This is a genomic window from Vibrio sp. 10N.261.55.A10, assembly GCF_041470825.1.
GTDB lineage: Bacteria > Pseudomonadota > Gammaproteobacteria > Enterobacterales > Vibrionaceae > Vibrio > Vibrio crassostreae_C.
Map to the genome: position 1 here is coordinate 1 of NZ_JBFRNC010000028.1, position 115,343 is coordinate 115,343.

Consider the following 115,343-nt stretch of genomic DNA (forward strand, 5'->3'; position numbering starts at 1 on the left):
GCTTCGTAATCTTGCCCTGACGTCCGAGTGACGAGTTTCACTCCAATCACGTTAGGAGCTCCATTTTCGTCTATATATAGCGAGACGTTTAAGGGGATGCCTAACGTACTCAAATGCTCTTTATGTACCAGACTCGACTCTAAAACAGGATCGTGAAACATAATTGTCAGCGAGGGCAAAAGCGGCTATTCAGCTTGATTAGCAAACCTAGAATATTCAAACGCGATAGCATTTAACAACTGAGGTAAGTCTTTAATATTTTGTTTATTAATTTCGATATAATCATCAACGAAGTGGTCTTTTTCTTCGGCTAACTTATTGATAGAACAACCTAATAATAGAATACAACTTAGCGCTAAAAGGGTTAGCTTCTGCATTTACCATGCCTTGATTAGTTTTAGATAAGGGATGAGGATAGAAGTGGTAAAAAGCTCGAAAGGCGCTCAATAAATCGACATTCACTTTTATTGAGCATGAACCTTCTCGTAGTTCCATTTCAATCATATTTACTCAGTCATTTAACTGTTATTGCGTCTTATCAATCCAATATTTCACCATTACCGAAAACTCTTGATACCTATCTTGATAACAAAAATGACCACTGCCTTTGAATACTGTTAACTCAGCATTCGACATACGTTTAGCTAAACGTTCTCCATTATCGACGTAAAGAATTGCATCGTTTTCTCCCCAAAATATCTGAGTGGGTAACTCTATTTTATCGAGCAATGGATCAACCGTTGCTAGACTTTTTGGGTAGTCTTTAAACCATTGCATGACGGCAGGAATTCGATTGCGATAAGAAGCAATATAGTCGGAAATCTCTTCTTGATTGGGGCGATAGTTCGTATAGCAAACCTTGATACAGCCTTGAACTAAAGAGCCAGCCCCTGTCACTTTAAAAACAGTGCGCCAAAACGATGAGTCGACCATTTTTCGGATGGCGCTTGCATTTGACGAAGGATTAATTGCTGGACCATCGCCTATCAATAAACTTTTGACATCATTGTCATATGTGCCCACGTAGTAAACGATCGCGGGCATACCAACGTCAGGCCCCAATAAATGTGGTTCTTGAATATCCAAATGATTTAAGAATTCTTTTAAAAAGTCGCCTTGAGCCTTGAAAGACATGTATTCAATCCCGCCCGCACTGCCGCCGAACCCAGGCATATCGTAAGCATATAGGTTGTAGTATTCAGCCAACCCACTCCAGATAGGGGCATACGCAAGAATGCTTTGAGGAAAAGGGGAAAGCATCACAAGAGTCGGTTTACCAATCGCTTCAGAATGTGCGTATCGAATATCGACACCATTTATCTTGGTTCGCTTTATTGGCATGGATGGTGTCGTTTCAAATGTTGGGAACATTGGATAGTCGTTTTTTCTTCGCAACTGCTCCAAGCTTTTATATTCAGAAGTCAATAACATCAGTGCCGATGCGTTAATACGATCAAACACGCTAATTTTTTCTATCTTAGGAGTATGTGTCATTAATTAATCTCTATTTAATTCTCTGAAGTTAAAAGACGCTGAAACCATGATTAAAAATTTCCATCCAATTTATTTCTGGTTCTCAAAAATAGTATTGGGGTTTACTCAACTCAGTATTTACAGCTATCAATAATTGTAGTTAACACCATTATTACTAATATTATCGCCACTACTTTACCGATATATTTGATGTTAACTAACATCGTTGGGGTCTGTTAAAACTCGTTAAATTACGTCATTTATGCTATGTTTATGACCTAATTCACAGAGGTTTGGATGGATGAATGACTATCAACACAACTTACTTTATAAGGGTAAATAGCCTGATGAATTTGTATTACAACGTATGTAATCAATATTATTCAGATCCAATCTCCCCACAGACAATTCCCCAATCCGCGTTTAATCACACAATGAACCTGTTGCCCATTTCTGAGGTATTTCAGCTTTATGAAGAACTCGAATGCTATACAAAAAATCCAAACTTTATGCTCGAGGCTGTGCGCCATTTCCGGGTCGAAGACTTGGGCGGATTAGGCCAATGGATGTTCTCTGGTCATGACTTAATGTCGACGATAAGAAAGGTAAATTACGGCATGGGGTGTATTCAATCCGGTGCTTTTTGGGTTGCTGCACCTGCGGGGTCTATCATCAAGTGGACTTACAACAATCAGTATGATGCAGAACACTTAGACGTTCATGACAGTATTAGAGTCGCTGTTTTGATGTCAAAAATATTGAAAAAATACCTTGGGGCAGACTTTGCTCCGATGCGCGTACTACTTTCAGGAGAGCGTGCGGATGAGAAACTATATCAAGATTATTTTGGCTGTGATGTCGCGTGGAATCATCATCAAACAGAGATCTGGTTTCATTCCAGCTTACGCTTGGCAAACCTGGCTGATAATCAAGATACCAAGCAAACCTTTTCGCTGAATTTTGAGGATTTGGACCGATGTTTAGACATGCCCGATCCTAGCGATGACACTAAGTTAGTTTATGAAGCCATCAACTACTCATGTCATTTTGGTTTACCGACACTCGAAAGAGTATCGAACCTGTTGGGCCTATCAATTCAGCAGTTTCAACGTAGATTCCATAAATATGGCCACAACTTTACCGAAATGTGTGGTTTTGTCTTAAGCAACAAAGCGGTCAAAATGCTAAGCCAATCAATACCAGTCGAAGAAGTTGCAAGCAGTTTAGGGTATAACCATCTCGATAGCTTTACGCATATGTTTAAGAAGCATCGAGGCATGACACCCAAGCAATATCTCAAATCATTGGAATAAAATAAAACATCCGCAGAGTGTCTCTACTTGCGGATGAGAAAGGTTGCATCACCTCGCTAGATGGCTTGGATACTGATCTCGACACGGCGATTGCAGGCTCTTCCGTCTTCGGTTGCATTGTCACAAATAGGGTAACGTTCACCAAGGCCGCTGGTACTGATTCGTCCACCTTTCACTTTTTGATTCACTAAGTAAGCTTTTACTGAATCAGCACGTTTCTCAGACAACTGCTGATTAGAAGCATCATTGCCAGTACTGTCGGTATAGCCTTTGATCTGCAAATACGAATCTGGGTACTCGACCAATATTCTCGCAACACCATTCAATGAATTGTATACCGTCGCTTCAAGTAGGTATTCACCAGAGCGAAAACCGATGCCGTTTTCCATCACCAACACTAACTCATTTTCACCAACACGCTTTACTTGAACGCCTGAATCTAGCAACTCCTGACGCAAAGCTTCCTCTTGTTTATCCAGTGAGTAGCCGACTCCTCCACCGATGAGACCGCCAGCCGTTGCCCCAATTAACGCTCTCTTTTTCCGTTCTTTTGAATTATCTCCAGATAGGAGACCAATCGCAGCACCAGACAAAGAACCAATCGCAGTCCCTTTTGTTGTGGAATTCGTTTCCATCTCACCAGTCGTTGCGTCCTGACGTTGAGTCGCCTGACAGCCCACCAAGCTCGTTAATAGCAACAGAGAGATAATAGGTTTAATGCATCTTTTTATTTCAGAAGATATGAATAGCATAAATATATTCCAGTTAAATTTAGACTTTCGATTAAATATTCACTGAATAGCAAACATATTAAAATTACAGACCACGACTGTGGCCCGTAATTTCATTAATAATCTTATTTTTAATAATTCGGAATTAAATAACCGAATTAACTCTGGTTCTAGATCTAGAAAGAGTAGAAGTAGTAGAGCTGCGACTTCATACGTAAAATGATTCCACGTATTACATCAAGAAACGCCATAAGCTCTGTTGGCTTTTCTCCGCTAATCCAAGCTAAACCAACCGAGCCGACTGGTACGCTATAGCCTTCAGGTTCAAAGACTTTCAACCTAACAAAGTGATGTTTGTTTTGTAGGTTCTTGCCTGTCGTAGAGCGAACATTCTGGTCAAAGCCAAGCAAGTTACTTTGCGCTTCGCCGGTTGCTTCAATAATACCTTCAACCTCTGCCGTGAATACTTTCCCTGGATAAACTGGCGTTGTAAATTCAGCCAATTGACCCGGTTTAACATTTCTAATCGCTTGATGATTCACTCTCATCAATACGTATTTCTCGTTGGTGTACATCTGCAATCGTGGAACTCTAGAAACAAGCTGACCTTCACGAAGAATAAAGTTAGTCACAAAGCCATCAGCGGGTGCATAAATCTTGGTGCTATCAAGATCCCATTTTGCTTTATTCACCTTCTGAATTGTTTCGTTAAAGTCTGACTGACGGGATTCAACCGAGAGTTCCGCTTTGGTTATTTGTAGCTTGGCTTTCTCTACATCAGATTTCTTTTTGCTCAGCTGTGACTCAAGCTTGGCCACAGTGTACACAGCAGAATCGGCGACCGTTTGCTGGTTATCAATCATGCTTTCAGTGATCGTATTACGCACGACTCGGTTTTGTTCAAGATAACGCTTCAACGTTCTTTTCTGTAAGTCTCTATTTGACTGAGCAGCTGAAAGCTCACTTTGTGTCATTTCAAAATCATGTAACGCTGCCTGATAGCTGGATTCAGCGATTTTTACTTCTTCAGCCGCAGTGCTAACCGCTACGTTTGCCGAGTCGCGCGAAATCTTCGCTTGTTCATAAGCAATTTGATAAGGCTCGTTTTCAATCTCATAGATTAACTGCCCTTTCTCAATGCGTTGGTTAGGGGTGATATAAATCTGGTCGACCTTACCCGAGACATTGGTTGAGGTTGGGCGAAGCTGAATGTGAGGAGACTGCACCACAGAGCCTCCCGACAAATCCATTGGTGTATAGTTAATTAATCCTACCCACACAAATAACAACCAACCACTGCCTCCTAGATAAGCGAATGCTTTCGTCCCTGTGTTCCAAGGCATGCCAACAAGTCTTAATAAATAGATGAACAAACACCAAACCGCTAAACCTTCTAACATTTAGACATCCTCTGATTGATTAACTTGAGCCGGAGAATTCCATAAATCACGCAGTCGGATAATGGCTTTTTCAAAATCTACAAAAGCAATGATAATGGCGAGCACCCACACCCAGTGCCAAATGAAGCCAATCCAAGTGAGCGCGGTAATCAACCCTATCTGATGGTGGTCAGTCTTATGAGCCTTTTGAATAGGGATCTCGTGAAGCTTCCAAAAACCGAACAGGCCAGCCGCTATGGTGCTGATCAGCACGATAGCGGCTGCTATATGTAAAACGGTATCTGCAGAGGTCTCTACATAAGGGATACTGATTAAACTCATTGCTCATACTCTTGTAAATTAAGACCAACACAGGATATATGCCACCCACTTACAACGGCAATTTTAGATAAATTACGTCATATAAAATAACATGATGATATAAATCACCAGATAAGGTGTGCGATATATCAAAGTAGCAAGGTATTAAGTTCAGTAGCCTGACGCTATTAAGGAGAGCTGATGAGATTCACAGCTAACGCTGCTTAAGTAGGTGGGAATGCCGATAGAAAGATTAGATAACGACAAAACATGGCAAGTCATGCACCAACGTAGATTAAGCAAAGTAGGTGATGTCTATGATGTCTGTTGAAGTGGCTTTTTTACCTATACAAGTTTAGGCAGCTATTTCCGAACACAATGTTTTTATCAGTAATGGTTTACACACCATAAATACTAGAACATTAAGCCAATGGAACATTATTCAGCAGACTTATACCTCAACAAAAGCACAAAAATTTAACATTTAGCTCCAAAAGCACCACATGGCGCAAACAATCACCCTAAAAGTAAACTATTCCTAGACACCCTCTTAGATCCCGCTAATATGACCGCCCATTCCACTAGTGTATAGTTGGATTTGGTACAACTTTATAAAAAAATACATCACTATAATAAATTAACAATTGCAGGTATTTTATGCAAAATCACAACATGCTCGCCCGCATCGCTCGTGGAAATCTCGTTCTACAGATCCTTGCTGGTATTGTTTTCGGTGTCGTTCTCGCCATGGTTTCTCCTTCAGCAGCTCAAGATGCAGGCCTATTAGGTAGTCTGTTTGTTGGTGCTCTGAAAGCTGTTGCCCCAATTTTAGTATTCATTCTTGTTGCAGCTTCTATCGCAAACCAGAAGAAAGGTCAGCATACTCATATGCGTCCAATCATTGTGCTTTACCTGATTGGTACGTTCTCAGCTGCACTGACTGCTGTAGTAATGAGCTTCATGTTCCCAACCACTTTGACACTGGTTGCTGGCGCTGAAGGTGCTAACCCTCCTCAAGGTATTGCAGAAGTTCTTCATACGCTTCTATTCAAGCTTGTAGATAACCCAGTTAGCGCACTAATGAACGCTAACTACATCGGTATTCTTGCTTGGGCAATCGGTCTTGGTCTTGCTCTGCACCACGCATCAGCAACAACAAAAGCGGTTTTCGAAGACCTTAGCCACAGTGTTTCACACATTGTTCGCTTCATTATTCGTCTTGCGCCATTTGGTATCTTCGGCCTTGTTTCGACTACATTCGCAACAACGGGCTTCGATGCACTAGCAAGCTACGGTCAACTGCTAGCGGTTCTACTAAGCTCAATGCTGATCATTGCTCTTGTCGTTAACCCACTGCTTGTCTTTGTAAAGACAAAACAGAACCCATACCCACTTGTACTGCAATGTATTCGTGAGTCTGGTGTAACGGCATTCTTCACTCGTTCAAGCGCTGCAAACATCCCAGTGAACATGAACCTTTGTAAGAAGCTAGAGCTAGATGAAGATACTTACTCTGTATCAATCCCTCTAGGCGCAACCATCAACATGGCGGGTGCTGCAATCACCATCACTGTGTTAACGCTTGCAGCTGTACACACAATGGGTATTGAGATTGATATCTTCACTGCGATTCTACTAAGCCTTGTTGCTGCAATTTCAGCATGTGGCGCATCAGGCGTTGCCGGTGGTTCACTGCTACTGATTCCTCTAGCTTGTGGCCTATTCGGTATCTCAAACGATGTAGCGATGCAGGTTGTAGCGGTTGGTTTCATCATTGGTGTGATTCAAGATTCGGCTGAAACAGCGCTTAACAGCTCAACTGACGTAGTGTTCACTGCGGCTGTATGTAAAGCTGAGCAAAACAAAGCTTAACAGCTCTTGGTATTAGGCTTTAACTCTAAGCTCTAAGCTCTAAGCTCTAAGCTCTAAGCTCTAAGCTCTAAAAGCAAATAGCACACAAATAAAAAGGGAAGCATTCGCTTCCCTTTTTTGTTGTCTTGGTTTTCTAGATTACGGTTAGAAGCTATATAGATTTATAGCTTTAGTCATTCTTGTCTAACTCATCAAAGCTAACCAACACGTTTTAGTGGTTGCTTTTCCAGCTTGGATCCACTGTTGCCTGACTGAAGTCTAGAGAGTTAGGGCTTGCTTCTTTGTTATGCGTTGCTTGATCGCTGGATGACCCTTGATTCGCAGCACCGCTTGGCGTCGCCTGCTGGCTGTAATCGACGTTAGAACCTTGCTCACTCGACGCTTTGGTCTCTAAATGACTACCATCGACATTTAACTCCTCACCTTCTTCATCGGGCGCTTCTTTAACCTTCTTAGGGACAGGGACATTGCGTTTGTAGAGCTTGTTGAGCGCCTTAATGATTGAGTGCTTAGTGATTGCTTCTTGTGTCAGCTTAGTCATTATCGGTTTAGTCAGAGCCTGTAAGCCTACGACAGCATCCACACCAAGTTCCCCGCCGACTTTATCCCTCAAGTGCTTGGCTTCTGAGTAACCAAAATGAGCCGATAGAAATAGCCAGATATAAGCGATAGCGTTACCGTGTTCACCATGGTCAATCCAAGCTTCACCAGCTCTAAACATGGCTTCTGCACTGTTCTTTTCTGCGGCAGTTTCAAACCAGTACACCGCTTCGCCGTGATTCGGTTCAACACCCACACCGTTCAAATAACTCATACCAAGTTTGATCTTGCCGTCTAAGCTATTCTTTTCCGCGGCCTTTTGGTACCACTCGACAGAGCTTTCGGCAGAGTAGTCTGGGTTTTCTTTATCTAGACACCAGTCACCAATGAACAGCATCGCTTCAGTATTACCACCAGCCGCAGACTCTTCAATATAGGTATAACCCTTAGGGATGTTCTTATCGGTTCCGCGACCAAAGACAAGCGCTTTGCCCATCTCAAATTTCGCAGACACGTCATTGTCCAATGCGGATATCGCAAGCTGCCAAAAGTTGGCTTTTTCTCTTAAAATCAGGTCTTCTTTACGCTTCATGCTTAGGCGCACAATGCCGTACATGCCATTGATATTATCGAGTTGCGCTGCTTTGTCGTACCAATACAGAGCTTCCTTAATATTGTTACGTTCAGCTTCTTTTGCCAAATACAGTATCGACGGTACATGCCCAGTTTCGGCTTTGAAGTGACGCTCTTTTTGCTCTTGTATGCGCGCTTTTTCAATCGCTTTTCGGTAAGCGACAGCACGAGCCTTACGTTCTTGTTCCAAGCGCTGCTTTCTTAGCGATAAAGAGATCAGCCACACGGCGACAAGTATTAACGAAAGAGCCGTCGCACCAATTGCGATTCCCATTGTACTCATAAAATATTTTAACCTAACTCGGTTGATACCAGCCTCGGTGTCGAGGAGTTATCAACCTATAGTGAATGTTTCGAATTACAGGGAAAAGCGCCGTTATTAAAACGTTCCGCCCTAAAATGAACTCAGTTCAGTATCTCAGGAATACATAACGATAAAAAGTCTACTTAGACCTATCCGTATGCACTCCATAAATGGTGTGATCTTGCTTCAATATCGATTACTTATGAAGACTACCTTTCACCAAAAAATCAGTAGTAAAGGGAATGATTTTCCACTCTCTATCTCTTACACTTATGGTTAGGTAAGCTGCCCATAAATGTATGCCAACTCAGCGACCGTTTTCGCAGAAAACTTCTTCATCAAACTCGCTCGGTGTACTTCCACGGTTCTCATTGCGATGCACAATTCATCGGCTATTTTCTGGTTACGCTTACCGTCGATAATTTGTTTGAGAATGCCTATCTCACGCTCGGTTAATGATGCGTACGCTTGGCGATACACGTTCATGTGTAAGTGCTTTTCAGAAGCGTCCAAACCTTGTTTGATCGCCTCAGCTAACTCATTACCTTTAACTGGCTTTTGAAAGAAATTCACCGCGCCGGCTTGTAAGGCTTCAACCGCCATTGGCACATCACCGTGACCCGTCAGATAAATCACCGACAGTGGGCTCTGCGCTTTCACCATCAACTCATGAACTTGCTGCCCTCTCATCTCTGGCATGCGGCTGTCTAAAACCACACAACCCGGTGCACTCAAATCCACTGAGTCTAAAAAACTGGGGCCATCTTCAAAAGCTGACACAGTGAAATCATGCTCTTCTAATAAGAACACCAACGAATCGCGCATCGACTCATCGTCATCAACCACATAGACAGGAAGCCTTTGATGAAGTTCAGACATAACAAGATTCCTTATGAATCATTTGAAAGAGAGAAAGGCAGTGTCACCGCAACATGACATCCATGTGGGGTAAGTGACGTGATCGTCATTTGACCACTGTGATCTTCAATAACATCTTGGCAAATCGCGAGCCCAAGCCCCAAGCCATTTTCTTTGCTGCTCACAAAGGCTTGAGTCACTTCTTGTTCAGTGAAGTCTAAGCCCGTTCCGTTATCGATAATCGACAACGTTATTTTATCCGGTTGATACTCGGTAATCACTTTAATTGTCGCTGGCTCACTGTTTTTGTTATCAATATCAGACGCAGCGCTTTGTTCGCGATGCATCTGAGCATTACATGCATCAGTCGCATTGTTGATCAAATTTACAACTACCTGCTGCAATCCGACAGGGTCAACATGTAGCTTGATAGGTGCACCCACAACATAACGTTCAATGGTTATCTTGTGCTTCTGTAATCGGAATTGCAGTAACTCAATGGTGTCTGTAAGTAGCTGCTCGATATCGGTCTGAGACTTCTCTGATGAGCGCTTTTTGATCATGTTTCTCAAGCGCTGGATGATTGCATCTGCACGGTCCACTTGAGACTGGATCTTTTCAAATACAGGCTCTATATCGGTCAGCGGTTTGTTCTTCGAAATCCGCAGTAAACCACCTTCGCTATAATTCCGAATAGCTGCCAAAGGCTGATTAATCTCGTGTGCCAAGCTACTTCCCAGTTCACCAACTACCGCGATACGTTGTGAGTGCTCTAGCTGTTCACTCTTACTTTTCAGCTTGTACAGCGTCGCTTCTAGTTGCTTTTTGCTGCGACTGAATTTGTATTCTAGCCAGAAGTGGTAAGCATTCAGAGACACGACAAGAATAAAGAACGCCCATGCCCACTGTTGATTGTACTTGAGCCAGATTAACGCTTCTTTCCACCAAGGTTGTTGCAGTGGATGCATGTCGAGTTGTTGATATAGCTTGTCGATCGCCAGCAAGCTTGTCGGTGACGTCCAACCCGATGCATTCGCTGCAATGGCCGGTGCGCTGCTCTTAGGCATCGCAAATAATACCTGACTCATCTGTTTGGCCAGTGCCGAAGAAGCCCGCTCTGTTTTGGCGAACGACCAGTTGGGGTACAACGGCGTAGACACTTGGCATCGGAATCCTTCTGGCGCTTGATTCTCGATAATTCGATATTGCCCCGCCACCAGCAAACCTTCACTGATCATGTTCTCAACTAAACAGCTTGGTACGACAGCCGCTTCAATGTGCCCTTCACGTAGTTGATACAAGCTGGCGTCGATCGGGAAACCTAAAAATTGGGTGTTAGAGAAAAAGTGGTTGGGATTAAGCCCTTGTTGCATCACTTGGTAACGCATAGTGAGGTAACCACCAAAAGCATTTTCAGATACTGCCGCAATCGGCTTACCGCTGAGTTGTTCGAGAGAGATATAAGGCGACATTCTTCTCACCACCAAGGCGGAACCAATGCTGCGTGTATTACTAGTGTCTTGAGCTTCAAAGTTATGACTGGTCATGGTTGCCATCCAAGAAAGCGCATACTGGCGTCCTAATCGAACCGCCTGACCGGGGTTGGTGATGACAAAGTCGACCTCAACACCTTTTACCGCATCAGCCATCTCTTCTAAGTTGAAAGGCTTGAGAACAAAGTGTTTGCCGGGAATGCGCTCCGACAACCAATCCATCGTCGGCTGCCAACGCTGCTGCGCGGAAAGCTTGCCTCGAATAGCCAGCACACCGACCTCAATCACCTGTTCCGACTCAACAGTGTTTGATGTTGTAATCTCTTGCTCCGCTTGAGCGGCTAAACAGATTCCTGCAGTTAGACTCAACCAACAAAGGCTAACGATTGATATTAGGTTTCGGACTGTCACTAAAATCTCTTTCTCCACACTGATGGCATGTTCACACTCGAATAACGCATTGACGACACGTTAAATAGAGCCTTTAAACAAAGCATAACAGCTAGATTAGTAAAACCACATTTGTTCTAGATCAACTTTGATCTGGGTATGTGGAAATCCACAATACCTCGTGAACGGTCAAAAACTGACAATGAGCCTAACAGATCGAATACCCATTTATAGGTACCTCTATGGACTCATTGAAAAGACGGTTTCTCAGCCAATTCGGTAAAGTTTCCGCCGGCGCTGCGCTCATTCCCATTGCCGGAATCAACACCGCAGTCGCCAGCACAGCCATTCGCAATAACAACCAGCCTGACCGCAAGGGCGAAGTAGGTAAACGCTACGCCATGGCGATTGATTTGCGTAAGTGCGTTGGCTGTCAGGCATGCACTGTTGGCTGCAGCGTTGAAAACCAAGCACCAATTGGCCAATTCAGAACCACCGTAAAACAGTATGAAGTCTCCCTTGATGATGGTTCGACTGCTCAACAAGACGTGAAATCTTTCATGTTACCTCGTCTCTGTAATCACTGTGACAACGCTCCCTGCATCAAGGTTTGTCCAGTTCAAGCGACCTTCCAACGCGAAGACGGTATTGTCATGGTCGACAACGAACGCTGCGTAGCCTGTGCTTACTGTGTTCAAGCTTGTCCTTACGATGCTCGTTTCATTAATAACGACACCCTTACCGCAGACAAATGCACCTTCTGTGCACACCGCCTTGAAGACGGCTTACTGCCTGCTTGTGTAGAAACCTGTGTCGGTGGCGCGCGTGTCATTGGCGACCTTAAAGATCCAAACAGCGAGATCAACCGTCTGCTCAATGAAAACCAAGACGACATCAAGGTGCTTAAGCCAGAGCAGAATACCAACCCCCATGTTTTCTATATCGGCATGAACGAGCGATTCGTTAGTCACATTGAAGGCCAACCTGCGATTTATGATCCAGCCGCCATCGATAACTCATCCTCTAGCAAACAAGAATTGGCAATCGCGACACAAGGCAAACAAGGAGAGACAGCATGAATATCACTGAGGTGTTAGTCCCCGCTCAAGAGATCGCTTGGCTACCGTGGGCGGTTCAATATTTCTTCTACATAGGTTCAGCCTACGCGGCCGCTATTTTGTTCTTGATTGCACTGATCTTTAAAAACTCAACCAGTCACCAATTCCGTTCTGCCCTTGTGCTTGTGATGGCCATTGGCGCGATTGTTGGACCATTAGCATTAACCGGTGACTTGCACCAACCCGGACGTGCGTGGCACTTCTATGCTCATATTACGCCTTGGTCATGGATGTCATTGGGCTCTTTGTTTCTACCTTTATTTTCTGGTCTGGCTGTCACGACGGCTTGGGTTTACCTGCGTGACGACATCGCACAGCTTAAACAAAGTGAAAACCCATTTCTAAAACGTTTGTCTTGGCTGACGCTAGGTAAATGGCAAATATCATCAAAGCTGATGATTGCACTCGCTGCTGTGACGGCTATTTCGGGCCTAAGCATCGCGCTTTATACAGGCGCAGAGATTGCGATTTTGGCGAGCCGACCGCTTTGGCATCAACCGGCTTCTCCACTACTTTGGTTCACTACCGCATTCTTTGCTGCAACGGGTTTAACGCTGTTGATTTGGGCTCTTCTGCCTTCAAGCAAGCCAAGCTTAAAACCAACAGACCTAGCTCTGATACAAAGAACCATTACCTTAACGGGTGGCCTTGCCATCATTCTCACGTCGATTTGGGCATCTAACCATGGTCACTTCAGCCTGTATGAGAATGACGCTTGGGGCATCAATTTAGGCATCATGACCACCAGCATTTTGCTGTGCATGATCTTGGTTCTACCACTGCAACGCCTGTCGCAAAGTAAGCTAGGAATTATCTGTGTTGCGCTTGCGACCATAGTTTCTGCATGGGCGGTACGTTGGGTCACCATGATGGAAGTTCAAACCATTCCACGTTTCGATGTTGGCCCATTCCCTTATGAACTGCCGATGGGTAGCGCAGGATTACTCGGCATTGTTGGTATGTGTGGTCTTTGGTTAGCACTTGCATTGTTCGCCTCTGAGATCGTGTCTACTGGTTCTACACGAACAACTGGTTCTGCACCAAAGACAACATCGAAGCCAAACCAAAATACACCTTCACCACTTAACCGCTCACATAGCTTGTAGTCTGAGGAATCATCATGGATAACAAACGTCGTCAATTTTTGAAAACAGGCCTTGCTGCCGGTGGTGTTGGAGCTTTTGCTGCAGGTTATGCGACAACCACAAAACACATGGTTCACGGTGCTATCGATGGCACCGCGGGTAAGAAAACCAACCACATCCATCACGGTAATTCGCTAGAGACGGAATACAGTGTCGATGAGCAAGGTAAGATCTCGCCGAATCCAAACCAACGCGTTGCACCATCAATGTGTTTTGGTTGCTGGACACTGTGTGGCTTGCGTGTACGTATCGATAATCGCAATGACGAAATTTTGCGTATCTCGGGCAATCCCTACCATCCGCTATCAAGTGATCAGCAAATCCCGTTCAAAACACCGGTAAAAGACGCCTACATTGGCTTGTCTGGAGAATCCGGTATCAACAATCGTTCGACAGCCTGCGCCCGTGGTAATGGCATGTTAGAGATCCAAAACAGCCCATACCGAATCACTCAACCCTTAAAACGTGTTGGTAAACGAGGTGAAGGCAAGTGGGAGCCGATCAGCTACGAGCAACTTATCTCTGAGATCACCGAAGGTGGTGACTTGTTCGGTGAAGGCAAAGTTGAAGGCTTGCGATCGATTCGCGACATCGAAACACCACTCGATCCAAATAATCCTGAATACGGACCGAAAGCGAACCAGTTATTGGTGACCAATGCAGGTAATGAAGGTCGTGACGACATCTTGAAGCGCTTTGCATTTAACAGCTACGGCACACGCAACTTTGGTCACCACGGCTCTTACTGTGGTTACGCGTTCCGTGCGGGTTCAGGTGCGATCATGAACGATCTAGACAAGTTCTCGCACTTAAAACCAGATTTCAACAACGCAGAGTTCATTCTTTTCATCGGTATGTCTCCGGCTCAAGCGGGTAACCCGTTCAAGCGTCAAGCAAGACAATTGGCTGAGGCTCGTACCAACGGAAAACTCAGCTACACCATAGTGACACCAAGCCTTCCAGCAGGATCGTCAAGCCTTGCGGCGGGCGATCGCAATAACTGGCTACCGATCAAACCGGGCACCGATTCAGCATTAGTTCTTGGCATGATCCAATGGATCATCGAAAACCAACGCTACAATCACGACTTCTTGTCTCGCCCAAGTGCGCAAGCGATGCAAAAAGCAGGCACCACCCACTGGTGCAATGCATCTCACCTCGTGATCAGTGACGAGTCGCACCCACAAAATGGGCGTATGCTTCGTGCATCGGATATAGGGTTGCTAGAAACAGGCGAACCGATGTCTGACGATGACGGATTTATCGCACTTGATGTGACAACGTCACTATTGGCATCACATATTCAGGTGAATGAAGCGGCTCTGTTCGTCGATCAAGACGTAGAAGTTGATGGCCAGACTGTTCGTGTTAAGTCTTCTCTGCAAAGATTGAAGGAAGAAGCCTTCAAATATGACCTTGCATACTACAGTGAGCAGTGTGAGATCCCGCAGGACCAAATTATTGCGCTAGCGAAACGCTTTACCAGTTACGGGACGAAAGCAGTAGTGGATACTCACGGTGGCAACATGCACACCAACGGCTTCTACAACTCGTTCTCTATTCTGATGCTGAACGCGCTGATCGGTAACATCAACGCGAAAGGCGGTGCGATGGCGAAAGCGGGCGGCTACCCGACTTCGGTTGCAGGTCCTCGTTACGACTTTACCAAGTTTAAAGGTAAGACTAAGCCTCAAGGTGTATTCTTGTCCCGCAGCAAGTTCCCGTATCAAAAAACTAGCGAATACAAACGTCGCGTTGCCGCAGGCGAGTCACCTTACCCGACCCGCGCGCCGTGGTACCCAATATCAGCTCCGCTTTTAACTGAGCACTTATCAGCTGCGATTGACGGTTACCCTTACCGTGCAAAAGCGTGGATCAACCACATGGCGAACCCACTATATGGTGTCCCAGGCTTAGACAACCTGCTAGGCGAGAAGCTTAAAGATCCCAAACAGCTTGGCTTGATCGTGTCTATCGATGCCTTTATCAATGAAACGACTGCCTTATCGGATTACCTAGTGCCAGACACAGTGACCTACGAGAGCTGGGGCATGGCAACACCTTGGCATGGTGTCGCGACCAAAGCGATCACCGCTCGTTGGCCGATTGTTGAGCCTAAAACTTCCCGCACTCAAGACGGACGTGCCATCAACCTAGAGAACTTCTTTATTGATCTAGCGAAAACGCTTGGCCTAGGTGGCTTCGGCGACAACGTAATCAAAGACAATCAAGGTAACTGGCACGGTATTCATAGCGCTGAAGACTTCTACCTGCGCTCGGCTGCTAACTTAGCGTTCGTAAAAGGTGGCGTGCCGAATGTGGATGCGGAAGATATTGTTTGGTCTGGTCTTGAGCGCCTAGTGCCTGTGATGAACAAAACGCTCAAGCCTGAAGAGATGCTCAAAGTAGCGTATATCTTTGCGCGTGGCGGCCGTTTTGAAGACGCAACCAATGCGTATACCAATGAAACCATGAAGTACAAATGGACCAAACCATTGGCTATCTGGAATGAAAAGCTCGGTACTTCTCGCAACACCATCAGTGGCGAGCAATACATGGGTTGCCCTACATGGTATCCACAAAAACTCGCGGACGGAACGCCACTAGCAGAGCAGTTCCCAGCAAAAGAGTGGCCGTTCACCCTAACCAACTTTAAATCCAACATTCACAGTGCGGTCTCTAACTTATCACCACGCTTAGAGTCGATCAAAGGAGTGAACCCAATTTACATTCACCCGCAAGACGCCTCTTCTGCTGGTATCAAAACAGGCGACGTATTTGCCATTGAAACACCGAGTTCAACCACACACGCGTTGGCGATGGTGATTGATGGCATCAAACAAGGCACATTAGGCTTTGAACACGGCTTTGGACACAAAGAGCTCGGTGAACGCGCACACTGGATTGGTGACGGACAACAACCAGTGAAGATGAAGTCGAACGATGGCGTTAACATCAATGATATAGGCTTGATTGACCCGACGAGAGAAGGCAAAGGCGTCATGTTAGATTGGGTTGTAGGAGCAGCAGCAAGGCAAGCGCTTCCGGCTAAGATCTACAAGGTCTAGCTTAAACTCAGCAAGCTATAACTTAATCACTGATTCAAAACACTTCCTTATCTGATTTGCAGATGAGAACACAACAGGGCAACTTCGTCATTCGAGGTTGCTCTGCTTTTTCGTCCCCTTGATCTAGAAAAGCAGCCTATTTGGATAAACGTCCAATCTACATAAAGTACCCAATCTAGATAAAGCATCCGCTCTAGATAGAGTAATCAACCCAAAGCCATTAGGTAATCTTCATTTCACCACAACTTTTTTAGCCCGCATCCATAAAGCAGCTATGCTTATACAATCGGTGCCATAAAAGAGCCTTAACAAGCAGTTATACCGAGGCGAACATGGCAGTTCCCTTGCATTTCATAAACGGCAGTTGGATCAACCTATAGAAGTTCACATCAATACCATTATGGTGATTGAGGTTATTAATGTGAGACTCACCTCAAGTTCCAAGTGAATTAATGTGGAAATCCACAATAGCGCGAACAACCAATTATGTCGAAAATGCATGCATTACAACCAATAGCGACGCCTCATGACTAAGCTGACAATTAAAACTCAAACTCTAACGCTTTGCATCGCTGCTCTAGGAAGCCTTTCTTTATCCGCTTTTGCACAAGCAGCACCTAATCCAATGCCAGAAGCCGCAGAAACTTGTAGCGGCTGCCATCAAGCCGACGGTAAAGGCATGCCCAACATTGCCCCTATGCTTGCAGGGCTCAATGCTGACTATCTAGAACATCAACTGGTTCTGTTCTCAAGTGGTGAGCGTCAAAGCGCGATCATGAAGGGAATGGCTGACGGTGTATCTGATCCCGCAGTTCGTCGTGAGGTCGCAGAATACTTTGCATCACTACCTTCATACGAATTTACCGATTTAGAGCAGCGCGGCTCACAGGCTGATATCGATAACCCCTATCGTAAACTTGTATTCCAAGGCGATTGGGATAGAAACATTCCAGCCTGTGCAACCTGTCATGGGCCAAGCGGTATGGGCGTAGACAAATTCCCGCGCCTAGCAAGCCAGCATGCCGACTACATTCAAACTCAGCTCAACGCTTGGAAAAACGGCACTCGTAAGGGTGATGATTTGAACATGATGGGCAATATCGCCGGTAAGTTGACCGACGATGAAATCAAAAACCTGTCTTACTACTTCGCATCTTTCCGATACTAAAGGGCTCGCATGAAAACATTACTTCTAATTACCGCAACCCTTGCCTCTGGAATCGCTTATGCCGAAGCTGAGTTGCCCGATCGCCAAACCGAACTGCCCGCCGTTGAAAAACCACAAGATAATAAATATCTGGTGCCACGCGACTTGGTAGATATTCCTGATGGGGAGTTTGGCGACAAAGTAAAACTGGGCTATTCCCTGTTTGTCGATTCACAACAGATGCGTGGTACGTTCGTCGGCAATGAACAAAACTGTGTCAACTGCCACATGCAAGCGGGCATGAAGCCTAACGCTGCCCCTCTTTGGGGTGCGTACATGGCCTACCCTGCGTATCGTTCTAAGAATGACAAGGTAAACAGCTACGCAGAACGTATCCAAGGTTGCTTCACCTACTCAATGAATGGTCTGCCACCGGCTGAGGGTTCAAAAGAGATGGTCGCACTGACGGCGTATTCATACTGGCTGGCGATGGGCGGCATCTTAGACAAGAACGGCATGCAAGATACACCCGTTCCTGAGATTAGCGATGCCGACTTACAAGTCGGTGGTAAAGCGGAAAGCTTCCCTCTCCCTGAAGAGCTGTTAAGCAAATACCCAATCGATGGCCGCAGTAAGTTGGCAGGGCGTGGCTATCCTAAGATTGATAATCCTGAACAAGAGCCATCGATAGCGCGTGGTGAAAAGGTTTACCAAACCAACTGCCAAACCTGTCATGGTCAAAATGGTGAAGGTATTAAAGGGGCTGACGGACGTTCATACTTTCCACCATTGTGGGGCGAAAACGCGTATAACTGGGGCGCGGGTATGCACCGGGTGAACACCGCTGCCTATTTCATCTATGAAAACATGCCGCTTGGAAAGAGCCAGCAACTTTCGATTCAAGATGCATGGGATGTTGCTGCATTTGTGAATAGTCATGAACGCCCACAAGATCCTCGATACAAGGGTGATGTTGCTAGCAATGCTAAGCGCTACCACAATCACCAAGGTTACTATGGCAAAGAAGTTGATGGTCATGTACTAGGTACCAAAGCTTATCCGAGTGGTAAAGAAGTGATTCATGAGCATTAATAGGTATTAGTGAATATGAGCCGTTCACGCCAGCTATAGCTAAGCTTTACATTGTAAATCAGTGATAGCCGGAACAATTAAAAAGGAGCCAGATCGTGTGACGATCTGGCTCCTTTTTAGTTTGAACTATTAGAAACACAACTAACCTTGCTGCATCTTCTCCCAAATCGTCGGAGAGCCAATATAGTCTTGAACCGTAGTGATGAATTCTTTGACTAGTTTGGTTTGCTTACGGTGCGGATAGACAGCGTAGATTGCGGTATCAATCGTAGAGATCGGATAATCCGGCAGTAAAGTGACCAAGCCAAGTTCTTTCATTGAGGCATACAGGTTTGATTGATCAAGGAAGCCATAACCTAGACCATCTTTCACACAAGACACCATAGTACGAACATCACTCACCTTATAGTTGCCACGAATCGTTAGGCTCTGGAAGGTATTACCTCCCGGCTCTTCACTAATGCGCAGATGGTCGACCGTCATATCACCATTGGTATAAATCACCGCAGGTAGAGCGAGTAGATCTTGTGGCGTTTTCGGTTCACCGTGCTGCTTCACAAAATCGTTTGACGCGACCAACATGAAATTACTGTCGGCAATCTTCTTCGCAATCAAATTCGATTCAACAAGCTTACTGAAGCGAAACGCGATATCAAACTGCCCGGCAATGATGTTGGCGATCTTATCGTCTAGTGAGAGTACGATCTGAACATCTGGGTACTTTCTCATGAACTGAGTGATGATAGGTTGCAAATATTGCTGCCCAAAATAGATCGGTGAAGTAATTCGTAGCACACCTTTGGGTTCAGACTGGTATGAATCTGCAATTCCTTGGATCTGATTGATAGTGTCTTTCAGCACATAGGTTTGTGCGAGAATATCTTCCCCGGCCGACGTCAACGAAAACGAGCGTGTAGAGCGGTTAAGCAGCTGAACTCCTAAATCTTGCTCGAGCTTTTTGATCTGTTTAGAGAGTGATGAGTTGTCCATATCGTGCAAGGTTGCCGCTTTGGTAAACGACCCTTGTTGAACCACATCTAAGAACAATAACAACTGATTGGTATTTGGCACTGCGCCTCTCCTGAAATAAAACTCGACTAGCGTTCGTCTTTAGGGGTATCCATCACAACCATAGTCGTAATAGATTGCACCTGAGCACATTCCCCAAGCACATCGGCATGAAACTTCTTATAGCCCGGTAGATCTTTGGTTTCTACCCTTAGCAAGTACTCGTTGGCACCGGTAATGTTGTGGCACTCCACCACCTCTTTTTCCATACTGACATGCTGTTCAAACTCTAGTTGAGCCGCTTTGCTGTGGCTCGATAAACCAATCGAAACGTAAGCAATAAAGCCAACGCCCATCAGGCCATTATCCAGAACTGCACGGTAACCTTGAATGATCCCTTTACGCTCGAGATCTTGTACGCGCCTTAAGGTCGCAGAAGCCGACAAGCCAATCCGTTCTGATAGCTCAATGTTGGAGATTCTGCCGTCCAATTTAAGCTCTTGCAATATCCTTTCGTCAAATCTATCCATAAGTAATTATTATTGTGCATTTAGTGATAATAGAGGAAATAAAAGCACATAATTGCCTCACTTTCCACCTACTATGTTTCTCAACACGTGAAAGTCATGACCGGTCAGTCACTTCGTTCATTTTTTTGCTGGAGAACCATAATGCCTTTAGAACAACTTAGCGCACTTGCCTTGTTTGCGTTCGTCTCGACCTTCACGCCGGGTCCAAATAACATCATGCTCATGACATCAGGAGCAAATGTTGGCTTTGCCCGTACTATTCCACACATGCTTGGCATTGCTCTAGGGTTTGCAGCCATGTTGCTGCTGGTTGGCTTCGGTTTAATGGGCATTTTCAACGCGTACCCAGTTACTCACCAAATCTTGAAATACCTAAGCCTTGCTTACCTCGTGTACCTTGCAATTAAGATAGCATTGAGCGGCAAAGCCAAAAGCACCGAGGCTTATAAGCCAATGACCTTCATCGGCGCGGCAAGTTTTCAGTGGGTGAACCCGAAAGGTTGGTCGATGGCGCTGACGGCAATTTCAGTGTATAGCAGCGGCAGTTCATGGTGGGAGCTTGCGATCATCGCAGGTATCTTCACGCTCGCCAACTTACCATCCGTGACATTCTGGACAGCGGCAGGTAAACAACTGCAACACTGGTTAACAACACCAGTCCGTATCAAAAGCTTCAACTACGGTATGGCAGGCTTGCTTCTAGCATCGACCATTCCGATGCTCTAGTCGAATAACTTCTGTATTTTAACGGTTGGTACTCCTGTGCTAACCGTTATTCTCTTTATAAATAACCCACAAGTTCACTAAGCCAACGACCAAACATCGTCTGCCCGCTCGGCGTTAACGTCCACACAAACGCCGCAACATTCACTGCCACTGTCACCCAATATATGGCTCTGAACGGCTGCTTCTGCGTTTTATGACGCAGCTTATCTTGAGCAATCAACGCCCCTAGCCAGCCACCAGCAACAGAAAAAATATGCAGAGTTTTCTCTGGCACACGCCAATTGCCATTGATCGCTGCTCGCTTGTCCTTCGCGTACACAAAAAACGTCACGAAACCGATAACCAAATACCACACCAACAGCGCTTTAGAACTTTCCGCAAACAACACAGACACCGCCACCAGAACCAAATAAGTGATAACGATTTGAATAGATGAAGACAACATGACTCCTTTTGAGCAACAGCTCACATACTGTAGCAATTACGCCCTGTAGATTTTGATAAGGATGAGTAAGGCATATTGTAATTCGGTTAGCCTGCAAAGAATAAACAAGCCCTTTCATCCCTACATAACATGATGGAAGTTAAAGGAATTATAAATATGTACAACCAAAAGTACGCCATCTACCAAGTTTTTACGCGTTTATTTGGCAATAAAAACACCCAACATGTTCCATGGGGCACAATCGAGCAAAATGGCGTCGGTAAGTTCAGTGATTTTACCGACAAAGCGCTGTCTGAAATCCGCAAACTCGGTATGACTCATATTTGGTATACCGGAGTGCCACATCATGCGCTCATCAATGACTACAAGCACCTTGGTATTTCAGACGATCACCCTAGCGTGGTAAAAGGCCGTGCGGGATCACCATATGCCGTCAAAGACTACTATTCCGTAAACCCAGATCTCGCAGACAACCCTGAATGCCGACTAGAGGAGTTCGAGGCACTAATCAAAAGAAGTCACGACAATGGTTTAAAAGTGATTATCGATATCGTACCGAATCACGTTGCGCGTCATTATAAAGGCTTAAATAACCCGCAAGGCGTCAGTGACTTCGGCGCTCAAGATGACACAACGCTGGAATACTACAAAGACAATAACTTCTACTACATTCCCAGCAGCACCTTTGAATTGCCAGACATAGAGCCCGCCTTTACGCCGCTAGGTGGTGAACAGCACCCTAACCTAAACTCCCCTTTTATAGAGACGCCCGCCAAATGGACAGGTAATGGCTCGCGCTTAGCCAAGCCTAGTTTCGATGATTGGTATGAAACCGTGAAGATTAATTACGGTGTGCGACCAGACGGTTCAAAAGATTTCCCTGAACTACCGAGTGACTATGCCCAGCGAGATTACCGAGAGCATCATCATTTCTGGGAATCGGCTGCTGTGCCTAGCTCTTGGGTAAAATTTCGAGATATAACATTGTTTTGGTTAGAAAAAGGTGTTGATGGGTTCCGCTACGACATGGCTGAGATGGTTCCAGTCGAATTCTGGAGCTACCTCAATTCATCGATAAAGATGAAAAACCAAGATGCCTTTCTGATGGCAGAGGTTTATCAACCGGACTTATACCGCGACTATATTCACCTAGGAAAAATGGACTACCTGTACGATAAGGTTGATCTTTATGACGGTCTAAAAGACATCATGCAAGGCAAGGCTTCAACAGCAATCATCCCCGAAATCCAACATCAGATGATGGATATTGAACATCACATGCTGCACTTCTTGGATAACCATGATGAACAACGCATCGCGTCTCCTGAATTTGTAGGTGACCCAAATATAGCGAAGCCTGCAATGCTAGTCAGCGCGTTATTGAGTAGTTCTCCAACCATGATCTACTTTGGGCAAGAAGTCGGCGAACCGGGCGCGGAGAATGCAGGCTTTGGACAGCCCTCACGAACTTCCATATTTGACTACATCGGAGTCCCACAACACCAAAAGTGGATGAACCACGGCGCATTCGATGGCGGGCTATTAGACGAAAACGAAAAGCAGCTGCGTCACTTCTATCAAAAGGTAATGAACTTTTCGCTAGAGCACTCATCGATAACAGGTGATTACCAAGACTTACACCAGTGCTGTAACTTAAGTGATTCAGTCTACGCATTTCTGCGCTCTGACCACCAAGAGCTAACCATTGTTGCAGCTAATTTCAGCCAACATACCACTGAAAATATTCACTTAAAGATTCCAAGTGATGTAATCCAAAAACTCAAATTAGTTGATGGTCGTTACATACTCAATGAATATATTGAAGGCATAGCGCAACAAGTGCTCGACATTGAGAACAGTGTTGGCAGTTTTAATATTGAATTGAAACCGCTGGCGTCTTTGGCTTGGGTGTTATCCTTAAATGGATGATATACCTATCAATATAAATTACCGAACAGCTCGCTTTTAGCTAATTGATAAATAACTTAATTTCCACATTAAATTAACACTCTCTCAATTCGATATATTACTCACAATAATAAGGATGAGCTCTCATCCTTATTAACTACGCCTAGCCTCTACGCCTTACATTATTGATATTATGCAAATGAGTCATTGATCCAATTAATTTAACAATAACCAAATACAAAGCGTGATATTGACACTAGGTTTCCTATATTTACGAATTTAAAATAACTTTATACATTGCCATCACAAATAGTTGACCTTGGTTAAAGCTAGGATATTCATCTTCATAAAAAGTGAAATATGGATATCAAAACGTGAACAACATAAATATTAATAAAATTATCTCTCTACGAAATACCTTCAACAATACCAAAAAGAAGAGCTTCAAACGCTCTACATTGGCCAAAGCAATGTTACCGCTCTTCACCGCTACTTTGATCGCGGGTTGTGGTAGTGATAATGATAGCGACAACGGTACAGCCCCTGGCAACAGTGGTTTATACCCTGCAGCTGAAAACGAAGTCGTTATTTACTACAAACGCGATGTTGCCGCTGCCAGCTCATCTGGCTCAACTTACGACGGTTGGGGATTGCACCTTTGGAATGGTGAAGGCTGTACCAGCACAGATTTAGTCGGCATGGGATTAAGTGAAACCGGAACCGACTGGAACAGCCCTTACGAATATGATGGTATCAGCGATACTTACGGTGCCTATTATGTGTTGAAAGTTGACCCAGATGCCTCTGACCCACACAAATGCATGAACTTCATCTTGCACAATGGTGATGAGAAAGCATTTGGCAGTGCGAACTCAAAAGTCGAGTTAACTAAGCTTGGCGATTCACAAGGCGTATTTGGTTTCCATGGCAGCAGCGAGTTGTACTACGACCCTATTTCAGAGCGACCAGTCAATATTGATGGTCAAAAAGCACACTGGCTAGATGCAACCACAATTGGTTGGGAAGCGGCTAGCAATGCAGACTCTGTGAAGCTTTTCTATGCACTAGACAACAGCATCACAATGAACGATGACAAAGAGATTGTCGGTGGAACTGCAATTGAACTAAGCAAAGACGGAGAACTATCTTCTGAATTGAAAGAGCGTTTCCGACACCTTGCAAGCTTACCTGCCCTAGCTATCGATGTTGACGACAGCACACTTCGCACTATTTTAAAATCTCAGATAATTTTTGTTGCCTACAATGCCAATGGCGATGTTATCTCTTCAACTGAGGTTCAAAAACCTGGTGTGCTTGATGCGGTATTTGCTAGCGAAGATGCTGGTAATGCAATGGCTGAAGAACTAGGCGCAATTGTTGAAGGCAGTGCGGCGACCTTCAAGCTTTGGGCACCAACCGCGCAAGATGTAGAACTCGTTCTATACAGTGAAGATCTGCTAAGTTCACAAGTAATCCCGATGACGGAAAACACTGAGACAGGCATTTGGGCGACTGATGCCGTGTCTAATGCAGTGAACAGTTATTACCGTTACCAAGTGAAGGTTTATCACCCAACCACAGGCAATATCGAAACTCGCCTTGTGACAGACCCATACTCTCTCAGTTTGTCAAAGAACTCAGCATACTCTCAAGTGATTGACCTGAATGATTCAACCTTGAAACCAGCGAACTGGGACAACTACCAACGACCAACCGTAGAGAAAGACGAAGACCACGTACTTTACGAATCACACCTACGTGACTTTAGTTTCAGCGATAAGCTCGGCACAGCTAGCCTAAATGGCAAGTACCTCGCTCTTACAGAAGCCGATCGTGAGTCGGTCAAACACCTACAAGCTCTCCAAGAAGCAGGTTTAACTACGCTGCATATCTTACCAGCATTTGATATCGCTACCGTCGATGAAGATGCCGCGAGCCGTGTTGATATCACCGACACCGTAGGAAAACTGTGTGATGTAAAACCGACAGCTACCTTATGTGGAAGCGAAGACGAAAACAAAGTCATCGAAGACGTACTCGATGGTTATGACCCTTCAACGGGTGACGCACAAGCATTAATGAATGACCTTCGTATGCTTGATAGCTTCAACTGGGGCTACGACCCATTCCATTACACAGTTCCTGAGGGAAGTTACGCGACCGATCCTAATGGTTCTCAGCGTATTCTCGAATTCCGTCAGATGGTCAAAGCTACGCACGACATGGATCTTAAGCTGATCATGGACGTGGTATACAACCACACCAATGCGTCTGGTGTGAACGATAAGTCGGTACTGGATAAGATTGTCCCTGGGTACTACCACCGTCTTAACGTCAACACTGGTGGCGTAGAAAACTCGACTTGTTGTGACAACACTGCGACCGAAAACCTGATGATGGGTAAATTGATGGTTGACTCACTTAAGGTGTGGGCTGACGACTACAAAGTGGATGGTTTCCGTTTTGACTTGATGGGCCACCAGCCAAAAGATGTAATGGTCGAAGCATTGGAAGAAGTGCGCAAAATCGACCCGAATACTCTGTTCTACGGGGAAGGCTGGGACTTTGGTGAAGTCGCCAACAACGCCCGCTTCGATCAAGCGAACCAAATCAACATGGCAGGTACAGAAATCGGTACCTTCTCAGACCGTTTGCGTGACGCCGTTCGTGGTGGTAGCCCATTCGATGGTGGTGTCGACTCAGAAGGGAACCACCCACTTCGCTTTAACCAAGGCTTTGGTAACGCAGCGATTGCCAACGAAGAAACCAAAGTTGATCAAGATTCGATCAATGGTCGTTTACATAACCAAGACCTTGTTCGTTTAGGTATGGCAGGTAACCTCGCAGAATACGTACTGATTGATTACAAAGGCGATACCAAACTGGGTAAAAACGTTGATTACAACGGCGCGCCAGCTGGTTACACCAAGATGCCTTCCGAGAACATCTCTTACGTTTCCAAACACGATAACCAAACACTTTGGGATAACAACGCTTACAAGATCGCCACTGGTACTAGCTCTGCAGAGCGTGCGCGTATGCAGTCTGTATCGCTTTCTACCGTGATGCTAGGCCAAGGCATACCATTCATCCATATGGGTTCTGAACTGCTACGATCTAAGTCTATGCAGCGCGATTCTTACGATTCTGGTGACTGGTACAACCGCGTCATGTTTGATGGGACGGACAACAACTGGAATGTTGGCTTACCTCGTGAAGATAAAGATGGTGCGAACTGGGATCTGATCAAAACAATCATTGCTGACAGCGCGGCTAAACCAGACTCAGACGACATTGAGCTGACTAAGCAGCAATTCCTAGAGCTATTAAAGATCCGTAGCTCAAGCGAACTGTTCCGCTTAGATACAGCTGACGAAGTTATGAAGCGTGTCGACTTCCGTAACGTTGGCGAAGATCAAGTCGAAGGCCTGATTGTCATGTCGATCGATGATGGCGTGTCTGCGGGCGACGATCTTGACCCTGCAAATGATGCGATTGTGGCAGTTGTAAACTCAACTAATAAATCTCAATCATTCAAAATCACAGGAGCAACCGGCTTTGCACTGCACACCGTTCAACAAAATTCTGAAGATGACATTGTAAAAGGAGCAAGCTTCGCCGCTGAAACCTTCACAGTACCTGCATTAACCACCGCTGTATTTGTACAGGCACAAGGCGATGCGCAAGGTGTCGGTCTGCCAGTCGATAACTCAGATAAAGATGTATCTAGCATTCCGCCATACGGGCAAACAACGGTTTACGTTAAAGGTGACATGAATGGATGGGGCGCAACGGATGATTGGGCAATGAGCTTTGTTGCTAATGGGGTTTACTCTGTAACGGGTACTTTGGAAGCGGGAGACTATGGCTTCAAGTTTGCAGATGCAGATTGGAAAACACCTAACTTTGGTTGTGATTCAGTTGAACTTGCTGATGGATCAATCGACCTAGGTACTGATGCTGATGGTAACTGCCAACTAAGCGTAACAGAAGCTGGTAGCTATACATTCACTCTGAATGCGATTCACGAGCTGGATGACGACGTAGATGGCCCAGTTGTTTCAGTAACCAAGAATTAAACTATAAAGCTTAGATTCTAATAAAAAGATAATAAAACCAGCGAAAGCTAGCCTTTGGGAGACGTCAGTCTCCCTTTTTTACAACTATTGAACCCAGCAGATTTAAGCAAATAATAAACAACTGCATCGCCCATTAAAATTCGGGGCATTTCCAACCATACTTTATAGCCCCTACATTCGATTACATGGCTGAAAACTTAGAACTAAAGGGAAAGGATATTCCTTAGAACCATTAAAACCAGATCTTAACGATATATCATAGTAGGAATGCCGCTCTCCCTTAAGTGAACAGAATTAATCCTGGCAGCCTTTTTTGAAGGGTTACGCCCTACAATTACGATTAAAATACATTCAATTCTCGATGTAATATTCTATCAACAGCAAAACACCGCAGTTGTTTGCGGTGTCGTTAAATTTTGATTAGGAAAACTTCCATGAACCGTAAACATATCATCAAAACCATCCAAATGGGCATCGTGACTACAGCATTGATGGGCGGGATGGCTTTGGCTAATACCACTGATCTTGTAGAATCTACCGACGCTGCTCGCGCCCTGGCACATACTCCTAGCACTGCAACAACGCAACAAATACAAGCTGAAAATGCCGCGCACAAACAGGCACTGCAAACACTTGAAAGCAACGGTAATGTTGATCAATATATGGAAACGGATAAAGCAGGGGAAACGACTACTGGTCACGTATCAAAATGCGAAAATACAGAAGTCCCTTTAGGCGAGAAAGTTGCTGAACATTGCAAATAAAAAGCATATACATTAAAGCGGTATTCGATAGGGTTCCTTAGAAGATGCTAACCGATGCTTAACTTACAAGCATTGCACTTTTAAAGGAACCCTTTATCTATATTACTTGGCGTTGACGGCTCGCACAAAGGCTTCTTGTGCACCTTCAATACCAAGGGCTTTTGCTTCATCTAGTAGGCTCAGAGCTTTGGGAATATTATCTGCGTCTACTGCTGCTTGAATGGCATTATGGTAGTAAGTTTGTGTTTCTGGTTGAATTGTTTCAACCTTAGCTGCTGCCGCTGGTTTAGCGTTAGATTCACTGCTAGAGCCAAATGAGAAGAAGCCCACTCTATCAATAGTCACTTCTATCTTACCGACATTCGCATTTGGAACGGGAATGTCTTCTACTTCTGGCAAATAGTTACCACGGCCTTCAGCATCTAAACGTGCAGGGTGAATGACATCAGTAAAACCACCAAGATCTTCTTGCTCTGTATAGATAACTAAGTAAACAGATTCAGCAGTTGTCGGTGGGTAAAAATCATTTTCTGCAACAAGACGGTTGCCCAAATGCAACCTAGGCTTCGCGTATTCGAAGCTCTCTTTGCCATAACGCTCTAACTCGCGACCGTTTTTATCGTAAATCACGGCATTCGGCACAAATGCTGTATCACCGATCATGCTGGTGATCTTAATAGAGTATTCACCGCGATCCGCTGGTAGCTCGATCGCTACTACAGGGCTGTTTATACCCTGATAGTTTAAAATTTGACTGTCTGGTGTTACATCGAAAATTGCCGAGCTTGGAAGCTTCATCGGGGCAAATTGAAGACCAGCAATAGAGTTAACTTGTTCAGCCTGTGCCACTTGCACTTGCTCGACTACTTGTGCAGATTGACAACCGGCCAACGCAACACAACCACTCAACATTAGAGCTTTAAAATACATAACCCTTCCTTCTTGTTATTTTTTTAAGAAATTTACTAACTTTAATTACCACAAAGAGAACTATTCACCTAGGGAACGATCAACTTAATCGTACATTCCTTAAAAAAATAGCCGACGCGAGCCGGCTATGAATTAGGACAGTTTAGGATTGGTTAAGCTAGGTGTTTACCACCAAGCTTCTGCTTGAATACCGAATACGTATTCAGTATCTTCATTTGTACCAAATGCATCGTCATTTTCAGTGTCTAAGATGTAAGAACCGTAAACACGGATTTCAGGACGAGCCCAGAAGCTGTCACCCATAGCCCAAGCTTGAGCTACTGTGAATTTAGCGTTACCAAAGTCTTCTACACCAGTACCAGCGCTGTTGATTTTCTCACCAGCATTGTAACCAGCTTCAAATACTGTGCGCATTGTGTCGTTCCACTTGTACATTGGACGAGCCACTACAGAGTACTGATCGATGTCTTGCTTAGAAGCACCAATTTCAGAACCAGCTAGGTAAGCAAGTTGGTGACCCATTTCCCATGATTCGCCTAGGTTCATAACACCCCAGTTGATCAAACGATAACCTGTTGCATCATTTTGGTCGCCTGAACGGTCGTAGTATGCGCCAGCACCCCAGAAGTTAGCCGCTTGTACGCCGTAACCGTTAGTACCGTACTGTAATACAGTTTGGTTAAAGCCATTATCCATACCTTGGTGGATAATACCTGTAACTAATAGACCATCATCACCTTTCAGTGATTGGCCATCACTAGAAGTAGCGAAGTTGTAAGCTAATGCAACTTCTAGAGACGCATCAGACCACAGGCCAATGTTTGCTAAGCGAACATCTGCGATATAACCATTAACTGTTTCGCCTTTATAAGCTGTAGCATCTTCGTAATTAGTTGGGTCATCCAAAACTACTTTTTCACAAGTCGCACTACCATCACAAGCTTTTAGTGCTGCTTCTCCAGCGGCAGTTAGAACCGCTTTCGTGCCATTTTCAACATTTTGTGAACCATTATCTTGAATTAACGCAACAGAAAGCTTTTGGTCGCCAATAGATAGGTTTTCAATACCACCACCAGTACCTGATGTGTTCAGGAAATAGAAATCAGTGATGTGGATATCTTTACGTTGGTAGTATGTTTTACCAGCCCAAAGCGTTGCTTCTTTATCTGAAGCGATTACACCTTTGGCTTTAACAGCAAATTGTGCAACGTTGAAGTCACCGTCTTCCCAACCATTTGCGCCGTCTGCACCAGAAGCAATCATTGACTCTAGACGCCACGTTTGCTCACCAGTTTTTAGCTCTTCTGCAAAACCAAACTCTGAGTAGTTGTCATTTTCATTACCTAGACGACCAATACCGTTTTTGTTTACAGATACGTCACCGCCAGAATTTCCGCTAATACCAGTACCAGCACGCATGTAGCCATTAAAATCTACAGCGAACGCAGAGCCAGCAGCTAATGTAGTTGCCACTGCAGCAGCAATCAAACTTACTTTTTTCATTCTTAACTCCATTAAGGACGATTTATATTAGGTTTTTATATTTTTGCTCTCTTGCGGCAACCAAAGGCAGTAATGGTAGTCGTAAGATAGAGAGGTTTAGGGTTTCCCCTGATTCGTTTCAACGGGGTCAATATTAAGAGGGGATGACAAGTTTGACTTCCTCCACCCTGAACTAAATTAAGGGGGATGAGAAGGGAGTAGAAAATATACAGAACGGTGTTTTAAAGAGGTAGATCACTTAATCTAGGAGGAGTAGGCAGCACACAGATCTAATTATTCACCTTAAGTGAGATCTACTTCAAATATATAATTTGAACTTCATCGATGAATTATTTTTTTAACCGTAATTATTCTGTGAAGTTGCTTGACCTTACTGTGACAAAGCTTTTTACTTATAGTTCACTGATGTCGATAAACGAACAAGAAATCAAGCAATGACTAGAACGCTCGCTCGCCCTTATCCACTAGGCGCAACGCTAGGTAACACTGGCTGTAACTTTTCAATTTATTCTCCTGACTGTAAATCTCTCTCTCTCGCTCTTTTTGACGAGAACGACGAATTCACCACTTATAAATTAGAAAATGAATACGCTGATATCAGGTATGTCTTTATTGATGGTATTAAAGCGGGACAAAAATACGGCTTCATTGCAGAAACGGACAATGGCCCTATCCTGCTTTCAGACCCGTATGCCAAAGCAATCAGCGAACCGCTCGATTACGTCACGCCATATACCAATGAAAAAAGCTTTGCTATGGCGAAATGTGTCGTTGTTGATGACACCTTCGATTGGCAAGACGTAGAAAAGCCGCGCATTAGCCGCGAAGATACTGTTCTTTTTGAAACGCATGTAAAAGGCCTATCTCAACTGCACCCAGAAGTGGCAGCCAATACCAAAGGTCGTTACTTAGGGTTAGTGAGCCCTGAAATGCTTGCGTTCTACAAACAACAAAATATCAACTCTCTACAGCTTCTACCCGTTGCTGCGTGCATGCATGAGCCTCATCTCTTGGACATGGATAAAGTGAACTATTGGGGTTACAACCCATACTTGTTCATGGTGCCAGACCCACGCTACGCAGAAAAAGACGCCGTTAATGAACTCAAAACCGCAATTCGTGAACTTCACCGCAATGGCATCGAAGTCATTCTAGACGTGGTGTACAACCACACGGCAGAAGGTGGCGAAGGTGGTACAACCTTCAACCTCAAAGCGCTAGATAGCCGCTACTACATTAAACATGGCTGTCATTACGCGAACTTCACGGGTTGTGGTAACACCGTTGATCTCACCCACCAGCCTGCACTTAACCTAGTGATGGATACGCTTCGCTACTGGGTAAGTGAGTTCCAAATCGACGGATTCCGCTTTGACCTAGCAGCAACGCTGGGACGCGAGGGTGATAACTACAACCCTGAGGCAGCATTCTTTAAAGCTGTGGCTCAAGACCCTGTACTTAAAGAAACCAAGCTCATTGCAGAACCTTGGGACATCGGTCCGAATGGCTACCAAGTGGGTAATTTCCCGCTAGGCTGGAATGAGTGTAACGACAAACTACGAGACATCACTCGTAGCTTCTGGCGTGGTGATCAAGGCTATCTGAAAGAGTTTGCAACCCGTTTGATGGGGTCACGTGACATCTACAGTGCTGCGCACTGGCCGTATAAATTAACCGTCAACTACATCACTTACCATGATGGCTTCACCATGCAGGATCTTGTTTCTTACAAGCATAAGCACAACGAAGAGAATGGTGAGAACAACCGCGATGGACACGGCGACAACCGTTCGGAAAACTACGGTGTTGAAGGTGAAACCGAAAACCTGTTAGTTATCGCGACACGTGAAAAGCAGAAACGCAACTTCATGGTGAGCCTGCTGTTTGCTTTTGGTATTCCACATATTCTCACAGCCGATGTGTTATCTCATACTCAAAAAGGTAACAACAACGCTTATTGCCAAGATGGCGTGACCAGCTGGCTTAACTGGGAAGATTCAGAGCGCAAGACTTACTTTAAGACTTGGTTATCTGAAATGATCTCTGCCCGTCAGCAATACATGGTGCCGTTTATTAAGGCATTCAGTGGCGAAAAGCGTAACTCTAACCGCATCTTCTGGAGCCGTGTCGATGGCACACTGATGGAGCATGACGATTGGAACCGTTTAAGCTCTGTAGCTTTGCATTTAGGTATTGGTAAAGATGGCGACGAGTTGATTTATCTTATCAACCAAACCAATGCGCCAGCACGTTTCTCGTTACCTAATGATCGTGAACAAAACTGGGTAACCATCTGTGATACCAACTCGCGAAACGTCAAACCCGGTCATGCAGAAGGTGAAATGTTGTTGTCGCCAACTTCGATGGCCATTTTGCACTACTCGCCAGATCAGGCTGATTTGATTGAAGAAAAAGCTTAGTCAGCTTAATAAAACACCGAAAACCATAGAAGCCAGTTATATTTATAACTGGCTTTTTTGTTAGCTGAATATCACAAAAATCATTCATCCATATGGAATCATTTGCATTGATGTGGTTAATGAAACTGTTTAGTATTGCCGTACTATAAAAATGAATCTATAACGTCTTTGGATATCATGGCTTTACCTAAAACATTAATTCGGCTTTTTAAACCATACATTATTTTATTAACTGGAGGGATGCTCTATCTTGCTGTGGCTCAGCTTGAAAAAGTAGAAACAGCAGCAACAGAACAATCATCAACAAACATTCGTATCGCAAGCTCTACCATTCGTTCCAACATCGAAGCCACATTCGGCAAACTCTATTTTTTAGAAACCAGTCTAGGCTTACCTAAAACGGCTCCAATTGGTGATAAAAAATTCAGAGAATTGAGTGATAATATTCTAGAAAGAACACCAAACTTCTCTGATATCGTTCGATACCAACCACAATCCCAACAATATATATCAAGTCGTGGATTACCTCTTTCCCATGAACAAATCGACGCCATAAAATGGAGCTCAATAGACAGTGTGGTTGAAGATTTCTACATCTCTTCGATTTACCAGAAAGCAGATGGTCGTTGGGTGTTCGCAGTTAAACACACGGCGGAAAGATTGAATGAAGAAATATGGATTGAGTTTGACCTTTTACACACCACACAAGGCTTAAGAGACTTAAAAACGCTTAATCACGGCTATGTGTTTGTCGTTGACCGAGCAACAGAACGACTGGTCTTTCACCCAGATCCAAAACGTATCGGATCTAAATCAGTCAGCTATCACGCAGGTATCAGCCACCAACTCTCACAAGGTGAAACCGTTGGTAAGCACGAATACTACTATCAAGATAACTTCAAAATATCGGTGTTTGACGCAGACAACAGCTTAAATTGGGTGTTCATTGCGGGCACTGACCGCCATGACATCTTAACCAGCTCACATCAATTTACGTTGACGGGCTTAGTACTGGGCTCACTCCTGCTATTGTGGATTGGTGCCAACTATCTGGCTTATCGTTTGAACGTGTCCTTGTCGCAACTGAATAAAGTCGATGACCTTGTAAGCTTTAAGCGAGAGTTAAAATCCATACTGGATAGTTTCACCTACCAAAAAGGCATTCAATTCTGTCTCTATCAGCTTGAGAACCACGCATTCAGTACCATCGACTATCACGGAAACAAATCCACGGTACATTGTGACAAAGCCCTTGCAGAGCGATTTACACCGGACACTATGGCTTACCGAAGTGGTAAGTACGCCGATCCACTGGCGTGTAAACTCAAAATACACCAACGTCATTACTGTATTCCTTTGCACTCTCGTCAGCAGTTGATCGCAGTGTTGTACGTAAACGCAAACTTACCGATCAGCCAGAGTATTCTACGAATGATCCGTGATTACACTGAAGTCTCTTTGTCTAACTTACTGCTTCAACATCAATTGAGCAGCAAAGATCTGATGACGCAGTTAGACAATAAGAGCAGTTTCAACATCGCCATCGAAAACTACGTGAGCGAGCCCGATACCTATGTCGCTCTGCTTGATATCGATAACTTCGACCACGTAAACCGAGCCTACGGTGAAGCGGTGGGCGACAAGATGATCAAGCTGACTGCAGAATCGATACGCAGTTACTTCCCCAAGCCAAAGGGACTTTGCTTGGCTCGTGTTGGAGGAAAGGAGTTCGCAGTATTATTCAAAGCCAATGATGTGAAAGATGCCAAATTCCAGCTAGACCAGTGCAGAGTCGCAATCGCGGAGAAAACCATCGTCACTCCAGATATCACCTTATCGCTAGGGGTTAGCGTGGGATACTCGCAAATAGAGGGTGAAACAGACTCAGCTTTAGCGCTGGCGGAACAAGCGAAACTTATCGCGCAACAACTTGGTAAGAACCGAGTGGAAGGCCATATCAGAGCCGTTGCCAAAGCATCGTAAACCTATACTTACATTTCTGTAGCCACTACAAAGCACCTAGGATTCATACCCTAGGTGCTTTTGTTTTTATGGAAAGTCATTACAATGCGCGTTCAACACGACAATACCCCTTTTCTAACGACACGAGCCTTATGAAGCTAAGTAACCGACTGCAAACTCTCCATTCCCTTGTCAGCAATGACTACCAACATATTTGGGACTGTTGTTGTGATCACGGCTTCTTGGGTGTTCAACTGTTGTCGGATAACAAAGCACCTCAGCTTCACTTTGTCGATATTGTCCCGTCTCTTATGAGCGATTTGGAAAGCAAACTTACGCGTTACTTTCCGCAAGGTGCAATAGCAGAACAGAAAGTGACTAGCCAATGGCAAGTCTACTGTATGGATGTCGCCGCTATCCCGCTTGAGAAACATACTGGCAAACACCTGGTGATTATTGCGGGCGTCGGTGGCGATCTTACTCAAAAGCTCGTCGATGATATTCATCGTCAACACCCAGACAAAGCGATCGATTTCTTGCTTTGTCCGGTGCATCAGCAATTCGAGTTGAGAAGCCATTTAAAGGCGATCCATTTTGGTCTTATTGATGAAGTGTTGATTGAAGAGAACCGTCGTTACTACGAGATTTTATTGGTGAGTAATAGTCGCGGTGATTCAGAAAAGAGCCAAACCGTTAGCGAGATATCAAACGTCGGTGACAAGATCTGGACATCAAGTTGTGATGAACAAGTGAAGGTATCACAGCAATACAAAGCCAAAACATTGCAGCACTACTTACGTATCCATCAAGGACAAGAGAAGCAAGGCAAACCTAGCCAAGTAAAGCATATTATTGATGCTTACCAGGCGGTTAAGCCATAGTAAGTACTAACTTAATGGTTTGAATATTAAGAAAGTCAAATTAATAAAAAAGCCGATAGTTCAATGAGCTATCGGCTTTATTAATGCTATCGATTCAGTTTTAGCTTACTGTTCTTGTTTCTTATAAGCCACATCAGGCTCGTCAACTGTCTCTACCTCAGAAGGCTTATCAACCCCATAAACCGTATCAAGGTAGACGTCTTTCTCTTTCCACGTGCTGTTCAACCAATTGTGGAAGCGACGTTTAAAAGCCTTATCTTCAAAGTAATTACCGTTCACGTTCTCATCCATTGGATGCAATTTAATACGCACAACGACCTTAGTCATTTTGCCCTTCAGCATATCTTCAAACGGAGAGGTTTGGTTTTCAGGGTAAGCTAAGGTCACATCCACGATGCCATCCAAAATTGGGCCCATTGCAGATAAAGCAAATGCCACGCCCCCAGTTTTCGGCTTCAATAAGTGGCGATAAGGGGTCTTTGCTGACGCCAGTTTCTCGTGGTTTGCACGAGTCCCTTCAACAAAATTGACCAATGTTGTCGGTGCTAATTTGAACTTAGTACACGCTTTATTGATTGCATTAAAATCATCATTACGGCGTTCTGGGTTGCGTAATAGGAACTCACGAGAGTGGCGTCTCATGAATGGCATATCTAAGCCCCAGCAGGCCAAGCCAACAAATGGTACGTACAACAATTCATGTTTCAAGAAGTACTTCGTCATCGGCATTTTGTCTTTTAGGATTGAAGACAAAATCACAATATCTGCCCAGCTTAGGTGGTTAGACATCATCAAATACCACTGCTTGGTCGAAATATCTTCCCCCCCTTCCACTTGCCATTCGATATCGTTATTGGCGTTCAACATCCATAAATTAAGAGAAGCCCAACACCAGAATGTGAAGTTAGCTAAGCGAGTGCATGATTTTTGAACGACAGAAATTGGCAAAATAAGTTTGATTAGGGCAAACAGGCTCACAGCCAATGCGGTGAATGCAGTATTAATGGTCACGAACAATACGTTCAAGGCCATACGAAGATTATCAAGCATAAAACACAGTTATATTGAGAACGAAAGCCGCCATTATACGCATCTATAAATTATTCTCTTCAGTAATTGATTGAATATCCTAGGGGTCAAACCACTCAACCTATGTTAACGATGTTCAACCAGCTAAAATCTATTAAAACGAAACCAAAACACATGCACGAGTCATTTGGACTCAAATAGTATATTGTCTTTTTGACAACATTCGACCCAATAATTAACCTTCAATCAGTATTGATAAGCATTCTCATTATTGGCGTGATACATGCAACTCTAAAGTGTAAATAGTTGAGTATCCTTAATGAGATAACTTCTCTTCTTAAAGGTGGATGATATGACAGATATTCCTCATGGTTTAGTTACAGGCAAAGTCCTAAACAAAACAGAATGGACAGATCAATTGTTCTCACTCCAGGTTAGTGCACCTGTCTCTTCTTATCAGGCAGGTCAGTTCACGAAACTTGGCTTACTTAACAGTGAGGATGAGTTCGTAAGACGCGCCTATTCGATGGTGAACGCGCCAGAGCACGAACAAGGTCATCAACATCTGGAATTTTTGATTATTAAGGATCAGAACGGTCAGCTTTCACCTCAACTTCATGAGTTGAAGATGGGCGATGACATCTTTGTCGGCAAAGACCCAAGTGGCTTTATGACCTTAGATGAGATCCCAGAGATCGCCGACGATCTATGGATGCTTTCAACCGGAACCGCGGTAGGCCCATTTATCTCAATACTTGAGAGCATGCAGATACAGCAAAATGAGTTGGCTTCAGACAAAGCCTCTTCATTCAAGAATCTGGTTCTAGTGCATGCTGTAAGAACAGAGCAAGACCTGACTTATCGAGATCGTATCACTCAACTCGTTAATCACTTTCAAGGGAGACTTAAATATGTGCCAATTATTTCTAGAGAATCAGTTACCGGAACTTTGCGCGGACGAATCCCAAATTTGTTACTTGGAGGCGACCTCGAGCAAGCCGCGTCTGTCGCTTTCAATCAAACCCGCAGTTTTTTCTACCTTTGCGGCAATCCGCAAATGGTTCGTGACACAAGCGAAGCGCTAACTAGCTTAGGTTTCGAAAAGCACTTACGCAGAAAACCCGGTCAATTCAGCAGTGAGAACTACTGGTAAATAACAACCGCCACTCGTTAGACAGAAGCACAACTTTCAAAGAACAGTTAGAGAAGAGGTTTTATATGAGTCATTTACGTATTCCGTCACACTGGAAAATTCAACGTTCCACACCCGAAAGTAATATTCATTCAATATTGATGAACTTATAAGCAAGCAACCTCGTAATGTGATTTTTAATGTTCAATAAGTGAAGACAAAAGATCAAATAACCATAGCAATTACAATGACTAATGGTGATAGACAAGAGAAAAAAACTCTAGCACTCTGAACAGAGTTGTAGGGCATGTTGACCTATCGAGCTGATTTTTGCAGCCGTTTGTGGGTTATTTATACAAGGCAGAGAATTCGACGTGTAGCTCGCCTACATGAGAATTCGATAACGCTGTAGAAAGGAACCACAAACACTGCCCGAAGGGTTCGGCTAAAATCGTTTTACTCTTTGTTGAGAGGGTTTTGCTTAGAATGATTAGGCGGCAAACCTCTCGTCGCGATTAAAACGATTTTATCTCGAACAAAACTTAACCGCGAAAGGTCAACATGCCCTTGTTTTAATCCCGTTTCAGAGAATGAATTAGTGGGTTATTTATATTTTAGGTAAGAGAGGAAGCCATGCTCAACATTGCTTTTTTTAGCTCAAAATCATACGACGAAAAATCATTCGAACTGGCAAAAGGCGAACTCAACGCTGAGTTTCATTTTCACGATTTTCGACTCACCACAACAACAGCAAAAATGGCGCACGACAACGAAGTGGTTTGTGCGTTTGTAAACGATGACCTATCGCGAGACGCGTTAGAGATTCTTGCTCAAGGCGGCACCAAGTTAATCGCGATGCGCTGTGCGGGCTTTGACAAGGTCGACCTAGACGCAGCCAAAGAGTTTGGCTTGCAAGTGGTACGCGTTCCTGCTTATTCACCAGAGTCAGTAGCAGAACATACGGTCGGCATGATGATGTGTTTAAACCGCAAGCTGCACAAAGCGTATCAGCGTACTCGTGATGCGAACTTCTCTCTTGAGGGGTTAGTTGGCTTTAACTTCCACGGTAAAACGGTCGGTATGATTGGCTCGGGTAAGATTGGCCTAGCGACGATGCGAATTCTGAAGGGTTTAGGCATGAATATCCTATGCTATGACCCATATCCAAACCCGTTAGCTGTTGAGTTAGGCGCTAAATACGTTGAACTCGACGAACTTTACCAAGAGTCTGATGTGATTTCTCTACACTGCCCAATGAGTAAAGAGAACTACCACCTATTAGATGCGACTGCGTTTGAGAAGATGAAAGACGGCGTGATGATTGTCAACACCAGCCGTGGTGAACTACTGGATTCCACAGCTGCTATCGAAGCGCTTAAACAGAGTAAGATTGGCGCACTTGGTCTTGATGTGTATGACAACGAGAAAGAGCTGTTCTTCCAAGACAAATCAAATGCCGTGATTGTCGATGATGTGTTCCGCCGTCTATCTGCTTGTCACAACGTGCTGTTCACAGGTCACCAAGCTTTCTTAACCAAAGATGCTCTGTTCAATATCGCGAACATAACACTCACCAGTGTTGATGCTTTCTTTGCTGGCAACACCAGCGGCAACGAACTCTTTTAATAACAGATTGAGTTAACAGCAGGCTGAGTTAAAAACAAACTAGGTCTACAGATACAAAGCCACGCTATTCTGAAGTGAACAGCGTGGCTTCGTCGTTTATTCAGTATTCTAAAACCGTTCCTAGACGCAGAAATGACAATCTTCGGTGTCTAAACCATACACGCCTTTTCGAATGGCAAGGTGCTCTTCACCCGCTTTAATGCCCATCTCATAACCTGCATTAAGAGTACTTTGATCCATAGTTAAACGCTTTACTGCGAACGCTTCTGGCGGCGCTATCACTTTAATGGTCGCATCTTTGGGTGGGTTACGAATGAACTCCAGAGACTGGTTGTAGTTTTCAGCACGCACCGCCATCGATTCAGCAATATTTGGGAATTTCTTTAATAGTTTCTTCAGCATCCATTGGTGCTTTTGAGGCTTCATTCGGTAGCTCAATGGGTGAGACAGAATCACGGTAATATCGCGTGCGCCACGGCGATATGCTTCACGAACCGGAATCGAATCGGCTACACCGCCATCGGTATAACAGCCACCAGAGAAACACGGAGTTTCACGGTAAGCGATAGGTAAAGCGGTGGTCGCTTCCACCACGTTAGAAAGGTTTTCTGGCTTAATATGGTAGTAGTCTGCACTGCCCGTATCGACATTTGTGACAGCAGCAATGAGTGGGATACTTGAAAACAACTCACCACAATCGAGCGGATAACGTTGATTGGATTCGTTCCATAACCATTTAACATCTACCAAGTTACCGCCTTTGGCAAAGCGAGCAGGATTAAAGAAAGTTTTATCCGTCGCCATCGTGGTGATCACATCATAACTGCGTTTTGGTGCATGAGATAAGTAGCCAACCAGATTCGACACACCTGCAGATACGCCGATGGCAAAATCATAAGGACGGAAATCGTCTTGCATGAAGGCGTCTAAAACTCCGGCAGCAAAAATACCTCTCATTGCTCCACCTTCAACGATTAATGCGCTCTTATTCATCTCAAACTCTTCTACTTTATAAACTGATAGTCGTAGAATAATCCCATCACTCTTACAAAGATAATGGGATAGATTTATCAATTCGATAGGTAAAAACTATCAATGTGGATTATTAAATTTTTCAATGGCTTAGGGTTGCTTGATATTCAGCGAGATCAAAAAAGGCCATCGAGTAATTCACTCAACGGCCTTTCAATTAACGAATCAAGATGATTGATTACGACTTAAATTCGCTCTCATCGATTTCAAGCAGTTTACCAATGCCTTCACCGTATGCAGGGTCAGCTTTGTAACAGTGTCTTAGGTGACGCAATTGAATCTCTTTTGGTACGCCGCCTAGGTTACGAGCAGTGTTATCAAACAGAATCGCTTGCTTCTCTGGTGTCATTAGGCGGAACAAGTCACCCGGTTGCGAGAAGTAATCTTCATCTTCGCGGTGATCCCAGTGTGCTGCTGCGCCATCTAGGTTCAGTGCTGGTTCAGCGAAATCTGGCTGCTCTGCCCACTGACCTTCGTTGTTTGGCTCATAACCTAGTGTGCCACCGAAGTTACCATCGACACGCATCGCGCCATCACGGTGGTAGCTGTGTACTGGGCAACGAGGAGCATTCACTGGAATGTGCTGATGGTTAACACCCAAACGGTAACGTTGTGCATCGCCGTAAGCAAACAGACGGCCTTGTAGCATCTTGTCTGGCGAGAAGCTGATACCTGGAACCACGTTCGCCGGGTTGAATGCTGACTGCTCAACTTCAGCGAAGAAGTTTTGTGGGTTACGGTTTAGCTCAAATTCGCCCACTTCAATTAATGGGTAATCAGCGTGAGGCCAAATCTTAGTTAAGTCGAATGGGTTGTAAGGAACCGTTGCCGCATCAGCTTCTGGCATAATTTGAACTTTCAACGTCCATTTCGGGAAATCTTGGTTATCGATGCTGTCTAGCAAATCGCGTTGGTGGCTTTCACGATCATCACCGATCACTTGTGCCGCTTCTTCGTCAGACAAGTTCTTAATACCTTGCTGAGATTTGAAGTGGAATTTAACCCAGAAACGTTCGTTGTCAGCATTGATGAAGCTGAACGTGTGACTGCCGAAACCATGCATGTGGCGGTAAGTCGCAGGGATACCGCGATCACTCATCACGATAGTAATTTGGTGAAGTGCTTCAGGTAAAGAAGTCCAGAAATCCCAGTTGTTCTTCGCGCTGCGCATGTTAGTGCGAGGGTCACGTTTAACGGCGTGGTTTAAGTCTGGGAACTTAAGAGGATCACGAAGGAAGAATACTGGCGTGTTGTTACCCACCATATCCCAGTTGCCTTCTTCAGTATAAAACTTCAACGCGAAACCGCGAATATCACGCTCCGCGTCCGCTGCGCCACGTTCGCCCGCTACCGTTGTAAATCGTGCAAACAGATCCGTCTTTTTACCGATTTCAGAGAATAGTTTAGCTTTGGTGTATTGAGTAATATCGTGAGTCACAGTGAAAGTGCCGTAAGCCCCTGAACCTTTCGCGTGCATACGACGCTCTGGAATCACCTCACGATCAAAATGCGCCATTTTTTCTAAAAACCAAACATCTTGAAGAAGTTGAGGACCGCGTTTACCCGCAGTTTGGACATTCTGGTTATGAGCAACAGGACAACCCGCAGCTGTAGTTAATTTTTTACTCATCATCTATTCCTTATTACCTTTTAGATGCACCATCTTTGTTGCATCTTTACTTCTGAATGGTGGCTATTCATCACACAAAACCACGCAGTAATTAAGGATATAGAATACGCCTGGGCTAAAGTAAAATATAATCGTTTGTATTTATCGTTATCATGGATAAAACCTATCAAATTAATGATCTAAATCATAATCATAATCATTCAATATTGACAATAATATTTACAATATAATAATCATGAACTTACAACACGCAGAAAACCAAAGCTAGGCGCAGCCTACCTCGTAGAAGCCACTATTTTTGAGATATTTTGTGACCTAACCGTAAAGTCGCTGCGATATTTCTTGCCGTTCTTGTTAAGTTAAGCTCCGCCTCTTGTAATACTTTTTCTAAAGTTTGTGGCGATCTTACAGTTCCAAACAAGCTGCTCATTTCGCCGTAAAGCGCTTCTACTTCGGTGCCTAAAGATCCGGCAATTCCTATGGTTGGAATGCCCTGTAAGCTCGCACGTTTGGCAATGCCATAAGGTGTTTTTCCTTGCAGAGTTTGATTGTCCATTTGCCCTTCACCGGTAATCACAAGATCTGCGCCTTTCAATACTTCATCGGCTTGCAAAACATCAAGCACCATCTCAATACCCGGTTTAATCTGCATGTTAAACAACAAACCAAGCCCCATTGGAGCACCACCAGCCGCGCCATAACCAGTACGCTTGTGAACGGGATCATCCCCACGAACACAACCTTGCGATTCAACTACTTGAGCAAAATTCTCAAGCGCCTTATCAAGCATCACAACTTGTTCTGGGCTTGCGCCTTTTTGTGGGCCGAATATATGGCTAGCACCGTTATCACCACACAACGGATTATCGACATCGCACGCCACAATTAACTCGATATCAGCATAGCGTGAATCTAAACCAGTAAGATCAATCGATGATAAATCAGCTAGTGCAACGCCACCTCGGTTAAGCTCTTGCCCTGCATTATCTAACAGTGTCCCACCTAATGCTTGAACAATACCTGCACCGCCATCATTAGTTGCACTGCCACCCAATCCAAGAATAATCGTTTGAGCGCCCTGCTCTATCGCCTCCAAAATCAATTGCCCCGTTCCGAATGAAGAAGCAATCAATGGATCACGCTGCTCTGGTTTCAACAAGTCCAAACCCGATGCAGCAGCAATTTCAACCAGTGCCGTTTTGTTCGGGTTGCTATTGGATGACTCAAGCATCGCCCATTCAGCATTAACTTGTTGCCCTAACGGCCCTTCGACTTGCCTATGTCGCTTTTCACCAACAAGCCCTTGGAGCAATACATCCACAGTCCCTTCACCACCATCAGCCAAAGGCAATGTTACGTATTCAGCGTCTGGGAAGATTTCACGAAAGCCCTTTTCAATACACGCCGCCACAGATACAGCCGATAGAGATTCTTTAAACGAGTCTGGTGCAATAACAATTTTCATACTGAGAGATCCAAAAGATTAGTAATTTTGATGAGTGCCCGATCCAAAAATGCCCCTATTGAAGATCAGCAAGCTAATCACTTAATAGGGGCAGCATATAAAGGTAAGTAGTATTAGTTAGTAACGGCTGTCTTTACTTGTGATTTCTCTTTGCTTTTTAGCCACACGAATACAGCACCTAGAACCGCAATTGGAATCAGTGGGTCGATCAACGTACCGCCTTTACCAAACACTAAGTTTAGAATCATGATGATGCTTGCACCAATCGCCCATGCGATAGTTGAAGACACAGACCAGATCTTAATTTGATCAGCAAGTTCAGTAATACCTAACGTACGGTTAATGATGTGGAAGTATGAATCGTTCAAATGAGAGAAGCCAACCGGACCTACCGCACATGCAAGTGCTACGAATACTGGGTCTAGACCTAACGTTTCAACCAATGGCAGCGTCATCGTTGCTGCAACCATCATTGATGCCGTTGCTGAACCTTGGATTAGACGAAGCATTGAAGCAATTGCTAGTGGTACAAGTAGAGGTGGAATACCGCTGCTCGCGATAGCTTCGGCTACTTGAGGGCCAGCACCTGATGCTTTAAGTACTGCACCCATTGCGCCACCACAGCCAGTTACCACAAGAATTAGACCTGTAGTAGACAGAGCATCATCCATAGAGCTAACCATGTCTTTGCGCTCAATATGACGAGTAAGACCGTATAGCGCCATAAGAACACCGATACCAACAGCAACCACTGGGTTACCAATCAACGAAATAACGTTGTGCACTGCAGTGTCACCTTGACCAACAAGCGTGTTGATTAGGATGAATGCGATTGGCAGCAGAATTGGACCGAATGATAAAAAGTTACTTGGTAGCTCTCTGTCATCTGTTTCTTTTACTTTCTCAAGGTTTGCCCAATCAGCTTGGTTAGTAATCCATGTCTCACCGTTTGGTACGCGGTAGTACTCGTTACCTACTCGGCGAATATAAATCATAGAAAGAAGCATCATAGGGATAGAAACCATCAAACCCCATAACATGTATTCACCTAGATCTACACCCAGAATTCCAGCCACAGCAACTGGACCCGGTGTTGGTGGCACAAGTGCGTGAGTGATAAGCAAGCCAAGCGCTAGAGTTACACCAAGGCCAACCGCTGACTTACCCGTATCACGTGAAATTGCGCGAACAAGAGAATGCAAAATGATGTACGCAGAGTCACAGAAAACTGGGATGGCGACAAGCACCCCTGTAAAACCTAGTGCTAAGTCTTCACGACCTTTACCACACAGCTTTACAAACGTTTTTGCCATTCGAACAGCGGCTCCAGAGCGTTCGAAACACGCGCCCATGATAACGCCGAATGCGATGATCAAACCAATACCACCAAGCACGCCACCAAAACCAGCTTTAATTGCATCAATCAACTCTGTTGGCGCCATACCCGCAAAAAGACCCATGATGATACTTGCAATAACCATAGCAAGTGCGACTGGGATTCTCGTTTTAATAATCATACCCATCATGGCTAAGATGCCAATTACGATGCCTATCAGTGCTCCATCCATTTTTATATTCCTTTTGTCTCTTTCTTCATTTTTATGAAAATTGTAGGGTGGTGCATATAGGTGATATCGGGATCACCTATTGCACTTTATCGTTATGTGTTGGCTTACCTGTAAGCCGTGTTATCTAAATCAGCTTTTACTTTTATGGTTCGTTACATATAAACGCCATTCACACCGCGCTATAAATAACTTTTTACCCAGCCAAGCCCCTCTTCTGTCGTGCCTCTTGGGTTATATTCACAACCAATCCAACCTTGGTAACCTGAATCATCCAAAACACTAAACAAGTGTGAGTAGTTCAGTTCGCCTTCCGATGGTTCATGCCTTTCTGGTACAGAAGCAATTTGGATATGACTGGTATAAGCAGCAACCTCATGAATCAAAGTACTTAAATCACCATCCATGATTTGCGCGTGATAAAGGTCGAGTTGCAGCTTTACATTTGGCCTATCGACCAACTTAATCAGTTCGACAGCGTCACGTTGATGAGCAACAAAGTAATTAGGAACATCACGGCTATTTAGCGGTTCAATCATCAATTCGATGTTATGCTCAGCAAACTTATCTGCGGCAAAACGAATATTTGAGATAAAGGTTTCAACGTGTTGCTGTCTCGTGAACTTCGCATCATGCAGACCCGACATCGCGTGAACTTTCTTGCAGTTCAGCGCTTTGGCGTACATAAGTGCGGTATCAACACTGGCTTTAAACTCATCTTCACGGCCAGGAATCGCTGCAAAGCCACGTTCGCCTGCGTCCCAATCACCTGGAGGCAGGTTGAACAGCACCTGTTCAAAACCAAATCTCTGCATTTTTGCTGCAAGCTCTTCGGCCTCAAATGCATAAGGGAATAGGTATTCAACAGCTTTGAAACCGGCTTGGTGTGCTTTTTCAAAACGCTCTAGAAATGGTACTTCTGTGAATAACATCGTTAAGTTTGCTGCGAACTTAGCCATTATTTGCCTCTCCCTTTTAAATCCATCACTTCTTCGTCCGTTAGGTAACGGATATCATTCCCTTTCAATAAGAATGCTAATTTGGCGGTCTCTTCTAGCTCTTCAGCGTTATCAACGGCATCAACAAAGTCAGTGCCTGTTACTACTGGGCCGTGGTTTGCTAACAAAAATGCTCGATAATCACCTGCTCGTTTTGCCAACTCTTCAGCGATTTGTGGGTCACCCGGACGTAGGTAAGGAATCACTGGTAACTCACCAATTCGCATCACGAAATACGGTGTGAAAGCCTTAATCGCGTTATTACGATCCAACCCTTCAAGGCAAGACAACGCGGTAAGGTAAGTAGAATGCAAATGAACAATCGCATTGCATTCTGCATTATTTCTATAAATCGCTAAGTGGAATGCCGCTTCTTTAGAAGGCTTCTTACCTGAGATGTGGTTGCCATCGATATCAACAACCGACAATTCCTCAGCGACAAGGCGACCAAATGAAGAGCCTGTTGGTGTTGCTAGAAAATGCCCATTAGGTAATTTGATAGACAGGTTACCTGCACCACCAGTGGCGTAACCTCGTTCGAACATTGAACGAGCGAGCGTGACCATTTGCTCTCTTAACTGCTGCTCGTTCATCAAAACTTTACTCATTTGAATCTCGCTTATGAAAAGAATGATTGAGCTTTAGCGAAGAAGTTTTTATCACCAAAATTGCCCGATTTTAGCGCTAGTGATAGCTCACCTTCGACCGATTTAACCCAAGGCACACCTGGTGCGATTTGAGGGCCAATATGAGAACCTTTCACGGCTAGACTTTGCGTCACTACGCCTGATGTTTCACCACCAGCAACAATGAAGTTTTTCACACCATGTTGGTGCAGTTTGATAGCGAGTTGACTAAAAAACTGTTCAACGGCGTGGCTTGAAGCTTGTGCGCCGTATTCTTCTTGAATGGCTTTCAGTGCGGCGGCATCTGCGGTTGCATAAACCAAAGGAGCAAACTCGCCTTGGTTATTGGTCATCACCCAATCGAACACATCATTGGCGTATTGATCATTGGTTAAGCAAGCCTTCACATCGATAGCAAAGTGAGGAGCAAGCTGCTTGTATACCGCAACTTGTTGGTTAGTCATCACTGAACAAGAACCAGAGAACACAACGGTTGGTGCTTTGACTGGGCTACCGGCATGTTTTGCATCACTTTGGTCAGCAAGATGTCCTGTCCAATTTTTAGCGATACCAGCAGCTAGGCCTGAGCCACCTGTGATTAGCTTCAGAGATTTAGCCGCTTGACCTAACGTCACCAAGTGCTCTGCATTAAATGCGTCTACCACGGCGTAGCGACTACCTTGAGCTTTGAGTTCGTTAAAACGAGCGGTAACCGCATCAGCGCCCTGTTCAATCGTTTGAAAGTTAACTAAACCGGAAACACCTTCTGATTGTGCGTCCATCATTCGAACCACACTTGAATCCGTCATTGGTGTAACAGGGTGATTACGCATACCTGAATCACTGAGCAACTCACCAAAAACAAACAAGTGACCGTTGTAAACCGTGCGACCATTTACTGGCAATGCAGGGCAAACCATAGTGAAAGATTCTCCAAGTTCCGCCAAAAGTGCATCTGTTACGTGACCAATATTGCCCTCAGCGGTACTGTCGAACGTTGAGCAGTATTTAAAGTAAAACTGTTGGCAACCTTGAGATTGAAGCCATTTAAGCGCAGTAACCGAATCCGTCACCGCTTGGTCAACTGGGCAAGAGCGAGATTTAAGGCTGATCACCACAGCATCTGCTGATGTGTCAAACTCTCCCGTTGGAATCCCATTCAGTTGAACAGTGCGCATACCGTTTTCAACCAAGAAACCAGCAATGTCTGTTGCACCTGTAAAGTCGTCTGCAATAACACCTAATAACATGATTATTTCTCCGCCTTTGACGTGTTTACACCCGGCAGGTCAATACCTTGGAAGACTTTTATCACTGCACTGTCGTCTTCTTGACCAAATCCAGCATTACTCGCGCTAACGAACATGTTCAGTGCAGCACTTGATAATGGGAGTGGGAATTTCAGGTTTTGAGCGGTATCTGATACCAAGTTCAAATCCTTCACAAAGATATCAACCATAGATTTTGGAGAGTAATCACCATCGACTACGTGCTTCATGCGGTTCTCGAACATCCAAGAGTTGCCCGCTGCATTCGTAACAACGTCGTACATCAAATCAAGCGGAATGTTTGCGCGTGCGGCTAGTGCCATCGCTTCAGCGCCCGCAGCAATATGAACACCTGCTAGTAACTGGTGGATAATCTTAACGGTCGCACCAAGGCCAATGGTCTCGCCGATGTTGTAGACTTTAGCTGCAGTTGCATCAAGTACCGGAGCCAGTGCTTCAAATGTGGTCACCGCACCTGAAGCCATAATCGTCATTTCACCCGCTTCTGCTTTTACTGCACCGCCGGACACTGGCGCATCCAGCATCACAAGATCATGTTCAGCAAGCTGAGCTTCGATTTGTTTCGCGTCTTCTGCTGAGATCGTTGCCGAGACCATAACTGGCGTGTTAGGTCTCAGTGCCGCCGCAAGACCAGTCTTAAACAGTACCGTGTTAACTTGAGCTGCATTCACAACCAATACCAAAACTGAATCAAGTTTGTCGGCAAACTCAACCGCGCTTGTAGAGACCGCTTTTGCGCCATATTCACCCAAGTTTTCAAGCGCTTGCGGATTCAAATCGAAACCATATACATCAAGGCCTGCACGCACGCATGACTTCGCTGCGCCCATGCCCATAGAACCTAAACCGATAACACCAACAGATTGAACTTCTTTCATAGCAAGATGCCTTTCACGTAATTATTGAATTCTAGATTTGTTAATTCTTGTTTATGTTTGTGATTATATGTGAAGCAATCGAATGCGACTTAGTGACAAGTCACACATTTAACAAAAGTTAACATTAATGAGTAATTTAACCCTTTAGAGGCATTAGATAAGGGTAATTTCGGCAGCAATCACAGTTCTAATTGCTATTTCACAACAGATATTCACAGATATTCACAAAACAACCAAAGATTGATAGGATGATGAAAAATAAGAACATAGAAGAAGAATCATGATTCCAGCGGAACGTCAGAGAACCATTTTGTCACTATTATCACACCAAGAAGTGATCAGTATTTCTGAGCTTGTTGAGCACTTAGAGGTGTCTCATATGACTATTCGTCGAGATATCGTAAAGCTAGAGACATCAGGGAAAGTGATTTCAGTTTCGGGTGGCGTTCAGCTGACTAAAGCACTTCACAGCGAATTGTCACACGACATCAAGGTAGAACAGCAAGCAAGCGAAAAAGCTCAAATAGGTCAACTAGCTGCTCAATTGGTTCCTGAGTATTCGACTATCTACTTAGACGCTGGAACAACCTCTTTGGAGATCGCTCACCAACTTGCAGGGCGAGATGATCTGCTTATCATCACCAATGACTTCGCGATTGCCGCATACCTAATGAACAGCACACAATCTGAGATTTACCATACTGGTGGCAAGATTGACCGTGAAAATCAATCGAGTATTGGGGGAAAAGTAGCTGAGTTCTTGGCAGGGATGAATATTGATATTGCGTTTATCTCTTCTTCATCTTGGAATCTAAAAGGGCTCTCGACACCTTGTGAAAATAAGGTATTAGTCAAACAAGCCATTGTTCAAGCAGCTCATTCAAACTATCTGATTTCAGACTCAACCAAATACGGACGTATCGCTACTTTCCACGCCTTAGATTTAAGTGCGCTTGATGGCGTGATCACCGACATTGATCTTTCGAGTAGTGTGATTGATGAGCTTCAAGACAAAGGCATCAAGGTCATTAATTCGTAACGGATCCCTCATCAAATTTCAGGCTCACCAACCAAACATTCAGAGCCTGAATACCACCACTCCAAAATCATCTGTTTATCTACTCGACAAAAATAATTCTTACAATTAAGCGTTTATATTCATTAATAATATTGGCGGCGGGCGGCATAATAGCCGCGAATCCTTCTAACGAGTTTGGTTATGTTCTACAAGCGTCTTTTGGTATTGGCTTTACCGCTTACTTTTGTGTTTCCCATCCATGCTGAAACGTTTGGTGAGCGAATGGCGCGCATCGAACAAGAGAATGTACTGGCGAAAACCATGAGTGAAGAACAAGTTGAATTGATACAAAAAGTCGTACAGACCAACCACTGCGCTAAAGTGGCGTTAACCCATCACCAACGCATTTTGGGGCAATATAAGGTTGAGACGTCTTCTTCTGAGTTATTCGTAAAATGGCGTCAACTCGGTAAGCAGTTAGACGCTCAATACGAGACAGATTACCCCGGCTACCCTAAGCACGCTTTTCAAGAATATCCTGCGGCTTCAAGCAAAGTCGATGGCTACCTTTTTGCTCTAATCGACAATGGTTTAAACGAGCAATCGTGGATCGCCAAAGAATTTAAGCAGTGTAAAAAGAATAAGCTCATATCCCGAACCTAAGCTCTAGTCTGCTCTGGTTCGAGAGTGCTCACTCGCATTAGTTCTAATAAAGTAAGAACAGCCCTTCATAACCGCCAATTTCTATTTCACTCACATAGTCACCAACGTTACCGTTAGCATCAACAGGTTTCATTGGAACATCCAGCGCGATGGTGAGTTTTGCCGCGTCATAAAAGCTCGGATTCTTACCGTGGAAATCCGTGCGATACAACACACGACCATTGCTGAACTCTCTCGCTAACACCATGTCCTCAGGGCCACCAGCAACCACCTGATTTTCAGATTGATACATAAAGTACGTGAACGTCGGTAGAACGTGAGTGATACCATTGGGCAGATCAGCATGCACCATTTCGTTCATCGAGGAATCGCCAACGATGGTGTAGTCAGCAGGCTGAGGTGTCGTTGTCGAAAGCATCAAAGGAATCGGCGCAAAGCCATGTGGGATTTGATGACTCGGCTCTCCCAAGTCAACGGCCAATAACGAACTGGGTTGGTAGGCGATGTTTTTAGGGACACCACTTTGCCAGAAAGTGTCAGCCGTCGTATTGCCACTTCCATAGACGTAACCATTGTTCCACTGATTAAAGTAGCTATGTTGAGCGTGTCGATTGAGGTGGTAGATCGCTAGGGTCGAGTATTGGTCTTGCTTCCAATTATCTTCACTATTTCCAAGATACTGAACTCGCCCATAACGCGTTGTCGCCTGAAAAATAACACTTTGCCCATTGTAGGCGAGCGCAGAATTATCCCAGAATTTTGAGATCCCCGAGTAACCACTAAACCCAGTAGACGGAAAAATGTAGTGCTCGCGTAAATACAGAGAGCCCGCCTCGCTAAGATGAGACTGTCCATTTCGACCCAGTAAGTTCGCGGTTCCGATATTCAACCCAATCGACGCATCACTTTCTAAAGCAGAAAGATTTTTGAGAAACGCTGAAAATTGTTGCTTGTAGAGATCATCCGCTTGATTCGAACCCGCAACAGCTCCTAACTCTTGAACATGCCCGCCAGAGTGAACATAGAACTGGTTCGAGCCAATGAGTTTATTTGTGTCGTCGTTGTACGCACCATTCAAACCTTGTCTTGCCCAGCTTTGCTTGTAGTAGCGATGAATAGCAGATAGATAATCCGCGTTTGCGACGTTCGTTAGCGACCAAGATGAGTTAGCGCTCCACATTCGACCAAATGGCACCACTCTTGATTCCCAACGAAAACGTGCTGTCGCGTTCTTATTGGTTCGATTTCGATACTCGCTTGGCGACAAGTAGTTATCACCATCTAGATCTGCAGACACATCAAAACCACGGATTTTTCGCCATTGGCTGATAGCATTGCGGTCCGGGGTTGAAGTCGGAGCATCGGTTAACTTGACGGTTGGAAAACTGTTTTTGAGTTTTACTTCTTTTAAACGCGGCCTGTCGTCGGCATTCTCACTTTGCCAACGAACTCTCACAACGTATAAGCGCCCACCATCTCTCAAAAAGGTTGAACCAAAATACTGGCCGCCGCCATAACTCGCACCGCTCCCATCATGAGTTGTAGCTCTTAACCAGTTATCCGGAAGGTTCCAGATCACCGATTGGTTTTTGGTCATATTGAGCGTTTTGTCTTTCTTTACATCAAGCCTTTCCCATTGTGAAACCCTACCCTGAGAATCAATAGCAGTTGGGTATTCAATCCAAAATTCACCGCTGCCAGCAAACTGTGAGAACTTAAAGGTCAGCCGTTCGAACTGTTCAGCATGATAGACATACAAAGCCCCACCCTGTTCGAAATTCTCAAACACATCGGCATCCCACGGAGGCTCTTGATACAACCAAAAACCAGCATGGTCTTCACTGGCTGTATAACCCAAGATCATAGGTTTTCGGTTTAAAAGGGTCTTTTCACCATGAGTTTTATCAACTTCGGCAATGACAGTATCTTCAGAAAAGTGCAGGAAATAGTCTTCGAAATTGAGGCCTTCTAACTCAGCTTGGTTACGGAGATCGTTCTCCAACCAACCCGAGTTCATCGCCATGACTTGGTTGTACATATAACCAATTGTCGTGGCCCGCTCATTGTCGGCTTTGTCGGCATAAGCTCCGAACACAATATCACTGTTGGAAATTTCCCAATCAATGACGGCATTCGTAGATAGTGGGGAGCCCAAAAGATCAACACCAACTTCATGTTGCCCTGGCATCACAACCGCTGTACCAACAGCAAAAGCGTAACCAGCGATTAAACATGACGGTATGAGTGCGAGCAGCCCAGAAATGTAGGTTTTCATGATTCAAATTTCCTAATCGATACTGTCATGCCTTAAATCACAAAACGAAAAGTCAGCCAACTTACGTGTCAATTTAGGAATCAAAATACGAAAAAAGTATCGACTACATGGCTCTATTGTTCAAGTGCTCGTCTGTCTTGTTTCATCGGTGGCAAGTAAAACGAGCAAATGCCGATTCAAAATCAATGCATTAAGGAAAATATAAGTTTTTGTGATTTTAATTTTATTTGGAAACCAAGTATCTCCGGCTAACGAGAAATCAGCTCAGATTTTCTCAAAATGAGAATAATACGGTTTGGAAGATGAGAAGTTATCAGAGCCTAGAACTCAGAATAGGACTTGGATTTGCTGTATCGAATCTCAGTTTGAGCGCCACACTATTGAAACTCAATTTGGATAGGCTGTCTAAACAAGAACGATGACAACGCTCCTTAAAGCCTCTTGTTCCACTTCCCTTGATGGTCGCGATCGCAATTTTCTTGCGTATCGTAGCTAACATGCTTATCGATATTCTTCAGTTGAATTCCAACTTGATTGAACGCTTGTTGAATAGCCCCTGAGACACTCTGTTGACCTTCGCCACTTAAGAAGTTCGTTCTATCCTGATTGGTATCGAATACACAGACAATTTTCAAACTTTGCGGAAAAGATGAGAAGTTGACCGAGTGAGTCACCCATAAAAAACCATCGAAGCCTTTCAGCGTGTCTTCACAAACGTCAGTTAACACGTCTCTGATTTGATTCTCGATTTTCTTATCTGATTTACGCATGCGGCAAAGGTCCTATTTAACACCTTAAAAAATAAGGTTTTTCGGTCAGTTTCGTACTAGCTGATATTGGACACTGTGGCGGTTTCAAATGCAAAGTATTTATTGGGGAGAGTCGACTGGAAGATATAGAGGAAACGCCTCATGTTTGATAGCTTACGAGGCGATCAAACATGAGACGAGTATAGAATTTACTAAAACATTAGCTCGCCGCTTGTTCCCAATCAGTTAATAACTTCATGATTACGCGAGAGTCTTGATGAGTTGCCATTGGCGCAGCAAGTTGTGTGTCACCTCGCTCAACCGCTTGGCGAATATTACGCACTTGATAATGGAAGCCATCGCCTTGCGCTTCGACTTTCACTTCACGTTTCGACGTTTCATAGATCTCTACCGTACACGTATTTTCTTCGGTCGGTAGCCATGGGTTGGTGTCGAGTGTGATGCAGCCTTTACTACCTATAATCGTAAAACCATGCTTTAAGCCGTGGTCTTCTGCGGTGTGGATTTGCGCGGTAAAACGCTCGTTGAAACGCATCATTGCCGATGACTCGCAGATGTTACCATCTTGACCACGTCGGCCAATGGCTGAAATCTGCACGTCATCAAACACACTCTCACCAAACTGGTGTTGCGCGACAGAGTGAATCAGCGACATTGGGTAACAGCCAAGGTTGTATAGCGCGCCTTTGCTCGCAGGATTCACGAACTGATCAATCGCCGCAACGTAGGAACCTTGAATTGAACGCACTTCGCCAATCTCACCAGTTGCCAGTTCTTGATGAAGCTTGGTGATAAGTGGATGGTTTAAATACATCAAACCTTCAGCAAAGAATACGCCCGCTTCTTTCACGGCTAGTAAAGCTTGCTCGGTTTTTTCCATATCTACCGACAAAGACTTCTCACACAAGATCGCTTTGCCTTTTTGAGCCGCTTTAATCACATACTCATGATGAACGTGGTTTGGTAGAGCAATGTAGATAATGTCGACCGACTCATCTTCAATCAAGGCTTCATAGTTGTTGAAGGTTCGTGTTGGCTGGTATTGGGCAGCAAACTCATTGAGTGTTTTCTCTGTGCGTCCAGCAACAGCATACAGCTCACTTTGAGCATCGCCTTTAATCGCATCCGCCATTACGCCTGAGATAAAGCTGGTTCCTAGGATTCCCCATTTCATGTCTTAGATCTCCTGCTCTTGTGCTTTGATAGGCCCACGTTGCGTTTCGAATGCTTGAACCAACTCGGTAATATCACGCTCAATAAACGCTTGGGTATGAGGCATCACAAAGTGCTGATTGATCGCCTCGCGGTTTACGTATTGCTCAAGCAAGATCACACGATCGCTTTGGCTTTGATCATAGGTTGCAATTGCTTGTAGGCAGCCCGGTTCGCTTTGCATGTCTAAACAAAACTGTTCGATAGCTTCGAGCGCAGCTGCTCGTTCTATGTTGGTTTTGATCTTAAGTTCGGCAGTAACAAAGATAGTTTCATTCGTTTGAGGCATTGCACACTCTTATTTTAGTTAATTATCGGTTTGCCATTAATATAATTAACCCCTAATAATTGATAAACTCACCTTTTGTTTATTGTTTATCAACCAAGAGTGTTCAATGGATAAGTTAACCAGCATGAAAGTCTTCGTCTATGTGGTGGAACAAGGTAGCTTTCGCAGCGCCGCAAACCACTTCAACCTGTCGGCGACTATGATAAGCAAACATGTCCATTCCTTAGAAGCCAGTTTGAAGTCTCAGCTGATCCACCGCACCACGCGTAAGCAATCGTTAACCGATTCAGGACAACTTTACTATCGTGAGTGTAAGCGAATTCTCGAAGACATCAGCAATGCAGAGAACCTGATTCAGACCTTGGAAAATCAACCACAAGGCACGGTAAAAATCAACTGCCCTGTCACCTATGGAAACAAGGTACTCGCCCCTATCGTAGCTAAGTTTCTCGCGCATCACCCAACCATTAACGTTGAGCTGATGTTGAATAATGACCTTGTTGATCCTTATTCATCTGACATTGACCTGATTGTGCGAATTGGTGACCTATCCGATTCAAGCTTGGTCGCAAGGTATTTAGGGGATTATGAGATGTGTTACTGCGCGGCGCCCGCTTACCTAAACCAACATGCTGAAATCAGAGTATTGGAAGACTTGGCACAACACCCATCGCTTGGATTCAGTTACAGCAGCCAAGCTCCTCACGCCACACCGAATAAAGAACGTGTGCGCTTGATGTCGAATAATGGTGATGTGTTGCGGTATGCCGCCCTGCAGGGTGTGGGCGTGTTGTTGCAACCGACTATCTTAGTCGCAGAAGAGATTGATCGTGGAGCGCTGTTGGAAATCCTACCCGGCATGGCGCCGTTACCAAAGCCGATTCACTTGCTCTACAAAACCAAGCAACTGTCGTTGAAGAACAGAACCTTTGTCGAGTTCTTGTTAGCTGCGTTTGCTGAGTAACTAAGCGCTTTCTAAACAACAAAGACCGCTAGACTGTTTGCCATTGGCTCATCAAGCGCTTGCCAAGATCAGAGGGCGTGGTGTTATGGACGATCATCTCATCACATTGGTTGAACACCATGAAGTGTTTTAGTTCATCGCATAAAGCATGAACCAACGACTCATGGTTTTTAATTCGCTCTTCCACAACCAAGTTACGGATATTGAGCAAACCACTCTTCCTGTCGACCTTGCAATCCATTCGTGCCACCAGCTCACCTTGCCACAGAATCGGTAAGCTAAAATAACCAAACTGACGCTTGGCCTCTGGAACATAGCATTCTAGGAGGTAATCAAAGTTGAACAATGATTGCATTCGCTTTCGTTGAATCAGCAGGTTATCAAACGGAGACAGTATCTTAAGCTTGGTTCTGGAAAGAGGTTGATTCAGCAGTTCAAAAGCACCTGGCAGGACATAGTAATCAGAGCCTTGAATATCTACTTTCAGAACCTGCTTATCTTCAAGCATCTGTTGGAGTGCTCTCTGAATCAAAGGCTTTGTGTTCTTGAGTAGGTAGCTCATTTCCGACGCTATTCCAACTCCGTTAGCCTCTAAGTAACGCTTTATGAGATGCTCGATGTACTCTTGTTCTGTCGGCTCAGAGGTATCAATTCCGCTCGGTAAAACTCGCTCGGTTAGGTCATACACCTTATGAAAGTTAACTCGGCTTGGCACCATTAAGTCGCCTTGCATGAACAATGTTTCTAATGCTTGCTTGGCCGGTTTACCGCCCCAACCGCCGGGGTTTGGCCTATCCCCTTCAAAATCTTTCGCCATCAACGGCCCTTCATTCTCAATACGTTTGAGAACATGAGCCATCAGTGCGTCATCCTTTTTATACCAATGCTTGAGCTTACCGCTCGCAAAGCCATTCTTGCGGTGTAGGCTGAATCGGAAGTCACGCATGGGTAAATACGCGGCGGCATGCGACCAATACTCAAATACTTCTCGACGCTCTAACAGCTTATCAAGATGGTTCAGTTGGTAATCTTGATTGCGATTCCAAAGCGTGTGGTGGTGAGCTCGCTGAATCACAGAGATGGTATCAATTTGCACATAGCCAAGGTTTTCAATCGCAGACAACGTGTTCGCCAAAGCGCCCCCATTGCGTTGCTTTTTAGGTGGCAACTTCTTAGGCGGCAGCTTTTGCGAAAGCAATACCAGTTTTTGCGCTTGAGCGAGTGACAGTGATTCCATGAAATTCAGACTCTAATTGATAGCAATGATCCGTTTATGATTCAGCAATAAGCTCTTGAAGAATCTGCTTGTAGGTTTCTACCGTCTGCGCGCCCGTTACTGCACTCTTACGGTTGAACACCACAGTAGGAACCGCAGAGATCCCCATGCGTTGCCATTCAAACTCTTGCGCTTCAATTTGCTTCAAGTTGTCGGTGTTCTTTAGGCGCTTCAGTGCCTTCGTTGAGTCTAAGCCAACCGCTTCAAGCTCTTGTGCAATGACTTCAAGATCGGACAGGTCTTTTTGCTCTGTGAAGTGAGCAGCAAAGAAGCGTAGCTTTAACTCAGTCTGTTTGCCGTGCGCTAGTGCAAAATCGAGAAGTACATGTAGATGACGTGAATTGACCATTCTCATACTGTCATAGAAATTGAAATCGAAACCAACCGCTTGGCCGCGAGCCGAAAGCTGTTCTCGTGAACGTTGGCTCTCTTCTGCGCTAGAACCGTATTTTCTCATGATATGGGCACGCAGGTTTTCGCCCTCTTGCGGCATGTCAGGGTTAAGCTCAAACGGCTGCCATTCAAGTTCAATCTGGTCTTCTAAACCAAGTTCCGCAACGGCTAGCTCTAAGTTTTTGTAACCGACTACGCACCACGGGCACATTACGTCAGAAATAATATCAAGTTGAAGTTTCTTGCTCATAATCATTCCAAATATCGTTACTAAGGCGTATCCAATTCAAAGTGAATACCCATCTTTCTGGTTAGACTACAACAAGCTGAACACTCGTTCAAATTTAACTCAATACAACAGCAGCCAACAAAAAAGCCAACTCATTTTCACGAGTTGGCTTTGATAAAAATCGAATCTAGCTTAAGAGCGTTACGCTAGCAACTTCTCAAGTACTTGGAACACACCCGCGTCAACGTTACTTGGCGCGCCAAAACGCGCGATCTCTTTTAACTTTGGATGCGCGTTTTCCATCGCGTAAGAGTGGTAGCTCTCTTTAAGCATTTCCAAGTCATTTAGGTAATCACCAAAGCTCATGGTCTGCTCGTAAGTGAAACCTAATGTGTTCTGTAGATGTTTAATCGCCGCACCTTTTGACGCTTCAGCGTTCATCACATCTAACCAAATTTTTGCGCTTACAACCACTTGGTAGTTCTCACCGAATTTGGCATCAATAGTTGGGTTCACTTTCTCTTGTGAACCGTCGAAGTGACAGATAGCCACCTTGATGAAATCGTCTTCTACCGCCAGTAAGTCTTCTACTTGCTCACGGCGATGGTAGTACTTAGAGATCTCCGCCAGAGCACGCTCATCTTTGGTTTCGATGTATGCCGATTTCTTACCGCATAGCACCACATGCGCGCCTTCAATAGCTCGAGCTTCTTTAATGATCTCTTTAATGGCATCGGTATCAAGCAAGCAGCTGTAAAGTTCTTGGCCTTTGTGCATCACTAATGTGCCGTTTTCAGCAATAAACATCATGCGATCTTTAAGCGGGGAAAATGTTTCTAGCAAGCTGTAATACTGGCGGCCAGACGCGGCAGCAAAAATAATATCTTGCGCTTCTAAGCGCTCATAAAGATTGAAAAACTCTGGGTCGAGCTTTCCATGCTCATCGAGTAAGGTGCCATCCATATCAGTCGCGATAAATTTGATGTTTTGTTGGGGCATGTCGGGCGTACCTATTATTGGATTATGATCATTCGTTATCTTGAGTAACGGTTCTGGGTTCGATTATATCGCTAGAGTCGCTGGTGAATACAATGCTTATTTTACCGCCTGTCAGTCACTGTTTCACATCTTTCCAAGGCAAACGCTAACAGAAGCGCATTCCAGTTTGAAGGGTTAAGTCCTACATACAAGATGTGCGTTAGGTCACACTCCACTATATTCTTTCCTGTCTCTCCATCACTTTATTCCGACCACAGTCATTATGATTTTAGCTATTATTACGACCTTGCTTTGCATCGTTACCGTCAAGTTTCTAATCACACTTGCGAACTTAGAGCGCCATCGTATTCACATTGAACCTAAAATATCGTTCAAAAGAACTGAGTGGCCGACTGTTTCCGTCATTATTCCTGCGCGAAATGAAGAAGACAATATTGAAATCAGCCTTGGCTCTCTATTGAAGCAGAGCTACCCAAAAGACAAGTTTGAAGTCATTGTTGTTGATGACTTTTCTACTGACTCAACCCGTGCAAAAGTAGAAGCATTGATCAGTAAGTTCGACGTTAACGCGCGCTGTATTTCAGGTAGAACGTTACCGACCGGATGGCTTGGTAAGAGCAATGCATGTATGGCTGGCGCACTCAACGCGAGCGGTGAATATGTGTATTTCATTGATGCAGATACCGATTCAGCACCCGCGATGCTACAGAGCGTTATCGACTTTGCTATCCAACAAAAAACTGATCTCTTATCGTTTAATCCAAAACAAACTTTTGCGTCTGTGGCAGAAAAAGCGACCTTGCCGGGCATCTTTCTATCGATCGCATCTTATATGAACTTTAAAAACTCGAACGACATGACTAAGGAAGAAGCGATTGCTAACGGTCAGGCGATGTTGTTTACCCGAAAATCCTACGACGCAGTCGGTGGACACGCCGCAGTAGCAAACGCGATATCGGAAGACATCGCCTTTGCAAAAGTCATGAAGGTCAATGGATTTAAGATTTTCTGGGCATTTGCAGACAAACTAATGAGTACGCACATGTATTCAGACTTCAACTCAATCTGGGCTGGCTTTTCCAAAAACATGAATCTTATTGTGAATTGTCAATCGCAAGCACAAGCTTTAAAAGTCTTCATCAAAGCCAACATCATCGCATGGGCGGGACCGCTTTTGATGCTGGTATCGGCGAACGCCTTCATCAGTGACATGTCTGCCATTCATGCTTATTCGCTCATTGTCAGCTCTGTGATGCTATTGGTGTCGATCGTCACCTACTTCATTTTGGTTAAGGAACTGTTTGTTCCCGCAAAATTTGCGTTAACCGTACCCTTCGGTATTTGTGTTCAAAGCCTACTCGTGCTGAACAGTTACCGCTTATCTAAAACCAATAAAATCAGCTGGAAAGGGCGCTCATTAACATGATGAATAAGATTATTACTTTGCTTCTTCTTGCTTGTTCAGTTTCGGTGTTTGCATCAGACACCGATGGCTGGTCACTGGCACGCGATAAAAAAGGCATCGAGGTTTATAACCGTAAAATTGAAGGCAGTCACTTTAAAGAATTTCGAGCAGAAGGCGACATCAACGCGTCCCTCACTTCTATTATCGCACTCTTTATCGATACCTCTGTTGGCACGCAATGGGTAGAAAACATCGATGACATGGAAGAAATAGAGCATTTTAGTGCGGCGCACACGATCACCAAAACCTATACCAAGGCACCTTGGCCAGTTGCCGATCGTGAAGCTATCGTAGAGAACGTCATCACTCAAGATCCAGAGACGATGGTTGTCACCATTGGTCAGCATGGTAGGCCTGATTACCTGCCAAACAATAATAAAAAAATCATCAGAGTGGCTGAATTAGAGGCGAGTTGGATCCTGACACCAATCGACGAAAACACCACCCATATCTCTTATCGAGTATTGAGTGATCCAGGTGGCGATATTCCGTATTGGCTCATTAACATGGTGGCCGTTTCTCAGCCTTACAACACGCTTCGCGGGTTATCTAAGATGTTGGATTCTGGTGAGTACACCGATCGTCGCCTTGATTTCATCGAGAACTACACGTCACTTTAACAATGCAATGAATACTCTAGAGGTCTATATTGTGAAATTTCCATTATCTCCAATCGCAGCGATATTGCTTGTAGCATCAAGTTCAGTATTTGCTAATCAAATCATTGTCGATACTAAAGGTGTTGATGAAACACAGTATCACGCCGATCTGTATGAATGTGAGCAATACGCTCAACAAGTGAAGCCTGAAGAGGTCGATTCTCTTGGCAGCGATATTGTCGGTTCAACCGCTAAGGGTGCAGCGCTGGGTGCGGTTGGTGGAGCCGTCTCTGGCGGGAGTGGTCATGATGGTGCAAAAATTGGTGCTGGCATCGGTATTATCAGCGGCGCTTTAAAGCACGGTGCTCAAAAAAGACAATCCGCCGAGCTATCTGAGCAGCAGAAGTTTCAAGTGAATCGTAACTGTATGATCAACCGAGGCTATACCGTTCTTAACTAGCGGATAACCGAGCAAAATGGCGTTTAATCGATGTTCACGCCATTTTGCGTAGCTGAGTCAAAGCAGAGTTCAACCATAGTCCCTGAATCGCCACCTTAAAGTTCGTTCAAATAGACAGTGAGCATTGACCCCTATTTAAAATAGGCTTATCATTAATCGTCTTTTAACGATTAGCATTAAGTGAGCCACCTAAGTATGACTGCAACATGCCAAGCAACAGAAAGCTGTTCTCTACCTCTTCCGCCGAGTAATGCAGAAGCAGAAAAAGAAATGGCAGCGTTAGCAAAAGCACTCGCGCATCCAGCTCGAATTCGCATACTTAGCATCTTGTCTGCACTAGAAAAGTCAGGCGGCTGCTTAAACAGTGATCTGGTGAGTGAATTAGGTTTAGCTCAATCAACAGTGTCAGAACACTTAAGAATATTAAAAAACTCAGGCTTCATTACCGCTGAGTCTATTCCGCCGAAGATGTGTTACCGCATCGACCGCGACAATATTCAACGCTTCGAATCGGTATTTAACAGCATTTTAAAATAGAAGTTCACGCTTGAATGATTGGCTTTGATAGCCTTTACTTTTAAGCGTGTTTTTTTGCCACAATCAATCGCTTTTCGACGATTTACGATATCAACAAAGAGAGATTACCATGAAACCAAAGTTAGGTTTTCTAGATCGCTACTTAACACTATGGATCTTCATCGCCATGGGCCTTGGTGTACTGCTAGGTACCCTATTCCCACAGATCGAACAGTGGAACGATTCAATGTCTGTTGGCACCACCAACATTCCACTCGCGATTGGCCTTATCTTAATGATGTACCCACCTTTGGCTAAGGTTAACTACAGTCTATTGGGCACTGTGGTAAAAGATAAGAAAGCCATCAAGCTCTCTTTGATCATGAACTGGTTTGTTGGCCCAATTCTAATGTTCGTATTGGCACTGACTTTCTTGGGTGATCATCCTGGTTACATGGTCGGCGTAATTCTTATTGGTCTTGCTCGTTGTGTGGCAATGGTTCTAGTTTGGAACGACATCGGCGGCGGTAACAAAGAATACGGGGCTGCCTTGGTTGCTCTAAACAGTGCATTCCAAGTGGTTAGCTACAGCTTTATGGCGTGGTTGTTCATCAGCGTTCTTCCTCCAGTATTCGGTTACGAAGGCATGCTGGTTGATATCTCGATGATCGATATTGCACACAGCGTGCTTATCTACTTAGGTATCCCATTCCTAGCAGGCTTCCTAAGCCGTAAGATCCTTGTGTCGATGAAAGGTGAGCAATGGTACACAGACGTGTTCATTCCGCGCATCTCTCCAATCACACTGATTGCACTACTGGCGACTATCGTTCTGATGTTCAGCCTGAAAGGTGAAATGATTGTTGAACTGCCAATGGACGTTCTATTAATTGCGGTTCCACTGACTATCTACTTCACTGCGATGTTCTTCATCAGTTTCTTCATCGGTAAAAAGATGGGCATCGAGTACGACAAGAACGCATCAATTGCATTTACAGCAACAGGTAACAACTTCGAGCTAGCGATTGCCGTGGCTATCTCAGTATTCGGTATCAACTCAGACCAAGCGTTTGCAGGCGTTATCGGTCCACTGATTGAAGTCCCTGTGCTGATTTACCTTGTGAACGTGGCGCTTAAGATGAAAGACAAGTACTACAACGGTCAGACGGTTAAACCTAGCGTATAGCATCTACGTCTACACCTAGAACTAGAACTAACAAAAAGCAGCATCACTTTGAACAGAAAGGCTCACACGTTAAACGGTGAGCCTTTTCTTTATTCAGTTTCGTCTAATAGGCCTTTCAATGCTTGTTCAAGCCAAAGTAATGCAGGACCTTTTGAGCGTGTTTTAGACAGAACAAGATCAACCGGAGGCGACCAAGTTTTATGGTCAAATGACACATTCACCTCTACCAAGCGCTGTTTAATAAGCTCTTCTTCAACAAGGTGTTTCGGTAAGTATGCCCAACCGATATCGCTACCAAGAATCATCTCTTTAATGACGATAAAGCTGTTTGACCACCATACCTTTCCGGCAATCAGCGGAAACTGATCCATCACCTTACCTTTGTCTCCCCTCAACATTAACTGACGATGCGGGAGTAAGTCAGAGAGTTTCGCCACACCTGTTTTTGCGAGCGCATGACTTGGATGACACACAGCAATAAACGGTAAGTGACCGATAAAGCAAGGCTCAGAACCGACATCAAAAGCCAAGTTAGTAAACATTAATCCAATGTCGGCCCTCTCTTCGATAATTAACGGATTGACCTCTGTCGTGGTACACGCAACCAGTTCCACTTCAGTCGCAGGGAATTGTTGACTGAACTGACTAAAGATCTTAGATAGATTCGGGACCAATAGTGAATCATCTAATGCAATTTTGATGAGCCCCTCTTCACCACTGCCCATCGCACTAACCGTCACATTCAGATCTTCAACCTGAAGCACGATCGCTTTCACCTGTTTAAATAACTGCTCGCCCGCTTTGGTTAGTGAAGGCTTTCGAGTCGAACGATCAAAAAGCTCAACATTAAAATCTATTTCAAGATTACTGATGCCTTGGCTCACCGCCGACTGCACCTTCCCCAAATGACGAGCACTGGCAGAAAATGACCCTAATTCAACGGCATACACAAACATTTTCAGTTGTTCAATGTTGTACATTCGGTTTCTCCCAAATCTTACTATCACAAGATGTGATGCTAACTATCTTTATATTATCACTTAAGTAGATATTATCTAGCCAAGTCATTTGCCCATCGGCGGCTATTTAATCGTAAAGAGAGTTAGAAAAATGTCACATAAAGAACGCATGTTGCACATGGTGCTATTTGAAGTGTTCGCACTGATCATGATGGCGGGGCTAGCAACCTACATTACTGGCAATGGAGCTGGGGAAATGGCGGGGTTAGCACTTGCGATGTCGCTAATAGCAATGGCTTGGAACTACGTCTACAACTACGGCTACGACAAAATCTTCGGGGCAGACAGAACAAAACGAACGAAGAAAACCCGAGTTTTACACGGATTGGGGTTTGAACTTGGTTTAATGACAGTGACGCTACCAGTCTTGATGTGGGTGTTGAAGCTGGATTTCCTAACCGTATTGATTATGGACATCGGCCTAGTCATTTTCTTCGTACTTTACGCGATTGCGTTCAACTGGGCGTATGACTCAGTTCGAGATCAATTGGTTGCGAAAGGAAAAGTGGCAGCTCTGGTTTAGAGCTGCATACATTCAAATAAAAAGGGGCTAACTGGTAATCAGTCATCGTAAAAAGGAGAATAAATACGATGACCACATAAGCATAGACGGACGGGTCACATATCAGTTAGCCCATGAGTTTACTCTAACAATCTAAGCTGTCATGCGCCTGACATGACAGCAATTAAACTTCGATGAAATCTCAGGTCATTCAATCAACTCACCATGAACAGAGGCACGTTGGTTTTACTCAATAATCTTCTGGTAACGCCACCCAGCATCTGTTGATGCATCTTCTTATGAGCAAGAGCGCCAGCCACTATCAAGTCAGCATGAAACTGCTCTGCATGAGCAAGGATCGCTTGAGGCGTTTTTATTCTGCCCTCTTTAAACGAAATACACTCCACTTCGATATTATGTAGCCCCAAATAGCGCTTTAAATCTTGTTGATTAGGCTTTTTGTTGAGTGAACGCTCACTGGTTACCACCACGATGTTTTTTGCTTTTCTAAGCAATGGCATCACTGCTTTCACAGCCCTCGCACCTGGATCATCTCCATTCCAAGCAATCATAATGCATTCCGGGTTAAAGCTTTTTTGCTCACGTGGCATCAGTAAGATGGGGCGACTGCCATGTTCTATCGCCACGTCAAAACTCACGCTACTTTTGCCATTGAGCGGTTTAGGGATAATGATTAAGTCAGACACCTTACCGCGCTCAGAGACTACATCCGCTCGATAACCCGTTAGATTATGCCATTGGGCACTCACGAGTTTATTGGCGTCGTTCATCACTAAGTTATCACTGTCGCACAGTGGCACTTCGAGCTTGTCGCACAAGGTGGTGAACTCAAGCTCAGACTGGTTCATATCTTCTGCAACGTAGTTATTCACCAATTGATCAATACGGCTAAGCCATTTACTTGGTAGCAATTGGCGCTCTTCTGGCATTAACTGTTGCGGGCTAATTTGGGCGTGCAATACATCCAAGTGCGCACCAAAATACCGAGCAACACTCAATGCACCTTCTAACCTTTCAGCGGAGTTTGCCGTAGAAGCAAAAGGCATAATAATAGTTCGAATCGTCATAATTACTTTCCTTCCATTATCCAATCGGCCAAGGCAGATCAACCGCCTCTTGCAACAAGCCAATCGGTAAATCCAAAACCATTAGGTGAGTTAGACCCAGTAAGAACCCTGTCGCAGCAACCGTTACCGATGCGGAACGTATCAAGCTCAACCCTGCTTTACTCATCAAGAACAGGCAGAAGAACGCGCTAATAGAAATCACGTAGCCGACAAAGTAACAACCAAGGATCAGCGCGCCCAACCAGTACAGGTAATGCATCATGCTGATGCTGTTGGTATCAAAGGCGTAACCTTGCTCATACTCGTTATCGAAGTAGACAGCATCGCCTTCTGGCTTGGTCAGCAGTTGGAATAGCACCACCGAAGACAATACCCACATAATACTGGCAATGATGATGGTGAACACGCCACCTAAAAAGCTCTGTTGGTAGCCATCGTAAATGCCGTACATAAACGCGATGTTGACCAAGGCAGCGAAGATAACCTGAGGCTTGCGGTAACTGATTCTTACTGAAGGTTGAGCAGTTTCAATCGAAGCGTCTTGTGCTTCGCTTTGCTTGTTCTTCTTCGCGCTTTGACGCCACATGAAGAACAGAGAGAAGACAGTCAGCGCACCAATAATCATCACACCCGGGCGTAGTAAGAATGCAGCACCATCAAACTGAACCGCTTGGTATAGGTAGGTCTCCATGCCGTTGGCCAATACAAAACCAATCAAGAACGCAGGGCGAGGCCAGTCGAAACGCTTCATCAGCACACCCAGCGTACCGATGCCTAATAGGGTCACTAAGTCGCCAAGGTCGCGTGTTGCTTGGAATGCAGCAAAACAAATCACCATCACCATGAATGGGGCAAGCAAGGTGTAACGAACCGTGGTCAGCCTAGCCACCCAAGGTGAAATCAGCATACAAGCACCAGCACCAAACACGTTCGCTAATGCCAAAGACCACACGATAGTGTAAGTAATATCGAGGTCAGTACTCACCATCGCAGGACCCGGTTCTAAACCCACCAACACCATGCCGCCAAGGAATACTGCCATGCTACCCGAACCTGGAATACCGAATAACAGCGTAGGGACTAAGCCACCACCCTCTTTCGCATTGTTCGACGATTCAGGTGCGATAACACCACGCACATCACCTTTACCGAATTCAGGATCTTTCTTAGTCGTTTGCACCGCATGACCATAAGCGATCCAGTCCACTACACTGCCACCAAGGCCGGGAAGTGCACCAACAATACAGCCGATTACACTACAACGCACTGCGAGCCATTTGTTTTCCAAGAAGTCACGAACGCCCGCAGACCAACCCTTGCCAAGTTTACTAGCATTGGCGATTGGCTTATTTTGACGAAGCAGATCGATAATCTCAGGAAGCGCAAAAATACCTAAGCCAACGACTACCAGAGGAATGCCATCCATTAGGTAGAAGTTGTCAAAGGTCATTCGATATTCGCCAGTTGCAGGGGCACTACCGACACTGCCAAGCAATACACCCATACCACACGCCGACAAACCTTTTACCAAGCTCTTACCTGCCAACGCACCGACCATGCTCAAACCTAATAAGGTCAGCATGAACAACTCACCAGAACCAAAAGCGAGGATCACTGGTCGAGCGATCAACACAAACCCTGTTAGTATCACCGCACCGAACAAACCACCGAAAAGCGATGAAGTAAACGCGGCAGAAAGCGCACGAGCCGCCTCGCCTTTCTTCGCCATTGGGAAGCCATCAAGCACGGTTGCTTGCGAGCCACTTGAGCCCGGGATCCCCATTAATACGGAAGTGAATGTATCGGAAGTGGGAATAACCGCAACCAAGCCGATAAGCATCGCCAAGGCTGAAATTGGGTCCATGCCATACAGGAACGGTAGCAGTAATGATAAGCCTGCAATACCGCCAAGCCCCGGAAAGATACCTATCGCGAGACCCAGCAATACACCACCTAGCATAAAGGTGATGTGCTGAACGCTTAATATGGTTTCCAGTGCAGCAAAGAGTTCGTTAAACATCGTTGAATCCTTTCTATCATGAGACTCACTTTCGCTTTCGTTGACCACTGCTTTCATAAACCCTTGATGCACAAAGCCCTACGATGTTACCCGTACAGCGGCGATACAATGGGAGTGAAGCACTCACTGAGTTAACGATTTAATCGAATAACTCGTTAGCTACGTTGCGACAGAGAAAGTGAGATGAAAAGGCGTGAGCCACGATCTTGCGCCGCGGTCTCACTGCCAGTTAGTACTGAGCGTTGTTAAGACTCATATTTTCTTGGGCTTCTGGATAGCCTGTTTAGAAACGAGTGTTGTAGTTTGTAGTGAGCCAATTTCTGACCCATTCAAGGTTGTTTTCATCAAGCGACATAGCCGCTTTAAGTGCGAGTTGTGCTTGTTCGCCAGTTAGCTGAGGGTAATCACCCAAGACTTCGACTGCGCGTTTTTGAAAATCAGGTTGAGACACCAACTTAGAAGCCGATGCGCGCCATGCTGCAACTGTTTCTTCTGGCGTCGACTTAGGCACAAAGATCATCTTCTGAGCGGCAAACCCGGCCATAAAGAATGAGCGCCAAACCGCATAGCCTTGTGTTTCTGCTTCTTCCGGGTGGAACATCTGGTACACCTCAGCGAAGTGCGGAAGCTCTGGGAAGTTAGGATCGCGCTTCAACTTGCCGTCTTCACCTAATACACCAAAGCTGAACAATGGAATGGCTTTACCTTCGTTGACTAACGGTGTCACTTTATCGATGTAAGACGAGCTGGTTTGAGAATCGATGTTCACTTCACCGCGCTCAAAAGCTAATCGACCCGCGCCACGACCTTGCATGCCGAAAATCGCTTGTACCTCCAAACCAAGTAGATCCATGGCTAGCAGTGGTACCAAGTCAATCGAGGTCGCACCTTGGCTTGCGTATTGAAACTTGATTTGGTCTTTCTTATCGAAAAGATCTTGTACGTTCTCGATGCCCGTTTTAGGCGAAACATACACAACGCCGCCAGTTGGGGATGCGAGAATCACGCTCCAATCGTTGTAGTCGTAACGAACTCGGCGATCTTGAAGAAGATAGGGATATTGGGTTGATGCCGAGCTTGCAAAGATGTTGAGGCCGTTGTCTTTCGCACGGCGAGCAAATTGGTTAGCGCCTTTTGTTGAGCCACCACCCGGGATATTTTTCACCACCACTACTGGATTGCCCGGTAACGATTGAGACAAATAAGGTGCATAGAAACGCCCCCATGTATCCGTGCCGCCACCCTCTTTGTAAGGCATCACAAACTCGACACGCTCACCTTTAAACGAAACCTCTTCAGCTTGTGCGTGATGAGATAATGCCCCCACACCAAGTAGCGTGACCAAGAGTGATTGGCAAACTTTTAACTTAGACAATTTTTGAGTCATAAGAAAAGAACCGTTCGAGAATAACGAACCCTTAGTAGAAGATTGTGTATTTTCGGGTAGTTGTACGTTCAGCATCGTGCCTCCTAATATCCTTTACTGCGTGTTACCTGCAGCTGGACTGTTTTTTGTGGTTTCTGACAAATTAGTCGCCGAACCTGTCATCCAACTGACACGCTGCACTTTGATAACAAAAGTGTTACAAAGATCGCCCTTTAAGGCACAAAAACAGAGCACAGCGCGCCGAATTGGTGCAGTAAATCTCTAAGTTTTACGAGGGTTCAGGAGGATATTTAGAACGAACAAAGAATATGAGTGTGGGTGTGAATTTGATAATGAAAAAAAATCGCCAACCAAATGGCCAGCGATTATGAATAGGCATTAAAGCAGCTTGAGATTAAAACGTCGGGTAAACCTGACCTTTAAACAATGGGCGAGCGGTTCGAACCAGAGCCGCTTGGCGCACAGCGGGCTCAAGCTCACCCGGTTCCATTTTAATATTCACTTGGATTTGACCACTTGGGTGTTCAATGATCACGGTTTCAGAGTTGATGCCTTGGCATACTTCATGGGCAACAGTACCCGGAATCATACAAGCCGCCGCGACACAGATCCCGCCCGTCACAGCATGACTAGCGTGGCAGTTTTGGGGCACAAAGTAGCGAGAGGTAATGTGTCCGTCTTGGGTTGGTGGTGATAGTAAAGATACCTTAGGCACCACGCTTCCTGTCACATCACCCATGCCCATTAAGCGGCCTGCCGATAAACGGATAGACTCGATTCGCTCAAGTAATGCGGCATCGTCATCAAGTTGTTGCTTGGTCTCGTTACCCGCTAAGCCAAGGTCTTTGGCATTAATGTGCACCATAGGCACAGCTGCATCCAAGCAAGAAACTTCAACACCTTCAACTTGATCACGCCCGTTGCCGGTTGGGAATAGCTTGCCTGTTTTCGAACCGCCGACATCTAAGAAGTTAAGCAAAACAGGAGAGCCAGTTCCAGGAACACCGTCCACACGTACATCACCGTCATAACGTAAATGGCCATTTGGGCTTTCGGCGGAAACTTCGATAATAGTATTGGTGTTGATGTTTCTGACACGCAACATAGTGGAAGGGCTGCTCAGCTTAACCAGATGATTTTCACTGGCGAATGCCACGATGCCAGAGAGAATATTGCCACACGAAGGTTTGGTATCGACTTCTTTCTTATCGACCGCAACCTGAGCAAATAGATAGTCTAGATCCGTCCCTTCTTGCTTCGACTTGGAGACAATCGCGACCTTACTCGTCAGTGACGTTCCACCGCCGATGCCATTGATTTGTTGGCCTTCTCCGGATCCCATAATACGCACAAGCAGATCATCTCTCTCTTGCTCACTTTTAGGCAAATCACTCGCTAGAAAGTACGCGCCTTTCGATGTGCCACCGCGGATCAACATGCAGGAAATATTCTCGTTCATGACCGTTTTCAACCTCTTACTCTTGAAGTGAAAGAGCAAATCCATGCTCATTTTTGGACTTCAAGAGTAAAAAACGAAACTGTCATGTAGCTGACTCGGCGGTATTTCGGTTAAATGACCAAGCCAAGATCGGGTTACTGAAAAGCAATCGAATTAACTACCAACTAAACTAATCGTAGCTTTTAAGAGCGCTCTCCCATTCGGTTATCACTAAGGATTTTTTGCTTTGATCCGAGAAGATCAACAGGCTGACATCTAACGGAAGGGGCTTGAGTTGATTGGCAAATTGCTCACGTAAAACCGCTGCCGATTTAGCACTTTTTATATCGGTACGCACCGGAGGCATATTGGTTTCTTTTGCCATCAGCTTCTGCCCTGAATAGGAAAATAAGTAATCAATAAAGGCTTGAGCTTGTTCTAGCCTAGACGTGGTTTTATTAATAAATGCAGTTCGAATGACCACAGGTGTATAGTCGTTGGCCGCCACAATCACCACATCTTTGTGCTTCGACTCCCACGAGTTCGCATACGAGCCCATGATGTTGTAGGCAATCGCAATATCACCATCAGTCAGCGCTTGGAGCATCGACGCAGAGCTATCAAAGGTGCGAGCCTGATGGAGATTAAACAGCTCCAAGAATTGTCCGTAGTTACTCGTTTGAGCGCGTTCAAAGGACCAAAGCAGATAACCGATACCAACATCTCGAATATCAAACAGCCCTATTTTCCCCATCAGTTCTTCACTATGGAGGCGAATAAAACTCAACAGTTCGACACGGCTCAACGGGACTTCCTTTCCTTCAAGAAAAGACTCATTAAACACGATCACAGCAGGTTCATAGCTAAAACCAAACAGCTCATTTCGCCACTGGCTCCAGTGGGGAACAATACCCGATTGAGAGCCATAGCCCGGCACATTTATTTGGTAAGGCAGAGCATAACCATCATTAACAAGTCGCAATTGTAAATCCATCACCGAACTGATGGTGATGTCGGGTTGGTCCGGCTTTTGGTCTCGGATATGAGCATCTAATACATTGCTGCTCATCGCTTGATAGCGCACGGTTATTTCTGGGTTTCGACGCTGGAAATCATCGAGCAGTGGCTTCATTTCTGACAAATAGGCTGCACCATAGATCACCAACGCATCTTCATTGCCATCACCTTGGTTGCTATTGTCTTGGTGAACAGAGTCTTGAAGAACCGAATCTTGGGGACCTGAGCCTTGATTAGCTTGTGCGGTGGCATTGGTAACGAATAGAGTGCTTGCTAACAACACCGCCGAAGTTAGCCCTGCGATCCAAATCCGTAAAGATTTCATCATTAAACCTCCCACCAATAGGTATGCGGGAACTGGACTTTCACCGTGAGGCCGCGATTATCCGTTTCGCCTGATGTTGTGTCTTCCAAGCTCAGAATTGCATTGGATTTTTGAGCAACATCTAACGCGATACTCATCCCTAGCCCTGTGCCTTGGCTAATCGCATTCGCGCTGCGATAAAACTTCTCGAACACATGAGGCTTATCTTGCTCATCAATGCCCGGCCCGAAATCGCGAATGTACAGCACCGCTTTGCTGCCTTGCTGTACTAATTCAACCTCGATAGTGCTGTCTTTGGGTGAATACTTGATTGAGTTTTCAATGAGATTCGTCAGCATCTGAGTTAAGGCGAAGCTATCGCCTCGAATGTAAAATTTAAGTGATTCTATGTAGCTCAATTCGATGTCTTTATTGAGTGCATTCATCGCCAAGCCACGGCTGGTTTGCTTCACTAGCTCATTAAAATCAATCTCTGTGGGCTCAATACTTTGGTAGCGATGGCGAATCGTTGCATGGTTCAATAGCTGCTCTACCGTACGCTCAAGCACCTCACATGCGCCAGTGACTTTATCTAAGTAATCGAGTGTGTGGCTGTCATTGGCTTTGCTTTTGGCCAGTTCGATTTGAGCTTTAATACCAGCGATTGGCGTCTTTAATTGATGAGCAGCTTCGCCAGTAAAGTTCTTAAGGTTGGTTAAGTTCTTATCGAGTTGAGACATAAACACATTGATGGTATCGACCAAATGCTCGACCTCTTCCGGCGCATCGAGATTAATAGGGGTTAAGTCGAGATTCGATCGCCTCTCCATCTTATTGTTAATCTCATTGACCGGCTTGAGCACCTTTACAATCAACACAAAGATGACCAATAGTGCACTTAGCATCACCGCGAGCAGTAGCTTAACCGCGTGGTCCGAGAGCTGCTTCTCCCATACTTGCCTCGCTTGTGTGGTTTGCCCCACAAGCACGTAAATGTTTTGCGGCCCTTCACGGGTATTCATGATGCGACTGACCAAAGACAAACGCACCCATTCATCTTTAAAGGTTAAGTAAAAATAAGCAGCCTCTGGTTCGAGCTTAATCTGATACTGGTCGATTTGGTCACGCACTAACTGATCATCAAGCAATTCTTTATAACCCGTGATGTAACCAGACTCCGATGAATTCGAAGAACTAGCAACCAGATAGAAAACCTTATCTCTAGGGGAATCAGCCAGCGATTTGAAGGCCGCGGTGGGGATGTCGACACTGAATGTTAAACCATTAAAACGAACCTGCTCTATGATCTGCAGGGCGGCGTTATTCAACTGGCGATCATAAAACATCTGAGTGGTTTGATAGGCGTAGCGCTTTACCGCAACCAAAGTGAGCAAACTAATCAGGCACAATAGACAGGTCGCTGAGAACAATAATTGAAATCTCAGCGATTTTGTTCGAAAACGAAATCGGACAGGTTTGCTCAGTGCCGTCACCTAATACACCTCAGCTCAGTCTTCGACTTTATTGAGCACGTAACCAAGGCCACGCAGGGTTTTGATCTCAACATTGCTATTGGCTAGCGCCTTCCTCAAACGACCAACGTAGGTTTCAATCGCATTAGTGTTGGGTGGGTTATCGAAGTTATATAAGTGGTCGATGATCTCTTCTTTGCTCATCACACGGTTGAGGTGGTTCAGGAAGATTTCTAATAAGCGATATTCACGCTGTTTAAGCTCAATGACCTCGCCCTTCACTTTCACAATGCAACCTGCACTGTCGAACTCAATGTCACCAAACGTCACTGTGTTCTGATCGCTGCCTTGACGACGTCGAACGATCGCGCGACAGCGGGCTTCCAACTCACCAAAATCAAAAGGCTTAGTGAGATAATCATCAGCGCCCAGATCCAAAAGCTGAATTCGGTCAAACACTTCACTGCGCGCGGTAAGAATGAGAACAGGGGTATCAGACGATTGGCGAATACGTTTAATGATCTGCTCACCCGATTTATTGGGCAGGTTTAGATCGAGGATCACTAAATCAAAATCGGTATGGCTAATCATGGCGAATGCGACCGCCCCATCGTAGGCACAATCAACACCATGACCTAGGTCGATAAAGCGCTGTTCTATTGCTTCACTGATCAGACGATCATCTTCAACTACCAATATTCGCATCTTATCCCCCGCTTAAATAAGACGATTGTTCTCAAGTATGATGGCAATTTCAATAACAAAAGTAACAATAATAAAACAAAGTCCAGTATCACATCACATTTAGAACATTCTGTTCAGTACAGATGTTAAGGCGCGTTAAATATCATCAAGCTACGTCTAATAATCCGCCACTCACGAAGTAGCATCACAAATCCACACATAAACTCCTCGTACCAGTTGCGCATTCATTTACATATAGGTAGTTTGAGCGGCTTCGCAACCTATCAATTCGAGCAATGACGTTCATGCGAGCATCTTTTTCGAGCAAAAGTGTTCGAATTAACATTTCAAGTGACTTTAATTAACAATTTTATGCTCAAACGCTCACTTTTGATGTTCGTTTATTTTCGAGTTCGCAAATATATGCACAATACACGTGCTAGATAAGCAAAACTAAAAAGGACTCGAACATGACAACAAACAAACACCCTTCTTTATTTGGGCAATGCTTGGCTGAATTTATCGGTACAGGATTACTCATATTCTTTGGCGTTGGCTGTGTGGCCGCTCTGGTATTAACTGGTGCGACATTCGGACAATGGGAAATCAGCATCATCTGGGGCTTCGGTGTTGCGATTGCAATTTACTGTACTGCCGGCGTTTCAGGCGCACACATCAACCCAGCCGTAACGATTGCACTGGCCATGTTCCATGGCTTCGATAAAGCGAAAGTGGTGCCTTACATCATTTCGCAACTGCTTGGCGCTTTCTGCTCTGCAGCATTGGTTTACAGCCTGTATAGCAACCTATTTACTGACTACGAAATCGCACATAACTTCGTTCGTAGCAGCCAAGACGCACTATCAACTGCTGGTATCTTCTCGACTTACCCACATGCTTCACTTTCTTTCTTCGGCGCTTTTGCTGTGGAATTCGTGATTACTGCAGTGTTGATGTTTGCCATTTTAGCATTAGGTGATGAGAACAACGGCGCATCTCGCGGTGCAATGAACCCTCTACTGATCGGTATTCTTATCGCGGTTATCGGTGGTTCTTTAGGTCCACTGACTGGCTTTGCAATGAACCCTGCTCGTGACTTCGGACCAAAACTGTTCGCTTACTTTGCAGGTTGGGATTTCGCACTAAGCGGTGCTCGTGATATTCCTTACTTCATCGTTCCAATTCTTGCTCCAATTGCTGGTGCGTGTTTTGGTGGTTGGTTGTACCCACGTGTTATCGGTGCTTACCTACCAGTAGAAGGCCAAGGCTGCACAATTCCAAACCAATGTGAAACAGAAGAAGAAGCTGAACAAGCTCAAGCTTAATTCCTAAGCGACCCTACATTTACTAAAATATAAATAACAAAAGAAAAAGGATTCTTACCATGACCGAGCAAAAATACATTGTTGCCCTAGACCAAGGCACCACAAGTTCTCGCGCTGTAATCCTCGATCACGATGCAAACATCGTTAGTTCTTCTCAACGAGAATTTACTCAGATTTATCCAAAAGCCGGTTGGGTTGAGCATGATCCAATGGAAATCTGGGCGACTCAAAGCTCTACATTGGTTGAAGCTCTAGCTAAAGCAGGCATTCGCAGCGACGAGCTAGCGGGTATCGGTATCACTAACCAACGTGAAACCACCATCGTTTGGAACAAAGAAACGGGTAAGCCGGTTTATAACGCAATCGTATGGCAGTGTCGCCGTACAGCAGACATCTGTGAAGACCTAAAAGCACGTGGCCTAGAAGACTACGTACGTGACAATACTGGCTTAGTCCTTGACCCGTATTTCTCAGGTACCAAAGTAAAATGGATTCTAGACAACGTTGAAGGCGCTCGCGAAGACGCTGAAACTGGCAAACTACTGTTCGGTACGGTTGATACTTGGTTGGTTTGGAAGATGACTCAAGGACGTGTTCACGTTACGGATTACACTAACGCGTCACGTACTATGTTGTTCAACATCAACGACCTATGCTGGGATCAAAAGCTACTTGATGAAATGGGTATCCCGTCATCAATGATGCCAGAAGTGAAGCGTTCTTCTGAGGTGTACGGTCAAACGAACCTTGGTGGTAAAGGCGGTACTCGTATTCCAATCGCGGGTATTGCGGGTGACCAACAAGCTGCACTTTACGGTCAAATGTGTGTAGAAGCAGGCCAAGCTAAGAACACTTACGGCACAGGTTGTTTCCTTCTAATGAACACGGGCCAAGAGAAAGTAACATCGAAGAACGGCCTACTAACAACGCTAGCGTGTGGTCCTAAAGGCGAACCAGCATACGCATTGGAAGGTGCGGTATTCATGGGCGGCGCATCAATCCAATGGCTACGTGATGAAATGAAACTACTGGCTGGCGCAGAAGACTCTGAGTACTTCGCAACTAAAGTGGACTCTTCAAACGGCGTTTACGTGGTTCCTGCGTTTACTGGTTTAGGCGCACCATACTGGGATGCTTACGCTCGCGGTACAATTGTTGGCCTGACTCGCGGTGTTAACTCGAACCACATCATCCGTGCAACCTTGGAAGGCATTGCTTACCAAACGCGTGACGTACTAGACGCGATGCAAGCTGATTCAGGCATCAAGCTAGCAAACCTACGTGTTGATGGCGGCGCAGTAGCGAACAACTTCCTAATGCAATTCCAATCAGACGTGCTGGATACTGAAGTTCACCGCCCTGAAGTAACAGAAGTAACGGCTCTGGGTGCCGCTTACCTTGCTGGCCTAGCGGTTGGTTTCTGGGACAGCATTGACGAGCTTCAAGACAAAGCCGTTCTTAACCGCACCTTCATGCCACACCACGACGAAGAGAAACGTAACCGCCGTTACAAAGGCTGGAAGCGTGCTATCAAGTGTGCACAGGTTTGGTCTGAACTGCACGATGACGACGAAGAGTAATACTGAGTATTCAGCTCATCGTTAATCATTAACCGTTGACCTCGGAACTCGAGCAATCTCATCGATTAGATTGCTCGAACCTCAGCAAACGAAACTAAAAAGAGCACTATTTTGTGCTCTTTTTTTGCGTTTCAGGCTCAAATTCCACGTTTTGACCAGCGTTTTTGCGGTTTAGACATGATTCCTTACCATCATTACTTCTCTCTTTTCATCAATTCGAGCACAATAGCGTGAGTTTATATTTTCGATTTTGACGCGCTAGAGCCCTTTGCGCGCAGGGAGTGGTAAGTTAAGTGAAGCAGATACCAAGACACCAGCAGATTGTAGATCTGGTAAAAACACAAGGATATGTGAGTACCGAAGAGCTCGTTGAAAAGTTCGATGTCAGCCCACAAACCATCAGACGAGACCTCAATGAGCTGGCCGATAGCAACAAAATTCGTCGCTATCATGGTGGTGCAACCATTCCTTTAAGCTCGGAAAACACCTCTTATAACACGCGTAAAGCGCTTAACTTCAACGAAAAAGACGTGATCGCCGACGAACTGGTTAAGCACATTCCAGATGGTGCAACCTTGTTCGTTGATATCGGCACTACGCCAGAATCGGTGGCGCGCGCGCTGAACAAGAACCACAAACAACTCAGAGTCGTGACTAACAACATCAACGTTGCCAGTATCCTGCTACCAAACCCAGAGATAAAGGTTATCTTGGCGGGTGGCGAGGTAAGAAACCGTGATGGCGGTATCGTGGGTGAAGCAACACTCGATTTCGTGAAGCAGTTCCGCCTCGACTTCGGCATTCTAGGGATCAGCGGTATCGACTTTGACGGCTCACTGCTTGATTTTGACTACCATGAAGTTCGAGTGAAGCAAGCCATCATCGAAAACAGCCGCAGCATCTTCCTGGCAGTTGACCACAGTAAGTTTGGTCGTAACGCAATGGTTAAGCTGGGTAACATCTCTCAAGCACACATGGTGTTCACCAATAAACAGCCACCAGAAGAGATCCTGAACATCCTTAAAGATTCAGACATTCCATTAGAAGTTATCGAGACCGCTTCTCAACCACTAGCGTCGGACGCATAAAAAACGCTCAGAAATCATGTTCATTAAAAGAGCCCATTATTGATAGATCACTTTATCGATAATGGGCTTTTTTGTTACTTGGAAAGTCGCACTTGAACATGATTAATATCACTTCTATGCTCGAATGAGAGTTATTTTTAGCCTTCGCTGTCATAAGTGAAGGTTTTTTTATGCGCAAATCACATAAAACGCGCATAAACGAAAATAACAAATGACCGCAAACGAAAGTTAATATAGGATTCAATTATGTTCTAAAATGCTCGTTCGCTCAGAAAGAGGTCAAAACCATGAGTGCTCAACAAACTAATTCAAACAATAGTACATCTTCAACTCTAGACTTAATCGTTATTGGCGGCGGCATCAATGGTGCGGGTATCGCGGCAGACGCTGCTGGTCGTGGTCTAAACGTTGGTTTATACGAAGCAAATGATTTCGCCTCTGCGACGTCTTCTGCAAGTTCAAAGCTAATCCACGGTGGTTTACGTTACCTTGAACATTATGAATTTCGTTTAGTTTCAGAAGCACTTGCAGAGCGTGAAGTGTTGCTGAGAAAAGCACCTCACGTTGCACAACCAATGCGTTTCCGTTTACCGCACCGACCATTTTTACGCCCGGCTTGGATGATCCGCTGTGGCCTATTCCTTTACGATAACTTAGGTAAACGTACGACTCTTCCTGGAAGTAAAACGGTGAACTTGGCTCAATCAGGTTTGCTTAAACCAGAAATGAAAACAGGTTTCGAATACTCAGACTGCTGGGTAGATGATGCGCGTATGGTATTGCTGAACGTGTTGGCGGCGAAAGAAAACAACGCAGAAGTACGCAACTACTGCCGAGTTGAAAAAGCACACCGCGAAGGCGACATTTGGCACGTAACGATTCTTGATGTGATGACAAACCAACGTTTCGAGCGCAAAGCGAAAGCATTGGTCAACGCAGCTGGCCCTTGGGTGAAACAGTTCTTTGATGATGGTTTAGAGCAAACCTCGCCACGTAATATTCGCCTAATCAAAGGATCACACATTGTGGTGCCGCGTGTTCATGACGAACCACAAGCGTACATTCTACAAAACAAAGATAACCGCATAGTGTTCATGATCCCTTACCTAGATAAGTTCTCGATCATCGGCACAACCGACCTTGAATACAAAGGCGATCCTCGCGAAGTGGCTATCGACGATGTAGAAGTTGATTACTTAATTGATATCGTTAACCAGCATTTTGTTAAGCAACTAGAGCGTGACGATGTGGTCTGGACATACAGTGGCGTACGACCGCTTTGTGACGATGAATCTGACTCACCACAAGCTATCACTCGTGACTACACACTGGAGCTGGATGCAGAAATGGATCAAGCACCACTGCTATCTATCTTTGGTGGCAAGTTAACGACTTATCGTAAACTCGGTGAAGCGGCACTGAACAAGCTAGAACCTTACCTGAAACACATGGGCGCACCTTGGACAGCTAACGACACACTACCGGGTGGTAACTTCAGCTGCAGCCGCGAACAGCTTGCAGCAATGATGCACACTAAATACCCTTGGGCACCAGAAGCACTGCTACTTCGTTACGTGACCCAATTTGGTACTTACACATGGGACCTGCTTGAAGGCGCTACATGTGAGGCGGACCTTGGCATCCAGTTCTCAAGCGAAGCACACGGTGTTTACCAAGCTGAGATTGATTACTTGATCAACCAAGAGATGACAATGACAGACGAAGACATCTTATGGCGCAGAACCAAGCTTGGCTTGTACATGAGTGAATCAGAGCAACAAGCATTGTCTGATTACTTAAAAGAGAAGCTACAACGTAAAGTGGTAAGCTTTTCTCAAGTAGGCTAATCCACCAGCCAACAAGCACAGTTCAACAACCTGATTAATAAACAAGCTTAGCGTCCCCCGTGCTAAGCTTGTTTATTATTTGCCTCCACTATTTGCGTTCAATTCCTTGCACTTCAGTAGTTGTCACTCGACCAAATCGCCCTATTACCCTCTTCTATTTTCAACAAAAGCTAAATAGTGTTTTATCAAATGGGTTAATTATCAATTTTACGAAAGGTTGCTATTCTTTATCTCAACAAAACAATTCATTCAAAACGCTCATGATGTCAGCGCTTTAATAAGGAATCTATTCCATGCAAAAAGTCATTCTGATCACAGGCTCTACCGACGGTATCGGCTTCGAAACAGCAAAAGTACTCGTTCAGCAAGGTCACCACGTTTTATTGCATGGACGTAACCCAAGCAAACTTAAAGACGTTGAGCAGCAACTTATCGCTCTCTCTACGGAAGCGAAGATCCAAAGCTACGTAGCCGATCTGTCCATTCTGGCAGATGTTGATGCGCTGGCTGACGAGGTGATTGCCGAGCACGAGAAGATTGATGTACTGATCAACAACGCGGGTGTGTTCAATACTCCAAACCCAATCACCAAAGACGGTTTAGATGTTCGTTTTGCTGTGAACACAGTATCGCCGTATCACCTGACCAGACGCCTGTTGCCAGTATTGAATTCATCGAGCCGTGTGGTGAACTTATCGTCGGCAGCGCAAGCGGCAGTGAGCATCGAAGCACTAGAAGGGAAAAAGCCACTTTCTGATGGCGATGCTTACGCGCAAAGTAAACTGGCGATCACTATGTGGACTCGTGAGATGGCAAAAGAGTTAGGCTCTACGGGGCCAATGGTGGTTGCTGTCAACCCAGCTTCGTTACTAGGCAGCAAGATGGTGAAAGACGCTTATGGCATTGCAGGCGGCGACCTAAGCATCGGTTCTGATATTCTGGTTCGCGCATCATTGTCTGATGAGTTCGCACAAGCAGGCGGTCAATACTTTGATAACGACAACAACACGTTTGCTAACCCGCACCCAGATGCGATTTACGGCGATAAGTCACAACAAGTTGTCGCTAAAATTGAAGAGATCATCAAAGCAACGCTTTCTTAATGACAGCTATGCTCAAGTGATTTTCTGATTCCAAGAAAAAGCCTTACGTGACTAACGCATAACTTAGTCACGTAGGGCTTTTTCGTTAAATCTATCTGATTCTACTTTTGTTCCCAATACGGTGGATTACCATAATATTCAGAGAAGTAGTCAATGAAGGCTCTCACCTTTGGTGCAAGTAACCTTGTGCTTGGGTACACAGCCCAAATTGCAGGCTCTGATGTTAATGGGTAATCTTCTAATATTTGAACCAGCTGACCGCTTTTCAGTTGTTCATAGGCACACCAATTCGATGTCACCGTGATCCCCATACCACCTGAGGCTGCGTCACGCAGTGCTTCCCCGTTATCTGCCCTGAACGACCCAGATGCCTTAATCGTCTTAGGCCCGCTTTCAGCATTGAAGGTCCAGTTTTCTAAACCAATTAAGCTAATACATTGATGATCGTTAAGATCTCGAGGTGTGGCTGGCTTACCATATTTGATTAAGTAATCAGGCGATGCACACACAATACGCTTGTCTGTCGCAAGTTTTCGGGCAATCAGTGTCGAGTCTTTCAGCTCCGAGATACGAATCGCGATATCAAAGCCACCCTCAACAACATCCACCATCGAATCTGATAGCCTGAGATCGACTTTTAACCCAGAGTAGCGCTCTAAGAATCCAGGTAAGGCAGGAACAAGATGCAAACGTCCAAAAGACGCAGATGCGGTAACTCGCAACGTTCCGGTTGGAGAATCACAACCCACACCGACCGCCGATTTGGCAGCATCCACGCTCGATAACACTTCTTCAGCATGAGGTAAGAATGCTTCCCCCTCTTCAGTGAGTGACACTTTACGAGTGGTGCGATGCACCAAGCGAACACCTAAATTGTCTTCCAGTTTACTGATGTGCGAGCTTGCAACAGCAGGAGACAAACCAAGCTCTTGCCCAGCCATGCTGATGTTATGTGTGGAAGCTAAACGAACAAACAATTTGAGGTGTTCAATATTCATGAGATTACCAATAAAATCTTAAAAATCGTGTACCAGTAACCCTCATTATGCGTCATTCACATAACAATACAACGTATTAACTCAGTTGAATTGTGAAGATGTTATTGTGCCAAAACGAAAAAAACTCCCAAAGGAGTTTTTTTGTCTAAGTCTGCAATTCGCCATTTAGCTAATCAGCAAAATTACTAGCTCACTAGCCCAGTTAAACGTGCATGCAGTGCATCTTTCAGTACAGAACGATCATGTTTCAGTTGGTGCATCGAGCCGTCATCAATGGGTGAATCTTTCAGCTCAAGCTTACGAATCTCTTTATCAAGGTTGTCGTACGTCTTCATGTCTGCTGCAAAGCCATCGTCAGTTTTAACAAGCTCAGCAATTTTATCTTTCATTTCAGGAAATTCGTGAACAAGAGAATGATTTTCACCTAGCATAGAAACCTCTTAAGTTGAGTAAAGTGATTGGTATTACGCATTCATTATTAACCTTAGCAAGGGAGTCAAATAACAAATGAGATCCAGTACACAGCATAGAATATAGACAATTCAGATTCACAAATTTACAACATCCACCAAGAAAATGGCTTTACTGATTTTGAATTGTCTCAGTAACGGAAGTAGGTTTATGGCGATTATCCCGCCTCGAAAACAATACTTCTTTCGATTTTTACTTAGCCTGCAAGTATCGTTTTTAACTAAACGCTACCAAGCAAACGTCTGAATAACACTGTCTTTAGCCATTGGGTTTGATGCTATCGCATGGTTCACCTTAGCCAAAAATTGCTCTCTTGAATCAAGCAGGAAACCTTTCTGAGTCACTATGTTATTACCATGGTCGCCCCAATAGAAAGTGTCGATGTTTAGATTCTCAAGCAGATACTTTTCTTCTTCTAAGATCTGAAGTTGCGTCGGCATAACGAACTTACCGTCTTCTACTTCTTGTTCCATCACAGTTCCTGGCTGAATCGCTAACGCCATTGGCGCTATCTGCTCAGGCTTCATGATATTCAGTAATCTTGTGGTCTCGACAATATGTTCACGTGATCGATCACGACCGCCAAGGCCGAAGATAAACGAAAGTAAGGTTTCAATGCCGGCTTCTTTGGCTAATTCCATGCCTTCGATCGCTTGTTCTGGTGTCATGCGCTTTTTGATGTTGTCGAGTACAACCGCATCGCCCGACTCCAACCCCGCATAAGCCATAGTGAGACCGGCACTTTTAAGCTCTTTAAGTTCGCTCAAGCTTTTACGACGGAAATCGTTCAAACCACTATAGAGCGATACTTTTCTGCTTTCTGGAAAGGTATGACGAAGCTTATCCAAAATCTTAAGGAGATAATCCGTGCGGGCGGCCATCACGTTGCCATCGATAAGGAAAATTGATTCAACATAAGGGTAGATCAGGCGCGCTTCTTCAATATCTTTAAACACGTCTTCAATGTCGCGAACCTTGAATCGTTTATCGCTGAACATATTACAGAACGTGCACGTGTTGATACTGCAACCTAAAGTGGTTTGAATCAGAATGCTCTTCGCCTCTGTCCATGGACGATATACTTTTCCCTCGTAATTCATATTGGTTTCTCCGGTCTATAAGCACGAGAGCGTGCTTTAATAAAACAGAGTTTATCAACACCAGTATTCATTGATAATTCGCGATATAGTCGAATCAGTTTTTAGATTTTGTATAAAATAAAAGCCTTGTGACAACACAAGGCTTTGTAGGGGTAACTCTCTACCGGAGCAGCTGAAAATGTGTTTCCACAAAAGAAGATTAGCTGCTGCACCCTTGGGTATGAACTCGATTCATGTCGTCACCGACTTGTGCTTCTTGAGACCCCGTCGATTGGCATCCTGCCACGAATAACAGCGTTACAGATAAGATAAGCCATTTCATAATAAATCCTCTTTCGGTCATGACTAAAGCATAGTGCTTAAAAGCGCGGATACCTCAGTCATTAACTAAAACCTTACCTACCGATAAGGCCTTGGTTAATGAACAAAGCATCGCTTCTTTAACTAACGACCTGCTTTTGTACAAAAAACTTTCACTTCAACGAATGAAAATCGTACAAGAGCGAAAATAGGACAGCTATGGAACTAAGAATAAGAACTAGAAGTTAGTCACTCGTCGCCAAACGTACAGCCGCTTCTGCATGAATGGCTGTGGTATCAAACAAGGGAACATCAGTGTGTTGCTGCTGAATCAGGAGGGCGATTTCAGTACAGCCCAGAATAACGGCTTCTGCACCTTGTTGGCCTAGTTTCTCAATGATTTGACGGTATACATCTCGAGATTCTTCTTTTACTTGGCCTCGACACAGCTCTTGATAAATGATGTTGTGGACTTTCTCTCGGTCACTCTCATCAGGAATCACCACATCGATACCGAATTTGTTAGTCAGACGGCCTTTATAGAAATCTTGTTCCATGGTGAAAGCGGTACCGAGTAATCCAACTTTCTTTACACCCTGTTCAAGCAACTTCTGCGCTGTGGTATCAGCGATGTGCAAGATAGGAATCGTGACCTTCTCTTCGATCTCAGGAACGACCTTATGCATGGTATTGGTACAAATCAGAATGAAATCAGCCCCGCCCTTCTCTACCGATAAAGCCGCGTCCGATAAGATATCCGCCGTCTCAGCCCAGCGACCTTGATGTTGAAGCTTTTCTATCTCATCGAAGTTCACGCTGTACATACAAACCTTTGCAGAATTGAGCCCGCCGAGTGTGGCTTTAACGCCCTCGTTGATGGATTTGTAGTAGCTCACTGTCGACTCCCAACTCATACCGCCGAGCAAACCGATCGTTTTCATTTTTCTATTCCTTTAATTTCCGACTAACTCGATTAAACCGTCATGCATTGAAAATTTATAGTACGTTCTTGCTTAAAGCGAACCCATAACACCTTATTCCTTTCAAACGATTGCTTTCAAACCGTTCATTCCCAAAACCTCCGCTCACAAAAAAGGCTCGAATTTAAAATCCGAGCCTTTGAAGTTTTGACCAAGGGTATACTTGGCGTTAGTACACCTCACACCAATCGGATTTCATGTCGATCAGTGTCCAATCCTCTCTGGAATTCGCCTCATCTAGCGCTTTATCAAGCTTGCCAACGTGAGACTCACGATCGTACTGCCACTCGCGCTCAGCATCAGTGTGATGAACAATCATCGCCATTGAATTGGGTTGGCTCGTTGCCCATTGCATCATCGCTTGGTCACCGTCTGAGTTGCCGACCGCTAGAATAGGTTTCTTGCCGATAATATGCTGAATGTTAGTGACCTTTCCGGCTTTGTCATCAATGGTCAAAATCAACGAATCTTTGGTCACCGTTGGTTTGCCATCGTTGTAGCTGTAGTTGTATTTAAGCGCACTACCGATGATTTGCTCTGTAGGAATATTGTAAGCTTGTGGAGCCCACGCCCTCATGAAGTCAACGCCTCCGCCCGACACAATATAAGTCTTAAAGTCATGCTCTTGCAGGTAAGTCAGCATCTCTTTCATTGGCTGATAAGTAAGGTCTGTGTAGGCTTTGTTGAAACGTTTATCTTTTGCTACCGTCAGCCATTGCTCAACGTCTTGCTGGTATTGCTCAACAGTCATACCAGAATGTGTCGCCATGATGATTTTCAATAGCCCTTCTTCACCGCTGCCCAGAACGCTCTCAATATCATCTTCGAGTACAAACTTAAACGGTGCTTCGGTTTTCCATTCAGGGTGATCAGGCGCCATCTCTTTTACACGATCTAGTGCAAAGGCTAATTGGAAGTAATAAGGCTTTTCCGACCAAAGCGTACCGTCGTTATCGAACACGGCAATGCGATCTTCAATTGCCACGAACGTATCAGACTCAGCTTTAGTGGCTTGCCCAACAAAGTCGACGATAGCGGATTTGCTCTCGCTGTCCTTCCAAGAAGGCAGCAAGTTGGGATCACAATCTTTAGCAAAAGATGAGAAAGAGAGACTGGATAAGATCGCGACAGATAAGAGGGTCATTTTCTTCATAGCAACTACCATGTTGTTGAATTAATTGTAGGGTTTAATTCAATTCATCCTAGTTGGTCTACTCTGATTTGCCACTTATGAACACTATAACCAATGCTCATGTTGGTATTAGATTAGTACCACAGCTAAGCTGGCTGAGGGTGCTCTGCGATGTATTTATCGAGAACTTAAAAGGAGACAAACAAAAAAGCAGAACTTCAATTCCTCAAAGTTCTGCTTTATCAATCCATGACTGCTTACACTCTGCGCTTTTTGAAAGCGTGCCAGCCAGCGCTGAGAATTGTTTTTACCACCACGCTTAATGCGCTAAGTTTAGGGTCAGCATTCTTGCCAGAGGCAATGCGCCACATCTGATGTTCATACCAAACCAGCCCGACCATCGCCACCTTGTCTAATGCGGGTTTTCCTGTGGTTGGCACCGTTAGTGGCATGCCGTGGCTAGGGTTTTCAATTAACTTGTTAGGGAAATCAGGATCAACCGCCATTGTTCGCGCAATACCAATAAAATCGGTCGCCGAGGTATTTAATGCTTCATTCATTGCTTGCGCGGTTCGAAAACCACCCGTGACCACCAGCGGTGTACTCACGAGTTTTCTCGCCTTAACCATGTAATCCATAAAATACGCTTCACGTTTTATTGTGCTGGACTTGATTGATTCAGCTTTGCTCTTTGAACCCATCATTGATGGACTTTCATAGGTGCCGCCAGAGATCTCAATCAGGTCGATACCGTTATCACTCAATGTTTGCACAACCTGCATTGACTCTTCTTCAGTGAAGCCACCTTTCATGAAGTCGGCGCTGTTAAGCTTAATTCCGACAGGGAAATCTTCACCGACCTCTTTTCGAATCGCGCGATAAACCTCAAGCACGAAACGAAGTCTGTTTTCGAGTGAGCCACCCCATTTGTCTTGGCGTTGATTGTGTCTCGAAGACAAAAACTGACTCACGAGATAACCATGAGCACCGTGAATCTGCACGCCAGTAAAGCCTGCTTGTTTTGCAAGCTTTGCACTCAGCGAAAATTTATCAATGATTGCGATTATTTCCGTCTCAGTCAGAGCTCGTGGCGTATTGAAACCTTTTTCTAATCCACGCTCTAAAGAGATAGCCGAAGGCGCAACCGGGCTATCACATAAGAATTTAGGGATTTGCTTTCCTGGGTGGTTCAATTGCATCCATATCTGCGAACCATTTTGTGTTCCAGCCTTCGCCCACTCACGAAATACGCTTAAGTCACTTTGCTCATCTAACACCACGTTTTTAGGTTCACCAAGCGCACCTCTATCTACCATCACGTTGCCCGTCATGGATAGGCCAATTCCTCCTTGAGCCCAACACTGGTAAAGCGTGACTAAACCTTGCTTAGGGTTATGATGTTTATCACCTAGCTGTTCACTCATTGCCGATTTGAACAGGCGATTTTTGATCACTTGGCCATTAGGAAGAAAAAAAGGGTCGTTGAGGCAGATTGGATTCATGCGCGTGGTTACTTTCTTGGGTTTATATATTGAGTCCAGTATGCCCTATTTTATCCGACAGTTCTGAGCATTTGGTGCCTATTTCGAAGCAAGTTTCACTCAATAATAAAATGCCAGCGGCATAGCAGCTGGCATTAATCGATTATAAATAGAATCTCAAAAACTGGGCTGACGCTGCTGAAATATGTCAACCAGAAAGGCTCTAATGCCCTTTACGCTCATGGTAATTGTCGTTATTGTGATTCTCTACGCCATCATCACAAGGACTGTCTGAGAGTTATGAACAGCACGATTGAAACTATTCTGGGGCACCGCTCCATTCGTCAATATACAAATCAACCGATTGAAAAAGCACAACTTGATGTGATTATTCAGGCTGGTCTCGCGGCTTCGTCATCGAGCTTACTGCAGGCTGTTTCTATCGTGAGAGTGACAAACAAAGAGAAGCGTAAACTGCTAGCCGAATACGCAGGCAATCAAGCTTACGTGGAGAACGCGGCTGAGTTTTTGGTGTTCTGTATCGACTATCAACGCCACGCTCAAATCAACCCTGAAGTGAAAACCGACTTTACTGAACTGACCCTGATTGGCGCTGTCGATTCTGGCATCATGGCGCAAAACTGCATGTTGGCTGCTGAGTCTCTAGGTTTGGGTGGCGTGTACATTGGCGGGCTGCGTAACAGCGCACAACAAGTCGATGAACTGTTAGAACTACCACAACATACCGCCGTGTTGTTTGGGATGTGCTTAGGTCATCCGGCACAGCAACCAGAGGTCAAGCCTCGCCTTCCAGCTCACGTGGTGATGCACGAAAACCAATACCAACCGCTGAGCCTAGATGACATTGCCAGCTACGATGATTCGATGCAAAGCTACTACGCAAGCCGTTCAAGCAACCAAAAACAGAGCAGTTGGTCACAGCAGATCACGCAAAAGCTGTCTGGCGAATCTCGCCCGCATATCCTGCCTTACTTGAACAGCAAGCAGCTGACCAAGCGTTAAGCCGTTAAGCCGTTAAGCCGTTAAGCCGTTAAGAGCTTGCAACAAACCACAGCAAACAGCAGTACAAACAAAAATGTCAGCGTAATATACGCTGACATTTTTATTTATCCGGAGGCGGCTAGCTTACAGATATTTCTCAATCGGTAACAACTGTAGGAAGCCTGACTGCATTCGTTCCCATTGACCAGTGTCAGGTTCGCTGTCCCAACGTTGATCGCCTGAATACCAATACACATCACCGTCTTCCAATTCCAAGCGCCAGCTATTATCTTCACTCATTGCTTGCTCAATAGTGTCTGCTAACGTTTCAGCAATCTCTTTATTTTCGATGATCAAAACCGATTCAGTATTGAGGTAGGTAGAGCGCAAGTTGAAGTTAAATGAGCCGATGCTCGCGATGCTGCGGTCGAATACGACTGATTTAGCGTGCAAGCCATAGGCTGTCTCAGGCGCACATTTAGACGCGTCTTGAGTCGATGCTTCACACAACTTAGATTCTGGTTTTAGCTCAAACAGATCGATGCCATGCTCCAACATATCGTAACGTCTGCCCGCATAAGCAGAATGATTAGTCACCAGATCATTAGAGGCCATAGAGTTAGTTAGCGCTTTTATCTCAACGCCCTTATTGTTCAACACTTGCCACTCTTCAAGCTGACCATCATCGAATACAAGGTAAGCCGATTCCAATAAGATCTCTTGTTTCGATTCACTCGCTAACTTACCTAGAAGAATCGCGGTCGCTTTCGGTTCATCGGTATTGTCTGAATCATCAGGAACAGGCTGATCGTAAACAAAACGCGCATTCACCCATGCCATCTCACCAATCACCTCTTTCAGCAAACTATCAGCAGCCTTACGATCTAGTGGCAATTCCGGGTAATTTTGATAATGCGGAACGACAATATTATCTATCTTCGAGAGATCAGGTTGCTCGTCATCACCCAGCATATCGACAGGGTAAGACCAACGGCTGTTCCAGTATTCAACAAAACTGGTTTGGATGGTGTTAACTACCGAGCCCATGACTAATACATCGCGGTCTCGGAAATTGATTTCATCAGAAAGGTCGAAGTATTCATCACCAATATTACGTCCACCCACCACAGACAAAGTACCATCGACGGTAAACGACTTATTGTGCATACGGCGATTTAAACGAGAAAAGTCGCCGACAAAGCTCAGCCATTTACTGAAACCGCGGCGTGTTGGTGTTGGGTTGAAGATACGAATCTCGACGTTCGGGTGTGCATCCAGTGCCGACAGCAACCCTTCACGTTCGTTGAGGTTGATATCATCCAGCATTACGCGCACCTTCACACCACGCTCAGCCGCGGCTAATAAACGGCTAGCGAGATAGCTTCCCGATTCGTCAGAGTTCCAGATGTAGTATTGAATGTCGATGGTGTGCTCGGCACTTTCTACCAGCGCTAATCGCTGTGCCAAAGCATCCCAACCGGACTCTTGCAGACGAACCGCAGTGTTGCCTTGCTCTAAAGCTTCAGGCTGAAATTCATTGGTTAGAACCGATAAAGAGCTAGGTGCAGGAGAGGTTGGCGGTTCTGTTGGATGATCGATGCCTTCAGGAAGTGAAGAACACCCACCTAAAACGGCGATTAAGATTAACGTTAAACTGATGCGTTGGAGCACAGGCATGTATCTGACTTCCTTTTCACGATGCGTCTTTAGAAACTTTCCGTACAGCTTTTCAATGAACAAGCTATTCCGATCTATTCATTGATTATTACTGCTAAATCCTGAAATTTATAGGTAATTATCCAGTATAAATTTGAAGATCAGTAAATTGACCTACAAATCACCTAAGTTGAGTGAGTGTCAGGCAATATAAACTTAGCGGGTTTTCTACCATTTCGATGGTGAGTCTGTTCGGTCTGGGTGATGCTTCACCATTGTTTGGAGATCTAGTTTCACCGCTTGATTTCACACTAACAGGCGTGTCGACTTACTTATATGAGATCGTGCAAACGCATTACTTACGTAAGCGCTAAAGCTGTTGTTCATCTAAGGGACATGTAAGGATCAACACCGAAAACATTGTTCACACTACATAACGTTTATCGTCCCTACACAAGCCTTCCCTATAGTAGTACCCTTTATTGTCTCTCATTCTTGATGGTAACTGGATATTATGAAGCTTTTGGTCGATCGCACTGGTGAACAGTTTTTAGATATTCTGCAAGAATCGGGAGATACATTGACGGTTCAATTCATTACCAATGAAGGCAATCGAAAGGGTAAGCCGTTCCAAGATAACTTGAGTGGATTGTTCCTCACAGGGTGGAAGCCGCGCACCACTTCAACAGCCATCGGATTAGAACGCTTTAAGCAAGGCAAACTTGAAGATCCCAAAGTGAGTTTCGCATTGCACCAGCTCTATCCACTGGGTCGAGACGTAAAATTACCTTCTGGAGATATCGCCACAATCGCGAGTTACGCCAATACCCATGCCGATGGCTACTATATGTCTGTGCGCCTCAACGATGAATTAACCCGACTCAAGATTACACCCGATTGGGAACTGCAACCTTCCACTCAAAGATTGGCTCTGCCTTATTACCCAGCCCCAAGAACTAAAGAAGAGCTCGACAACATTGACGATTTTGATGCGTGGGCGGGCGGCTTCTAAATACTCCTCACCTACGCCTAGTAGCACATAATACCCAAGTTATTATCAATTATTTTTTGACAATAATTCAAATGTAGCACTGTTTATCGTTTCAAATATTCCCACTATTATTTATCCATCGACACAGACTGCAGCTCAATGAACAAAGAGTGGCACTGTAAACACAGACAAATCACCATTTCGGTGAAAAATAATATAGGTACGAACATGACTCAACTAACTATCGTCGCAAACATCGTCGCTAACGAAGACAAAATTGAATTGGTTAAAGCAGAGCTGCTAAAACTGATTGATATTACTCGCGCTGAAGAAGGCTGCATCAACTACGACCTTCACCAAGACAATGAAAACCCAGCACATTTCACTTTCTACGAAAACTGGACATCACGTGAACTTTGGCAAACACACATGGGTAATACTCACCTTGCTGAATACATGGCAGCAACCGAAGGCAGTGTTACGTCATTTACACTTAACGAGATGACTAAGATCGCTTAAGTACAGTTTCTGTAGTCTGTTACTAGAAAGCACACTGACAAGCTATCGAGTTCGATTTGGAAGCCCCGCTGCACGTCAGCGGGGCTTTTTCATTTATGCGGATATCGTCAGCTGCCTTAGTTAGAGCTTCAAACGGGGCAGAATAAAGTCAATAAACGCCGAGATACGTTTAGAGACCGATGACGACTTGTAATAAACCGCATTCACTCGCTCTCGGTCTGTGTTGGCAAGTTTGTCTTGTTCCAAGATAGGGATTAGACGCCCTGCTGCCATATCTTCCTGCACCATAAACCCCGATAAACAAGCAATCCCATTTCCAGCTAAGACTAGTTGACGCACGGTTTCACCATTACTGGCTGTCACAGTAGGCGCGACATCACTTTGGTTTGGTAAAGGCCAATGGTTAAGCACTTTGTTACCCGCAAACCCCACAATTTGATGCGAACTCAAATCTTCAGGTTTGGTGGGCAGCCCACGCTTAGCGAGATAATCAGGTGACGCCACAATATGGAGTAAACTTTTTCCTAACGGGCGAGCGTGCAGTGTTGAATCGGACAACTTACCGATTCGAATCGCAACATCAGTTCTCTTTTCGAGAAGATCAACGAAGCCTTCGTTGGAAGTGAGTTCCAACTCAATGTCTGGGTAAGCCTCTTTGAATGACTGCACCAACGGCACTAGCTGATGGAATACGAATGGACTGGCGGCATCGACTCTTAAACGACCTTTTGGCAACTCTCCGCGCGACACGATTTCTTCTTCCGCGCTCTGAATCATCTGTAATCCCACCCTGACTGAATCGACAAACTGCCGTCCTTCCTCCGTCAATTCCACGCGTCTCGTTGTTCGGTTGAATATTGAGACGCCGAGTTGCGACTCCACCTTACTCACCGAACGAGACACCTTGGCGACCTGCACATCCAGCGCCTCTGCCGCCGCAGAAAAACCACCAGCATCGACAACGGTGAGTACTATTTCTAAATCATCTGAACGGGTTAACATGAGGCTCCTTCGCTATCTTCATTTTGTTTAATGTCATCTCGCTTGTGCTCATCACAGCTCAAATCATCTGAGTCTTTTCGATCTCATCAGCTTAACCCAATGATCGGCTAACCCTCCAATTATTGCAAATATCACAAAGGTTATTTGTTAATGATGGCATTTTTCACAAATATATTTTGCTAGATAATCCTCGCCATCAAACGAAGCGCTCCTATTGCAGTCACAAGCTGCCCCATTTTATCGCGCTCGGTACTTAACAAAGAACAGTAAGAGAGATGATTATGCCACTAGCATTACTTGCATTGACGCTCAGCGCCTTTGCCATCGGAACCACAGAATTTGTCATCGTAGGCTTGATTCCTACCATGGCGAGCGACTTGAATGTATCTCTGCCATCAGCAGGCCTATTAGTCAGTTTATACGCGCTTGGCGTTGCTATTGGCGCACCAGTCTTAACGGCATTAACCGGCAAATGGAATCGTAAAGCGGTGTTGCTGACCGTGATGGCATTGTTTGTCATTGGTAACTTATTGGCGTGGCAAGCTCCAGGCTATAACACGCTGATCGCCGCACGAATTTTGACTGGCCTTGCCCATGGTGTGTTCTTCTCGATTGGATCGACCATCGCGACAGGTTTGGTTTCAAAAGATAAAGCAGCCAGTGCCATTGCGATCATGTTTACAGGTTTAACGGTTGCATTGGTAACCGGCGTACCACTGGGCACTTATATCGGCCAAACCTTTGGCTGGCAAGCGACCTTCTTGATCGTTGCTCTGCTTGGTCTTATTGCTCTTATCGGCAGCGCTATCTTGGTTCCAAGCAACCTTAAGCAACCACCAGCGGCGAAGATTTCAGCACAACTAAAGGTTCTAACTCAACCACGCTTACTGTTGGTTTACGCTATCACAGCACTAGGTTATGGCGGCACATTCACAGCGTTTACCTTCCTTGCTCCAATACTGGAAAATGTATCAGGATTTGATTCGAGCTCAATCAGCTTAATCATGTTGGTTTACGGTGTGTCAGTGGCGGTCGGTAACATCTGGGGCGGAAAAATGGCCGACAAGATGGGCCCAATTAAAGCACTGACCGTTATCTTCTCTGGTTTAGCCGCAGTACTGGTGGTATTCAACTTTACCGCAGTAAACCCTTACGCAGCTGTTGCTACCATTTTGGTTTGGGGTGCATTCGCATTCGGTAACGTTCCAGGACTACAAGTGTATGTTGTGAAACTGGCTGAGAAATACACACCAGACGCCGTCGATGTCGCTTCTGGATTGAACATTGCAGCCTTCAACGTCGGTATTGCATTAGGCTCATGGGGCGGTGGTTTGATTGTCGCGAAATCTGGATTAATGAACACCCCTTGGGTAGGTGCTGTGATCGTTTTGATCGCTCTTGTTCTGACTCGATTCAGTGGTGCGTTAGATAAAAAGCAAGCACAACAAGCTGTTCCATCTAGCATCTAGCATCTAGCATCTAGCAAGAATAGAAAAAACAAAGCCCGAACCTAGGTTCGGGCTTTATCAATTCAATCTGATTATTACTCGTTATCGATCGCTTTCAGCACTTTACATGGATTACCGACTGCAACCACATTGGCTGGGATGTCTTTGGTTACGACACTGCCCGCGCCAATCACGCTGTTTTCGCCAATGGTGACACCGGGGCAGATAATTACACCACCGCCAAGCCAAACATTGTTGCCAACATTAATCGGTGTGCCAAACTCAACGCCTTCTTCTACACGGCCTTTCACATCGAGTGGGTGACCTGCAGTCAGGATTTGAACGTTCGGACCAAGCAGCACATTGTCGCCAATAGTCACTTCAGCCACATCCAAAATCACGCAGTTAAAGTTAGCGTAGAAGTTCTTGCCTAGCTTGATGTTCGAGCCGTAGTCACAACGAAATGGAGGTTCTAAATGCGCATTTTCACAGTCCGGAATGAGCTCTTGCGTTGCTGCTTCCCATTCAGATGTGCCAGGAATACTGTTATTGAGTTTTTGAAGCACTTTGCGACATTCGATACGAGCTGCATAAAGCTCTTTATCCCAAGCCTGATAAGGTTCACCTGCTAGCATTTTTTGTTTTTCTGTTTTCACGTTACTTACCTGTTCTCACATCAATTAGCTATTTTCATATTACTTATCTAGCTCCACATTACTTAACTAATGGTGGTCAATTCATCGACCAAAAACGCAATATCGCACATCTAAATAACAGTGAATAAGGAGTGTTTGAGCTTGGTTTAAGAGATGCGCAGCTCGTCACTTTTTGTAGGTAAAATATGAAATTCGAACAGTGCTAATTTAGCTTCGCTATCGAATCACGTAACACCAAACTACCAGTGGTATTGATGGTGGTCGCTTGCTCTGTTTCACCGACAATTTGCAGGATCGCCTTTTGCGTCATTTGCTCTAATGGCACACTCACAGACGTTAAGCTTGGCGTTAAAAACGCCCCCATTTTGCTGTTATCAAAGCCGACGATCGAAACATCTTGAGGCAATGAGTACCCAAGTTCGGTTAACGCCTTAATCGCACCAATCGCCATATCATCGTTTTCAGACAAGATAGCAGTGAATGTGGTTCTGCTTTTTGCCAAAGCCTGAGCCGCGTGATAACCGCTCTCCATCGTCCAATCACCTTGAACAACGTTGGACTCATCCAATGCAACACCATGTTTAGTTAACACATCTTGATAGGCTTGGTAACGCAGCTCATCGGTCGAAGAACCGGCTTTACCACGAATCACTGCAATGTCTGTATGGCCTTGCTCGATGATGTGTTCAACCATCAAACAAGCACTCTGATAATGGTCGGTGGTAATAGCATGATTGGGCTTCGACGGCATTTCACGGTTGAGTACCAGAATCGGAGTGTCGGTGCTGTCGATGATCTTTGCAATCTCACATTCGGTTAAGCATTGCGGATAGAGGATGATGCCCGCGCACTTCATATCCAGCAGGAAGTTGATCGCCTTTATTTCGTCTTCAGCGCTGTGTTTGCCATCGGTGATCACCAGTTGGTGATTCGACTTTTCGCTATAAGAAGCCGCGTGATACATCAAGGAAGAGAAGTAAGGGCCATTGAACAACTCATTGGTGATAACAAAGCCGATGAAGTTGGTCTTCTTGGTCGCCAATTGCTGAGCCAACAAGTTCGGTCGATAACCTGTTTCTTGAATCGCATCAAATACCTTTTTCACCACATCTGGGCGCACGATGTTCTTGCCATTTAAGACACGAGAAACGGTCGATTTAGATACGCCTGCGCGGTTTGCGACATCAAGCATGGTTACCATTCGCTTCTTTTCCTTTATAAAAAATTAGCCGACATAGGCCGACTAATTCATTGCAAAATGACAGCTCACAGTTCACATAACTGCGCTGGGGAATGCATTCTAAATAGTGGCACCGTTAGATGCAATCACACCTTTATACCACTCGAAAGACTTCTTGCGCTTGCGTTCTAGTGAGCCAGATTGATCGTTGTGCTTATCTACGTAAATGAATCCGTAGCGTTTTTTCATCTCGCCCGTGGTGAACGAAACTAAATCGATACAGCCCCAAGGGGTATAGCCCATCAAATCAACACCATCAATCGAAACGGCTTTTTTCATCTCTTTGATGTGGTCGCCAAGGTAAGCAATGCGGTAATCGTCATTAATGCTGCCATCTTCTTCAATGGTATCAACCGCGCCAAAACCGTTCTCAACGATGAACAATGGCACTTCATAACGTTCATACAGAGACGCTAAACAGAAACGCAAACCCGTCGGATCAATTGGCCAGCCCCAATCGCTAGACTGGATGAACGGATTATCGACCGAATTTTCATGACCGCCGTCCATCGCTTCTTCTGTAGATTGGTGAGAAGAAGAATCCAAGGTATTCGACATGTAGTAGCTAAAGCCTAAGTAATCAGCCTTACCTTCTTTTAGGATCTGCTCATCTTCAGGCTGCATCTCAATGTTGAAGCCTTTGATTGCCCAGTCACGCGTAGCGTAATTTGGGTAATGACCGCGAACCATCACATCTGAGAAGAAGTAACGGTCACGCATCGCTTGTTGTGCCACCATAATGTCTTCCGGTTTAGAAGAACGAGGATAGAAAGGCACCATCGCACACATTGCGCCGATTTGAAGATCTGGATTGATCTCGTGACCTTTCTTAACCACCAAAGCACTTGCAACAAACTGATGGTGAACCGCTTGATACATCGCCTCTTGCGGCTTTTCGCATTGTGGAAACTTCACGCCTGAGCATAACCAACCGAAAATATCTGCCGAGGTGTTCATCTGGTTGTTGATCTCGTTAAACGTCATCCAGTATTTCACTTTGTGCTGGTAACGCTCCATCACCGTAGTTGAGTACTTAACGAAGAAGTCGATCACTTTACGGTTCATCCAGCCACCATATTCGTTAGCTAGATGGTAAGGCATTTCAAAGTGGCTCAGTGTTACCACAGGCTGAATGTCGTATTTCAACAGCTCGTCAAACAGATCATCGTAAAACGCTAATCCCGCTTCACACGGTTCAGCTTCATCGCCATTTGGGAAGATACGCGTCCACGCGATACTGGTACGGAAACACTTAAAGCCCATCTCAGCGAATAACTTAATGTCTTCTTTGTAGCGATGGTAGAAATCCACTGCGACTTGGTTAGGATAGTTTTCGCCATCAATCACGCCATCGGTGATTCGACGTTGTACACCATGAGCGCCCGCTGTTAATACATCAACAACACTGACACCTTTACCATTCGCATCCCAGCCGCCTTCTAGTTGATGCGCTGCTACTGCACCGCCCCATAAAAAATCGTTCGGAAATTCGTTGTTCATACCATTACTCGCTACAAGTTATTCGTGAAAAAGATCAGGATTAGAGAGCTCATTGCAACTCTGAAACCGATTTCAATAAAAGAAAAGATACAGGTTGAAACCGGTTTCAGCAATAGTTAAAAGATCTTTTTTGATCGAACTACAGACTAATCAACAGTCAGCATTACGATCAATGCTGCTCAAAATATTGGTCATGTTGAGATTTTCCAGATTGGTCTTGAGTGCCAGGATAGAACTGTACAAGCGTTTGATCGGCTAAAGTGAGGTGAATCCAACCCTCTTTGACTTTCAGCCAATTAGTGCCGCTTGTCTCATAGACGATAGGAAAGCTACCCCAACCTGATTCTGATACCTGCAACTCTTGAAAACGGTCAATTGGAGTGAGTTTATTGCTGTTGAAATCAGCATTAGAGTAAACCAGCAGAGGCTCGATAGCATCGGTTGGCTTAAACGTATAACAACTGATAGAGGCTGAAGTGCGATCAAACCATTGGTAAGGCTGCGCGCCGGTTAAATCATAAACGGTGCAGTCATTGAACTTAATGGCCCACTCTTGGTGAGCTTTAAAGCCGAGATAGCCTATTGGCTGTAATGGTTCAGGCTGAAAGTCAGTCTCTGGCTCATAGACCGGTTCTGAGGTAGTACATCCCATAAGCCCAAGACTAAAAAGGAAAGTCACAGTACGCTTCATCATTGTAATACCTCAGTTCCGTTAATAGATAAGTAACCCAATTAAGTCTCTATATTAAACGGTAAGTTCTAAGCGATTACCATCAGGATCGAGTACACAGCTCTCATAATAGCCATCGCCTGTTCTTCTTGGACCATCTAAGCGCTCATAGCCGTCTTCGACCAAGCGTTGAGTGAGTGCATCGACCGCTTGCTCCGACCCCAATGAAATCGCCATATGAACAAAGCCTGTAAACTGATCATAGATGTCATCTTTCGATTCAGGCACCGAGTCCATTTCCATGATCTCTAAACGGCTCCCTGTTTCGAAAGAGAGGAAGTATGAAGAAAACCCTTTGGTTGGGTTGTGATATTTTGAGTTCGATGTGGCACCGAAATAGTCTTCATAAAATCGCTTCAACACTTCGAGTTGTTTGGTCCAAATAGCGATGTGTTCAATCTTCATTTTGTTCACCTAATGTTTATGTCTGACACTAGATTACCCGCCAAATCAGGAAGGATAAACAGAACAGAATTCATCAAAGGTGTTCCTATTTAGTGAACCGTTTGGTTATCAAAATCACAACAATTAGCTGCACAGTATTAACATCTAAGCTTGTGTAATATATAGCTTTGAGCAATAGTCGGTGTTTTACACATTCTGAGATATAAGCCGTGAACTTTCTAAAATTAATAACTCTCGCTGCGATATGGGGCGGTTCGTTTCTGTTCATGAGAATTGCCGCTAATCCGCTGGGCCCTGCGGTGCTGATCGAAGCGCGAGTTCTGTGCGCTGCCGTCACTCTACTCTTGGTTTCTTTTTATCTGAAAAGGAAGCTTTCATTTAATGCCCATGCGAAACACTTTTTCATTCTTGGCTTGTTTAATACCGCACTTCCCTTTTTGTTTTTCGCTTATGCAGCGCAGACTCTGAACGCCTCGACACTCGCTATCTTGAACTCTACCGCGCCAATATGGGCGGCGATCATTGGTGCGATATGGACCAAAACAACACTCGAGGCGCGAGTTCTATTAGGACTTGGGATTGGGGTAACGGGAGTTGGCGTGTTAGTCGGTTGGGATGCGATGAACATTGGCCGTGAGGCTGTGCTTCCTATCTTTGCGGCGGTGATGGCGGCCTTTAGTTACGGAATCGCGTCGAACTATACCAAACAAGCACCCAAAGTTGAGGCATTCAACAATGCTCATGGCAGCATGTGGGCGGCGGTCTTGGTCGTGTTGCCGTTTGTTTTCTTTATGCCGATGAGAGAGGCTCCGGATCTAACCATCACCACATCGGTGATCTTATTAGGCGCGGTGTGTACTGGGCTTGCTTACTTGCTTTACTTCAATCTCGTTTCTGAACTGGGTGCGCCTTCGGCTCTGTCTGTTACCTTTTTGATTCCAGTGTTTGGCATCTTGTGGGGTAACTTATTCTTAGATGAAGCAATTGGCATCAATACGATTGTTGGTTCAATTCTGGTTATCACCGGCACCATGTTGGTGACAGGAATGACGCCTTCTAAGATGATAGAGAGCGCCAAACAGAAACGAGCAGCAAGAGCGGCTCGTTAATCAGCCATATATTGCTGAATCTTGTTTCTCAGCCACTGATGAGCAGGGTTCAAATCGGTTCTTTTATGCCAAATCATGTATTGCTGCATAGGTAAGATTTCAAACGGCTGATCAAGGACTTGAAGCTGGAAGGATTCGGAAAATTGATTGGCAAAATCACGCGATGTACTGCCGACACAATCTGAGCCCGATACCAGCACACACATGGTCATCAGCGAGTCACACTCGGCACTCACTTTTCTCTGTTTCAGTGGCGACTTGGTAAAATAATCTGCCGTGTATAAACGGGTTCGACGCATTCTAAAAGTAACATGCTTTTCGTTGTAATATTGCTCTTGCGTCACAGAGCCATTGATTCTCGGATGCCCCTTTCGAGCTATCAGCACCAACTCATCTTCAATCATCGGCTGCTTCATGTAGCCGTTAACTTGCGGGTAATGGATATCAATCGCTAAATCAGCTTGTTGCATGCTCAAGCCTTGCAATAATTCTTCTTCGTTGTTCGGCACCATATTGAATTCAATCGAGATATTGCCCAACGTCTCATCTTGCTCGACGAGAGGTTGAAGCTTGGTTAATCCAATCTCATTCACCAGGATACGAAACACATGATGCTGCTGATTATCAAATGTCTTTAAAGTGCTTACTGCGCTGCTTATCCCTTCTAGAGCAGGCTCTACTCGGTCTGCCAATTGCACCGCAGCGTTAGTCGGAATAATCCCACGCCCTTCACGAATAAACAGGTCGGTATCAAGCTGAGATTGCAATCGCTTCAATGCCCCACTAACCCCAGGCTGAGTCATACCAAGCGATTCTGATGCAAGCGTGATCGACTTTAATCGATACACTTCTAAGAACACGCTCAATAGATTTAAATCCAACTTTTCCACGTCGCTCACCGTTACTCTCCCTGTCAATGTGGCCTTAATCAATCATAGGTCAGGATTCGCCTTCGTTCCCCAACCATTGCATGACTCAATACATAGCCAATCGTGATGTATTAAATAAAGCTTACTTTATTTTTTGCTATATGTCTTATTCCTATAATCGCCTCAACGAAACAAAATTCTGAAATGAAGAGGCTCTTATGACGACTTCACGCACGTTCAAAAATGCATCACTGTTCCTAGCTATCTCGCTCGTATTCCCTGCAGTTGCAGCTAACCATGACCACGCACACTTCAGCGAAATTGGCGACCAAGGTGGCAAAAGCGCAACCGAGATGACGACTAAGGCAAACCAAGAGTTCGCAAAAACACTTAACTTTGCCGACACTCGCGCTTTCGACAATAACAACAAGGGCCTTATTGCTAGCTTCGACCAAGAGACGGGCGACATCATTCGCAATAGCTTTAACTTTATCGACCCAAGTGTGACGAATGCAGACCAAGCACCAGATTCAGTAAACCCTTCACTGTGGCGCCAAGCGGTATTGAACCAAGCAGCAGAAGGCTTATATGAAGTTGTTCCGGGTAAAGTTTACCAAGTTCGAGGTGCTGACTTAGCGTCTATCTCTTTCATTCGTAGTGACAACGGTTGGATCGCTTACGACGTTCTTCTTACCAAAGAAGCGGCCGCTAAATCTCTAAAATTCTTCAAAAACAATGTGCCTGATGGCGGCGAACTGCCAGTCGTAGCAATGATTTACTCTCACTCGCACGCTGATCACTTTGGTGGCGCAAGAGCAATCAAAGACGCATACCCAGATGTAAAAGTGTACGGTTCGAAAAACATTACTAAAGAGATCGTCGACGAAAACGTATTGGCGGGTAATGCAATGTCTCGTCGTACCGCTTATCAATATGGCGCAACGCTGAACCGACACAAGCACGGTATTGTAGATGCGGCGCTGTCTAAAGGCCTATCAACAGGTAGCATTACTTACGTACTGCCAGACTACGAACTAAACCATAACGAAGAGATTGAAACTCTGGTTATTGATGGCCTAGAAATGCAATTCATGGATGCATCAGGCACCGAAGCGGCCTCTGAAATGGTGACATATATTCCAAGCATGAAAGCACTTTGGACTGGCGAACTGACCTACCAAGGCATGCACAACCTGTACACGCTGCGTGGCGCTAAAGTACGTGACGGCTTGAAATGGTCTAAGAAGATCAACGAGATGTTAGTCACTTGGGGTGAAGATACTGAGGTGCTGTTTGCGTCTCACTCATCGCCAATTTGGGGTGAACAAGAGATCTCTGATTACCTAAAAATGCAGCGTGACGCTTACGGTTTTACTCATAACCAAACGCTTCGCTTAGCCAATAACGGCGTGGTTCTGCAAGACATCGGTGACGAGATTTACAAGGTCATGCCAGACAGTATTCAACAGTCTTGGCACACCAACGGTTACCATGGTACTTACTCTCACAATGCTCGCGCTGTGTACAACATGTACCTTGGTTACTTCGACATGAACCCAGCTAACCTAAACCCATTACCAATCGAGCCAGAGTCAGTGAAGTTTGTTGAGTACATGGGCGGCAGCGACGCTGTGATTAAAAAAGCACAGCAAGACTTCCAAGAAGGTGAATACCGCTTCGTTGCAACAGCACTGAATAAGGTGATTCAAGCAGAACCAGAGAACAAAGTTGCACGAGGCTTATTGGCTGATACTTACGAGCAGTTGGGTTATCAATCAGAAGGTGCAGGTTGGAGAAACATCTACCTAACCGGCGCTCAAGAGCTTCGTATTGGCACACAACCGGGCGCACCGAAAACAGCATCACCGGATGTGTTAGCGAACATGACCATTGAAAACCTACTCGACTACTTAGCCGTAAAAGTGGATTCGCTAAAAGCACAAGAAACACCATTTACGTTGAATATTCAGCTACCAGACGTGCAAGAGTTCTACTACGTTGAAATGTCTAACGGTAACCTGAACAATATTCAAGTGAGCGAGCTACAAGACGCCGATACAAAACTGATCATCAATAAGTCTGACGTGTCTGACATCGTGCTTAAGAAAACAAGCCTTGGAAAACTGTTAGAAGACGGACAAGCAGGCGTGAAAGGTGATAAGACATCACTTAACAAACTGCTGTCTTCACTGACAGAAGCTGACACCTCTTTTGAGATTGTACCGCGCCCAAGTAAAGGCGAAGAAGTTGATGCAGAGCTATACCAAGATTCAGCGGTACACGCTCATTAAACGCCGGATACACTAAATAAAAACAACAGCAGTTAGCTAGAAAAACGTTCTATAAAGAACATAAAAACAAGCCCCTCCCTTTTGGTTGGGGCTTTCTTATTTGTTCTCAATATATGCTTCTGAATCGCTATTGAGTTTGCCCGTTTACGTCGCAATCCCAATAAGAAGGTGAACCATAATATTGAACAAAGTAATCGATAAATACGCGCACCTTTGGTGCAAGTAACTGAGCACTCGGGTATACCGCCCAGATAGCCGCCTCATCCTTTAAAGGGTAATCCGGCAACACCTCAACCAGCGAACCTTCCGCGAGCTGCTTGTATGCTATCCAACTCGCGCACATGGCAATGCCCAAGCCATCGACACATACATCCCTTACCGCTTCACCGTGATCGACGCGGATAGCACCTAGGCTCTCTTCGAGTTTTCCGATATGAATACTGGCTACCGGAGGTGACAACCCAAGCTCTTGTCCTGCTTGACCTATATTGTGCGTAGACGCGAGTCGCACAAACAATTTTAGATGTTCAATGTTCATCAATAATGGCTAGCCTGCGCTGAGTACACGCTGCTTATTGGCCGCAGCGGCACGGGGAATAATGTGAGTTTTAATATAGGCATTAAGCTTAAACCATGCAAAAGCGCCCGCTAAAACATTGGCGACTGTCGCAGCAATAACCGCATTGACCATGTCTCCGGTTATCGAGCCGATCCATAAAGCGGGAATGTAGAAAACAAACAAGCGTAGGAAAGAGACATTCAAAGCTTTACGCGGCACACCCAAGGCATTAAAGACCGACGCAACCAACATGCAAAGCCCAAGCGGCCCATAGCTGAACGGTATAAATAACAAGGTCACTTCAAACCAGCTGCGTATGCTTTGTTCTTCCGAGATAACAGGAATAATCCAGCCACTAAACAGCGCCAACAATGTTGCCATCACGGTGTGGAAAACCAATAAGAACTTCGCTGTTGTATTCAATAGCTCAGGGATTTTGCATCGCTGCTGCGCCCCTAGGTAACGACCAATCATAGGCGGGATAGACATCGTCAGAGCAAGAGAAAACACCAGCATAAAACTTTCAACACGGGCGAGTAAGCTCCAAAAAGCCATCTCATCGGTTCCGATTCTCGCAATCAATAGCATTGAGAAGAACGCGCTGACCGCAGGTAATATCTGATTCGCAGTGGTTGGCATTACCGTCTTGAATAACTCAAAACTGTAGCCTTTGATTCGGTTACTGCACGCGCCATTGAAGCCAAACCAACCTTTGCCGCGAGACTTGATTAGCATGTAGATTGCGCCGAAAGCGTAGCCAATGCTCGATGCGATCGCCGCCCCTGCGATGCCCATATCCAATCCAAAGATCAGAATAGGGTCGAGAATTAGGTTAATCACGCTAGCAGCCAAGAACATGCTTCCGGTTGTTTTGGTATCGCCATTGGCACGATAAACGCAGGTGGCCAGATAAAGCACCGCCACCATCAATGCACTGAACAACCACAGTGGCCAGTACACATTAAAAATAGACAGCATGGATTGGTATTGAGCGTCAGAGACATCATTCACAAACGACGCAAAAACAGAATCGCTAAAAACAATCAGCCCTATGCAGATCAAAGCAATCACCAACACTCCAAATCCAACCGACAACGTCGCAATTGAAGTAGATTTACGTTGCTCTTTTGCCCCTACCGCTTGAGAAATAATGGACGTTGCCGCGACACCGATTCCCACTTGAACCCCGGTAAACGCCGCTTGAAATGGCAAGGTGATACCGTGAACCGCCAACTCATTCACCCCTAGCTGACCAATAAAGATCGAATCGACCAATTGAACCATCATGATCGCAAACACACCCAGCGTCAGTGGCAGCGTTTTCTCAATGATGGTTTTCAAAGTCGCGGAACTCATCTGCATAAGTCGGTTCACTCTTGTCTGTACCTTGGGGCTAATTACCTAGTTGAGCAGTATACGAAGCTAAATGAAAAGGATAAGAGCACCAAACAAGGAATGAGTTTTTAGATTTCGTTGACAATCGAATTAGCAAGATACCTTCAACGTTAAAATATCCATCTAAGACACTGAATAAATTGAAATTATAAAACCCGCCAACACTCTTAATAATTCGTTAATAGTGTTTCGTTTAATGGTTAATTGTTGGTTCGAACATTCCTCGTTAGCCTGAATTTAGGTCGCATTCACACTGAATAGGCTGAAATGAAATCTCTCAGAAGGAATATGGAAATGGTATATCAAGGTTATACAACGTTTAAAGATCAAGCCGAGGATGGAATTCTTACCGTCACTTTTGACTTCGGTACTGTGAATGTTCAAGGGCAAGAGACTTTGATGCTGACGAAGCCGAAGCACTCAAAGCGGAAGCTTATTGGTTGTATCAAGCTACGAGCAAAACCCCTGCGGTTAAGCGCTTCCAAATTGCCGATGAGCAAGGCCTAGAGCACGATATGGAAAACCAACGTAACTGGGAAACTCTGGTTATGAACGTTCAAGACATCAAATAACTCGGTCACTTCTCTTAATTTGGGTCAGTCACAAACTGACCCATTGTCTTACTTAATCGTTAAACGCCAACGGTTAACCACCAAGTGTTAAAATGGTCATTATTTGCCCCATAGACTCACATTTGAGTCTTCAGCTTGTGAGCCAAATGCAACTATGCGTCATTAATCTTTGTTATAAAGTTGTTCAAACTATTTTTTGAAGGACGGAACATGCAAAAAATAATTCTGATCACAGGGGCCACGGATGGCATCGGTTTAGAGACCGCAAAAGCACTAACGCAGCAAGGGCACCATGTTCTAATTCATGGCCGCAACCCAGCTAAGGTCAATAAAGTCGTGACCGCTCTGTCTCGCCTGTCTAAGAATGCAATCATCGAAAGCTACATCGCAGACCTATCGACGCTCTCTGAAGTTGAGGCGCTCGCAACCCAAATCAAAAGCGATCACAAACGACTCGATATACTCATTAACAACGCAGGTGTGTATAAAGTGTCGGACATCACCACTCCAGACAATCTTGATGTGCGTTTTGTCGTAAACACCATTGCGCCGTATCTACTGACACAAAAGCTGCTTCCTCTTTTTGATGCGACAGGTCGTATCGTCAACCTATCTTCAGCAGCCCAAGCACCCGTAGATCTAGATGCATTAATCAGTCCGAATGCGGGCGAACTTGATGGTCCGGTTTACGCGCAAAGTAAGCTGGCGCTAACGATGTGGTCCATCGAATTAGCCAATACTCTTTTAGACAAAGGCACCGCAATTATCCCTGTAAACCCAGCTTCTTTCCTTGGTAGTAAATTAGTGAAAGATGCTTATGGCGTTGATGGCAACGACCTTGCGATTGGAGCCGATATTCTTTGTCGTGCTGCGCTCAGTGATGAGTTTGCCAACGCTTCCGGTAAATATTTTGATAATGATTCTGGGTTGTTCAAAGACCCGCACGCCGACGCATTAGACAACACTAAGAACCACAAGCTGGTGACAGTGCTTAATCAATTGCTCGAAGAAAAGCTGTGCGTTGCGCACTGATCATTCATTAGTAAAAAACGACCACTAACACTCCCCCCCACCACCACACACACAATCCAAGCCGCAGTTCTATCCATACAGACAAAGAACTGCGCGCTCTTTCGATTATTAAGATTTCTTTAATACTGATTCCCCGCTTTGCCCAATTATCACCCAAGATGCAGATTGCTAAACTTGCCCCCGTCGAAACAACACAGGCTACGGCCGAGGAGCATTTATGCGTTTTGAAGGTAAAGTTTATCGTCCTTGGATGGAAGCAGAGAGCGTACTCATCCAGACAACATTGGGGTGCAGTAATAACCAGTGTACCTTCTGCACGATGTTTGATGATAAGCGTTTCAAAGTAAGAGACATCAAAGACATCTTTGAAGATATTGATGCGGCGAGAAAAATCTACCCGCATGTTGAATCTATCTTTTTGGTCGATGGTAATGTGATGGCGATTAGAACCGAGATGCTGATTTCGATTCTGGATTACATCAAGATCACCTTCCCAGAGATCAAGAACATCTCTCTGTATTCAGGGTTCAATGACTTCCGTCGTAAGAGCTTGTCTGAATTAAAAGAGATTAAGTCGGCAGGTTTAAGCATGGCCTATTCAGGCTTGGAGTCCGGTGACCCAATTTTGCTTGAACGCATTCAAAAGCGCATGACGCGTGAGCATGCGATTGAAGGAATGAACCTAGCCCGTGAAGCAGACATCAAGGTACTGGCTTCTTTCATCTTTGGCCTTGGCGGCAAAGAGCGTTCTATAGAGCATGCGATTAATACCACCAGCTTGTTGAACATCATGCAGCCAGATGCGATTGCACCGATGGCTTTAGCCGTTCAACCGGGATCGGTATTGGAAAAAGAAGTAAACCGTGGCGAGTTTGTTTTACCAACGCCATTGCAGATTCTGGAAGAAGAAAAATACTTGCTCGAAAACCTAGAAGATTTCGATTGCTACTACTGGGGTGACCACGGCAATAACATCTCACCAATGCGTGGCATGTTGCCTCAGGCTCGTAAGCCGTTTCTTGATAAGATAAATCAAGACATCGCGCATAACCCAATCACTAAGCAAAACGTCATTAAAACCTTTGCTTGGTAACGAGTAACCTCTACATCGTTTGAAGCAGCCACAAAAAGGGCCAGTGTCAGCTGGCCCTTTCATTTTCTAGCTATGTATCTCTCTATCGAACTATCTGGAGCCGACCGCTCGGACTAATTCTGCGATTCCATCCCAATCACCCTTGTCCATTTTGTCTGTCGGTACCATCCAAGTTCCACCGCAGGCAACGACTGATTTCAGTGCTAAGTAAGACTCAACGTTCGCTGGGCTTACACCGCCTGTAGGCATAAAGTTAACCGGGTAAACAGCCGTCAACGCTTTCAACATTGCGACACCGCCAGATGGCTCGGCAGGGAAGAACTTTAGTGTCTTAAGCCCCATTTCCATTGCTTGTTCAACCAAGCTTGGGTTACTCACTCCAGGAACAATCGTAACCCCTCTTTGCTGACAGTATTTGACTGTGGTTGGATTCAAACCTGGGCTGACAATGAAATCAACACCCGCATTAATGGCAGTATCCACCTGCTCTGTAGTCAGCACAGTACCTGCGCCAATCAGTAACTCAGGGTAAGCTTCACGCATCAAACGAATCGACTCTGCTGCCGCTTCTGTACGAAATGTCACTTCAGCACAAGGCAAGCCATTTTCAACCAGTACTTTCGCAAGCGGCACAGCCTGAGCAACGTCATTAATGGCGATCACCGGAACGATGCGAATATCTCTGAGTCTCTGTTCAATTGTTTTCATTGTTCATTTCTCTCATTATCAAACAGACAAATTAAGCCAAGTCGCTGCCGTTGCTTGCGATCACTTTTTTGTACCAGTGGAATGACTTTTTAGGAATACGATTTAACGTACCATTGCCTAGGTTGTCTCTGTCCACGTAGATAAACCCATAGCGCTTGCTCATCTCTCCGGTCGACGCCGCAACAAGATCGATACAACCCCAAGGTGTGTAACCCATCAATGGTACACCGTCTTCCATTGCTTCATGCATCGCAACAATGTGCTGACGAAGGTAATCAATGCGGTAATCATCGTTCACTTCTCCATTGTCATCCAAGGTATCACGAGCACCTAAGCCATTTTCTACCAAGAAAAGTGGTTTCTGGTAACGGTCATAGAGTGTGTTCATCGTAATTCGAAGACCTGTAGGGTCAATGACCCAGCCCCAATCACTTGCTGGAAGATGAGGGTTTTTGATGGACTTAACGACGTTCGCTGCACTCGTATTTCCTGCATTCATATCAGCGGAAGCACAGCGTGAAGCGTAATAACTGAAAGAAATGAAATCGACGGTGTTCTTTAGAATCTCGAAATCTTCATCTTGTGTTTCAAGCACCACACCTTTGTTATCAAACACTTTTTGAGCATAAGATGGGTAGTAACCACGCGATTGAACATCGATAAAGAACAGGTTCTCGCGGTCTTTTTCCATAGCCATCAGCACATCTTCTGGCTTACATGAATATGGATAGAAGTTACCGCCCGCCAGCATACAACCCACTTGGTTTTGCTCATCAACTTCATGGGCAATCTTGGTTACCAAAGCGCTTGCTACTAGCTCATGGTGAGCTGCTTGGTACTTCACTTGATCGTGATTTTCGCCTTCCTGAAACAACAATCCAGCACCAGAAAACGGGCTCGCTAGTAAAATATTGATTTCGTTGAAAGTTAACCAGTATTTCACCAAGCCTTTGTAGTTTTCGAAACAGGTTCTCGCGTAACGGCTAAAGAACTCAATCATCTTACGATTACGCCACGAACCATACTCGTTGACCAAGTGCATAGGCACATCGAAATGGCACAAGGTAACGAGCGGCTCAATACCGTATTTCTTACACTCTTCAAAAACATCACGGTAAAAATCTAAGCCAGCTTGGTTCGGCTCTAGCTCGTCACCTTTTGGAAAGATTCGGCTCCAAGCGATGGATACGCGGAAGACTTTAAATCCCATCTCTGCCAGCAAGGCGATGTCTTCTTTGTAACGGTGATAAAAGTCTATCGCGTTATGGCTTGGGTAGAACTCGTCTTCGCTGAGCGTCACCTTATCAACCTGACCAAGCTTAATTGGCATGCGGTTCTCACCATAAGGGATCATATCTACGGTTGTTAGGCCTTTACCACCCGCTAAGTGAGCGCCTTCAGACTGGTTTGCAGCAATAGCGCCGCCCCATAAGAAATCTTCGGGAAATTGAATGTTTGACATCGAATACCTCGGAAACAATAAAAGTCACCTTACGCTGAAGTAAGGTGACTGAATAAATTAATCAATTCTAATTAAGACGCGGACACTACTGTCGGCTTGTCTTCTGCCTTACCAGCTTCTTTGTTTGCTGACTCTGAAGTTGCTTTCTCATCGGCATCATCTTCTGGAACATCTTCAAAGCCTAAAACTAGGGTTAGAACAAATGACAGAACAATAGACAATGCGATCAGACCGAACACCCAAACGATACTCATTGGGTCATTCACATCGAAGAACTGAACACTCGTAAACAAGCTTGGTGCTGCCATCGAGTGACTCGCAAGGCCACCCATGCCCGCTAATGCACCTACGATAAAACCAGTAATCATTGTTGCGATAAGTGGACGTTTCAGACGAACAAGCACGCCGTACAATGCAGGCTCAGAGATACCGGCGAAGATAGCTGAAGCACCTGCGGCTAATGATGTCTGCTTTAGTGCGCTGTTTTTGGTTTTGTAAGCAACAGCCAGACACGCACCACCCATACCGAGGTTGGCACCGATTTCTGAAGGCATAACCATACCTTCACGACCCGTCTCAGCAATGGTTTGAATAATCGTTGGAGTAAATACACGGTGCATACCAGTAAGAACAAGTAGAGGCCACAGTGCGCCCATGATAGCAACCGACAACCAACCTAATGTGTCATGAATTGTGTAAACAAGCGCTGAAAGTGCAGTACCAACCCAAATACCAAATGGACCGATAAGTACGATAGCAACCGGAGCTGCAATCAATACGATAAGCATAGGTTTCAGGAAGTTTTTAGTCACAGCAGGGGTAATGCTATCTACCCAACGTTCTATGTAAGAAAGAGCCCAAGTCATCACAAGTACAGGAATAACCGTGTAGGTGTATTTCACTGACGTGATTGGGATACCGAAGAAATCAACGTGCTTGCCTTCTGCTGCTTGCGCCATCAATTCCATAAAGTTCGGGTGGATTAAGACACCGGCAATCGCAATGGAAAGAGACATATTGGTCTTGAATTTGATCGATGCGGAAGCGGCAACCATAACCGGTAGGAAGAAGAAGGCGCCATCGCCAATCGCTTTCAAGATAATCAAGGTAGGTGCATTTGGCTCAACCCAGCCCAGCATCTCAAGTACCATGGCGAGCAGTTTGACCATTGAAGCGCCAATGATTGCTGGGATAAGAGGCGACATGGTACCAACCAGTGCGTCCAACATTTTCGCACCAATTGACTTAGCCGTTAGCTTCTCTTTTTTAGCAGGAACCTCTGACTCAGATACAGTGGATAGCTCACAAAGCGCCATCACTTCTTTGTATGCATACGATACCTCGTTACCAATGATAACTTGTACTTTGTCTCCATTATCAACAACACCCATCACACCTTTCAGTGCTTTTAGCTTGTTAATATCGACGCCATCTTGGCTGTGTAAAACGAATCGTAGTCGAGTCATACAGTGTGTTAGGGCAGCCACATTTGTCTTGCCCCCAAGATGCTCAACAACAGATTTCGCAATTGCGCGGTAATCGTTGGCCATTTTATCCCCCAAAGATCTCTTTCCAGTGATTTTTAAACGCGAATATAGTGAGATGTGACTAATTTTCCGTCAGTAGGATGCAAAAACAGTCACAATTGTTGTGAATTGTTGTTTTGTGTCCTTCATCACACTTCCTTAAGTTACCGGTAACATGTTACCGGTAACGCTTATAAGATAAAGCCATATTTACAAGCGATGTTCAAAATTGAGATCACGCGCAAATTTGTTAAGAGGATTGAGTTATGGCTGGTAGTAGTGTCATCGTCATGGGTGTCAGTGCTTGTGGGAAAAGCACGATAGGCGAGCAGTTGGCAAAAAAACTTGGGCGTAAGTTCATTGATGGTGACGACCTTCATCCTCGAGCAAACATTCAAAAAATGGCGTCAGGCCAACCTCTTAATGATGATGATCGCATTCCATGGCTGGAACGCGTTCGTGATGCAGCGTACAGCCTAGAAAGTAAAAATGAGCACGGCATTATTGTGTGTTCTGCGTTGAAGAAGAAGTACCGCGACCAAATTCGCGAAGGGAACAAAAACCTCACCTTTCTCTTTTTAGATGGCAACATTGACCTGATCTTGCATCGAATGCGTCAGCGCCAAGGCCACTTCATGAAAGAGAACATGATTAAAAGCCAGTTCGAAACATTAGAAAGACCCGATCACGAGCCAGATACGGTTGTCATCAGCATTGATGGCGATATTGATGACGTTGTGGACTGTGCTGCGATTGTGCTTTCAATGACTGATGAGGCAGAAACAGCATGACCCTTCCAACCATCCAAGCGGTGACTCAACGATTAATTGAACGAAGCAAAGAGACTCATGAAGCGTTTCTAAACCGAACCCAACACCAAGCCTCTGCTGGCAAAGGTGGTAAAGGGCTTTCTTGCGGCAACTTGGCTCATGCTGTCGCAGCTTCTTGCTCCGATGAGAAACGCTCGATTCTTGATCTCACTAAATCCAATGTGGCGTTAATCAGCTCTTACAACGATATGTTAAGCGCTCACCAGCCGTATCAACACTATCCAGATCAGATCAAAAAGGCGTTAGCTAAGTTCGGCCACACCTCTCAAGTAGCGGGCTGTGTTCCCGCGATGTGCGATGGGGTAACTCAAGGCCAACCAGGCATGGATATGTCTTTGTTTTCAAGGGACTTGATTGCTCAATCGACCGCTCTTTCACTGAGTCACAACGTGTTTGATTCAACCCTATTGCTTGGCATTTGCGACAAGATAGCTCCAGGACAACTGATGGGCGCGCTCTCTTTTGCGCATCTACCAACTGCCTTTGTTCCGGCAGGCTTGATGGCAACGGGCATCAGCAATGATGAGAAAGTACACATTCGCCAAGAGTACGCGGCTGGCAAGGTAGGAAAAAGTGCCTTGCTGGACATGGAGTGCAACGCTTATCACTCAGCGGGCACCTGCACTTTTTACGGCACAGCCAATACCAATCAGCTGGTATTTGAAGCGATGGGGCTGACGCTTCCGGGCTCAGCGTTTGTTCACCCTGACTCTGAATTGCGCGCATCACTCACTCAGCATGCCGCCATTGAAATTGCTTCAATGACACCACAAGCCGCAAACTTCCGCCCACTTTCTGAAGTCTTTACCGCTAAAAGCTTAATCAATGGCATTGTTGCCCTACTCGCATCAGGTGGCAGTACCAACCACAGCATTCACATGGTCGCGGTAGCACGCGCAGCAGGATTTATTCTGACTTGGCAAGACATCAGCGATCTATCCGATGTGGTGCCTTTACTTGCTCGAGTTTATCCCAACGGCCCAGCAGATATGAATGCGTTCCAAGCGGCAGGAGGAGTTCCCGCGCTGTTACGCCGTTTAGATCAAGCCAACTTACTGCACCGAGATGTCACACCTACCTTTGGCTCGTTTGAAGATCAAATGAGTATTCCAGAACTTGAAAATGGAAAGCTAACGTGGAAAAAGTGCAAACAGTCGGCAGATGCAGAGGTAATTGCAGGCCAAGAACAGGTATTCCAAAGCACAGGCGGAACGCGAGTCCTTTCAGGGAATCTTGGCAATGCGGTGATTAAGGTGTCAGCGGTTGCAGAAGAGCAACGTGTAATAGAAGCACCTGCGGCAGTTTTTGATTGCCAACATAAGGTAGAAGCCGCGTATCAACGAGGTGAACTCAACAAAGATTGCATTGTTGTGGTAATAAACAATGGCCCAGCTGCGAACGGTATGCCTGAACTGCACAAGCTTATGCCGATTCTAGGTAATGTTCAGAAACAAGGGTTTAAAGTGGCTCTGGTTACTGATGGGCGCCTTTCTGGAGCCTCAGGAAAGATCCCATCCGCGATTCATGTCTCACCAGAGGCCATTCGAGGAGGAACTATTGGGCTTGTTTGCGAAGGCGATATCCTGCGCTTAGATTGCGCGAGTGGCGAACTCAATAACCTCAACGACATGCAGTCTCGCCAAGCGAAGGTGTTTGAGGTAGACGCTAACCAGCAAACCATGGGGCGCAACCTATTTAGCGTGATGCGCCAAAGCGTTTCGAGTGCAGAACAAGGGGCGAGTTTTATCGTCTAACTGTGTCATCGCTTAAATGTAAAAGCAAAAGGGGCATCATTTCGATGCCCCTTTCCGTTTCCACGATACTTGGTTAAACGCTTTCGCCATCAGTGATGCGATAGCCCATATCCACTACCGTTTCCGTGACTGGCTCACCTTTCAATCGGGCAAGCAGTAGCTCGGCACTTTTCTTACCTATTTCATAACGTGGCGTATCCACGCTAGTCAGTTTTGGGCGTATGGTTTGACCGATATCTAACGCGTTATAGCCCACCACAGATAGCTGTTGCGGCACTTGGATTCCACGTTGCTGGGCAATGAGCAAGGTACCTATCGCGATGTCATCATTGGTGCAGAACACGCCATCTAGATCTGGGTAATCCGCAAGAGCGCGATCAAGCAGATCTTCAGCCAAAGAGAAGTTAGAGTGCTGTTCAGTCAACACGTGTTTAGGCTCTAATCCAGCCTCATACATCGCTTTGTCATAGCCTTGCAAACGCAACTTGGTTCGCGCATCCAATCGAGCGCCAAAGTAAGCAATAGAGCGTTTACCAGCTTCAATCATTCGCTTCACGACATGGTAAGAAGCATCAATATGGTCCAAGCCAACAACCATATCGATCGGATTGGTTGGGAGTTCCATCGTTTCAACAACAGAAACACCTGAATTCTTGATCATCTGTAACGTGCGGGGGGTGTGGTGGCTTTCCGTCAATATCAACCCATCAACTTGATACGAAAGCAGCGAAGCAATCTTTTCCTCTTCTTCCACAGCATCATAGCTAAAGTGAGCAAGCAACGTCTCGTAGCCATTCTCTTTAGTAACCGTTTCGATACCTTGAACAAACGCGGCAAAGATTTGGTTTGATAACGAAGGGAGCAAGATACCGATCGCTTTACTCGACGATTTAGAGAGCATAGCTGGCGCTTTGTTTTCGATGTATCCCATCTCTTCAATAACCGCTGCAATTTTAACGCGAGTTTTGGCTGCGACTGAATCGGGATTGCGCATGTAACGAGAGACGGTCATCTTTGTGACCCCCACTTTGTCTGCAACAT

At 45.1% G+C, this 115,343-nt stretch carries 98 protein-coding genes and 2 pseudogenes (1 of these 100 running past the window's edge); 42 read left to right on the forward strand and 58 right to left on the reverse strand.

All coding sequences use genetic code 11. The features are described from left to right. Window positions 1-185: 185 nt before the first annotated feature. Together AB4274_RS08330 and AB4274_RS08335 are read right to left on the reverse strand one after the other, a co-directional pair. Entirely contained in the window at window positions 186-377 is a 192-nt protein-coding gene (locus AB4274_RS08330; protein ID WP_372111669.1) for a hypothetical protein, read from the reverse strand. Between the two features lie 148 nt (window positions 378-525). Further along, entirely contained in the window at window positions 526-1,494 is a 969-nt protein-coding gene (locus tag AB4274_RS08335; RefSeq protein ID WP_372111672.1) for an alpha/beta fold hydrolase, read from the reverse strand. A gap of 284 nt (window positions 1,495-1,778) precedes the next feature. Between AB4274_RS08335 and AB4274_RS08340 the strand changes: the two genes are divergently transcribed. Further along, window positions 1,779-2,786, forward strand: coding sequence for an AraC family transcriptional regulator (locus tag AB4274_RS08340; protein ID WP_017072401.1), 1,008 nt, complete (start codon window positions 1,779-1,781; stop codon window positions 2,784-2,786). A 56-nt stretch (window positions 2,787-2,842) separates the two neighbouring features. Here AB4274_RS08340 and AB4274_RS08345 read toward each other — a convergent pair whose 3' ends face one another. The 3 genes from AB4274_RS08345 to AB4274_RS08355 all read right to left on the reverse strand — a co-directional run bounded on the left by AB4274_RS08345 (window position 2,843) and on the right by AB4274_RS08355 (window position 5,238). Next, window positions 2,843-3,505: an OmpA family protein gene (locus AB4274_RS08345; RefSeq protein WP_029235518.1), complete on the reverse strand. Its 663-nt coding sequence runs from the start codon at window positions 3,503-3,505 to the stop codon at window positions 2,843-2,845. Window positions 3,506-3,693: 188 nt separating this feature from the next. Beyond that, complete coding sequence (locus AB4274_RS08350) at window positions 3,694-4,917, reverse strand: HlyD family secretion protein (RefSeq protein ID WP_017081815.1); 1,224 nt, start codon at window positions 4,915-4,917, stop codon at window positions 3,694-3,696. Continuing rightward, window positions 4,918-5,238, reverse strand: coding sequence for a hypothetical protein (locus AB4274_RS08355; RefSeq protein ID WP_017072398.1), 321 nt, complete (start codon window positions 5,236-5,238; stop codon window positions 4,918-4,920). 636 nt (window positions 5,239-5,874) lie between these two features. Between AB4274_RS08355 and sstT the strand changes: the two genes are divergently transcribed. Further along, window positions 5,875-7,089 carry a serine/threonine transporter SstT gene (gene sstT, locus AB4274_RS08360; RefSeq protein WP_372111674.1) on the forward strand — a complete coding sequence of 405 codons (1,215 nt, stop codon included), beginning with the start codon at window positions 5,875-5,877 and terminating at the stop codon, window positions 7,087-7,089. A gap of 211 nt (window positions 7,090-7,300) precedes the next feature. On the opposite strand, the gene AB4274_RS08365 is transcribed toward sstT, so the two are convergent. From AB4274_RS08365 to AB4274_RS08375, 3 genes are all read right to left on the reverse strand, one after another. Further along, on the reverse strand, window positions 7,301-8,536 hold the full coding sequence (locus tag AB4274_RS08365; protein WP_102462182.1) for a tetratricopeptide repeat protein: 1,236 nt from the start codon (window positions 8,534-8,536) through the stop codon (window positions 7,301-7,303). Window positions 8,537-8,842: 306 nt separating this feature from the next. Further along, window positions 8,843-9,445, reverse strand: coding sequence for a response regulator transcription factor (locus AB4274_RS08370; protein ID WP_086968722.1), 603 nt, complete (start codon window positions 9,443-9,445; stop codon window positions 8,843-8,845). Between the two features lie 11 nt (window positions 9,446-9,456). Continuing rightward, the gene (locus tag AB4274_RS08375) at window positions 9,457-11,328 is read right to left on the reverse strand and encodes a PhnD/SsuA/transferrin family substrate-binding protein (RefSeq protein ID WP_372111677.1); all 1,872 of its coding nucleotides are present in this window, start codon (window positions 11,326-11,328) and stop codon (window positions 9,457-9,459) included. A gap of 221 nt (window positions 11,329-11,549) precedes the next feature. Between AB4274_RS08375 and dsrO the strand changes: the two genes are divergently transcribed. From dsrO to AB4274_RS08400, 5 genes are all read left to right on the forward strand, one after another. Then, window positions 11,550-12,386, forward strand: coding sequence for a sulfate reduction electron transfer complex DsrMKJOP subunit DsrO (dsrO, locus tag AB4274_RS08380; protein WP_017064229.1), 837 nt, complete (start codon window positions 11,550-11,552; stop codon window positions 12,384-12,386). Then, window positions 12,383-13,531, forward strand: a complete 1,149-nt coding sequence (nrfD, locus tag AB4274_RS08385) for an NrfD/PsrC family molybdoenzyme membrane anchor subunit (protein WP_017064228.1) — start codon at window positions 12,383-12,385, stop codon at window positions 13,529-13,531. The genes dsrO and nrfD overlap by 4 nt, the downstream gene beginning before the upstream one ends. Window positions 13,532-13,545: 14 nt before the next feature. Then, window positions 13,546-16,638 carry a tetrathionate reductase subunit A gene (locus tag AB4274_RS08390; protein WP_372111680.1) on the forward strand — a complete coding sequence of 1,031 codons (3,093 nt, stop codon included), beginning with the start codon at window positions 13,546-13,548 and terminating at the stop codon, window positions 16,636-16,638. A gap of 526 nt (window positions 16,639-17,164) precedes the next feature. After that, the gene (locus tag AB4274_RS08395; RefSeq protein ID WP_017064226.1) at window positions 17,165-17,806 is read left to right on the forward strand and encodes a c-type cytochrome; all 642 of its coding nucleotides are present in this window, start codon (window positions 17,165-17,167) and stop codon (window positions 17,804-17,806) included. A gap of 9 nt (window positions 17,807-17,815) precedes the next feature. Then, window positions 17,816-18,877, forward strand: coding sequence for a c-type cytochrome (locus AB4274_RS08400; protein ID WP_372111683.1), 1,062 nt, complete (start codon window positions 17,816-17,818; stop codon window positions 18,875-18,877). A 141-nt stretch (window positions 18,878-19,018) separates the two neighbouring features. On the opposite strand, the gene AB4274_RS08405 is transcribed toward AB4274_RS08400, so the two are convergent. Together AB4274_RS08405 and AB4274_RS08410 are read right to left on the reverse strand one after the other, a co-directional pair. After that, on the reverse strand, window positions 19,019-19,948 hold the full coding sequence (locus AB4274_RS08405) for a LysR family transcriptional regulator (protein WP_017070613.1): 930 nt from the start codon (window positions 19,946-19,948) through the stop codon (window positions 19,019-19,021). A gap of 26 nt (window positions 19,949-19,974) precedes the next feature. Beyond that, window positions 19,975-20,415 carry an Lrp/AsnC family transcriptional regulator gene (locus AB4274_RS08410; protein ID WP_009845852.1) on the reverse strand — a complete coding sequence of 147 codons (441 nt, stop codon included), beginning with the start codon at window positions 20,413-20,415 and terminating at the stop codon, window positions 19,975-19,977. A gap of 141 nt (window positions 20,416-20,556) precedes the next feature. Between AB4274_RS08410 and AB4274_RS08415 the strand changes: the two genes are divergently transcribed. Further along, a complete protein-coding gene (locus AB4274_RS08415) occupies window positions 20,557-21,141 on the forward strand; it encodes a LysE family translocator (RefSeq protein ID WP_017058847.1) in 585 nt (194 codons plus the stop codon). A 55-nt stretch (window positions 21,142-21,196) separates the two neighbouring features. Here the strand turns inward: AB4274_RS08415 and AB4274_RS08420 are convergent, their stop codons facing one another. Then, a complete protein-coding gene (locus tag AB4274_RS08420) occupies window positions 21,197-21,586 on the reverse strand; it encodes a DUF1294 domain-containing protein (protein ID WP_017064222.1) in 390 nt (129 codons plus the stop codon). Window positions 21,587-21,742: 156 nt separating this feature from the next. On the opposite strand from AB4274_RS08420, the gene AB4274_RS08425 reads away from it, so the two are divergent. The 3 genes from AB4274_RS08425 to AB4274_RS08435 all read left to right on the forward strand — a co-directional run bounded on the left by AB4274_RS08425 (window position 21,743) and on the right by AB4274_RS08435 (window position 28,337). Beyond that, entirely contained in the window at window positions 21,743-23,515 is a 1,773-nt protein-coding gene (locus tag AB4274_RS08425; RefSeq protein WP_372111686.1) for an alpha-amylase family glycosyl hydrolase, read from the forward strand. A 353-nt stretch (window positions 23,516-23,868) separates the two neighbouring features. After that, window positions 23,869-27,573 carry a pullulanase-type alpha-1,6-glucosidase gene (pulA, locus tag AB4274_RS08430; protein WP_372111688.1) on the forward strand — a complete coding sequence of 1,235 codons (3,705 nt, stop codon included), beginning with the start codon at window positions 23,869-23,871 and terminating at the stop codon, window positions 27,571-27,573. A 434-nt stretch (window positions 27,574-28,007) separates the two neighbouring features. Continuing rightward, window positions 28,008-28,337, forward strand: coding sequence for a hypothetical protein (locus AB4274_RS08435; RefSeq protein ID WP_017058851.1), 330 nt, complete (start codon window positions 28,008-28,010; stop codon window positions 28,335-28,337). A 102-nt stretch (window positions 28,338-28,439) separates the two neighbouring features. Here AB4274_RS08435 and AB4274_RS08440 read toward each other — a convergent pair whose 3' ends face one another. Both AB4274_RS08440 and lamB read right to left on the reverse strand, forming a co-directional pair. Continuing rightward, window positions 28,440-29,267: a MalM family protein gene (locus AB4274_RS08440; protein WP_017058852.1), complete on the reverse strand. Its 828-nt coding sequence runs from the start codon at window positions 29,265-29,267 to the stop codon at window positions 28,440-28,442. 165 nt (window positions 29,268-29,432) lie between these two features. Then, the gene (gene lamB / locus AB4274_RS08445) at window positions 29,433-30,770 is read right to left on the reverse strand and encodes a maltoporin LamB (protein ID WP_372111691.1); all 1,338 of its coding nucleotides are present in this window, start codon (window positions 30,768-30,770) and stop codon (window positions 29,433-29,435) included. Window positions 30,771-31,204: 434 nt separating this feature from the next. Between lamB and glgX the strand changes: the two genes are divergently transcribed. The 3 genes from glgX to AB4274_RS08460 all read left to right on the forward strand — a co-directional run bounded on the left by glgX (window position 31,205) and on the right by AB4274_RS08460 (window position 36,033). Continuing rightward, window positions 31,205-33,190: a glycogen debranching protein GlgX gene (gene glgX / locus AB4274_RS08450; protein WP_372111693.1), complete on the forward strand. Its 1,986-nt coding sequence runs from the start codon at window positions 31,205-31,207 to the stop codon at window positions 33,188-33,190. Between the two features lie 240 nt (window positions 33,191-33,430). Then, entirely contained in the window at window positions 33,431-35,173 is a 1,743-nt protein-coding gene (locus tag AB4274_RS08455; protein ID WP_372111695.1) for a diguanylate cyclase domain-containing protein, read from the forward strand. A 131-nt stretch (window positions 35,174-35,304) separates the two neighbouring features. Continuing rightward, complete coding sequence (locus AB4274_RS08460; protein WP_029236367.1) at window positions 35,305-36,033, forward strand: tRNA (adenine(22)-N(1))-methyltransferase TrmK; 729 nt, start codon at window positions 35,305-35,307, stop codon at window positions 36,031-36,033. Between the two features lie 105 nt (window positions 36,034-36,138). Here AB4274_RS08460 and AB4274_RS08465 read toward each other — a convergent pair whose 3' ends face one another. Then, complete coding sequence (locus AB4274_RS08465; protein ID WP_017063993.1) at window positions 36,139-37,083, reverse strand: acyltransferase; 945 nt, start codon at window positions 37,081-37,083, stop codon at window positions 36,139-36,141. Window positions 37,084-37,414: 331 nt separating this feature from the next. On the opposite strand from AB4274_RS08465, the gene AB4274_RS08470 reads away from it, so the two are divergent. The 3 genes and pseudogenes from AB4274_RS08470 to AB4274_RS08480 all read left to right on the forward strand — a co-directional run bounded on the left by AB4274_RS08470 (window position 37,415) and on the right by AB4274_RS08480 (window position 39,820). Beyond that, window positions 37,415-38,215: a ferredoxin--NADP reductase gene (locus AB4274_RS08470; RefSeq protein ID WP_017058858.1), complete on the forward strand. Its 801-nt coding sequence runs from the start codon at window positions 37,415-37,417 to the stop codon at window positions 38,213-38,215. 65 nt (window positions 38,216-38,280) lie between these two features. Next, window positions 38,281-38,361 (forward strand): annotated as a pseudogene (locus tag AB4274_RS08475) (cytoplasmic protein); the annotation flags it as partial. A 466-nt stretch (window positions 38,362-38,827) separates the two neighbouring features. After that, window positions 38,828-39,820: a 2-hydroxyacid dehydrogenase gene (locus AB4274_RS08480; protein WP_372111697.1), complete on the forward strand. Its 993-nt coding sequence runs from the start codon at window positions 38,828-38,830 to the stop codon at window positions 39,818-39,820. A 120-nt stretch (window positions 39,821-39,940) separates the two neighbouring features. Here the strand turns inward: AB4274_RS08480 and AB4274_RS08485 are convergent, their stop codons facing one another. The 8 genes from AB4274_RS08485 to ltnD all read right to left on the reverse strand — a co-directional run bounded on the left by AB4274_RS08485 (window position 39,941) and on the right by ltnD (window position 49,303). Further along, on the reverse strand, window positions 39,941-40,813 hold the full coding sequence (locus AB4274_RS08485; RefSeq protein ID WP_017063996.1) for a patatin family protein: 873 nt from the start codon (window positions 40,811-40,813) through the stop codon (window positions 39,941-39,943). A 217-nt stretch (window positions 40,814-41,030) separates the two neighbouring features. Beyond that, window positions 41,031-42,482 (reverse strand): catalase, encoded by a 1,452-nt coding sequence (locus AB4274_RS08490; RefSeq protein WP_372111699.1) that lies wholly within the window; start codon window positions 42,480-42,482, stop codon window positions 41,031-41,033. Between the two features lie 292 nt (window positions 42,483-42,774). Then, window positions 42,775-43,947, reverse strand: coding sequence for a glycerate kinase (locus AB4274_RS08495; RefSeq protein ID WP_372111702.1), 1,173 nt, complete (start codon window positions 43,945-43,947; stop codon window positions 42,775-42,777). Between the two features lie 113 nt (window positions 43,948-44,060). Then, window positions 44,061-45,515: a GntP family permease gene (locus AB4274_RS08500; protein ID WP_372111704.1), complete on the reverse strand. Its 1,455-nt coding sequence runs from the start codon at window positions 45,513-45,515 to the stop codon at window positions 44,061-44,063. A 179-nt stretch (window positions 45,516-45,694) separates the two neighbouring features. Continuing rightward, complete coding sequence (gene otnI / locus AB4274_RS08505) at window positions 45,695-46,471, reverse strand: 2-oxo-tetronate isomerase (RefSeq protein ID WP_372111706.1); 777 nt, start codon at window positions 46,469-46,471, stop codon at window positions 45,695-45,697. Then, on the reverse strand, window positions 46,471-47,118 hold the full coding sequence (locus AB4274_RS08510) for an aldolase (RefSeq protein WP_171349682.1): 648 nt from the start codon (window positions 47,116-47,118) through the stop codon (window positions 46,471-46,473). The genes otnI and AB4274_RS08510 overlap by 1 nt, the downstream gene beginning before the upstream one ends. A gap of 11 nt (window positions 47,119-47,129) precedes the next feature. Then, window positions 47,130-48,386, reverse strand: coding sequence for a 3-oxo-tetronate kinase (gene otnK / locus AB4274_RS08515; protein WP_372111709.1), 1,257 nt, complete (start codon window positions 48,384-48,386; stop codon window positions 47,130-47,132). Between the two features lie 2 nt (window positions 48,387-48,388). Next, window positions 48,389-49,303, reverse strand: coding sequence for an L-threonate dehydrogenase (gene ltnD, locus AB4274_RS08520; protein WP_017072298.1), 915 nt, complete (start codon window positions 49,301-49,303; stop codon window positions 48,389-48,391). A 280-nt stretch (window positions 49,304-49,583) separates the two neighbouring features. Here ltnD and AB4274_RS08525 point away from each other — a divergent pair, with 280 nt between their 5' ends. After that, a complete protein-coding gene (locus AB4274_RS08525; protein WP_017072299.1) occupies window positions 49,584-50,342 on the forward strand; it encodes a DeoR/GlpR family DNA-binding transcription regulator in 759 nt (252 codons plus the stop codon). A gap of 180 nt (window positions 50,343-50,522) precedes the next feature. Continuing rightward, entirely contained in the window at window positions 50,523-50,984 is a 462-nt protein-coding gene (locus tag AB4274_RS08530; protein WP_017060924.1) for a hypothetical protein, read from the forward strand. Window positions 50,985-51,027: 43 nt separating this feature from the next. Here the strand turns inward: AB4274_RS08530 and AB4274_RS08535 are convergent, their stop codons facing one another. The 4 genes from AB4274_RS08535 to AB4274_RS08550 form a co-directional block, all read right to left on the reverse strand. Further along, the gene (locus tag AB4274_RS08535) at window positions 51,028-53,259 is read right to left on the reverse strand and encodes a hypothetical protein (RefSeq protein WP_372111712.1); all 2,232 of its coding nucleotides are present in this window, start codon (window positions 53,257-53,259) and stop codon (window positions 51,028-51,030) included. Window positions 53,260-53,690: 431 nt separating this feature from the next. Beyond that, window positions 53,691-54,029: a hypothetical protein gene (locus AB4274_RS08540; RefSeq protein ID WP_017060926.1), complete on the reverse strand. Its 339-nt coding sequence runs from the start codon at window positions 54,027-54,029 to the stop codon at window positions 53,691-53,693. A gap of 199 nt (window positions 54,030-54,228) precedes the next feature. After that, entirely contained in the window at window positions 54,229-55,203 is a 975-nt protein-coding gene (locus AB4274_RS08545; protein WP_372111714.1) for a Gfo/Idh/MocA family protein, read from the reverse strand. A gap of 3 nt (window positions 55,204-55,206) precedes the next feature. Next, complete coding sequence (locus tag AB4274_RS08550; RefSeq protein ID WP_229648088.1) at window positions 55,207-55,530, reverse strand: putative quinol monooxygenase; 324 nt, start codon at window positions 55,528-55,530, stop codon at window positions 55,207-55,209. 106 nt (window positions 55,531-55,636) lie between these two features. Here AB4274_RS08550 and AB4274_RS08555 point away from each other — a divergent pair, with 106 nt between their 5' ends. Next, the gene (locus AB4274_RS08555; RefSeq protein ID WP_017069718.1) at window positions 55,637-56,494 is read left to right on the forward strand and encodes a LysR substrate-binding domain-containing protein; all 858 of its coding nucleotides are present in this window, start codon (window positions 55,637-55,639) and stop codon (window positions 56,492-56,494) included. Between the two features lie 28 nt (window positions 56,495-56,522). Here the strand turns inward: AB4274_RS08555 and AB4274_RS08560 are convergent, their stop codons facing one another. From AB4274_RS08560 to AB4274_RS08570, 3 genes are all read right to left on the reverse strand, one after another. Then, window positions 56,523-57,731, reverse strand: coding sequence for a winged helix-turn-helix domain-containing protein (locus tag AB4274_RS08560; protein WP_372101102.1), 1,209 nt, complete (start codon window positions 57,729-57,731; stop codon window positions 56,523-56,525). A 34-nt stretch (window positions 57,732-57,765) separates the two neighbouring features. Next, entirely contained in the window at window positions 57,766-58,413 is a 648-nt protein-coding gene (locus AB4274_RS08565; protein ID WP_017060931.1) for a DsbA family oxidoreductase, read from the reverse strand. A 180-nt stretch (window positions 58,414-58,593) separates the two neighbouring features. Further along, entirely contained in the window at window positions 58,594-59,391 is a 798-nt protein-coding gene (locus tag AB4274_RS08570; RefSeq protein WP_017069716.1) for a Cof-type HAD-IIB family hydrolase, read from the reverse strand. Between the two features lie 262 nt (window positions 59,392-59,653). On the opposite strand from AB4274_RS08570, the gene AB4274_RS08575 reads away from it, so the two are divergent. The 5 genes from AB4274_RS08575 to arsB all read left to right on the forward strand — a co-directional run bounded on the left by AB4274_RS08575 (window position 59,654) and on the right by arsB (window position 63,617). Beyond that, window positions 59,654-60,817, forward strand: a complete 1,164-nt coding sequence (locus tag AB4274_RS08575) for a glycosyltransferase family 2 protein (RefSeq protein WP_017064013.1) — start codon at window positions 59,654-59,656, stop codon at window positions 60,815-60,817. Next, a complete protein-coding gene (locus AB4274_RS08580) occupies window positions 60,814-61,476 on the forward strand; it encodes an START domain-containing protein (RefSeq protein WP_017069715.1) in 663 nt (220 codons plus the stop codon). The genes AB4274_RS08575 and AB4274_RS08580 overlap by 4 nt, the downstream gene beginning before the upstream one ends. 31 nt (window positions 61,477-61,507) lie before the next feature. Then, window positions 61,508-61,915 carry a glycine zipper family protein gene (locus tag AB4274_RS08585; RefSeq protein WP_372111717.1) on the forward strand — a complete coding sequence of 136 codons (408 nt, stop codon included), beginning with the start codon at window positions 61,508-61,510 and terminating at the stop codon, window positions 61,913-61,915. A gap of 195 nt (window positions 61,916-62,110) precedes the next feature. Then, window positions 62,111-62,452: a helix-turn-helix transcriptional regulator gene (locus AB4274_RS08590; RefSeq protein WP_004740382.1), complete on the forward strand. Its 342-nt coding sequence runs from the start codon at window positions 62,111-62,113 to the stop codon at window positions 62,450-62,452. 109 nt (window positions 62,453-62,561) lie between these two features. Next, window positions 62,562-63,617 carry an ACR3 family arsenite efflux transporter gene (gene arsB / locus AB4274_RS08595; RefSeq protein WP_372111719.1) on the forward strand — a complete coding sequence of 352 codons (1,056 nt, stop codon included), beginning with the start codon at window positions 62,562-62,564 and terminating at the stop codon, window positions 63,615-63,617. Between the two features lie 89 nt (window positions 63,618-63,706). Here arsB and AB4274_RS08600 read toward each other — a convergent pair whose 3' ends face one another. Beyond that, the gene (locus tag AB4274_RS08600) at window positions 63,707-64,597 is read right to left on the reverse strand and encodes a LysR family transcriptional regulator (protein ID WP_372083022.1); all 891 of its coding nucleotides are present in this window, start codon (window positions 64,595-64,597) and stop codon (window positions 63,707-63,709) included. Window positions 64,598-64,727: 130 nt separating this feature from the next. Here AB4274_RS08600 and AB4274_RS08605 point away from each other — a divergent pair, with 130 nt between their 5' ends. Continuing rightward, the gene (locus tag AB4274_RS08605; protein WP_372111721.1) at window positions 64,728-65,159 is read left to right on the forward strand and encodes a PACE efflux transporter; all 432 of its coding nucleotides are present in this window, start codon (window positions 64,728-64,730) and stop codon (window positions 65,157-65,159) included. A 194-nt stretch (window positions 65,160-65,353) separates the two neighbouring features. On the opposite strand, the gene AB4274_RS08610 is transcribed toward AB4274_RS08605, so the two are convergent. The 7 genes from AB4274_RS08610 to AB4274_RS08640 form a co-directional block, all read right to left on the reverse strand. Beyond that, complete coding sequence (locus AB4274_RS08610) at window positions 65,354-66,226, reverse strand: universal stress protein (protein WP_136973632.1); 873 nt, start codon at window positions 66,224-66,226, stop codon at window positions 65,354-65,356. Window positions 66,227-66,242: 16 nt separating this feature from the next. Next, window positions 66,243-68,246, reverse strand: coding sequence for a tripartite tricarboxylate transporter permease (locus AB4274_RS08615; RefSeq protein WP_372111723.1), 2,004 nt, complete (start codon window positions 68,244-68,246; stop codon window positions 66,243-66,245). A gap of 283 nt (window positions 68,247-68,529) precedes the next feature. After that, entirely contained in the window at window positions 68,530-69,708 is a 1,179-nt protein-coding gene (locus tag AB4274_RS08620) for a Bug family tripartite tricarboxylate transporter substrate binding protein (protein ID WP_372111724.1), read from the reverse strand. Between the two features lie 319 nt (window positions 69,709-70,027). Continuing rightward, window positions 70,028-71,092, reverse strand: coding sequence for a 4-oxalomesaconate tautomerase (locus AB4274_RS08625; RefSeq protein WP_372111726.1), 1,065 nt, complete (start codon window positions 71,090-71,092; stop codon window positions 70,028-70,030). Window positions 71,093-71,261: 169 nt separating this feature from the next. Next, the gene (locus AB4274_RS08630; protein ID WP_372111728.1) at window positions 71,262-72,416 is read right to left on the reverse strand and encodes an ABC transporter substrate-binding protein; all 1,155 of its coding nucleotides are present in this window, start codon (window positions 72,414-72,416) and stop codon (window positions 71,262-71,264) included. Continuing rightward, window positions 72,416-73,885, reverse strand: coding sequence for a sensor histidine kinase (locus AB4274_RS08635; protein ID WP_136973629.1), 1,470 nt, complete (start codon window positions 73,883-73,885; stop codon window positions 72,416-72,418). Before AB4274_RS08635 ends, AB4274_RS08630 begins: the two co-directional genes overlap by 1 nt. 15 nt (window positions 73,886-73,900) lie before the next feature. Further along, window positions 73,901-74,569, reverse strand: coding sequence for a response regulator transcription factor (locus AB4274_RS08640; protein ID WP_016795398.1), 669 nt, complete (start codon window positions 74,567-74,569; stop codon window positions 73,901-73,903). Between the two features lie 449 nt (window positions 74,570-75,018). Here AB4274_RS08640 and AB4274_RS08645 point away from each other — a divergent pair, with 449 nt between their 5' ends. The 5 genes from AB4274_RS08645 to AB4274_RS08665 all read left to right on the forward strand — a co-directional run bounded on the left by AB4274_RS08645 (window position 75,019) and on the right by AB4274_RS08665 (window position 81,491). After that, window positions 75,019-75,873, forward strand: a complete 855-nt coding sequence (locus tag AB4274_RS08645; RefSeq protein ID WP_004732234.1) for an MIP/aquaporin family protein — start codon at window positions 75,019-75,021, stop codon at window positions 75,871-75,873. Window positions 75,874-75,932: 59 nt separating this feature from the next. Beyond that, the gene (glpK, locus tag AB4274_RS08650; RefSeq protein ID WP_372111730.1) at window positions 75,933-77,453 is read left to right on the forward strand and encodes a glycerol kinase GlpK; all 1,521 of its coding nucleotides are present in this window, start codon (window positions 75,933-75,935) and stop codon (window positions 77,451-77,453) included. Between the two features lie 293 nt (window positions 77,454-77,746). Beyond that, a complete protein-coding gene (locus AB4274_RS08655; RefSeq protein ID WP_017060941.1) occupies window positions 77,747-78,541 on the forward strand; it encodes a DeoR/GlpR family transcriptional regulator in 795 nt (264 codons plus the stop codon). 287 nt (window positions 78,542-78,828) lie between these two features. Next, window positions 78,829-80,388: a glycerol-3-phosphate dehydrogenase gene (glpD, locus tag AB4274_RS08660; RefSeq protein ID WP_372111733.1), complete on the forward strand. Its 1,560-nt coding sequence runs from the start codon at window positions 78,829-78,831 to the stop codon at window positions 80,386-80,388. Window positions 80,389-80,681: 293 nt separating this feature from the next. Then, window positions 80,682-81,491, forward strand: a complete 810-nt coding sequence (locus tag AB4274_RS08665) for an SDR family NAD(P)-dependent oxidoreductase (RefSeq protein WP_372111736.1) — start codon at window positions 80,682-80,684, stop codon at window positions 81,489-81,491. A gap of 101 nt (window positions 81,492-81,592) precedes the next feature. Here AB4274_RS08665 and AB4274_RS08670 read toward each other — a convergent pair whose 3' ends face one another. The 7 genes from AB4274_RS08670 to AB4274_RS08700 form a co-directional block, all read right to left on the reverse strand. Continuing rightward, window positions 81,593-82,489: a LysR family transcriptional regulator gene (locus AB4274_RS08670; RefSeq protein ID WP_372111738.1), complete on the reverse strand. Its 897-nt coding sequence runs from the start codon at window positions 82,487-82,489 to the stop codon at window positions 81,593-81,595. A 185-nt stretch (window positions 82,490-82,674) separates the two neighbouring features. Then, window positions 82,675-82,920 (reverse strand): YdcH family protein, encoded by a 246-nt coding sequence (locus AB4274_RS08675; protein WP_372111740.1) that lies wholly within the window; start codon window positions 82,918-82,920, stop codon window positions 82,675-82,677. Window positions 82,921-83,187: 267 nt separating this feature from the next. Then, window positions 83,188-84,060: a radical SAM protein gene (locus AB4274_RS08680; RefSeq protein WP_372111741.1), complete on the reverse strand. Its 873-nt coding sequence runs from the start codon at window positions 84,058-84,060 to the stop codon at window positions 83,188-83,190. Between the two features lie 199 nt (window positions 84,061-84,259). Next, window positions 84,260-84,382: a hypothetical protein gene (locus tag AB4274_RS08685; protein WP_258182976.1), complete on the reverse strand. Its 123-nt coding sequence runs from the start codon at window positions 84,380-84,382 to the stop codon at window positions 84,260-84,262. A 223-nt stretch (window positions 84,383-84,605) separates the two neighbouring features. Next, complete coding sequence (locus AB4274_RS08690; protein ID WP_102428073.1) at window positions 84,606-85,301, reverse strand: aspartate/glutamate racemase family protein; 696 nt, start codon at window positions 85,299-85,301, stop codon at window positions 84,606-84,608. Between the two features lie 208 nt (window positions 85,302-85,509). Further along, the gene (locus AB4274_RS08695; protein ID WP_372111743.1) at window positions 85,510-86,493 is read right to left on the reverse strand and encodes an HAD family hydrolase; all 984 of its coding nucleotides are present in this window, start codon (window positions 86,491-86,493) and stop codon (window positions 85,510-85,512) included. Window positions 86,494-86,729: 236 nt separating this feature from the next. Further along, window positions 86,730-87,974: an NADH:flavin oxidoreductase/NADH oxidase family protein gene (locus AB4274_RS08700; RefSeq protein ID WP_372111745.1), complete on the reverse strand. Its 1,245-nt coding sequence runs from the start codon at window positions 87,972-87,974 to the stop codon at window positions 86,730-86,732. 279 nt (window positions 87,975-88,253) lie between these two features. Here AB4274_RS08700 and nfsA point away from each other — a divergent pair, with 279 nt between their 5' ends. After that, window positions 88,254-88,976, forward strand: a complete 723-nt coding sequence (gene nfsA, locus AB4274_RS08705; protein WP_017066969.1) for an oxygen-insensitive NADPH nitroreductase — start codon at window positions 88,254-88,256, stop codon at window positions 88,974-88,976. A gap of 123 nt (window positions 88,977-89,099) precedes the next feature. Here the strand turns inward: nfsA and AB4274_RS08710 are convergent, their stop codons facing one another. Further along, window positions 89,100-90,632 carry a phospholipase D family protein gene (locus AB4274_RS08710; protein WP_372111748.1) on the reverse strand — a complete coding sequence of 511 codons (1,533 nt, stop codon included), beginning with the start codon at window positions 90,630-90,632 and terminating at the stop codon, window positions 89,100-89,102. Between the two features lie 493 nt (window positions 90,633-91,125). Here AB4274_RS08710 and AB4274_RS08715 point away from each other — a divergent pair, with 493 nt between their 5' ends. Next, window positions 91,126-91,623, forward strand: coding sequence for a hypothetical protein (locus AB4274_RS08715; protein WP_108092185.1), 498 nt, complete (start codon window positions 91,126-91,128; stop codon window positions 91,621-91,623). Between the two features lie 207 nt (window positions 91,624-91,830). Next, the gene (locus AB4274_RS08720) at window positions 91,831-92,121 is read left to right on the forward strand and encodes a putative quinol monooxygenase (RefSeq protein WP_017062386.1); all 291 of its coding nucleotides are present in this window, start codon (window positions 91,831-91,833) and stop codon (window positions 92,119-92,121) included. Between the two features lie 120 nt (window positions 92,122-92,241). Here AB4274_RS08720 and AB4274_RS08725 read toward each other — a convergent pair whose 3' ends face one another. Further along, on the reverse strand, window positions 92,242-93,123 hold the full coding sequence (locus AB4274_RS08725) for a LysR substrate-binding domain-containing protein (protein WP_372111751.1): 882 nt from the start codon (window positions 93,121-93,123) through the stop codon (window positions 92,242-92,244). A 281-nt stretch (window positions 93,124-93,404) separates the two neighbouring features. Between AB4274_RS08725 and AB4274_RS08730 the strand changes: the two genes are divergently transcribed. Continuing rightward, window positions 93,405-94,592 carry an MFS transporter gene (locus tag AB4274_RS08730; RefSeq protein WP_017062388.1) on the forward strand — a complete coding sequence of 396 codons (1,188 nt, stop codon included), beginning with the start codon at window positions 93,405-93,407 and terminating at the stop codon, window positions 94,590-94,592. A gap of 74 nt (window positions 94,593-94,666) precedes the next feature. Here the strand turns inward: AB4274_RS08730 and AB4274_RS08735 are convergent, their stop codons facing one another. From AB4274_RS08735 to AB4274_RS08755, 5 genes are all read right to left on the reverse strand, one after another. Then, window positions 94,667-95,227, reverse strand: a complete 561-nt coding sequence (locus AB4274_RS08735; protein ID WP_017064028.1) for a sugar O-acetyltransferase — start codon at window positions 95,225-95,227, stop codon at window positions 94,667-94,669. Between the two features lie 202 nt (window positions 95,228-95,429). Next, window positions 95,430-96,428, reverse strand: a complete 999-nt coding sequence (locus AB4274_RS08740) for a LacI family DNA-binding transcriptional regulator (RefSeq protein ID WP_372111754.1) — start codon at window positions 96,426-96,428, stop codon at window positions 95,430-95,432. A 99-nt stretch (window positions 96,429-96,527) separates the two neighbouring features. Further along, window positions 96,528-97,967 carry a 6-phospho-beta-glucosidase gene (locus AB4274_RS08745; RefSeq protein ID WP_372111756.1) on the reverse strand — a complete coding sequence of 480 codons (1,440 nt, stop codon included), beginning with the start codon at window positions 97,965-97,967 and terminating at the stop codon, window positions 96,528-96,530. A gap of 169 nt (window positions 97,968-98,136) precedes the next feature. After that, window positions 98,137-98,661: a hypothetical protein gene (locus AB4274_RS08750; RefSeq protein ID WP_372111758.1), complete on the reverse strand. Its 525-nt coding sequence runs from the start codon at window positions 98,659-98,661 to the stop codon at window positions 98,137-98,139. A 51-nt stretch (window positions 98,662-98,712) separates the two neighbouring features. Further along, window positions 98,713-99,102, reverse strand: a complete 390-nt coding sequence (locus AB4274_RS08755) for a VOC family protein (RefSeq protein ID WP_248336222.1) — start codon at window positions 99,100-99,102, stop codon at window positions 98,713-98,715. A gap of 209 nt (window positions 99,103-99,311) precedes the next feature. Here AB4274_RS08755 and AB4274_RS08760 point away from each other — a divergent pair, with 209 nt between their 5' ends. Further along, on the forward strand, window positions 99,312-100,211 hold the full coding sequence (locus AB4274_RS08760; RefSeq protein WP_372111761.1) for a DMT family transporter: 900 nt from the start codon (window positions 99,312-99,314) through the stop codon (window positions 100,209-100,211). Here AB4274_RS08760 and AB4274_RS08765 read toward each other — a convergent pair. Continuing rightward, the gene (locus AB4274_RS08765; protein ID WP_017059462.1) at window positions 100,208-101,110 is read right to left on the reverse strand and encodes a LysR family transcriptional regulator; all 903 of its coding nucleotides are present in this window, start codon (window positions 101,108-101,110) and stop codon (window positions 100,208-100,210) included. The two genes, AB4274_RS08760 and AB4274_RS08765, sit on opposite strands and share 4 nt — an antisense overlap. A gap of 188 nt (window positions 101,111-101,298) precedes the next feature. Here AB4274_RS08765 and AB4274_RS08770 point away from each other — a divergent pair, with 188 nt between their 5' ends. Then, a complete protein-coding gene (locus AB4274_RS08770; RefSeq protein ID WP_372111763.1) occupies window positions 101,299-103,371 on the forward strand; it encodes an alkyl/aryl-sulfatase in 2,073 nt (690 codons plus the stop codon). A gap of 127 nt (window positions 103,372-103,498) precedes the next feature. On the opposite strand, the gene AB4274_RS08775 is transcribed toward AB4274_RS08770, so the two are convergent. Both AB4274_RS08775 and AB4274_RS08780 read right to left on the reverse strand, forming a co-directional pair. Continuing rightward, a complete protein-coding gene (locus tag AB4274_RS08775; RefSeq protein WP_017059460.1) occupies window positions 103,499-103,909 on the reverse strand; it encodes a LysR family transcriptional regulator in 411 nt (136 codons plus the stop codon). Between the two features lie 9 nt (window positions 103,910-103,918). After that, on the reverse strand, window positions 103,919-105,292 hold the full coding sequence (locus AB4274_RS08780) for an MATE family efflux transporter (RefSeq protein ID WP_372111765.1): 1,374 nt from the start codon (window positions 105,290-105,292) through the stop codon (window positions 103,919-103,921). 446 nt (window positions 105,293-105,738) lie between these two features. On the opposite strand from AB4274_RS08780, the pseudogene AB4274_RS08785 reads away from it, so the two are divergent. The 3 genes and pseudogenes from AB4274_RS08785 to AB4274_RS08795 all read left to right on the forward strand — a co-directional run. Beyond that, window positions 105,739-105,897, forward strand: a pseudogene (locus AB4274_RS08785) (enoyl-CoA hydratase/isomerase family protein); the annotation flags it as partial. Window positions 105,898-106,107: 210 nt separating this feature from the next. Beyond that, entirely contained in the window at window positions 106,108-106,929 is an 822-nt protein-coding gene (locus AB4274_RS08790) for an SDR family NAD(P)-dependent oxidoreductase (protein WP_372111766.1), read from the forward strand. 217 nt (window positions 106,930-107,146) lie between these two features. Next, complete coding sequence (locus AB4274_RS08795) at window positions 107,147-108,022, forward strand: radical SAM protein (RefSeq protein ID WP_017067570.1); 876 nt, start codon at window positions 107,147-107,149, stop codon at window positions 108,020-108,022. 90 nt (window positions 108,023-108,112) lie between these two features. On the opposite strand, the gene AB4274_RS08800 is transcribed toward AB4274_RS08795, so the two are convergent. The 3 genes from AB4274_RS08800 to ascF form a co-directional block, all read right to left on the reverse strand. Continuing rightward, the gene (locus tag AB4274_RS08800; RefSeq protein ID WP_065583747.1) at window positions 108,113-108,730 is read right to left on the reverse strand and encodes a bifunctional 4-hydroxy-2-oxoglutarate aldolase/2-dehydro-3-deoxy-phosphogluconate aldolase; all 618 of its coding nucleotides are present in this window, start codon (window positions 108,728-108,730) and stop codon (window positions 108,113-108,115) included. A gap of 31 nt (window positions 108,731-108,761) precedes the next feature. Continuing rightward, window positions 108,762-110,192: a 6-phospho-beta-glucosidase gene (locus AB4274_RS08805; RefSeq protein ID WP_017067568.1), complete on the reverse strand. Its 1,431-nt coding sequence runs from the start codon at window positions 110,190-110,192 to the stop codon at window positions 108,762-108,764. 71 nt (window positions 110,193-110,263) lie between these two features. Then, window positions 110,264-111,742 carry a PTS cellobiose/arbutin/salicin transporter subunit IIBC gene (ascF, locus tag AB4274_RS08810; protein WP_017064040.1) on the reverse strand — a complete coding sequence of 493 codons (1,479 nt, stop codon included), beginning with the start codon at window positions 111,740-111,742 and terminating at the stop codon, window positions 110,264-110,266. A 242-nt stretch (window positions 111,743-111,984) separates the two neighbouring features. On the opposite strand from ascF, the gene AB4274_RS08815 reads away from it, so the two are divergent. Next, a complete protein-coding gene (locus AB4274_RS08815; RefSeq protein ID WP_017059452.1) occupies window positions 111,985-112,509 on the forward strand; it encodes a gluconokinase in 525 nt (174 codons plus the stop codon). Next, window positions 112,506-114,302 (forward strand): phosphogluconate dehydratase, encoded by a 1,797-nt coding sequence (gene edd, locus AB4274_RS08820; protein WP_372111768.1) that lies wholly within the window; start codon window positions 112,506-112,508, stop codon window positions 114,300-114,302. Before AB4274_RS08815 ends, edd begins: the two co-directional genes overlap by 4 nt. Window positions 114,303-114,375: 73 nt before the next feature. Here edd and AB4274_RS08825 read toward each other — a convergent pair whose 3' ends face one another. Further along, window positions 114,376-115,343: the 3' portion of a LacI family DNA-binding transcriptional regulator gene (locus tag AB4274_RS08825; protein ID WP_017059450.1), read on the reverse strand. Its footprint extends 40 nt past the window's final position; only the last 968 of its 1,008 coding nucleotides appear in the window; the start codon falls outside the window, past its right edge — the gene reads right to left on this strand; the stop codon is at window positions 114,376-114,378.

What these genes read in the sequence shown, in the direction of transcription:
- AB4274_RS08460 (WP_029236367.1), top strand. Translation starts at nt 35,305, where the DNA reads ATGAAGCTAAGTAACCGACTGCAAACTCTCCATTCCCTTGTCAGCAAT.
- otnK (WP_372111709.1), bottom strand. Translation starts at nt 48,386, where the DNA reads ATGTTATTAGGTGTTATTGCAGACGACTTTACAGGTGCAACAGACATT.
- AB4274_RS08710 (WP_372111748.1), bottom strand. Translation starts at nt 90,632, where the DNA reads ATGCCTGTGCTCCAACGCATCAGTTTAACGTTAATCTTAATCGCCGTT.
- AB4274_RS08485 (WP_017063996.1), bottom strand. Translation starts at nt 40,813, where the DNA reads ATGAATAAGAGCGCATTAATCGTTGAAGGTGGAGCAATGAGAGGTATT.
- AB4274_RS08580 (WP_017069715.1), top strand. Translation starts at nt 60,814, where the DNA reads ATGATGAATAAGATTATTACTTTGCTTCTTCTTGCTTGTTCAGTTTCG.
- AB4274_RS08425 (WP_372111686.1), top strand. Translation starts at nt 21,743, where the DNA reads ATGTACAACCAAAAGTACGCCATCTACCAAGTTTTTACGCGTTTATTT.
- AB4274_RS08685 (WP_258182976.1), bottom strand. Translation starts at nt 84,382, where the DNA reads ATGAAATGGCTTATCTTATCTGTAACGCTGTTATTCGTGGCAGGATGC.
- AB4274_RS08525 (WP_017072299.1), top strand. Translation starts at nt 49,584, where the DNA reads ATGATTCCAGCGGAACGTCAGAGAACCATTTTGTCACTATTATCACAC.
- AB4274_RS08495 (WP_372111702.1), bottom strand. Translation starts at nt 43,947, where the DNA reads ATGAAAATTGTTATTGCACCAGACTCGTTTAAAGAATCTCTATCGGCT.
- AB4274_RS08550 (WP_229648088.1), bottom strand. Translation starts at nt 55,530, where the DNA reads ATGCCTCAAACGAATGAAACTATCTTTGTTACTGCCGAACTTAAGATC.
- AB4274_RS08340 (WP_017072401.1), top strand. Translation starts at nt 1,779, where the DNA reads ATGACTATCAACACAACTTACTTTATAAGGGTAAATAGCCTGATGAAT.
- AB4274_RS08420 (WP_017064222.1), bottom strand. Translation starts at nt 21,586, where the DNA reads ATGTTGTCTTCATCTATTCAAATCGTTATCACTTATTTGGTTCTGGTG.
- AB4274_RS08790 (WP_372111766.1), top strand. Translation starts at nt 106,108, where the DNA reads ATGCAAAAAATAATTCTGATCACAGGGGCCACGGATGGCATCGGTTTA.
- AB4274_RS08370 (WP_086968722.1), bottom strand. Translation starts at nt 9,445, where the DNA reads ATGTCTGAACTTCATCAAAGGCTTCCTGTCTATGTGGTTGATGACGAT.
- AB4274_RS08730 (WP_017062388.1), top strand. Translation starts at nt 93,405, where the DNA reads ATGCCACTAGCATTACTTGCATTGACGCTCAGCGCCTTTGCCATCGGA.
- AB4274_RS08545 (WP_372111714.1), bottom strand. Translation starts at nt 55,203, where the DNA reads ATGAAATGGGGAATCCTAGGAACCAGCTTTATCTCAGGCGTAATGGCG.
- AB4274_RS08470 (WP_017058858.1), top strand. Translation starts at nt 37,415, where the DNA reads ATGACAGATATTCCTCATGGTTTAGTTACAGGCAAAGTCCTAAACAAA.
- AB4274_RS08570 (WP_017069716.1), bottom strand. Translation starts at nt 59,391, where the DNA reads ATGCCCCAACAAAACATCAAATTTATCGCGACTGATATGGATGGCACC.
- AB4274_RS08600 (WP_372083022.1), bottom strand. Translation starts at nt 64,597, where the DNA reads ATGTACAACATTGAACAACTGAAAATGTTTGTGTATGCCGTTGAATTA.
- AB4274_RS08745 (WP_372111756.1), bottom strand. Translation starts at nt 97,967, where the DNA reads ATGAACAACGAATTTCCGAACGATTTTTTATGGGGCGGTGCAGTAGCA.
- AB4274_RS08415 (WP_017058847.1), top strand. Translation starts at nt 20,557, where the DNA reads ATGCCTTTAGAACAACTTAGCGCACTTGCCTTGTTTGCGTTCGTCTCG.
- AB4274_RS08540 (WP_017060926.1), bottom strand. Translation starts at nt 54,029, where the DNA reads ATGCGTAAATCAGATAAGAAAATCGAGAATCAAATCAGAGACGTGTTA.
- AB4274_RS08335 (WP_372111672.1), bottom strand. Translation starts at nt 1,494, where the DNA reads ATGACACATACTCCTAAGATAGAAAAAATTAGCGTGTTTGATCGTATT.
- glpD (WP_372111733.1), top strand. Translation starts at nt 78,829, where the DNA reads ATGAGTGCTCAACAAACTAATTCAAACAATAGTACATCTTCAACTCTA.
- AB4274_RS08750 (WP_372111758.1), bottom strand. Translation starts at nt 98,661, where the DNA reads ATGATGAAGCGTACTGTGACTTTCCTTTTTAGTCTTGGGCTTATGGGA.
- ascF (WP_017064040.1), bottom strand. Translation starts at nt 111,742, where the DNA reads ATGGCCAACGATTACCGCGCAATTGCGAAATCTGTTGTTGAGCATCTT.
- AB4274_RS08555 (WP_017069718.1), top strand. Translation starts at nt 55,637, where the DNA reads ATGGATAAGTTAACCAGCATGAAAGTCTTCGTCTATGTGGTGGAACAA.
- nrfD (WP_017064228.1), top strand. Translation starts at nt 12,383, where the DNA reads ATGAATATCACTGAGGTGTTAGTCCCCGCTCAAGAGATCGCTTGGCTA.
- AB4274_RS08395 (WP_017064226.1), top strand. Translation starts at nt 17,165, where the DNA reads ATGACTAAGCTGACAATTAAAACTCAAACTCTAACGCTTTGCATCGCT.
- AB4274_RS08510 (WP_171349682.1), bottom strand. Translation starts at nt 47,118, where the DNA reads ATGAGTAAAGTTTTGATGAACGAGCAGCAGTTAAGAGAGCAAATGGTC.
- arsB (WP_372111719.1), top strand. Translation starts at nt 62,562, where the DNA reads ATGAAACCAAAGTTAGGTTTTCTAGATCGCTACTTAACACTATGGATC.
- glgX (WP_372111693.1), top strand. Translation starts at nt 31,205, where the DNA reads ATGACTAGAACGCTCGCTCGCCCTTATCCACTAGGCGCAACGCTAGGT.
- AB4274_RS08800 (WP_065583747.1), bottom strand. Translation starts at nt 108,730, where the DNA reads ATGAAAACAATTGAACAGAGACTCAGAGATATTCGCATCGTTCCGGTG.
- AB4274_RS08565 (WP_017060931.1), bottom strand. Translation starts at nt 58,413, where the DNA reads ATGAGCAAGAAACTTCAACTTGATATTATTTCTGACGTAATGTGCCCG.
- AB4274_RS08560 (WP_372101102.1), bottom strand. Translation starts at nt 57,731, where the DNA reads ATGGAATCACTGTCACTCGCTCAAGCGCAAAAACTGGTATTGCTTTCG.
- AB4274_RS08665 (WP_372111736.1), top strand. Translation starts at nt 80,682, where the DNA reads ATGCAAAAAGTCATTCTGATCACAGGCTCTACCGACGGTATCGGCTTC.
- glpK (WP_372111730.1), top strand. Translation starts at nt 75,933, where the DNA reads ATGACCGAGCAAAAATACATTGTTGCCCTAGACCAAGGCACCACAAGT.
- AB4274_RS08690 (WP_102428073.1), bottom strand. Translation starts at nt 85,301, where the DNA reads ATGAAAACGATCGGTTTGCTCGGCGGTATGAGTTGGGAGTCGACAGTG.
- ltnD (WP_017072298.1), bottom strand. Translation starts at nt 49,303, where the DNA reads ATGAAAGAAGTTCAATCTGTTGGTGTTATCGGTTTAGGTTCTATGGGC.
- AB4274_RS08780 (WP_372111765.1), bottom strand. Translation starts at nt 105,292, where the DNA reads ATGCAGATGAGTTCCGCGACTTTGAAAACCATCATTGAGAAAACGCTG.
- AB4274_RS08805 (WP_017067568.1), bottom strand. Translation starts at nt 110,192, where the DNA reads ATGTCAAACATTCAATTTCCCGAAGATTTCTTATGGGGCGGCGCTATT.
- AB4274_RS08695 (WP_372111743.1), bottom strand. Translation starts at nt 86,493, where the DNA reads ATGAAGAAAATGACCCTCTTATCTGTCGCGATCTTATCCAGTCTCTCT.
- AB4274_RS08400 (WP_372111683.1), top strand. Translation starts at nt 17,816, where the DNA reads ATGAAAACATTACTTCTAATTACCGCAACCCTTGCCTCTGGAATCGCT.
- AB4274_RS08720 (WP_017062386.1), top strand. Translation starts at nt 91,831, where the DNA reads ATGACTCAACTAACTATCGTCGCAAACATCGTCGCTAACGAAGACAAA.
- AB4274_RS08625 (WP_372111726.1), bottom strand. Translation starts at nt 71,092, where the DNA reads ATGAACGAGAATATTTCCTGCATGTTGATCCGCGGTGGCACATCGAAA.
- AB4274_RS08645 (WP_004732234.1), top strand. Translation starts at nt 75,019, where the DNA reads ATGACAACAAACAAACACCCTTCTTTATTTGGGCAATGCTTGGCTGAA.
- AB4274_RS08590 (WP_004740382.1), top strand. Translation starts at nt 62,111, where the DNA reads ATGACTGCAACATGCCAAGCAACAGAAAGCTGTTCTCTACCTCTTCCG.
- AB4274_RS08500 (WP_372111704.1), bottom strand. Translation starts at nt 45,515, where the DNA reads ATGGATGGAGCACTGATAGGCATCGTAATTGGCATCTTAGCCATGATG.
- AB4274_RS08775 (WP_017059460.1), bottom strand. Translation starts at nt 103,909, where the DNA reads ATGAACATTGAACATCTAAAATTGTTTGTGCGACTCGCGTCTACGCAC.
- AB4274_RS08605 (WP_372111721.1), top strand. Translation starts at nt 64,728, where the DNA reads ATGTCACATAAAGAACGCATGTTGCACATGGTGCTATTTGAAGTGTTC.
- AB4274_RS08365 (WP_102462182.1), bottom strand. Translation starts at nt 8,536, where the DNA reads ATGGGAATCGCAATTGGTGCGACGGCTCTTTCGTTAATACTTGTCGCC.
- AB4274_RS08610 (WP_136973632.1), bottom strand. Translation starts at nt 66,226, where the DNA reads ATGACGATTCGAACTATTATTATGCCTTTTGCTTCTACGGCAAACTCC.
- AB4274_RS08330 (WP_372111669.1), bottom strand. Translation starts at nt 377, where the DNA reads ATGCAGAAGCTAACCCTTTTAGCGCTAAGTTGTATTCTATTATTAGGT.
- AB4274_RS08490 (WP_372111699.1), bottom strand. Translation starts at nt 42,482, where the DNA reads ATGAGTAAAAAATTAACTACAGCTGCGGGTTGTCCTGTTGCTCATAAC.
- AB4274_RS08815 (WP_017059452.1), top strand. Translation starts at nt 111,985, where the DNA reads ATGGCTGGTAGTAGTGTCATCGTCATGGGTGTCAGTGCTTGTGGGAAA.
- AB4274_RS08615 (WP_372111723.1), bottom strand. Translation starts at nt 68,246, where the DNA reads ATGTTTAACGAACTCTTTGCTGCACTGGAAACCATATTAAGCGTTCAG.
- edd (WP_372111768.1), top strand. Translation starts at nt 112,506, where the DNA reads ATGACCCTTCCAACCATCCAAGCGGTGACTCAACGATTAATTGAACGA.
- AB4274_RS08530 (WP_017060924.1), top strand. Translation starts at nt 50,523, where the DNA reads ATGTTCTACAAGCGTCTTTTGGTATTGGCTTTACCGCTTACTTTTGTG.
- nfsA (WP_017066969.1), top strand. Translation starts at nt 88,254, where the DNA reads ATGAACAGCACGATTGAAACTATTCTGGGGCACCGCTCCATTCGTCAA.
- AB4274_RS08700 (WP_372111745.1), bottom strand. Translation starts at nt 87,974, where the DNA reads ATGAATCCAATCTGCCTCAACGACCCTTTTTTTCTTCCTAATGGCCAA.
- AB4274_RS08770 (WP_372111763.1), top strand. Translation starts at nt 101,299, where the DNA reads ATGACGACTTCACGCACGTTCAAAAATGCATCACTGTTCCTAGCTATC.
- AB4274_RS08535 (WP_372111712.1), bottom strand. Translation starts at nt 53,259, where the DNA reads ATGAAAACCTACATTTCTGGGCTGCTCGCACTCATACCGTCATGTTTA.
- AB4274_RS08620 (WP_372111724.1), bottom strand. Translation starts at nt 69,708, where the DNA reads ATGCTGAACGTACAACTACCCGAAAATACACAATCTTCTACTAAGGGT.
- AB4274_RS08575 (WP_017064013.1), top strand. Translation starts at nt 59,654, where the DNA reads ATGATTTTAGCTATTATTACGACCTTGCTTTGCATCGTTACCGTCAAG.
- AB4274_RS08480 (WP_372111697.1), top strand. Translation starts at nt 38,828, where the DNA reads ATGCTCAACATTGCTTTTTTTAGCTCAAAATCATACGACGAAAAATCA.
- AB4274_RS08715 (WP_108092185.1), top strand. Translation starts at nt 91,126, where the DNA reads ATGAAGCTTTTGGTCGATCGCACTGGTGAACAGTTTTTAGATATTCTG.
- AB4274_RS08675 (WP_372111740.1), bottom strand. Translation starts at nt 82,920, where the DNA reads ATGCTAGGTGAAAATCATTCTCTTGTTCACGAATTTCCTGAAATGAAA.
- lamB (WP_372111691.1), bottom strand. Translation starts at nt 30,770, where the DNA reads ATGAAAAAAGTAAGTTTGATTGCTGCTGCAGTGGCAACTACATTAGCT.
- AB4274_RS08795 (WP_017067570.1), top strand. Translation starts at nt 107,147, where the DNA reads ATGCGTTTTGAAGGTAAAGTTTATCGTCCTTGGATGGAAGCAGAGAGC.
- AB4274_RS08465 (WP_017063993.1), bottom strand. Translation starts at nt 37,083, where the DNA reads ATGCTTGATAATCTTCGTATGGCCTTGAACGTATTGTTCGTGACCATT.
- AB4274_RS08440 (WP_017058852.1), bottom strand. Translation starts at nt 29,267, where the DNA reads ATGTATTTTAAAGCTCTAATGTTGAGTGGTTGTGTTGCGTTGGCCGGT.
- AB4274_RS08350 (WP_017081815.1), bottom strand. Translation starts at nt 4,917, where the DNA reads ATGTTAGAAGGTTTAGCGGTTTGGTGTTTGTTCATCTATTTATTAAGA.
- AB4274_RS08725 (WP_372111751.1), bottom strand. Translation starts at nt 93,123, where the DNA reads ATGTTAACCCGTTCAGATGATTTAGAAATAGTACTCACCGTTGTCGAT.
- AB4274_RS08455 (WP_372111695.1), top strand. Translation starts at nt 33,431, where the DNA reads ATGCTCTATCTTGCTGTGGCTCAGCTTGAAAAAGTAGAAACAGCAGCA.
- AB4274_RS08680 (WP_372111741.1), bottom strand. Translation starts at nt 84,060, where the DNA reads ATGAATTACGAGGGAAAAGTATATCGTCCATGGACAGAGGCGAAGAGC.
- AB4274_RS08670 (WP_372111738.1), bottom strand. Translation starts at nt 82,489, where the DNA reads ATGAATATTGAACACCTCAAATTGTTTGTTCGTTTAGCTTCCACACAT.
- AB4274_RS08410 (WP_009845852.1), bottom strand. Translation starts at nt 20,415, where the DNA reads ATGGATAGATTTGACGAAAGGATATTGCAAGAGCTTAAATTGGACGGC.
- AB4274_RS08755 (WP_248336222.1), bottom strand. Translation starts at nt 99,102, where the DNA reads ATGAAGATTGAACACATCGCTATTTGGACCAAACAACTCGAAGTGTTG.
- sstT (WP_372111674.1), top strand. Translation starts at nt 5,875, where the DNA reads ATGCAAAATCACAACATGCTCGCCCGCATCGCTCGTGGAAATCTCGTT.
- AB4274_RS08740 (WP_372111754.1), bottom strand. Translation starts at nt 96,428, where the DNA reads ATGGTAACCATGCTTGATGTCGCAAACCGCGCAGGCGTATCTAAATCG.
- AB4274_RS08640 (WP_016795398.1), bottom strand. Translation starts at nt 74,569, where the DNA reads ATGCGAATATTGGTAGTTGAAGATGATCGTCTGATCAGTGAAGCAATA.
- AB4274_RS08355 (WP_017072398.1), bottom strand. Translation starts at nt 5,238, where the DNA reads ATGAGTTTAATCAGTATCCCTTATGTAGAGACCTCTGCAGATACCGTT.
- otnI (WP_372111706.1), bottom strand. Translation starts at nt 46,471, where the DNA reads ATGGCTAAGTTCGCAGCAAACTTAACGATGTTATTCACAGAAGTACCA.
- dsrO (WP_017064229.1), top strand. Translation starts at nt 11,550, where the DNA reads ATGGACTCATTGAAAAGACGGTTTCTCAGCCAATTCGGTAAAGTTTCC.
- AB4274_RS08630 (WP_372111728.1), bottom strand. Translation starts at nt 72,416, where the DNA reads ATGATGAAATCTTTACGGATTTGGATCGCAGGGCTAACTTCGGCGGTG.
- AB4274_RS08435 (WP_017058851.1), top strand. Translation starts at nt 28,008, where the DNA reads ATGAACCGTAAACATATCATCAAAACCATCCAAATGGGCATCGTGACT.
- AB4274_RS08390 (WP_372111680.1), top strand. Translation starts at nt 13,546, where the DNA reads ATGGATAACAAACGTCGTCAATTTTTGAAAACAGGCCTTGCTGCCGGT.